The organism is Pleionea sp. CnH1-48 (assembly GCF_024124665.1).
In the GTDB taxonomy this organism is placed as follows: domain Bacteria; phylum Pseudomonadota; class Gammaproteobacteria; order Enterobacterales; family Kangiellaceae; genus JAMXSB01.
Window position 1 is genome coordinate 1 of sequence record NZ_JAMXSB010000020.1, and the last position, 111673, is coordinate 111673.

A 111673-nucleotide genomic window follows, 5' to 3' on the forward strand; every position below is an offset into this window, starting at 1 on the left:
TTGCTGTTTAATGGCTGCAACTATTTGTTCGACAGAAAAACGTTTTGCTTTCATGTGCGATCCTCCTGAGGGGCAAATCATGCCCGATTTCACTGTCTTTGTGGATCTGTTTATGGGGAGCCGGTCAAAACTTCGAAAATGTTTTAGGCATTTATGCCAAGGATGACGAAGAGACTTTCGTGAAAGCTATCGCGTATCCAGAAAATGGTGAATTAGGCCCTGATTGGGGGTTTTGCCAAAGTGCAGAGTCTCAAGTTAAAGAAATTGAATATACGTCTAACTACAAAAGGTGTATCTCTCCGTATACACTTGGGGGAAGTGATCGACCTTTGATGGAAAATTACAGATTTGCCCAACCAGCCAATCACGGCTATCTCTGGTTATCTTGGTTTCGTCATCACACAAATTCACATGATCGGCCAGAAATTTGTTAAAAGCTTCTATTACCGTTGTGGCCACGATTGCATCCTTGCATGGTTTATTTTAATCAGCCAATTTGCGTGATGACAAAGGATCAATTCCTATTCCTCTTCAAACTCCGAACTGCTGAACCGCAGCACATTACAGTTCTCTTTGATGGTGCGTTGAAGTGCTTCATCAAACCCATCCTTTGAGCGAGCTTGAATCTCGACAGATATCGAAACTTCCACGCCTAACTTCGCGGTGAATTGCTGCACTACCTCATCAACAATGGTGACGAAGTCCATTTTTGCTTTCACAGGGTCGAGTTCAATATTGCCGTAAAACTGCCTCTTAGCTGCTGTTTGAACCGGTGGTGGTGTAGGTGTCGCGCCGCCAGATATTGGTTGAGGCTGTGTACCGCCAGTCGGCCCTGTTCCATCAGTCGGAGTAGGTGTTGATTGCCCCCCAGTAGGTGGTGTGGGCTCAGGCTGTGGTGCTGGATTTGTTCGCTCACGATAATCAGCCGCTGCTTCACGCTCGATTAACAATGAGGAATCATCCAATATCGACATGGAGCCACGGCCAAATACGAAACCTAAATAGCGGTCACCATCTTTACCCGAAGCAAAGCCAAAATAATCTTCACTGTCCAAACCCGAAGTAATCGCATTTATAAAAACATGATCACTTACAAGGCGAGGCAGATAGAGGTAATGACAACTGTCTTGCCAAACTTTTAGTGCGCCGACTTCAGTTATTCCATTTTTCAAATACCACTGCTGCAAAGTATTACGTAAGTGGATTGGACTCCATTCAGATATCAACCACTCCTCTTCACGCAGGGTATTTTCAATTTCGGACACAAGGTTTTGGGCTGCTGGCGAAACTGAAACGGCTTCCCAAGTCAGCTCAGGCTTGCCGCGCACGAAATCTTCAACCGGGCAGATAATCCACTTATAGGTTTCACGAACAATTTGATGCAAGCTTTGTTCGGCAGTGTCCGCGTTTCGCTTAGCCTGCTTAGACAGCGATACCGTTAAGTCCAATTTCCCATCAGCCACATCAGACACGATGCTCTTCCAAGCAAGGTAAGTTCTACCCGCATCTTTTAAGCGGCTAACCACATCATAATCAGCTGCAAAGAAAATCAGTCTGTTTTGCTTTTGCCTTGGTTGTTCACCGCGATTGCGCAGTATCTCTTCAGCTGCTTCATAGGCTTGTCTGGCATCACCACGGCTGTAGGCAGCATTTGGTGGCAGCACTACTAAGCGGAGGCCTGGTGCATAGTCATCAGGTACGTCTACCGAAGGGGTGAAAACATGAATCCCGCCGAAGCAATGATTGCGCCCAAATACCCTTCCTACACGCTCTTTCAATAATGGGTGAAGTTCTTGAAGCTCATTTATATTTTGTTTTCGGCTTTCCATTTCACGGCGTAGGTTTGGCCGCGTGTCGAGGTAGTAGCGATCTTGTTCTGAGTACAAATAATGCAGCCGATCTCGTAAGCGCTTAAGCACATCTTCAAACACACCGATGGTTTGTCCAGGCTGCGCACACCCTAATAAAATGTGCTCTTGGTTTAAGCCTTTAACGCCTTGTTCAGCATTCGAAGGGGCACTGCCTAAAAAGATGGTGCGCATTGCGCGGCGGGCAGCCTGTACGCTACCAAAACGGGTATCGTGGCCATCAATATTAGCGGGCTCTGAACGTGGGCCATCCACTTCTTTTTCCAGTACCGGCTCCCAGCCTTGAGGTAAGTAGTGAATGCTCTTGTTGCGTACATTGCTGTCATCCAAGGCAATAGAGCCCGGCATAATCAACGCGTCTTTGTTGTCTGAATTCCAAAGGCGATGGATCACAATGGCCATGTACTGCAATACGCCACGTGTGCGCTGAAATTTATCCAGGGTCGACCAGTCTTCATACAAACGGTCGAATACTTCTGGGTGAATAGGGTAAGACTGGCAAAGTCTTTCAAAATACACATTCGACTGCGTTTCCAGCGGAAACTTGTCACTATTGGTGCGATAGAAATCAGAGAACTGTCGGATAATCCCTTCAACTTCGGCACGTTCTCCAGCCGATTCAAATAAACGGCGGCGTACAATTTCAAAGGCTTCGGTACTGGCGACAGGCTTCCAAACCGACTCAACACGCGCAAAGTATTTTTCCAGCGACTCAAGAGCTCGTTGACCCATGGTGCCGCCCACTTCTAATTCAGACTCTGGTAACGAGGCCAACAGAATCGCGTTGGGGACCGTTTTCATGGCTTCAGTCAGGGCCTGAATAAAGGAAATATTGCTATCGAAGGTACCGGCTTTAAATTGCTTGCCGACTTCTAGCTGGCGAATAAAGGCCACGAGCTCGTCAATTAGAATGACACAAGGCGCGGCTTTCTCAACCAGCTGGCGCACCACCTCTTTACCCGGTGATGTACCATCTGCATCACTCTGGGCAACCATGGTATAACCTTCATCACCAAGTAGCTGCCAAGCTAATTCACCCCACAGAGTGTTCGCTGCAACCTTCGCCTTACCTGAGCCGTGTTGTTGTGGTTGGCTGGGGGAAAGCTTAATGCCATCAATGACTGCCACTTTTGCACTGGGCAAGTCATGGATGCCTGCTTCATCCAATAGGGGTGGAATGCCTTCCAGTTTATCGGAACTGACTTGGCGAGAGGCCAAATGTAAAACCGCCAACATGGTATGGGTTTTACCACCACCAAATGCGGTTTGCAGCTGGATGACCGGGTCACCACCTTGGCCTGCTAAGCGCTGTGCAACCGACATTAACAATAAGCGCATGCCTTCAGTAATAAAGGTACGGGAGAAGAACTTTTCCGCATCCTGATACTCTTCGGTTGCAGTCCCTGAAGCGACTTGCGAAATATCAGCCGCAAATTCAGATTGCTTAAAAGTGCCTTCTAAAACATCTTTGTGAGGGCGGGCAATTTCACGCCATGGTTTTAAACTCATTCTTTTTTCTCCCTCTTAAAAATCTAAGCCAAGTTCAGACTGGGTACCGCGATGGCCTACTTCATGTGAAGCAGCGACAATGGCATGCCAGGAACCAATTAATTCGTTATAGGCGCGGGCTTCTTCTGCCCATTTTTTACGTTCGCATAGTGTGTATAGGTGGTAGGCCAGCTGACGAATGTGCTCGCCGCGCTCTGGCATGCGAGCAAGCAAAGCACCAGTTTCGGCTTCGCCTTGTTGATTCAGCACGCGGATCATCTGGTGACAGGCTTCCCATACCGGGGTGCGGGTGTCGGTTTTTGGGTCCCAATCAGTAGGGTATTCGCTCCACTTCAACAGGCGGACTTTACCGCCGCCTGACTCAATGACACCGGCATCACGCACACCATCTACCGATGTTCCTTTAGCGCGAGCGAGGGTGTCGGCCTCACCAAACTGACCTTGGCCCCAACCGTATTGACTGAACCAATCGTCGCAGAATAAAGTGTCGTTGTCGAAGTTACCGCTGTTTGGGTTAAGGTATTCAGTAATTGCTTTGTTAACCATAACGAGTGCGTCGTGAACACTCATTTCTGATCCATCTTGATTTATCACGGACTTGTATTTTGAGTAGATGGCCATGCCTGGCCCAATAGCAGCCTGTGCCAAATCGACGGGTGCTATTGGAGATGTTCCGCCTGTGCCTCCTACCATTGCATCCAGAGATTCGGGCATCTCTGCTCGGAGTTCTCTTTGAAATTCCCGTCTGGTAATAGTCTGTGCGTTCACATCGCGTTTTTTGCAAACGAGAACGATCGATGAGGCTAGAGCATTTGAGCCTATACTTCTGTTTCTTGCCCCCCTTTCAGTTCGCATAGGCCATGTGCCGGTAATTAAAAAACCGGACTTTATGACAGCATGTAAAAAGGTTTCCCAACCCGTATTTCCAGTGCCTATTTCACTTGTTTCACCTTGTTTAAAGGCGTAATAGATCGTCACCGGATAAGAATCGTTTGCGAGTTCTACAAGCCTTCCCATTGCTTCAGTCATTCCTGAAAGGAAGAAAGTTTCAGCCGCATCTTTGTTTTTGTTATGCCTATGAGCAAAAGCCACCAATTCATCAACTTTTGGGGTTGTGAGTGTCGAAAATAGATTAGGGTATACAGAGCGCAAAGACCTGCGCATCCACACATAAAAGTAATCAGATAGATCAGCGTATGGAACGTTGTCGTAGTATGGTGGATCTGTTGAAATGACTTTGTTTTCAGAAACTGACTGAGTAGCAGCATTTTGCTGTGTGACAAGCCCTTTAGTATTTGCTGGTAACAGTTGTAGTGATTTAACGATCCAATTAATTGCACTCAACCAGTTACCACTCGTTGAGCCAAATGGTGGGGCTTCAGCAAAATCCCAAGACATTGGAAGTGCCTGCATAGAATAAGTCCCTCTAATAAAACCATCCGCAGGAGTTGCCAATGTGGACCAATAGTTCGCTGCATAATCAACAGCGAATGTAAGATAAATAGATATGGCTTCAGAATAGGCTTTAGCCCCTTTTCCTAGATCCTCTAAAGATGTGCTGTCGCTTTCAAAACCATTTGCAATAGCATCTGCATATACTTTTTCTTTAATTTCTGAAATTAAATCTGAAAATGTTGTAAGAGCTAAGAGTTGTCTTTCTGTGAACAGTTGATCAAATCTATCCATGCCATATGGCTTGATACCGAGGTACTGGCTGCTCCCTGAGATCTCTACCTCTGGTCTCCAAGTAGGTTTTGCACTCTTGGCTAACATTTCCATTTCTGCAGTCGGAGAAATATACATACGGCCTTTGGGGCCGTTTACCCCAACGGCCATTAACTTATATCCCATTCGCCCTGCGGATGCTTCGCTCTTTATATATTTAGGGTCGATAGGAGAGCCTGAAAGTAGACATTTAAAGTTAGCTCCACGCCCAAGTTTTGTTCCGTTTTTTGATTCGGGGGTGGGTTTGGAATTATGAACATAAAATTCATAACTGTTCTCGTTTAATACCGGCTCAATGTAAGCTTCTTTCCCGGCTTTTTTAGACAGGACAAAAGTAGTAGTCAAAGGAACTTCCTGACCACTGTATGCAGGGTTTGGACTCTTAACCGTTCTTGCCCAAACCCATAAAATCACCTCAAGGTTACTGCCAATAGAGTCTCTCAAGGTCGGGTAATGCTTTGCCAGTTCTTCGGTTACTTTAATGTCAGGGTATAAATTACCGATTCGTTTTTTTGCCTCAACCTGCAAGTAGATACCATAACGCCGAACATCTTCTGCCAAGCCAGTTGCGCCCTTCCAGGACTCAACTAAATTCCCTTGTTTTTCAGAGTCAGGAATCGGGCCAATTGGCTCTTTTGACTCAAATAGTGGCGGCACTTCAATCATCGCTTTATTAATCATGATTGGAATTGGGTTAAGGTCAGTTGCGTTACTATTTAGTCCTAATCTTTGCGCTTCGAGAGGGAGCGCACCTCCTCCAGCAAATGGGTCATGAAAATCGGGAACATTTGCTGGATCAAAAAGTTCTTTTGCTTTAGGGTGATTTTTATTTAGCCTGCAAATATCTTCCCAGCTTTCTTTGATTGCATGTTTTGCTCGATTGAGGACTTCGATATTAGTGGTATTTTCCCACTTTACGAGGTCTCTGATTATATTGAAGAGTTCCTCTCTCTTTTTCTCAGCTTCTTGTTTGTTTACACCATATTTGAAACCATCTCGATCTTGATAGCCTGGGTCATTCACCATCTGAGCGAAAATTACCGCTCGTGCAGCAGCCAGTGGTCGTCTTGCCCACCACAGATGCATAGTACTTGGGTGTCCATGTCTTATAGATTTCTCTCGACCGGAAGCTAGATTTATATCATCTAGCGGCAAAGCCACTTCAATCAATTTCTTTGGAGATTTAATCTTACTCATTTATCTGCCTTAAACGGTTTGCTCAGGCGCAACTGCTTTTGAGATCAGGTCACTGAGATCATAATTAATACTGGCTACACCAAAGTCTGGCTCGATGGTGAACGGCGTTTTAACGTAGTACGGCCCTTCAAACTCTTCTCCATCGACAATGACTATGGCGAGCATAAATTTGTCTGCTTGGTTTAAGCCGTAGATGATTTCATTACGGCTAACAGTAATAGTACTTTGGCCTTTGGCGCGGCCTTTAACTTCGATATGGCGGTCGGGTCGGATTGATCCATCGGCATTGGCGGGTGGTCGTGAGGTAACATCCCATCCGCATTTTTCTGCGCCTACGTCTTTTACTTCAAAGCCAAAGCTTCGCTCGGCATCCAATACCGCATTCATGGCGATGCGCTCCACGCGTGAGCGGGCTTCGGCATCAACACTAAATTGGGTTTCGCCTTTGCGATGAGCTAATAAGCCTTGCGGAATGATTAAAGCTCCGCCCATTATGACCGGCGTGCTGGAGACGACGTTTTTCAGTGCTTCTAGTTCTGTTTTTCGCTGTTCTAATCGAGCTGTGAGTTCATCCACGCGACGACGTGCCATTTCAGGCTGCATGCGCGGTTGCTTGCCTGCATTAACATCATCTTGCAGTTCGATATAACGATCCGACCAGTAGTTAATTTCTTTCACTAGGCGTTCATTTACGGCTGCAAGGGTTTTATCTGCCTGGCGTTCGCGGCGACCTTTCACTTCGCCATAGTGTTCCGGTACCAATTGTTGTGACGCGTGGTTTAGGGCCAGTGCTTCCAAATTATTATTGAGCCAAGGAGCATTAAGAATATCGCCTACTAGTTTGTGGTCGTAGTCATCTATCGGTTGCAGATCGAGGTGGGGTGCCCAGCCTGCATTGATGGCATTGCCTTTTTCGTCGATCTCTACAAACTGTAATCGACGCGATGCGATATCTGTGCAGTTGCAGCCTTCTCTTACCGTGTGATCCACCATGAAGAGTACTTTAGGCTCTAAACCATCATCATTTGGGTCTACCAACACAGAGCCTTGCTTAAGCTTAGGGCGATGGGCTTCTAGAACTAAATCGGTTGAGGCATGCATCAAGGGGTGCGATGGGTGAATCATGTCGGCCATCGGCTTGCCTTGCTGGCGAACATGGTGCTTTTCAAAGCAGATGCGTTCGTATTTGCGCAATACCGGAGTTCGTGTCTCGCCGATGATACGGTCGCGCTCACGAATGGCGGCAGGCACATGACGTACCTCAAAGCGGCCCGATTCACGGTTGCGAATTTCTCCACCCAAGGTTTGAAATGCTTCGGTAAAAAAGGCGCGAATGAAGTAAGGCTGTAGTTTACGGGCTTCGGCCTTTTCCATTTCTTCTTTTACGGCATAGAGCTCTTCCAGCCCCATGTGCTGTTCAACCAAAGCGTTACGACGTAGGATTTCTTTTAAGTGCTCGGCATCGAGTGCGCCATCGATCACTTCGTTCATTTTGGCTTTGGTTTCTGGTGCTTCGCCATAGCGGATAGCATCAACCAGCAGGTCTTTTAATGAGACATTATCGAAGGCTTCACCGAGTACATCGAAGACTTTGCCGCCCAGTGCTTCTTTTTCAATCTCAATCTTGTCGAAGAGTTTTTTGAATACTTCGCCTTCGCGGGTTTCGGCGGCAACAATGTTCCAGAGATGACAGACTTCGGTTTGACCAATACGGTGAATACGACCAAAGCGCTGTTCCAGTCGATTCGGGTTCCAAGGCAGGTCGTAGTTCACCATAAGGTTGGCGTTTTGCAGGTTAACACCTTCGCCTGCGGCGTCTGTGGCAATCAGCACAATCACTTCTGGGTCGTTACGGAACTCTTCCTGTACTTTGCGGCGTTCATCCCGGTTGGTGCCACCATAAATCGTACGCACCGCATTTTCGTTGCCCAGCATGTCTCCGATGCGCTTCACCAGATAATTCAGGGTGTCTTTATGCTCGGTGAAGATCAGCAGCTTGCGCCGAGCACCACTGGCCGTGAACATTTCTGGTTTGTCTTGCAATAGGTAAGACAGTTCTTCCCACTTTTTGTCATTGCCGGATTGCACAACGGTAAGCGCCTGATGCTCGAGATCTTTTAAGCTGAGTATTTCGGCTTCAAGCTCTGGAATGGTTTCTGCTGCTGTGGCCTGATCGAGCACCTGTTCAGACAAAATTTCGTATTCTTCTGCGCTTAGGTCTTCATCAAGTTCGTCGAAGTTGTCAGGGATATCGATTTTCTTTTTAACACTGTATTCGCCCAATGTTTCGGCGACCCCAGCTCCAGACGGACCATCTTTTTGAACGGCCTGGCCACGCGCCATAAGCTTGGTTTCTTCGAGGCGATCTTCTAAGCGCTTGCGGCGACGTTTCAAGGACTGGTAGATGGCTTCAGGGCTGGAAGCCAGCCTGCGTTGCAGCATGGTTAATGCAAAGCCAACGTTGTTTTTCTTTTTGCTGTCGAGGTTATCTGCGCGGTTCATTTCTTCACGAACGTAGGTGGTTACCTGTTCGTAAAGCGATGCCTCCATCGGCGAAAGCTCGTAATTGGCTGTATAAGCGCGGCGCTCTGGAAACAGTGGCGTACCATCAAACTTAAGCAGCTCTTCTTTCACCATACGACGCATCATGTCTGACACATCGACCTTATGGGCGCCTTCGCGGAACTTGCCGTAAAAGCGGTCGCCATCTAACAGGGACAGCCAAATCTGAAAATCCTCCTCTTTACCGTTGTGTGGCGTTGCAGTCATCAGCAAGAAATGGCGTGTGATGGAGCCAAGGAGTTCGCCCAGTTGAAAGCGCTTGGTTTTGTTTATTTTGGTGCCGAAGTAGCTGGCCGACAGTTTGTGAGCCTCATCCACTATGATGATGTCCCACTCGGTGTTTTTGAGTTTTTCTTGGAATTCTTCGTTACGGGATAACTGATCTAAACGGCAGATGAGTTGGTCGGACTCATCGAAGTAGTTGCCAGAAGCACATTGTTCTTGTTTTTCTCGGCTGAAAATATCGAAGGTTACACCAAACTTTTCGAGTAATTCATCCTGCCATTGCTCGGTGAGAGATCCGGGCGAAACGATCAAAATACGCTTGGCATCACCGCGCATAATGAGCTCACGAATTAACAGCCCAGCCATAATGGTTTTACCGGCACCGGGGTCATCGGCCAATACAAATCGAAGCGGCTGTTTGGGTAGCATGGCTTCGTATACCGCAGATATCTGGTGCGGCAGTGGCTCAACGTTTGAAGTGTGTACTGCCATCATTGGGTCAAACAATGCGGCTTGACTGATACGGTAAGCTTCTAGGCCTAATTTGAATTCGGCACCTGGCGCGTCAAATGCCCAAGGGCGACCTACTGTGGCCAGTTCAAGGCGTGCTTCGTCTGAGCGAAATAGCATTTGCTCGCCCAGTTTGCCTTGGCTGTCTTTGTAGTAAACCGTAATTGCAGCGTCACCGACGGGTTCTACTTGTACGACGCGGACGATTTCTTCGGCTTGAATGCCGCGAACTTGCGCGTCTTTTTTAATGTCTTCGAGTTTTAGCATTAGCGCTCCATATCGTCCGTGATAGTTTCGTCTTGATAGCCAGGGGCAATAACCAGATTTTCAACACCGTATAAAGTCTGCCTGTTTTGCAGCCAGAGATGATTTTCAGGGCCTGTGAGGATGTGTCGCTCAGAGCAATCGATATTCCAGTGCCTAAGCACGTAGCCCGCAACTGCCGCTCGCACTTGTATCTTGAGCATTCCATTTACCATTCCGTATTCGGTCTCAATGGTTTCTGGGTGTTTCAGATTAGGGTGCGGAACAATGTGCATTTCAACAATACGGTTCCACTGAATATCGCCTTCTTTCGTTTCAGACTTCGTAATTTCCGTTTTGAGCAGTTTCGGTTTTGCTATGCGGTTGATGACAAAGTCCGTGAACCTTTCTCTCTTGCGATCGAAGGCTCTTACATGCCAGCGAAGGCCATTATCCACCAAAGCAAAGGGCACGATTTCTCGTTGGCTTAAACCGCTGGAGAGGGATCGGTAATCTATCTTGAGTGCCTTTTTCTGGTGAATGGCTTTGGTGATCTTTGCCAATACATCCAGGTTTGGCCAACTGAATGGAAAGCTGAGGGGAGTTGGCGACTCTGCAGTGACCAAAGACATGCTGCCAGATACATGGTCATCACCCAGGCCGTAGCATAGTGCGGATAATGCTTGGCTCCCTTGATAGTCAAACAGAGGCTTGAATTGATCGGCTTCTATATAGGTCTTAGCTTTTGTGTCGTAGATTAGGTTTTTAGGTGCCAGTTCTTTGTATAGAGAAATATCCCGAGTTGCGGCGGCGGCTTTAATGCCAAACCGGCGGACCAGGTCATTTCTGTTGACTGCGCCTAAAAAGCGTAGCTTGAAATCTATATGGAATAGCCTTTCTTGCTGCGCTTGGCTGATGTCTTCTAGTGCTTTGTTTTCAATCAAGGGTTGAGGACCTTTGTCTTATCAAAAGTGGTCAAAACAATTGCTACCTATTTATCCGCTGATGGTCTGCGCTTTACCCTACTTTTAGGATGGGATAAGGCTGGCCACCATTACTCTTGTTTATCAGAATCTTGGGCATTTATGTCAAATCACCGCCATTTAAATCGGCAATATCACTTTATGTATAAAGTGCTGCTCAAATTTATCATGGATCATAATACTGATAGCTTATATGTGTCAATAATGGTTGTTGACATAATCAAAAAGATGATGATAAGGTTTTTGCTATTGATTATAACCATTTCCTAGTGAATGAGGTATTTAAGGAGAGATCTATGAGGAAGGTGCATTGAGCTTTCAGGGTTTGCAAGCAAAGTATCGGCGCTTATTTGCCGAGCATGCCGCATGGAAACTATTAAGAGCCGACAATGCGCCTTATATATTGGCTTTTATTGCTGATCTATTTTCTGAGGAAAGTGAAATTCCATACGGTCGCGCTCGAATAATGCTGGATGCAGAAATAGAGCGTAGCCGTGAATTGGGTATCTGGTCCACAGAAACGTCTGCAGCGACTTATCTTAACCAGTGGATTCGAACCGGTTGGTTGCGAGAAATGGATGATTCTTTAACCAAAACCGACGCAAGTGAGATTGCGCTTAGGTTCTGTAAGGGGTTGGATGAACGAAACTCTGGCACTACAGCCTCGCATTTACGCATTGTTCAGGAAGCGGTTCGTGACTTAGCTGTTGCTATAAGCCCCAATGTAGATGAGCGAGTCACCTTGCTGGAAAGTAAAAAAGCTGAGATTCAGCGCGAAATAGATGCACTCCAAGCCGGAGTTGTGCCTGAGCTTAGCGAGGTAGAGCAGAGAGAGCGTATCCGAGAAATTTATCAACTTGCTTCAGTATTAACAGGTGATTTTCGTCGAGTAGAAGACGAAATCAGGGTATTAGACAAAGAGCTGAGGGTGCAGATAATCGAGGGAGATGCATCTCGAGGCGATATTCTTTTATCCGTTATGGAGAAAGAAGCATTGCTTTCTAACACTGAAGCTGGGAGCGCATTTGAGGGGTTCTTTCAATTGCTCTGCGACCAAAACAGATCAATGGAGTTTCGCGAGCAGCTTCGTAGCATTTTGAATAGGCCTGTTGCTAAGCAGCTATCTGGTAGTCAGCAACAATTCTTGAATCAATTGATGCGAGAGTTAAGCCGCGAAAGTGATCGAGTTTTTCGTATCAGGCGCCGCACAGAAGAAGGTCTTCGTTCTTATGTCGAAAGTGGGGCTGCGGCAGAAAACCAAGCTGTAGATCGCTTGCTGTCAAAGCTCGAAAGGCAGGCCGTGTTGTTAAGGGAAGGAATGCGTGATGATGGTGTGAGCTTAACAGCCGAAACAACTCTTAGTTTGCCTGTCGGCCCCATTGAAATTAAGTCACCTGAATCTATGCGCCTAAGAAACCCTGACGATAAGTTAGATACATCAGGCGTGGAAGAAAAAGCAAACAGCCGTGAACCAAGCTCTCATGTTCTCGATTGCTTGGATGCAGTTCAGGTTAGGGAGATTGCACATAAAACATTCGACTCGCTCAAAGATCATGGTCCGATGTCGATAGCCGGGCTGGCTGCTAAGAATCCATTAAAGTCTGGTTTGGAAGAACTGGTTGCCTATCTACGAGTGACCAAAGCAGTGGGTGCAACAGCCTTGGAGCAAAAAGAAGATGTGGCATTGATGGATAAGCAAGGGGTTATGTTGAAAGCATCAATACCTACATACCTGTTGACCCTCGATTTATTCCCCGAAGACATTGATGAACTGGCGTTATAAAAGGACGTAACTTTAAGGAAAAACTATGACCAACAATTCTCCTCCGAACAGTTTCTTTTCTCTCGTTCTCGACAATAAGGGCGATAAAGAGGGCGTCGCTAAGCCAGGTTCTGAAGAAGAGTTTACTGAGAATAGAATGGTCAAAGAAGAGACTCAGGATAGTCAGGTTTCCGAAAACGATATCGGGCTGGGTGAATCTACATCTCGGTCGTCTGAAGATGAAGCCTTAGCTACTTCCGTAATGCAAAGCGACTCTGTTGTTCACTCTGAAACAATGCCTCACGATGCAAGGCGGGTCCTGGTGCATTTAATGCGGCAAGGTTCGGTAATGGCTTCGCAAAAGTCCAAACTTTTTGAGTTACTTTGTCGACATGAATCTGCAATACGAAAGCACTTGTCGGAAGTTTATTTGCGGTTGGTTCTTGATCAAAAAATGGGGGTAGCGTTTATCGCTAGTGCCGATTATCAGAGTGATATCGGTGACATTAATGTCGAATCTGGCGCTGAGAATCAAGATGATCCTGAATTAGATGAATCGACAACATTAATACCAAAGAGAACACTGTCGCTTTACGACACTCTGATATTGCTGGTTCTTAGAAAGCATTATCAAGATAGAGAGTCAGCCGGAGAGCAAAAAATCACGATAGACATTGAACGTCTTGAATCTTATCTCACCCCTTTCCTCCCTATTAGTGATCATGCATCTAAAGATCGCAAAAAGCTGCTAGCTCGAGTGAAGGAGATGGTTAAAAGGAAAGTGTTGTCAACGATTCGCGGGGCCGAAGATCGATACGAAATAACTCCGATTATTCGCTATGTGGTCAGTGCCAGCTTTTTAGAATCCATGTTGGCTGAGTACAAGCTATTGGCGCAGCAAACAGAGGGTGCTGTGGTTCAAGCAAACCCAGTTAATAACAACAATGGGGAAGGAGTTGGTGAAGTCAATGAATGACATTGCAACAACACGAGCTGACTTGTTTACTCAAGGTCAAATAAGACTAGCGGAGCTGTCGGTTTTCAACTGGGGTTCTTTTCATGGCTTACATACTGCTTCTATCGATTCCGATGGCACCTTGGTGACAGGTGATAACGGTGCTGGAAAGTCGACCTTTATTGATGGGCTAATGGCTCTACTTTTACCTGCAGGAAAAGCGACTTTTAACGTTGCTGCGGCTCAGGGCGATCGCTCTGATAGATCACTTTTATCCTATATGCGTGGCAGCTTTGGATCTGCTCATGATGGATCTTCTACGCGAGTCAAAAGTAAGCGTGAGAAAGGGGTTGTGACTGGACTTCGAGCGCTTTACCAATGTGAAGATGGTTCAAGTATTACACTGGCGGCACTTTTTTGGACAGCGAGCTCAACTAATACACTTAGCGATGTTAAGCGGGTTTATCTTGTTGCAAAAAGGAACATGCAACTAAAAGAGTTGTTAGACGCTTTTGGTGAAGGAAATGCTAGGCAGTTGAAGCAATGGCTGCGTGACGATCCTGCCATTACCAATTGTGATAGCAACTTTACTGATTACCAGGAGCTTTATCGCAAGCATCTATACATGGACAACAAAAATGCGCCTGCTTTGTTATCGCGTGCGCTGGGCCTCAAGAAGATAGATGATCTTACAAAACTTATCCGTGAATTAGTTTTGGAGCCCAGTGGTGTAAAAGAGGATGCAAAAAAGGTTGTCGAAGAGTTCTCTGATCTCGTCGCCATCCATGAGCAGCTGATTGATGCTAAAGAACAAAAAACACACTTGAGTAGATTGCCTGAACTTTCAGAATCCATTGCCGAATCCAAGCTTGCTTTAGAGAAGCTTCATCTGCAGAAAAATCATTTAAGCGTTTACTTTGGCGAGGCGCTTTCAATGCTTTGGTCAAACAAGCTGAGTGAGTTAGAAGAAGAATTAGAATCGCTTGGAAGGTCTATTGTTCGCGCCGAAACAGAAGAGAATGATGCACAGGATTCGGTAGAGAAAAGGCATGAGGAGTATCTCAATCTTGGTGGCGATAAGATCGAATCCCTTGAGAAAGATATTCAGCATGCTAAAGACAGACTTAACTCTGTCATACAAGCATCCTCAAATTATCAAAGTGACTGTCGCAGTTTGGAGCTGGATGCTGAGCTGAACGAAGAGATATTTATCACCAATAAGCGTGAAGCGACTTTAAAGTTAGAAAAAATCGAAGATGATACTAAGCAAAGCCAAGATTATTTTGGTGAAATTGCAGCACAGTTGAGCGAGCAACAGAAAAGCTTAAACGATATTAAAGACGAGATACGGGAGATAGAGGCTCGCCCAGACTCAAACATCGATGTTCGCTATCAGCAGCTTCGTGATGAAATGATCCTGTCACTTGATCTATCTGGTGATGAGCTGGTTTTTATTGGTGAATTACTTGATGTCAAAGACGAAGAGAAAGCTTGGCAGGGGGCGATTGAGCGTGCATTAGGTGGCCTCAGGACGACTTTACTAGTGCCTCAAAAGAATTACTCAATGGTCACTCGCTGGCTCAATGTACGGCATACCGGCTTGCATGTGCGAGCACAGGTTGTAGCGAAATACAATTCTCAAGACAGGTCGTCAAACTTTACTGAATTTAATGAGCGTGGCTACCTTCGTAAGTTGGTATGGAAAGATCATCCATATCGTGATTGGCTCAAAGCTCACTTGAATAAGTTTGATTTGCGATGCGTGTCTGGTACTGATGAGCTTGATGCGACGCCATTCTCAATGACAAAGGAAGGTCTCGTGCATATGGAGCGAGGCCGCTTTGAAAAGAAGGATCAGCGGAAGATAGATGATCGCAGAAGTTGGAGTCTTGGCTTTTCGAATAAGTCACGCCTAGTGCTTTTAAATAACGATGAGAAAGAAGCAGAAACTCGCGTGGCAGAGTTGGGTGTGACGTTATCCGAGGCACGAGAGTCGCTCAACAACATCGCTGAGAGAGCAAAGCTTTGGGAAAGAATTGATGGCTATTCCTGGGAGCAAGTAGACGCACCTTATTGGCAGAAACGCTTAGACACAGTGAAAGCCGACTTGGAGAGACTTGAACAATCAGGCGGAAACCTTGAGTTGGCTAAATCTCGCTGGGATACAGCTAAGAAGCTGTTGCTAGATATTCAGAAAAATAAAGAGCAACTCAAAAAAGATGAAGGTGCATTAGAAACCAAAAAGGATGATGCGCAACGTCAGGCTGAGAAATACCGTTTATTGGCGTCAACTGGTATGAGTGATGAAGTTAGGACACTCCTGTCGGACCGAATTGGTGTCGTCACTTTAGAAACAGCTGATCAACAATCGGAATTTGAAAAAACGCTGGATAGCGAATTGGAAAAAGTTCGATCTGCTAAAAACACTGCTGAAAACTCTGCAAATGGCATTATGGGCTCCTTTAGAGGAAAAGATAAATGGCAGCCCCTTACGGTTGATTGGCCCACAGGCTTAGATGGACTGCCAGATTATTTAGAGCATTACTCCTATATTGAAAAAGAGGGTTTGCCTGAGTTAATCGATCAGTTCAAAGAGCGCTTAAATAAGCACGCAACTCAATCTCTGGCTCGAATTAAGACCAAGCTTGAATCTGAGAGGGAGGATATCTTAGAGCGGATCGATACAATCAATCGCGTGTTGAAGCGTACTGAGTTTAAGCAAGGCAGTCACTTAAAGCTTGGCTCAAAACGTGAAAAGTATCCGCATGTTCAAGAGTTTGAGCGTAAAGTTAGAAGTGCGTTAAGTCAGGCGACAAGTGATGATCATGAAGCGCGATTTAACCTTTTGGCTGAAGTTGTGGAAATTCTTGAGAAAGCGAGTGCGCCAGGAACCTCCTACAATATGGAAAGTTTGAGGCTGTTAGATCCAAGGTACCAAATGTCATTCTTTGCTGAAGAGATTGATTCGCAGACGTTCAGTGTGCGTGATGTGCTTGAGTCTAGTAGTGGAAAGTCAGGCGGTGAAAAAGAGTCGTTTGCCGGTACTATCGTTGCCGCGAGTCTTGCCTACGTGCTGACTCCTGATGGGTATGATAAGCCTATTTATTGCACCGTATTTTTGGATGAGGCATTTTCAAATACCGCTGAGGCAGTTAGCCGAAGAGTGCTTCGTGTCTTCAAGGAGCTTCATATACATGTCAATTTGATTACGCCCTATAAAAATCTGAATTTAGCGCGAGAGTCAGCGAGATCATTGCTCATTGCCGAGCGGGATCCTGAGCTTCATGAAAGCCACTTATGTGAGGTGACATGGGAGGAAATTGATCGGCGCATGGCAGAGCAAAAACGCTCTGCGATCGATGCCTCGCTACATGATGAAATCACCGCTGAAATCGATCTGGTCAGAACTTAATGAGAACTTCATCAAAAGCGACTTGGGGCTTACTACCAGAAGATGTCCTTCTTACGTTGAAAAATAAGCATTGGCAGAACTCAAGAAATTTGAAAAGCTTGCTGAGCGGTGGGGACTCATTTCCCTTGGTAGTTCCTTTGAAGCCTCCAAGGGGAAATGCGGCAATCCAGAATATTGGCCATTTTCAGAACTTCGTATCGTCTTGGAAGAGCTTTTCTCAAGATTCTATTAATGGGGCTGGCCAAGAAAGAAGCGACTCCAAAAGCAAAGGGTGTGAGGTGATTTGGGAAAAACGGAATTTCCGCTCGCTCGCTGAGCAGGATGTTCCCACACACTTAAATATCTTAGATATCGGCTCACTTGCCTACATACTTGGTTTGGATGAAGAGCGCCAGTTACAAGACTGGCTTTCGAAAATTCGTTACATTTTTGAATCCCTTTCATCGCAATTAAACATTCACAAAGCCAGCTCTTATGAGGGAAGCTCTTCCTATGGAAATAGCGACCAGAACTTATTCCAAGCGTTAATTGATCATTTAGAAACGTTAAATAGTTTCGAGCAGGACGATTTGGAACTGTTGGTGAGGTTGTTGCCACAGTTACAAAAAGGAATGGGGCAAGGATGTTATCTCAGGGCGTTACCTGTCACTTTTGTGGATACAAAATTCATCGAGAAAAATTTACTAATAATTGAGTCTGTCGTTACTGCATTGGTTGATCGGAGCGTTAAAGGTATTGGCTTGATGAGCTGGCTTGATTGTAAAGAAAAACCGAGAGACTGGTTGTTAGTTAAGCCCCTTTGTCAGGAAACCAGGTCACTGTTGGGTGGCTTACCATTGCTTCGCCTATCCTCAGACACTTTGCAAGAATTTGAGTTGCCCGCGAGAAATATCTTGGTGATCGAGAACGAACAGTCCTGTCTGGCACTTAGTGATGTTCACAACACGATAGCAGTCTCGGGTGGAGGCAAAAATGTTTCATGGATGAAGGCAGGCTGGTTGGCTGATAAGAATGTTGGTTACTGGGGAGATATTGATTCTGAAGGCTTGGCTATTTTAAGTGATGCCAGAAGTAGGCTGAGTAGTATGACTCCACTAATGATGGATGAGCTGACGGTCAAGACTTTTGCGGAGCGTATGGTGCCAGAGCCTGACTCGGTATCTAAAGACCCTGTAGCCTTGACAGAAACAGAGCTAGCTCTATTTAAGGGGTTACGTGCTGATCAGTATGCTGACAAGAGGCTCGAGCAAGAGCGTCTGCCGATGGAGTACGTCGCGCAACACATTGACGCTTGGGTGGTGTGATTTCCTTTCGCCCAACCAATTCACCCAACAAACCTTTTGATTAGTCCAATAATAAGCTACTGATTTTAAAGGGTTCTCTGTTCTCTTGTCATGGACTTGGGCTGTTCGAGATGGGGAGAGGTGCAGAGAGTATTCGGCAATTTAGAGAATATTTGCCTTGGATAGTCCAAGATTAAGAAGGGCGCGAAGTCCGTAAACCCTTGCCGCATAAGGCCTGTAGCGCGGGGGGCAGACATAAAAAAAGGCCAACCGGGAACGGTTGACCTTCTTAAATTGGTGGAGACGGCGGGAATCGAACCCGCGTCCGCAAATCCTCTGCTCAAGGTTCTACATGTTTAGCACCGTCTTTAGCTTGACCAGTGACGACCCGACGGACAGGAGTGTTACTGGGGGAGCTTGTTAAGTTTAACGGTTAGGCCACAAGCATGCCTAACTGCGCGAGCCTCTGTATATGTCTGTTGAGCTCCTACCAGAGACAATCGGAGTCAACAGTTAGCCTTAAGCGGCTAAAGCGTAGTTATCGTCGTTTGCGACTATAAAGTTACAGCTAGTGGGTACGAGGTTCGCTGTCACCTCGACATGCGCCTTAAGTTTTGTAATCCACGTCGAAGCCATGTCGTCCCCAAAATGAAGTGCAAAAACTTATTGCTTACCCATCATTATCCCACATAAACCACGTTTAGACTATCATTGATGGGACTATTGTCATGAATTAGTCATCTCTAGCTGTAATTATTTGCCGTTTGGATTAATAAATCGACAAATATCTCGCGGGGATTTGCATCGACACATAAAAAACGTACACTAAGCTTAAAGAATACAACAGCTTATCAAGCGAAAGGTGCAGTGATTGACTGAAACAGCATCATCTATCCAATGGGCTTACGTTGCCAAAACCGACTCTGGTAGAGTGCGTGAGCTGAACGAAGATTCCTATTTTTGTGATGAAGAGATGGGGCTGTGGATTATTGCTGACGGAATGGGAGGTCACTCCTGTGGCGAAGTCGCCAGCGCCATTGCTGTTCGCTCTATCTATGACTCCTGCCAAAAGCAGGTGCCCGCCGACGAAGCCATTCAAAAAGCCCATGAAGATGTATTAGCCGCCTCAAAAAAAGTGCAAGGGGCTGATGGCATGGGAACAACCGTTGTTATGGCTCAATGCGATGAACAATCTATCTCTGTTGCCTGGGTGGGTGACAGCCGTGCCTACTTGTGGAACCGGCGAACCAAAAAGCTGCTGCAAATTAGTCAGGATCACTCTCTGGTAGAGCGATTAATCAGCGCTGGACTGATTTCTGCCGCAGAAGCCAAAAATCATCCTCAGCGACATCTGATTACTCAATGTTTAGGCTCAAAAGAGCTGGCTCAATTAAATGTCGACCAAGCCAATCATTTCTGGGAGCCCGATCAAGTGCTGCTATTGTGCAGTGACGGACTCACCGAAGAGCTGAGCGACAGTGATATGCAACAGATCTTTGCCTCAGATATGGGCCTGGAGGCCACCTCAGAGCGACTAATGGACCAAGCGCTTAATCATGGTGGTCAAGACAACATCACATTTATTTTGCTGGAGTCACCCCTGAACAAGCCCGAGGGCCTTATGAAAGCGGTCTATACCGCCAAAAAGTGGGGACGAAAATTATTTCGTCCCAAATAAGTTCTTCATAAACAAGTTATAAGATAGGTCTTTTGAAGATCGGTTAACACTTTTAATAGAGAGCTAAATCAGCGTACACTAGCTTGATACTTTATGACTTTCTATTAACCGCAGCATGCGATAAATAAGCGCACTATAATAATAATATAACCCTGATAGTACGAAGGACTACAGGACAGGAGAGTGGGGTAGTTATGACTCAAAACACACAGAAAGTTGGACCGCAAGGAACTCAGGTTTTTGATGCCAGCGATGTGGAAAGCATGCTGGCAAAAGAAATCGCGCAACAGCATTGCAAAGATTCAGACCAGCCCGCTTTAATCGGTGTCAGTGCGCCCTACACCGGACGACAGTTTTTACTCAAAGAAACAAAATATCGTATTGGTCGTTCTGACGATAATGATATCGCACTTGATGATTCTAGTGTGTCTTCTGCCCATGCTCAGCTGGTTTATCGCGATGGCGAATGGGTGGTTATTAATTTGCTCTCTTCTAATGGGACCTTTGTGAATGGCGGCAAAGTTGCCGAAACAGCCATCAATGTTGGTGATCGTATTGGATTTGGTGGCGTTGAGTTCATGTTTATTCATGTTGATACCGCTCAAACAGAAGAGCTTGATAAACCTGGGATGGGATTGGGAAGCAAGGTTGCGCTAATTGGTGGAACACTTATTATTGCGTTAGCAGCGGTAGCGCTGTATTTGATGTAAGGAGAGGCAGTGCAATCCCGATTCAAAACCTCATTGGGCAAGCCCGACGATGAGTCTCCCGAGATACCTGAAGAGAATCCTGCAGCTAAAAAAGCTGCACCTGAACCCAAACCATCTTCAAACTCGACAGCAACCAAAGCACCGGCTAAAAAGAAGCGGTCAAACTACGCCCATGATCGACGTAAGGCGCGGCCTAAAAACATTGGCCGTTATAAAATCCTTGAAGAGCTGGGTCGTGGAGCCATGGCTTATGTATATAAAGCCTATGACCCAGAAATTGACCGTTTTCTAGCCGTTAAGGTATTGCGTGAAGAATTAGCCAACGACGATGACTATCGCTCAGGATTCTTGCGTGAAGCTAAACTCGCTGGGCAATTGGCCCATCCAGGCATTGTGACGGTATACGATGTTGGCGTGGCTGATGATAAGCCCTACATTGCCATGGAGCTGTTGGACGGTATCCCGCTCGACAAACTCCTGAAAAAACGCAGCCAACTGCCGCTACCGTTTGTAGTCTCCATTGTTATCCAGATAGCCCGAGCATTGCATTATGCCCACAAGCAGGGGGTGATTCATCGTGATATCAAACCGGGCAATATCATGTGTCTTGCCGACCACAAAACCTTCAAGATCACCGATTTTGGTATCGCGCAACTAGATGACTCTTTGTCACCAAAAGGAAAGACACCCGACAAAGTATTGGGTACGCCAGAATACATGGCACCGGAACAAGTCTTAGGGCAACAAGCCGATGCGCGTTCTGATTTATACGCATTAGGTATTCTTATTTTTGCCATGTTGACGGGCTCAACGCCTTTTCGCGCTGATGACTTTGGCGAACTGTTTCGGCAGATAGTGAAAGATAAAGCGCCTTCTCTCAATATTACTGGCGTTCATTTTCCTGACGAAATTCAGGATATTGTGCGTAAGCTATTACAAAAGCAGCCGGATAAACGTTATCAAAGTGCGGCACTCCTGATGCGTGACTTGCGTGATCTGGTTGAGGTCATGGAGCGAGATGACAAAGAAAATCGGCGACCCGGTTTTGTCTCTTTGCGCATAAAGTGGACCTTGATGATGGCAAGCCTCGTTGCAAGTACCATGTTTGTTGGATTGTTGGTGGTCTATTTTCAGCAATACATGGCCATGCGTAATATGGCGCTGGACTATGGTTACTCCATTTCGCGCATGATTGCGTTTGAGGTTGCTGAGCCGCTGCTACTCGATGATCAGGTCGCCTTAGAAACCATCGTTAAAGATCTGAAGAGCAATCAAGAGGTCGAATACGTCAGCATTCGTAATCACGAAAATAAAATTATTGCTTCGACGTCAGGTAACGAAAAAAATAAAAATTTTGCGGCGTTTCCAAATGCTGAGGTTTATGACAAGTCGGGAGCCGCGACATTCTATAGCCGAGAAATTTCTTCCGATCATCAGGTTTTTGATATCGATTCGGCCATTACCTATCAAAACCGGCATTTGGGTAATGTCTGGGTTACCGTATCTGCCGATAAGCTGGTGCGTTCCAGTAAGATCACTCTGGTTATTATGATTGTGTTGATGATCGTAACCTTGATCGCAGTATTCAGTATGACACTCGCTTTTGCTCGACAGATCTCGAAGCAGTCTAAACGCATTGTGATGGCCTTAGATCGTGTGCGTAATGGTCAGTTTAATCGACGTCTAACTGTAGAGAAGAACGATGAGTTTGGCCGTATTAATTACACGTTTAACTTAATGGCTGAAACTTTAGAAAAACGCTACGAAAAATCGGCTTCACGTTTGTCTGGAGACACCGAAAATCTGCGAGTAAAAACCATGAGCGGCATTGATGCGGACGTTAATGACGACGATGATGCAACGGTGGTGTTAGAAAAAGACTTTTAAAATGAATTTGCGTAGTTGATTGAAAGGTAAATGAACGTAAGCATGCTAGAGTTTACATAAGAAATAAAAAAGGCCCTGATGGGCCTTTTTTATTGGGATGTAGTATCCAGTTGTTTAAGTCGAGATTTAAGCTTATTGGCTTTTGCTCGGTACAAACGAGCAGGCTCGTGCTGAGGATTAATAATGAGTATCTTGTCCCAAAGTGCGATGGCCTGTTCGAGATTCTGACTACGGTATTCTAATACAGCTTGGCGGTGCATGTTTTCGCACAGTGTGTGTTGGAGTTGTTGACTACTCGCAGGCAGATCAAAAGAGTATTTGGCTGCTTTGGCGAAGTGAGAGTAAGCTTCGTTGTCGTTTCCTGCGTCATGAGCTTGTTGGCTTTGAAACAGTTGATAATGAAAGACAAAATAATCTTGTGCCTGCTTAAAATTCGACGCTAAAAATGGATGATGGCTACTTTGTTTAAAGAACTCAGTGACCTTTTTTTGACCTGTTTGCAGCGCTTCTACCGTTTGTGAATTGCGGATATAAAGAGTCACTGAAGACCAAAGAAGTTTGTTGGCTTGGCGTTGATAGCCTTTTAGGCTCGAGGCTTGAATCAGGGTTTTGATCGCTGCAAGAGGTTGCTGGTCATTCAATTGTTGCTGCGCTCGAGTAATACTGCTGTTTGCACTCAAAGATTCTTTGGTGGGTTTCGGCTGCTTCTGTGGAATCTTGATGATCTGGCCAACGGAGAGCTTACGAGGATCGCGAATGTTGTTGTAGCGAGCTAGACCATAAAATTCTAAATAGTGGCCTAGATATTTTTGCGCCAATTTACCAAAAGAGTCACCTGCTTTCACTTTATATTTAATGTGGCTTTTGCCATAACGTTGTTGTGGTGATTGATTGAGTTGAGCCAATAGGCGTTTGGCGGTGGCATTGTTTGGTGATTGCTTAATAAGCTTTAGCAGAGCTTGTCGAGCGTTCTGTTGTTGTCCTCGCTCGAGCATGGCAATAATCTGGTTGACGCCTGATACTGAGGTTTTAACGCCGGGCTCGACGACGGGGGCGGGTGTCGAACGTTTTTCTATGAGGCTGCAACTGCTTAGCAAAGTGCAGAGAAGCACAAAAGAAAATATCCTTAAATGAGTTTTTGACACAATATAATCAGCCTGTGCAGAAATTAATGGTGGCTATTAGCTGTTTATAAATGAATTAATCCCATTAAGCAACCGCGCAAGGCTAGGCACCTTGCTTCAAGATCCGGGATTTATCTCGGTTCCATTCACGTTCTTTTTCTGTGGCTCGCTTATCGTGGAGCTTTTTCCCTTTGGCCAAACCTAGCTCCAGTTTCACCATATTCTTCTTCCAATAGAGTGAAAGCGCAACAATGGTATAGCCTTCTCGTTGTTGCGAGCCAAACAGACGACTGATTTCGCGATTGTGTAGCAAGAGCTTTCGTATTCTCGTTGGGTTCGCAACCACATGGGTTGAAACAGTGGAGATTGGCGATATATGAGCACCAGACATCCAGGCCTCACCGTCCTTTATGTACACATAGCTTTCGGTTAGGTTTGCTTTACCCAAACGCAAGCTTTTGACTTCCCAACCCTGTAATACCAGCCCGGCTTCAAACGTATCTTCAATAAAATAGTCGTGACGCGCTTTTTTGTTGACTGCGATACTGTTCGGGGAGCTTTTTTTCTTTTTTGCCATAACTTTCTTGCCTCAAAATCGAACTCTCATTATACGGTCTTCATCGCCATACGTCAGCCAGCTTTACCGCCGTGAGGTGATAATATTTGACGTTGTGCAGAGAGTGGCGGTGAATAACTGTTTAAGATTTGCTCGCTTATAATCACATGCTTTCTGTCAGTGCGAAAAGTGTTACCATAGGAACTCTTATATTGTCGGTTGTTTATGCAGGTTAATGACAATGCCCAAGATTGAAAAAAGCGCTCTGGTTTCCCATTCTGCGGAGCGAATGTATCAGTTGGTTAATGATATCGAAAGCTACCCGGAGTTTTTGCCTGGGTGTCAGCAGAGTCGAATTATTGAGCAGTCTGAAAGCGAAGTGACGGCGGAACTTGTAGTGTCGCAAGCGGGCATTTCTAAGGCATTTACTACCTGTAATCGATTAGTGCCTGGCAAAAGCATCGAAATGGTACTGGTTGATGGCCCCTTTAAGTATCTGCAAGGTATCTGGCATTTTAAGCCGCTGGCGGAAGACGCCTGTAAAGTTGAGTTTGAGCTAGAGTTTGAATTCTCCAGCCAGCTGGTTGGTGTCGCTTTTGGGCGTGTTTTTCAGCAAATGGCAGAATCGATGGTGCAGGCTTTTATTCATCGAGCTAAGAAGCAATAACCTATCTGAGGCGATTCTTGATGAAAGTAGAAGTAGCTTATGCACTACCTCAAAAGCAAAAACTGATTACGGTGGATGTTGCCGAGGGAGCCACAGCGCGAGAAGCCATAGAGCTTTCTGGGATATTACCGTTGTTTCCTGAAATTGATTTAGCGTCGAGTAAGATCGGCGTTTTTAGCCGTGTGGTGACTTTAGATCACCCATTGCGTGAAGGTGACAGAGTCGAAATCTATCGCCCATTGCTTATTGACCCCAAGGAAGTGCGCCGCCGAAAAGCGGAAGAGAAGCGGGCTCTTACGGGAAAGCCGCAGTAGTTTGATGACGCCGAACCAGCAACCCTGTATTCGATATACTGAGTCGGTATTGTTGGTGTTCATTGGCCGCAATAAACGTAGCTGAGCCATATTCTGCATCGACCAAAGGACTCAAAATGACATATTGGGTTCGCAGCTCTGCAATATCGAGCCAGCGTTGTTCTGAAAGAGAATAAAGAGACTGAGGATTGTTTCTTGCCTGTTCGATATCTCGGTAGCGACCTGCAATGCGATCCAGCTCGTAGTGAGTGCTTAAGCCAATAAAATTGGCCAGTGGTTTCCACTTTAAAATGCTGGCATCAATTTGGATTTCATCACCTTCCAGAATATAGGTTTTTTTCTGACCATCCGGAAAAACGATTTTCGCTTCGAACTGCTGTGTGGATAGAGGGCGCACCTCAATATCTGCAATGATCTCTTCTTGGGTAAAAGCGTGATATCCCTGAATACCAACCAATATCCCTGAGCAGAGCAAACTCAGTGGAGCAAAAACCAGCATGCCTATAAGTCGCGTGCTCATGCGCATCAAGCGTAAGCTAAACAGGGCTTTGATAGCGGCAATGCAGTACAAAACGCCGAGTAAGCCCGTTGCTGCAGCAAGCAGAATTAATAGCTCAAGGTTGTGCTCAACGAGAGAAGTCATAATAGCTATTTGGTCAGTAAAGAGTCACTACAGTTATAAATTATGTTGTGGTCCCGTTGCAAGTGAATTTGAATCTATGAAAACGGGGAACTATGGTAATATGAAGACTGTTCGTAAAAAGCAAGAGACATTCCGTGGCTCGTTGGATCTATTCGATTATTTTTTTTCTGGCAGTTCCTTTTGTATTGTTAAATCTCTATTTTAAAGGGCGTGATATACCTGCCTATCGTAAACGCTGGCGTGAGCATTTTGCCATCTTTAACAATCCTAAATTAAAAGGCAGCATTTGGGTTCACGCTGTTTCGGTAGGAGAAGTATTTGCCGCAGTGCCTATTATTCGGCGTTTGCAGCAGCTTTATCCTGATTGCCCCATTACTGTCACAACAACAACACCAACGGGGTCCGAACGGGTCCAGGCCAGTTTTGGCGAGTCGGTGTTTCATGTCTATTCGCCTTATGATTTACCGCGAGTCGTTAAACGTTTTTTAAATAAAATTCAGCCGCGCATGGTGATCATAATGGAAACCGAGTTATGGCCGAACTTGATCCACTATAGTCGCAAGTACAAGGTTCCCGTTTGTGTTGTTAACGCGCGCTTATCTTCGCGTTCTGCTCATGGTTATGCGCGTTTACCCATACCCACAAAGAAAATGATTTTAGACCCTGTTTCTCATTTTGCTTGCCAGCACGAAAGTGATGCTTCTCGATTTATCGAGTTGGGGGCAGAGGCAGAGCGAGTATCGGTAACTGGCAGTGTGAAATTTGACCTACCCATTCCTGATAATTTAGAAAGCCTTGCCCGTGAAATGTTTGGTGGCTGGAGTGAGCAGGATTTCGTTTGGGTGGCTGGCAGCACTCATGCAGGCGAAGATGAACTGATTTTAAAGGCACACAAAGAGCTGGTCTCAGCAGGTATTTGCGCTCGACTTATTTTGGTTCCGCGCCATCCTGAGCGATTTGAAAGTGTCAGTGAGTTGATTGAGCAGCGAGGGTTTCGTCTGGCTCGACGTAGTCGAGGAGAATCTGCAAATAGCGAGGTAGAAGTTTTTTTGTGTGATTCGATGGGCGAACTCTTATATTGTTATCAGGCGGCCGATGTGGCTTTTGTGGGGGGAAGCCTTATCGAGCGAGGTGGTCACAATCCACTGGAGCCAGCGGCATTGTCAAAACCAGTACTCACTGGGAAGCACGTTTTTAATTTTGCTGATGTCTATAAAAATATGCTTTCTGCCAATGCGGCATTGGAAGTGTCTGAGTCTAACCTGGCTGAGGTATTGCGAGACTTATATGAGAACAAAACAAAATTGAAACAGATGGGCAAGGCTGGATTGGGAGTTGTCGCATCTAATCGCGGTGCGATCAATCGGACATTGAAAATTCTTGAGCGGTACTTAGAAGAAAACGATCAGAATTTCGAGGAGTAATTAAAATAGTAAAGGAATGGAGTGCTGGCGATGCGTTATTTCGCTTTCGCCAGCTGGATACTCATATTGTTTTAGAAAACCTAGTTATCTTCTAATAAGCGGTTAACTGACTGTAGATCTTTTTCTGTCAGAGTGCCTGCCGCTTGCTTCAAACGTAAGGTGTTTAGGATGTAGTCGTAACGGGCACGAGCTAATGCGCGTTTGGCACTATAGAGTGTTCTGGTGCTTAGTAATACGTCTACAATGGTTCGTGTTCCTACCTCAAAACCAGCTTGAGTCGCTTTTAATGCACTTTCGCTAGAAATAGCTGACTGCGACAAAGCTCTAACAGAACTTATGGATGATAAGACACCTAAGTAAGCACTTCGAGTTTGGCTAATCGCTGAACGGTGTGCACCTTCCATATTATGAACGGCTTGTTGATACAGGTGTTGAGCTTCTTTGACTGTCGATTGAGTCGCTCCGCCCTTATAGATAGGGATATTCAGTGATAACCCTAAACTTGAGGACTCTCTTTCAGAGTTGCCTATCCGAAAGTCCGTATCAGTACTTTTTGAATAACTTCCATCGAGAGAAAGCGTTGGTAGGTGACCACTAAAACGTAACTTGATGGTTTCGTGTGCAACATCTTTATCGATAGTACGAGCGCGAAGATTCAGATTGTTTTTTTCTGATTCTTTCATCCAGCTTTCAACGTCATTAGGCGTTGGTGGGCGAAGCTCAAAGCTTTCTTTCAATTTCTTTAAAGAGGTGTGATATTCGCCAGTGATTTCGCGCAGAGCTTCGATGGCATTGTCTAGAGTATTTTGAGCAGCGATTTCATCTGCAATGGCCTGGTCATAACGGGCCTGCGCTTCATGTACATCGGTTACCGCAATCAGGCCCACTTCATGTTTTTGATTGGTTTGCTCTAATTCTTGGCCAATGGCTTTTTTCTCTGCTTGAGAGAAAGTCAGACTATCTTGTGCGGCTAGTACATTAAAATAAGCTTGTGAGGTACGGATGATTAGCGATTGTTTTGTGGCTTCGTGATCGTAGCCCGCTCGGATAGCCTGTTTTTTTGAGATATCGAGACCTTTCCACACACCATGGCTGTATATCACTTGTGATAGAGTTAAGCCAACGCTTCGTCCTTTCCCTTCATCTTTTGGGGCAATCATATTACGAGTTGTGCCGTAAGAAGCTGAACCACTCAAGCTTGGCAACAAATCAGCAAAACTTTGGTTTACACGTTCTTCTGTTGCCTGAAGGCCGCTGGCGCTAGCCAGAATCGTTGGGTCATTAGTCAGGGCCTGTTGATAAATTTGCAGCAAACTGGTGTCTGCGTACAAAGGAGACATAACTGTCGACAATAAGAACCCTGTGGCGGTTAGCCATTTTGATTTCGTTTTCAATGTTTTCTCCGAGATTAATGTTCCCAAAACCTTGTTAATTGTGTCGTTTTTTTGATAAACAAGGATAAATTTATCCGTTCTTATCATAGCCACAGCATAAATTACGTCATTGAAGACGTTACATGTTTGTCCAATTGTAAAATTAAATGTATTTAAAACACAAAGGCTTTTGGTTTTTCGGCGTTACGCAAGCGGGGTGAATGGGTTTCGAAAAGGTAAGATTTGCTGACTTTGTCGTTGGTTTTGAGGTAGCGACAGGCAACCATCGAGTCTTGCTCGCCTTCGATAGTAAACAGGCGTCCGCCGTTGGCCAGTTGCTTTAAAAAGGTTTTCGGGGGCATTTCAATAGATGCGGTGACTACTATCACATCATAGGGAGCATGATGAGGCCATCCTTGAGCAGCGTCGGCGGCTTCGAGTTCTACATTAGTGATACTCATTTGTTTCAGTTTTTTCTCTGCCTCTGTGATAAATTCGGGGAAGAGATCGAGACTGAATACTTTTTTCCCTAAACTGGCAAGTAAAGCCGTCAAAAAACCAGTGCCTGTACCCACTTCTAGAATCGTGTCATTGGCTGTTAGCTCCAGAGATTGCAATAACCGAGCTTCCTCTCTGGGAACAAACATCTGTTGTTTATGGGGCAATGGAATAGCAAGGTCGGCAAAAGCCATAGAGCGATAGGCTTCGGGAACAAAGAATTCTCGTGGCAGCGTTGCCATAAGATTGAGAATCGCGGGATCTGACACCTGCCACGGACGTATTTGTTGCTCAACCATATTGAAACGTGCTTTTTCTTTGTTCATGTCATCCGTCCCGCAAAATGTATGCACATAAAGGCCTTTGCCTTGTTCGTTTTGAGTTATGCCGTTATATTCGCCCTAAATAGTGTCATAAAAAGGATAGAGGGATATGGCAACAGATGCCAGTATGCCAGTAAAAATCACCGCAAAACAATCTGTTTTTAAAGGCTTTTTTGAGGTTAGTCGGTTTCAACTCCAGCATCAACTCTTTGCTGGAGGGATGAGCAAAATGATACAGCGCGAGGTGTTTTTGCGAGGGGCCGCTGCGGGAATTCTACTGATTGATGTTGCTTTGCAGAAGGTTGTTTTGGTTGAGCAGTTTCGCTGCGGTGCGATGGCTGCAGGTGCGCAAAGGCCCTGGCTAATTGAATTAGTCGCTGGAATTATTGAGCCTGGTGAGTTACCAGCCGAGGTTGTGAGCCGAGAAGCCATTGAAGAAGCTGGCTGTGCGCCTTTGACCTTAGAGCCAATGTATGAGTACTGGACCAGCCCCGGTGGGAGTGATGAAAAGATGCATTTATTTTGGGGGACTATAGACAGTACTCAGGTTAGTGCTTATGGCGGGCTAGAAACTGAAAGTGAAGACATTAAGGTGCATGTTGTTTCTTTTTCAGACGTTTTCAGTTGGCTCGAAAATGGTAAAATAGACAATGCCATGACACTCATAGCCATACAATGGTTGTATATCAATCATCAACGTTTAGTGCTAAAAAAGTAATTAGTGCACAAAGCTGACAGTGTGTTATGGCTGATGTATTGCGATAACTTGAGTTGCAGTTAAACTGTTATAAGATACTGTGAGTTAATCCATTTGGGCTGGCCGTTGTTGCTTTTCACGAGTTGTAGCGACGATGGTTATCACCAACTTGCTGAACTTTTATCTTAATCAAAGTGTCAGTATTGCGAGGTTATACCCAAAGTATTTCAAGGTGCAGGTAGGCGGCCAGCAAGCGAATCCCCTGAACTTAGACGCACTAAGTGATTGGGGTGAGTGCGCGCAGCCAACATCGCTGCACCTTGAAAGGCGACGGGTATATCTACACAATAAGTGACTAAGGTATGAGCCATTGAAAAAGTATGTGCCTGATCTAGCAAGCTACATGTCTCAGTGTGAGATGAATTATGCGCTTATGTTGCGCCTAATGAATCTGCTTCGCGACGAGTCGTCACTGTCTATTGAGTTTGACTCAAGTGTGTGTCACATTCACGTAACAGAGCAAACTCGCTATACCACCACCTTGTCGCTTAAATTGAAAGCCCATGGTAGTGATTGGGTCGAGCCCATTTTATTATCGGTGCGTTTGTATCATGATGCCTGCTTGGCTGAGGTATTGGAAAATAATCGTAATCATGCGCCAAAAGCAAATCACGATTACCCTAACCAAAAAATGTCTCATCCAGACGACAAGTATCAGCGTAACCGATTGCTCAACGAATGTCTGAAGTTTTGTTTTCAACAAGGCTGCGGATTGAAATCTGTCCCACAACAAGGCTGATATAAAGGAGTCGTATGAGTCAGGTAACGGCCATGGCTAAGCAATTGAATCCAATGAGTACAGAGTGCTTGCGCATTGTGCAAGTTACCGATCCCCATATTTTTGCTGAGCCAGAAGGTAAACTGCTGGGGTTAAGCACCCGTGTTAGCTTTGAAGCCATTCTCGCTCGCATTCAAAAAGAAGAAATTGCACCTGACCTGTTGCTCGCCACTGGTGATCTATCACAAGATGCCTCCGAACCTGCTTATCAATACCTGTTAGATAAATTCCACCAGCTTAACTATCCATGCTTTTGGGTTCCCGGCAATCATGATGATGCCGATCTCATGGAGCACACTCTGGTCGGGCAAAATGTATTACCTCATAAGAGAATTCTGACTCCCCATTGGCAAATTGTTTTGCTCAATTCCGTTGTCAAAGGAAAAGTCTACGGCAACCTCGCTGCCACCGAGTTGGAGTTTCTTTCTAACGCATTAAAAGAGTTTCCTGAGCGACACCTCATGGTTGTTCTGCATCATCAACCCGTCAACGTTGGTAGCAGCTGGCTCGATAAGCTGGGCCTTAGAAACGCAGACGAACTCTTCGAAATACTGGCCCAACACGAACAGAAAACCAGTGTGATCTGGGGACATGTCCACCAAGATTTTGAAGATACCCAAAACGATATTCAGCTCATCGCAACACCTTCAACCTGTGTTCAGTTTGCTCGCGAATCCGAAGATTTCGCCGCTGGTCAAGAAAGCCCCGGCTATCGTTATCTGAACCTCTACAACGATGGCCGCATAGAAAGCTGGGTGCATCGGGTGGATGAGTTGGAGTATACCGTCGATTACACTATCAAAGGCTATTAGCTAGCCCTGCTTACTACCAGTGGGCCCAATCTCTGCGTTGGAAGTGCTCATTTACCGGTTGTAAACTGCGCGCTTCCGCCTTGACCTTGAGCCCACTGGCAGCAACCTTACTTACTCTATAACTCAGCTAAATCTCTGCGTTGAAATTGTTTACTTTGCTGGTTGTAAACTGCGCGCTTCCGCCTTGATCTTGAGCCCATTGATTGATAGCAACCTAGCACTGCTAATTTAATAACTAAAACCCAATCTCTGCGTTGGAAGTGCTCATTTACAGGTTGTAAACTGTGCGCTTCCGCCTTGACCTTGGGCCCACTGGCAGCAACCTTAATTACTTACTCTATAACTCAGCTAAATCTCTGCGTTGAAATTGTTTACTTTACTGGTCGTAAACTGCGCGCTTCCGCCTTGACCTTGAGCCCATTGACAATAACCCTGTGCTGGCTTGATAGCAATCTGGGCGGTTTACTCAGTAATTAGCATCTTATCTCCGTTTGTTCCTAGTGGTTTTTTAGCGATGATTTCTGTGTTTTCTTATGGTTGAGGCTTTTGATATCTCGAATTTGATTATTGTGTAAACACCTTTTGAGTAACTTTCTTAGATTTGAATAAAAAGTAAGCGCTAAGGTGCTTTTTTGCTGGATTCCTCTTGCCATCCGCCAGCGAAATCGCCAACATTAGGAGCATTATTTCTTTTGCTGTTGATGTAAGGTGCAATGAGTCAAACTTATACCGCTGATGCTATTGAGGTGCTAAACGGTCTTGAACCGGTTAAAAAGCGTCCAGGGATGTATACGGATACTGCCCGTCCCAATCATCTTGGGCAGGAAGTCATTGATAACAGTGTTGACGAGGCGCTTGCTGGGCATTGTTCATCGATTACTGTTATTTTGCAGAAAGATGGCGCCATGGAAGTGGTCGATGATGGCCGTGGTATGCCCGTTGATATTCATCCTGAAGAAAAAATGCCAGGGGTAGAGCTTATTCTCACCAAGCTTCATGCAGGCGGCAAATTTTCTAATAAGAACTATCAGTTTTCTGGCGGCTTACACGGGGTTGGGATCAGTGTTGTTAATGCCTTATCCAGTCGTGTGGAAGTGCGTGTAAAGCGCGACGGCAAAGAATACGAAATTGCTTTTGAGAACGGTGATAAGGTTAGCGACTTGACTCAGGTGGGTGAAGTCGGCAAGCGCAATACCGGAACAACGGTAAAGTTTTGGCCGGATGCGCAGTATTTTGACTCAGCAAAGTTTTCGGTACCTCGTTTAAAACATTTGCTCAAAGCGAAAGCCGTTTTATGTCCCGGTTTAAAAGTAAAACTTCAGGACAAAGTCAACGACGAAGAAACGGTCTGGTATTTTGAAAATGGCCTGAATGATTACTTGATGGCGTCGAGTAAAGGTTTTGAGGCGTTACCCGAAGAGCCCTTTTTAGGAAGTTTTAGTAGCCAATCCGAAGCAGTGGATTGGGCATTGCACTGGCTACCAGAAGGTGGCGAAATGCTTGCAGAAAGTTACGTGAATTTGATTCCCACTCCTTTAGGTGGAACACACGTTAATGGTTTACGTACGGGGTTACTTGAAGCCATGCGTGAATTCTGTGAGTTTCGTAATTTGCTGCCCCGTGGTGTTAAATTAACACCGGAAGATATCTGGGAACGTTTAAGCTATGTGTTGTCGGTTAAGTTAGAGGATCCGCAATTTTCTGGGCAAACCAAAGAGCGTCTATCGTCGCGACAATGCGCCGCTTTTGTATCCGGTGTAGTTAAAGATTCTTTCAGCTTGTGGTTAAACCAACACGCTGACTTAGGTGTACAGTTGGCCGAGTTAGCCATCAGTAACGCGCACAAACGTATGCGTGCCGGAAAAAAAGTAGCGCGCAAAAAAGTAACATCAGGTCCTGCGTTACCAGGTAAGTTAGCGGATTGTCTTGGACAAGAACCATTAAACGCAGAATTATTTTTGGTAGAGGGCGACTCGGCGGGCGGTAGTGCCAAGCAAGCCCGCGATAAAGAGTATCAGGCGGTCATGCCACTGCGTGGAAAAATTCTGAACACCTGGGAAGTTGATGGTCTTGATATTCTTGCCTCGCAGGAAGTGCATGATATTTCTGTGGCTGTCGGATTAGATCCTAACTCTGATGACTTGTCCAAACTTCGCTATGGAAAAATTTGTATCTTGGCTGATGCGGACTCTGACGGTTTGCACATTGCGACTTTGTTATGTGCGCTCTTTGTGCAGCACTTTAGAGCCTTGGTTGAAGCAGGACATGTTTATGTGGCAATGCCACCGCTTTATCGTATTGATTTAGGCAAAGAAGTTTTTTACGCACTTGATGAAGATGAAAAGCAAGGCATTCTGGATCGTATCGAAGCTGAGAAAAAACGCGGTAAAGTGAATGTGCAACGCTTTAAAGGATTAGGCGAAATGAACCCCTTGCAGTTGCGCGAAACAACCATGGCACGCGACACTCGTCGACTGGTTCAATTGACTGTTGATGACCCAGAGCAAACTCATCAGATTATGGATATGTTATTAGCAAAAAAACGTTCTTCTGATCGCAAAGAGTGGTTAGAGTCGAAAGGTAACATGGTTGAGTTATAATATATTGCGGAATGTAAAAAAGCCTCACTAAGTAATGAGGCTTTTTGTTTAATACATGAAATTATTAGGGTACGGAGTTACCCATAGAATTCTTAGGTAAAAAGGAAAGAAAAAATGAGTAAGCATTGGAATCTAGTAACTACGATGGTAATTAGTGCCTTGTTAGTCGGATGTGCAACAACAGAGCCAAGTTATTTAACAGAGAATAAGCCCATTTCTACTCAATGGGTAGAATCTCAATGTGGATTTGAGCTGGATAAATATGGAAAACCTGTTGCCGGGTCAGAGGAACAGAACACTCTTGTTCCTATTAGCACTTCGCCAGCTCCCCGTTATCCTAAAAAAGCAGCACTCGAAGGTATTGAAGGGATGGTGACTATGGAGTTCGAGATCAACAAAGAGGGGAGCGTTTCTGACGTTCGAGTTCTTTACTCTAACCCTCACAACGTATTCGAAAAAGCCGCTGTACTGAATATATTAGAATCGAAGTTTGCTCCAACATCTGAGGATAAAAAGCGCTGTCAGTTATTTTCTATGGAATTTAATATGGGATAATAGGCTGCGATTTTTTTAGTAAGGCCTCATATGGTTGAGGCCTTATTTATTTTTATTAAACAAGGTTCTGCTATTGTTTTTTCAAATACGAAGTTACAAGTTTTCCCTCGCCTGCTGTATTTGATTCATTTCTATCTCATCAATGAATTTAACACATTCATTAACTCTTGCTTCTTCTCTTCATTTCTAAGCTCCTGCTTCTCTACATCAAAGTGATCAAAAAAGCTGGCAATAGAAAGAGATCCTTTTAACTCTCCGCCAAAATAAGGAGCTGAGGTAGTGGCGGTTGCCAATACGTTTTTAGCTCCTCCAGGTCCGGGAGAGGTGGCGAGCATGACCATGGGTTTGTTTTGATAAACCTTGGCATCAATGCGTGAAGTCCAGTCATACAGGTTTTTAAAAGCTGCGGTGTATGAAGCATTATGTTCGGCAAAAGAAATTAACAAGGCATCGGCTTCGCCAATCTTTTTGTAGAATCGGTGGGCGTGGTCTGGGATGCCCTGTTCTTGTTCTTTATCAATGCTGTACAGAGGCATTTCATAGTCATTGAGATCCAGCATCTCTACGTCCACATTACTCAGTTGCTGAGTGGCGTAGGTGACCAGTTGTTTGTTGATGGATTGGCGACTGCTGCTGGCTGCAAAAGCTAATAGTTTCATTATGGTTTCTCTTTTTAAAATGGCTGAATTCAATAATAGAAGAAGTTATGCGATATCGCTTGAGGCTCGAACCTCGGTAAACTCAATGACATTGTTATCGGGATCGCGAATAAAGAAAGAAATGCCGTAGGGATGTGTCATAGGACCTCCGCTGAGTGGGATACCTAGGTTTTTCAGATGTTGAAGAACCTGTTCTGAGTCAGAAATTTCTAACGCGACGTGGGTGTATCCCGTATGTTTTTACTCAGTGTCCATCAATACATTGAGGTTCTCTGTTTGATTTCCGTTTAGGATGAAATTGATATTGATACCGCTTGAGTGCTCAACGATGGCGACAGGCTCTGGACCTATTGGGCCGATAACATAGCGAAACCCTAGCTGCGCGTAAAAGTCTCTTGCCACTTCAAAGTTATTGACTCGTAGCCCGATGTGATTGATGCGTTTGATATCGTTCATGAAAATTGGCTCTTATGCGGTAATTAAGAATATGGGAAATACTATAATTGATATTCAATAAGTGATTAATAAGGCTATTGTTTATAGATTGTTTCCAAATGACTGCTAATTAGTGCTACTGTTGGCTGTATCTATAACAGTGGAGAAAGCATGTTAGCGACTGATCTCTTAAGTGGAATGGTGACCTTTGTCAGTGTCGTTAGAAGCGGTAGCTTTACCAAAGCGGCGCAAGACAGCGGCCATTCTACGTCTTTTATAAGCAAAGAAATCAATAAGCTAGAAGCGAGACTGGGCGTCAGACTTTTACATAGAACCACGCGCTCTTTGAGCCTGACTCCTGAGGGTGAGCTGTATTTTCGTCAGTGTGAGCATATTGTTCAGGAAGCAGAGCTCGCCGAACAAGCACTTGGCGGACGCCAACTAGAGCCAAAAGGCACTTTAAGGCTGACATGTCCCGTCAGTTTTGGACTATCTCGTTTGCGCCCTGTGTTAGCGCAGTTTATTGAACAATATCCACAGGTTCAGCTTGAGCTCGATCTCAATGATCGTAAGGTGGATATGGTGGCGGAGGGCTTTGATCTGGCTATCCGGGCTTCGGGGCAGCTCGAAGATTCCAGCTTGATATGTCGGCGCTTTATGAAATCTCAAGGGGTCGTTCTTGCGGCACCTAAATATCTGAAAAAGTTTGGTACCCCGAAACACCCTGAGGAGCTGCGTGAGCACAAGGTAATCAGCTACAGTAACCTGAGTCAGCCTAACGTATGGACCTTTGAGCATGCAACAGAGCCAGATATGAATGTTTCTCTGAACTGCCAGGTGATTACCAATAGCCCCGAGCTGGAATTGTCTTTGTGTGTAGAGGGTGCTGGCATCACTCGACTGCCATTGTTCAATCTGGAAGATGAACTACAAACAGGGCAGCTTGTTGAGCTGTTTCCTGATTATAAGCGGCCCGTCATCGATATCTTTCTGGTGTACCCCAGCCGTAAACACATGTCTGCAAAAGTCAGGTGTTTTATCGATTTTATATTGGAAACGTTTACCGATGAATCTTAGCTATTGGGCTTCTTTGAGTAGATTTTAATCATAGTGAAGACTGGGTTGTTCGAATATTAGACATTTTTTAAAAGGGAAGCATGCTTGGTCTGTTTGAATCTTCCGAGATGCGATTTCGCTCTGGAATTGGTGGCAGAAATGTTTGATACTAGGTTCAACTTAATATCGACTATTTGCAGCAATAGCTCACCAAAAAGCATCTTAATCATCATTCTTATGAAGCTTACAAATGCTATGGGTATAAAGTAAATTATCCAGTGAGCTTATTATATAAGCTGCTCAGTTACTAACCATAATCAATAGAGAGTAGGCATGGATTTAAGTTTTGAAGGCGTCGAACGTCAATCCCTGGCTGAGTTTACCGAAAAAGCGTATTTGAATTATTCCATGTACGTCATCATGGATCGGGCGCTGCCGCACATTGGTGATGGCTTAAAACCAGTTCAAAGACGTATCGTATATGCAATGAGTGAGCTGGGCCTAAAAGCGTCAGCAAAATACAAAAAGTCAGCTAGAACGGTAGGGGATGTTCTTGGTAAGTTTCATCCTCATGGTGACTCGGCTTGTTATGAAGCCATGGTACTTATGGCACAGCCTTTCTCTTACCGTTATCCTTTGGTTGATGGGCAGGGTAACTGGGGATCGCCCGACGACCCTAAATCCTTCGCCGCTATGCGTTATACCGAATCGCGTCTAGCTAAATATTCTGAAGTATTATTGTCTGAACTTGGGCAGGGCACCGTTGACTGGCAGCCTAACTTTGATGGCACTATGGTTGAGCCCAAAGTATTGCCCGCTCGATTGCCTAACTTATTGCTTAATGGAACCACTGGGATCGCTGTTGGTATGGCGACCGATGTGCCGCCACACAATTTGCGAGAAGTGGCCGATGCGTGTGTTCATCTGATCGAAAATCCAAAAGCTGAGCTAGATGATATCGCCCAATTTATCCAGGCTCCAGATTACCCCACAGAAGCCGAAATTATTACGCCAAAAGCCGACATCCATAAAATTTATAAAACGGGCAAAGGCTCTATTAAGATGCGTGCGGCTTATACCATAGAAGATGGTGAGGTGGTTGTTAACGCCTTACCGCATCAGGTCTCTGGCACTAAAATTTTGGAACAAATTGCGCAACAAATGCAGGCCAAGAAATTGCCAATGGTGAGTGACCTGCGTGATGAATCGGATCACGAAACACCGACGCGTTTTGTGATTGTACCCCGTTCGAATCGGGTGGATCTTGAAGCTCTGATGAATCACCTGTTTGCGACAACGGATCTAGAAAAGAATTACCGCGTTAACATGAATGTGATTGGCATTGATGGCCGTCCGCAGGTAAAAGGTCTGGTTCCATTCTTATCTGAGTGGTTGGTTTTTAGAACGGAAGTCGTACGTAAGCGTTTGCAGTTCCGTTTAGATAAAGTTCTCGATCGTTTACATATTTTAGAAGGTTTGCTTGTCGCGTTTTTAAACATCGACGAAGTGATTGCTATTATTCGTAACGAAGACAAACCTAAACCTGTTTTGATGGAACGTTTTGGTATCAGCGATCGTCAAGCCGAAGCGATACTGGACTTAAAACTTCGCCATCTCGCCAAACTGGAAGAAATGAAGATCCGCGGTGAGCAGGATGAGCTAGAAAAAGAGCGTGAGTTGTTAGAAAAAACGTTAGGCTCTGAGCGTCGCATGAAAACGTTGTTAAAGAAAGAAATCAAAGAAGCGGCAAAAGAGTATGGTGATGAGCGTCGTTCACCGTTAGTCGAACGTGGCGAGGCCAAAGCCTTAACGCAAAGTGATTTAATGCCGTCTGAATCGGTAACGGTTGTGCTGTCAGAAAAAGGCTGGGTTCGTAGTGCAAAAGGTCACGAAGTCGATGCCGAAAAGCTCAGTTATAAAGCCGGCGATGCCTTCTTTGCCAAAGCTCTGGGTAAGAGCAATCAAAACGTTGTGTTTTTAGATTCTACGGGTCGCAGCTTCTCGCTGCTGGCCCACACCTTGCCATCTGCTCGAGGTCAGGGTGAGCCTCTAACGGGGCGATTTAATCCGATAGCAGGAGCGACTTTTGTATCAACCTTGATGGGAGCGGGAGAAGAGCAATATCTGATTACCTCCGATGCCGGTTATGGCTTTGTTGTGAAATACGAAGACATGGTCACCCGAAACAAAAACGGTAAAGCGTTGCTTAACTTGCCGTCTGGTGCCAATGTATTGCAGCCAAAACCGGTGATGGATTACGCTGAGCAACTGTGTGTGTCGGTGAGCAACGAAGGCCGTTTGCTTGCGTTCCCCATCAGAGATTTACCTTGTCTATCAAAAGGTAAGGGCAACAAGATCATCAGTATTCCCGCATCACGTTTGCAGAGCCGCGAAGAGTTTGTCGTTGATATTGCCGTCATGTCTGAAAAAGACGAGCTGATTGTTCATTCTGGTAAGCGTCATCTGCGTCTTAAGTTGAAGGACCTGGAGCATTATCGTGGTGAGCGTGGACGTCGTGGTAACAAACTGCCGCGCGGATTCCAGAACGTCACCAAATTGACGATCGAGTCAAAATAACCTTTCAAAATCAACCGTTTGTTGCTTTCTTTCTTCTGGCAAACGGTTGTTTTCTCTCTATTCCTGTTCAGGAAAAACTCCCGATTAGCTTCTATTATTAATGAATGACTAATGATATGAAGATTGATCGTGGACAACGAAGACATTCTTAAAGGAATTTATATTCCGCCGCAGCCGAAAATCATTGATGAGATCCGCATGGTAGGGGCCGATCTGGATGCCATTGCAGAAAAAATCAGTGCCGATCCTGGAGTGAGTGCTGCGGTATTAAAAACTGTTAATTCACCCTATTTTGCCCTCAATCAGCGTATTGCATCTATCAATCATGCTGTGGTGATGTTGGGTATAGAAAGAGTGTTAAACCTGATAAAGGCTATGTTGCTCAAACAATCTCTAACCACCAACGAAAGCTCTATTAATATGGATACTTTTTGGGAGTCTTCGTCAGCGACGGCCATTGTGTCGTCTGCGGTGTGTCGGCAGCTGAATCTGGGAATGGCTGATGAAGCCTATACCTTAGGTTTATTTCATAATTCGGGAATGCCAATCATCGCGCAAAAAGAAGCAAACTATATGAAGATTGTTGAGGCTTCTTATGCTCGAGAAGACGGCGGAATTACTCGAGAAGAATTTAAGAATATTGGTATGCACCACGCAGCAGCGGGGTATCGATTAACAAGAGTCTGGAAGCTGCCCCGGCTTATTTCCGATGCGGTAAAAAATCACCATTCCGTGGAGCGCCTGCTGGATGACACCTCGGTGGAAAATCCACAATTAAAAACGTTAGTCAGTATTCTTAAAATTGCTGAGCACATGGTCAAACTAAGCCAGCGTCTTGGCGGGCAAACCAAGGAATACGAGTGGGATAACATAAAAGCGGCTGTGTTAGGCTTTTTGGGATTGAGTGAGTTTGATCTGGAAGATCTGGAAGATGCCGTAACTTATATGTTGGGCAGTATTCCTTAGGTCCTGTGCGTTACAATCGAAACATTCAAGCAAACTGAGCGGGCTCCGAAACAACCTCACTCATCGGTGGTTGAAGTCTCTCCCCAAAATTGATTGAACAGAGTATAACTTTGACGCTCTACCAGCGACCATTCTGTATTGTCTAAAGCGACACGCTGTTCGTTATTGGTGAGTGGCAGACTGTTGTCGCTGTCGATGCTATCAGCATCGACCAGATATTCTTTAACAGCCGTTTCTAACTCGACCCCCACGCTTAATTCGTCAATGGTTTGATGACTCAGTTCTTGCAGTGTTTGAGTGATAACGTCACCGGCGAGTAAGCCACTGCGTTGAATGAGGGTATATTGGCCCTGTGTCAATCGGCCTCGAACATTCACCTGAGAGGTTTTGTTGTGGCGATGATAACGCAACACAATGTGTTGCAGAGTGAGTGCAAAGTGCAGTGATGCGGGGACGTCTTGCTGAGGGAGCAACACAGTAAATTCTTCTCGGCTTTGTTGTATTAGCGTGTATCCGTGCATTGAACTCAATTGGCTGAGTAGTTGATACCAGTGATCCTGTTCCTGCAGTTGTTCTTGTAAAGTCTGGTTATCATTTTCAAATCCACCCAGTCGCAATATAAGCAGGCTGCTGGATCGTTCTTGCAGCGTCGGAGGTTGCAGTGACTTAGCTGGAAGCCGAGGTGGTTTAAAGTGCAGATCTGGATCGATGGCTTCTGGGCTTTGTTTTATTTTTTGTGCAGCTTCGGCAAGGCTTGAAGTGGGGGGCGTCGATGTTTTGTCTGCGACGACTTGCTCGACTTTAGTTGGTTGCGTATAAGCTTTGCGTCGTTTGTAGTGACCATGTATTGCGATGATTAATACAAGTAATGAAGTAATGCCAAAGCCAAGCAATGTCATGCGGGTGATGTGGTAGCTTCTGTCGCGCAATTGTTGCTCCATAAACTGGCGATTAAGCGTGACACGAAACCAGCCCGAATGAGTTTTTTCCCAATAAATATTTTCCATAAAAGGGACTTGAGAGGAATTAAAACTAGGCAAGTAGCCCGTTAACAGGGTTCGCAGCTCATCTGAGCTTTCACTGGATTGAGTTGGTTCAGGAGCATCCTCTGTCGTTGGTGATTCTGCGGTTGTTTTTGAGCGTGCCAGCAGTTGTCCATCCAGTCGAAAGACAGAGGCTTCTGCTATAAAGTCAGATTGAGCAATGCTGTCGACTAAGCCCTGCAAGAAGAGTTTGTCTTCTGCCACTAGTGACTCTGAGCTGGCATCGGCTGCAAATCGCGTCATAGTTTGCCCAAACTCAGAAACACGTTGATTGAGTATGGACTCCATTTGTTGTGTCAGCCACAGCCAGCCACAAATGAAAACAATGCCTGATAAGAGCAGGTAGGCAAAAAATGGCTTAAAAAATGACGGCGATGGATGGGGCTGAGGTTGGCTCATTAAGCAAGAATCGTTAAAGGTATTTAGGATTGATTATGCGTTTTTTTAACTGCTGGAGCAATACAGTCTGTTGCGGTAAACTGCTTTATCATTCAACTCTGTATCACATGGCTATATATGACCGCTCGATTGCTTTCTTCGTTAAATCAACACCAAACTATCGATTTAAGAGGCTTGTCTCCTGCTATTGAGCAGTTCTCGCAAGTACCTGGCTGGCGGAGTGTTTTACGAATATGGCCCTGTGACGAAGCGCTAGAAGTCGCACTCTTTCAACAATTAACTTTATTAAGTGCAACACAGGTATTTATCGAGCAGGTTGACGAAGCGCAACAATTTATCGAGTTGTATATTGCCTATGAGGGCGAAGATGCTGCATTTAACTCGTCGTTATCTACCTGGCTGTCTGAGTTGCCCATCAATTATTGTGTCCAGACTATGACGGCTCGAAAAGCATCACATAAGCCAGCTCTGATGTTGTTTGATATGGACTCCACATTGATTCAGATGGAGTGTATTGATGAGCTTGCTCGACGTCATGGCTTGTTCGAACAGGTTGCCAGTATTACTGAGTCTGCCATGCGAGGTGAGCTGGACTTTGAACAAAGTTTACGTAAGCGCGTAGCTTTATTAAAAGGTTTACCTGTAAGTGCTATTGATGAACTAGCTGATGCATTGCCCCTCACAAAAGGCTTGAAAGAGTTGGTCAAAATAGCAAAACAGAACAATATTTATCTGGCTATTGTGTCTGGTGGATTTGTTCCTTTTGTTGAGCGTTTAAAGCAGGATTTGGCATTTGATTTTGCTCGCGCCAATCAATTAGAAGCGCGAGATGGTGTACTCACGGGGGGGCTCATTGGCACTATTGTGGATGCCGAGAAAAAACGAGAAACCCTACTGGAGTTATGCCATACGCTTGGTATTGATATTGAGCGCGGCTGGGCAATTGGCGATGGTGCCAATGACCTTAAGATGATGTCGGCAGCAGGGCTGGGTATTGCGTTTGATGCCAAACCTAAAGTTCGGCAGCAGGCTACGGCAGGTATTTGGGATGCTGATATGACAGATGTTATTCGCTTACTGAAATAAATTGAACAGCATAAAAAAACGCGAGCTCTAGCTCGCGTTTTTTTATGCTTGGCTGTTAAGAGATTTTAAAATTAAAACTCGCTTGCCTCAAAGTCGTAATCCAGTTCGTTAGTAGGCCCTTGTAGATAAAAGCCCTGAATATAATGCACACCCACTGGCCACAAAGCGGCCAGACTGCCAGCGTCTTCGACCATAGGCACGATAGAGTGGATGTCTCGTTGATGGGCCTCATTACAGATCTTTGTAATGCTTTCTACAGCTTCGGGCTCTTTACCCAGGTTCAAAGTGATATCGCCATCGGCAAAAACGAAGGTAGGTAGCAGTTGATCCAATAAACTGATGTGATCATCGGTGTTAGCTACATGGGTAATTGCTAAGCCAATACGAGCTTTCTTTAGCGCATTGTTGAGTGTGATAACACGCTTCAAGTAAGTCATGGCATCGTTCGCATTAACCTGAAATACAATCGACGAGGTAGGCAGCTTAACGGCTTTAATTACGTCTTGAATATATTTCATCAGGGTATCGTCAGTCAGCGAGCTGCCAGAGAGATAAATAAAGATCGTTGGCTTCTGTTGGCTATTACTCTCTTTGAGGGTTTTTAGCGCTTTCATGATCACCCAGCGATCCAATTTGGCCGCAAGACCTGCTACCTGAGCTATAGGGAATATTTCGTTAGGTGAAACTTCTTCGCCTGTTTCGGTTTGTACCCTTAGTAGAGTTTGGTACAAGGCTCGAGTTTCGCTGTGCAGTTTAACGATAGGCTGAAACATCAAATGCATTTTGCCGGACTCAATGGCTTCATGCAGTTTCTCTATCATTTCTCCGTTCTTAGAATCGCCTTGATCTATCATGCGATTAAAGACTTTTACTCCGTCGCCTTCTTTCACTCTCAAACAAGAGGCGTGAGCGTTAGAGATAAGTTCTTTCGCATTGTTCGACTGATCGCCGACGGGGCAGATACCAATACTAAAAGTAAGTCGTTGAGTTTTGCCTTCTAGCTCAAACAGGTGGTCGCGCACAGAGACACATAAGTTTTCAGCAAAGCTTTTGGCGCTGTCTGGCGATTCTTCTTCGACCAGTAACATGTAAGAGCTGTTGCCAAAGCGCGCGATCATGGTGTTATCTTCGGATTGCTCGCGGAACCAGTCTGATAAATCGCGAGCCAGATCGTCTGTGCCTGCGATACCGTAAGAGCGGCTGATTTCGTCAAATTGATCGACTGCCACAAACAACAGGTGGCTGCGCTGGCCTGACTCAGCACTGGTACTAATAATCTCGTCCAGCTGTTCTTGAAAATAGTTTTGATTGTAGAGGCCTGTCATGACGTCCTGAGCACTGAGTTCTTTCACTCGTGCTTCAAGCTCGGCACTGTCGGATGTGGTTCGAATCAATACCTGAGTACATTCCTCGTTGTCGTAGGATGCATTAGATAAGGTCAAAATCACTTCAAACTCTGACATATCGGCTTTGACGCCTTCGCAGGCAAACTGATTATTAGAAGGTTTTTTGGCGTACTGTCTTAAAAAGCCCTTAAAACCTTCGTGAGAATCTGAGCTGATCATGTCCATCACGGGCATGCATAAGAGTTCGTCTGGATCTTCGAAGCCAAAAAGCTCGACATAAGACTGATTGGCGTAGATGTGCATGCCATCATGGATATAGGCAATGGCATCCTGCGAACTGTCGAGCAACAGATTGCAGCGTTTTTCTGTTTCTCGTAATTGTGATTCGGCTTTTTTACGAGCTTTGCGCTGTTGGAGATTTTCTAATTCCCGTTTCGCCACCAGATAAACGCGCTCCTGGCTTTCAAAAGAAACCGCATCCTTAAGCCCAATTTGTAAGGCATTTATTAAAGTGGCTTCATCCTCTTTATCTGTAATTAAGATGATAGGAATGTCACGGCCGTGCTCATTGACTAAATCTGCTACTTTACTGGCGGGAAGTGATTGCAGGCTGGAACGACAAAAACAAAGATCCCAAGATTGTTTCTCTAAGGCCGTTTGTAAATCATCCTCTTTGATAACCTGAGTTGCTCTAACTGCGTATCCTCGATTCCTAAGAGTGGTGATCAAGGTTTCTGCATCATTTGATGAAGACTCCAGCATTAAAAGATGGATTGGAGTGATGTCACTAGCCATTAATTGCCGTTTATCCTATTTGTTATGCATCATGCAAATCTTTGAGTGATATGGACGATTGTAGCGAAGAATAGGAAACTTTGGAACGCAGTCGCTAACGAAAAATACGGGAATGAGAAAAAAGTTTAGCTTTTGTTAGACTCAGCTAAAAAAATTTATCAATCTCAAAATGATATGTTTTGCCGCGACAACAGGTTAGACAATAAGTTCCAATCAAATAAGATCCCAAACAGTATCAAAGTCATCATTGCGTTTTCCAGGATCATCCCCTGGAGATGCTTGGTCGTAACTGGATTTTACGACTTCTCGCTCAAAGTAAAACTGGCGGAATCCTTGAGATGAAGAGACAAGCTTAGTCAGACGCGCTTCAAACGCTTCTTCACCATCGTAAACCTTCACTTTTTGATTCGTAGTGTAGGTGGATGGGCTGGTTAGAATGGTCGCTGGTTGTCCAATGCCTTTGAGCTCAGGAAGCAACAATGCATCCTGATACTCTTTGCGAGTAGAGTGAGCGTTAGGAGTCTGCGAGCGAATAGGCTTGGCACCTGGAGCAATCAGTTGGATGCCAATTTGTAATCCTGGGTTCTCGGCCTTGCGTTTAATCCAACGTATCACACCAATGTTCCAGTTTTCTTGGCCATTGTCTTCAACTTCAAGTAACCCAATGATTTCACCGGTCTGTGTTTGATTAGGGTATTTTCCATTGAGGTGCAGGCAATATCCCCCTGGGCTTATGTTAACAATTTCGGCATCCATTAAATGATGAGCCGGTTTGTTAATATGAGCAGACAGGTTTTCTTTGCCAAAGGAGTGAGCATAGTCGATTTCGTTATTGACCGGCATCGCTTGGCGCGGGCGATACAGCTTAGCCCAGATATCGGCATCGTTGCTTGTTGGTTGGGCGACACTGGAATTTCCGAAGCTTTGCAGTGTGGATAGGTTTTGCTCGTCGTCTAACAATGTGGCGTGACGTAAGCTGCCTTCAAGATGCTCCAGTGTCTCAGGAGAATCTGCCAGGTTGCCATCTTCGGGGGAGCTGAGAAATTGATGTGTGGCTGATAATCCAATGCTTACATGCAAGAAGCCTTCGCAAGGTGTTCGAGCAAAGTTTCGTGATGAAAGATGGGCCCAACTTTTTAACAGATGACGGATCAGGCGCAAAGATAGGCCACCAATCGCTACTTCTTGATTTTTTTGTCGGCGCTGCTTCAGTTCCATTTGCAGTTGTAAAACCACATTATCAAGATTAAAGCTGTAGGTATTCTGGCTCGGTCTTACTTTTGCGAGCGCCTGATGGACCGGAGCTTTCGATTCGTTCAGGTCGATGACGTAACGATTGTCAAAACGGCTGGAATTCTCTAGCTTGCAGTGTTCTACGTACTTTTGCAGACCTTTAAAGACGACTTCTATTTCTTGCTGTCTTAGCTGATAGGGGCTGGCAATAGATAGTAGGCTGATTTTGATAAAGACATCCTGGATAGAATGCTCGGTTTGAAAACCCTCGAAGTGACAGCTTTTCTCATGCAGTTTTTGCTCAACAGCAAAGCGATAAATGGTATTGATTTCTTGCCAGATTCGGGCGGGCACAGTGGTATAAATTTGATAACAACGCACTACCGTTAAAGAAAGGTACTCCAACGCTAGAAAAATAGAGGTTTGCAGTAGTTTTTTTCCTAAAATACTGGGTGATTCGGCTTCATGCTCGATGATCGTTTTAAAGCCAATCGCTAGCTCTGTATGCAAAGCTTGAACCAGTGCCGCGATTTTTTTCTGTTTATCTGTCAGACTGAGTGTATGTCCAGTGAAATGGCGAGACAGCGATTTGAGTACATTTTGGGCAATTGAGTGCAACTGCATCAAAATTTTTAAGCGGTCATCGTCACTTAGAGAAGATTTATTGCAATCAAGCAGCATCTGGTAGAGGCGTCTAGAGCTATCGCTCACATTCGCTACCGGAAGATTGGTCACCCACCGCGCTACATGACGCGGCGTGACTTTCGGAACCTGTGTCGGCGTGATGCCTTCGGGTTCTCGAATACTTAAGCCCAGTTTTCCCTGTATCATAACTGCATCAACTTTCCCTGAAGTGAAGTTTTAAACATATAACTATAGCTCATTCTAGCTGCAAACTGCATATATTACAGCCCCTCCACGTCAAAGTAATCTCAAAAAGAAATTATATATATAACTATAACGAATAGTTCAAAATTGTCTAAATGTCACGCACCTTTCGTTAAATTCAGAATATCGCAATGTTCGTAAATGCCTAACCTAATCAATAAATAAAATAGGTCGAATTTTGAACTCTATATCGATACAAGGGGTTGAATTTTAGACAAAAGGTGTTTTTGACGCTTCTCCGGCTATTTCTCTAACGAGCTTAGGGACAAGAAAGCCTGGCAATTGAGCTAACATTTCCTGATACAGCTGCTGGGCTTTAGGTTCAGATACTTCGAAGTGATGAACTCCGGTGACTTTGTCTAAAAGATGCAGGTAGTAGGGCTGGATGTGGGCATCAAAGAGTTTTTCACTGAGCTCTGCCAATATCACTACGTCATCATTAATATCTTTGAGAAGGACACTCTGGTTGTATAACCTGATCCCTGCTTGATGGCACTGAGCCGCTGCGCGAATCAATGCATCATCGATTTCGTTTGGATGATTGATGTGCAACACCATAAGCCAGGTGAAAGGACTGTTTGCGGCCAACGCCGTGAGCGATTGAGTGATTCGTTGAGGAATAACCACGGGTAGTCGGGTGTGGATTCTTAGGCGCTTGATATGGTTAAACTGGCTCAATCCTTCGACTAATTCTGCCAGTTGGCTGTCACTAGTAAGTAAGGGCTCACCACCACTCAAGATAACTTCATTGATATGAGGGTTTGATGCAATATAGTCAAACCACTGCTGCCAGGTTTTTTGGCCGTAGCTTTGTTCATCATAGGGAAAGTGGCGTCGAAAACAGTAGCGACAGTTAATGGCACAGGAAGCTGCGGTGATTGTAAGTACTCGCTTACCATACTTATGAAGTAAGCCTGGTACTGGGTTACTGTGTTTTTCGGCTAAGGGATCAAAGGTAAAACCAGGTTGCTGATGATACTCTTCGGGGTGAGGCCACACCTGTAATAACAAAGGATCTTTGGGGTTGCCTTTTTCCATCCGTTCTACAAAAGGCAGTGGCACTCTGAGCTTGAACAATTCTGTCGCTTTGCCATCACCCATTTGTTCGGCGGTTAAATTGAGGCGCTCCAATAGCTCAGCAGGCTTACTAATTGAGCTAGAGAGTAATTTTTTCCAGTCAGGATTGTGCCAATTTGTGCCAGAAACAGGTATCATTGCGGCTTTCATGTTTTGTAATACCAATTGATATCGACAGAGTTCGAGGATTGAAATGGCATCATATAGTACCAATGAATTCCGTAATGGCCTAAAGATAATGCAGGACGGTGAGCCTTGCGTAATTTTAGAGAACGAGTTTGTGCGTCCAGGAAAAGGACAGGCGTTTGCTCGAGCACGCGTCCAATATTTGTTATCTGGCCGTATCGTTGAAAAAACCTTCAAGTCTAATGAATCAGTTGAAGGTGCTGATATCATGGATCAGGACATGGAGTATCTCTATGCCGATGGTGAATTCTGGCACTTTATGGATCCAACCTCCTACGAGCAGGTTGCTGCTGATGCGAAAGCCGTTGGTGACAATGCTAAATGGTTGACTGAACAAGATACTTGCCTGGTCACTTTATGGAATGGCTCTCCGATTATTGTGACACCACCTAACCATGTTGTTTTGGAAGTGGTGGATACTGATCCGGGCCTGAAAGGTGATACCTCCGGTGGCGGTGGAAAACCTGCGACTATGAACACTGGTGCAGTTGTTCGTGTTCCTTTATTCGTTCAGATTGGCGACAAGCTTAAAGTGGATACTCGTACTGGCGAGTATGTTTCTCGAGCCAACGGCTAACCTGATTTTGCCAGAAGGGCCGACTGCGCTTCTGGCTTTCTGTTCTGATTAAGTAACATTGAGCCTTTGTCCCACTTAGGCTAAGTTTGACTCTACATTCTTCGATACTATTTTCTTATGTCCTGGCATCCTTCTGCATCTATTGAAACCTTGGCGTTGCGAGCTCAGCTTATGCGCACCATTCGTGAGTTCTTTTATCAGCGAGACGTTTTAGAGGTGGATACGCCTGCGCTTATGTCGTGTAGCGTGACCGATCCCTATATGGATGCGCTAAGTTTGGCTGTCTGTGGGCAGCAAGCCTATTTGCAAACATCGCCAGAGTACGCGATGAAGCGCCTTCTGGCTGCTGGAAGTGGTGATATATATCAATTGAGCAAAGCTTATCGCAGTGACGAGCGGGGGCAAAAACATCAGCCTGAATTTGCCTTGTTAGAATGGTATCGAACAGATTGGGACCATCACCAATTGATGGATGAAGTGTACGAGCTGGTGAGTTTGGCTACAGGCATTAAGACGCGGGATTCCCTGTCTTATAGAGAAGCATTTCAGCATTACTTATCGATAGATATTGAGTCCATCGATAACGCATCACTACGAGAATTTACTGAGCAAAAACTGGGGCATATTCCACAAGATATGTTCCGTGATGACTATTTATCGCTGTTGTTTGCTACTCAGATAGAGCCCTTGCTGGGACGAGATTCGATTGCCTTTATTTGTGATTTCCCTGCTTCGCAAAGTGCATTGGCACGTCTTTTACCCAGTAACCCCGGTTACGCTGGCCGATTTGAAGTGTATGTTGAAGGTATTGAATTGGCTAATGGCTTTTGGGAATTAACGGATGCTCAAGAACAGCGGGCAAGATTTAATGAAGATAATGCTAAGCGAGTAAAGATGGGCAAACAGACTGTTGATATTGATGAATCTTTTATGGCGGCCTTAGAACAAGGGCTGCCAGAATGTTCTGGCGTAGCCCTGGGATTTGACCGCTTGATGATGCTGGCGCAAAAGCAATGCCACATCAATCATGTGGTTCCTTTTGCGCTCTAACTTATCTTTTTTTGACCAGCGGCTGACCAAGAATCGTCGGTGCTTCTTCGACAATGGATTCATCCCATTCAAAGTCACCTTCGGGCAACAGCAGCACAATGGTTGAGCCCAGTCGGAAGCGTCCCATTTCGTCGCCTTTTTCTAACACAATTTCATCTTCACCATAGTGGGTGGTAACCACTTCTCGTTTAGTTGGTGGCGTCACTATGCCTGACCAGACGGTTTCAACGCTACCGACAATGGTTGCGCCGACAGAAACCATCGCTATTGGGCCAAACTCGGTATCAAACATGGCGACTACCCGTTCGTTTCGCGCAAAAAGGTGAGGAACGGTTCGTGCGGTTAAAGGATTCACGCTAAATAATTTGCCGGGTACGTGGATCATCTGAGTTAATGAACCTCGAACAGGCATGTGAATACGATGATAGTCCTTGGGAGACAGGTAAATCGTACAGAATTGACCGTTTTTATAGAGATTACCTAATGCCTGATCGCCACCAAGCAACTCGGTAGCACTATAGTCGTGACCTTTTGCCTGAAAAATACGACCTTCTTTAATGGGGCCGAACTGACTAACGGCTCCATCCACCGGGCAAGCCATTGTATTGGGTTCATCACAAATCGGACGTACCTCAGGACGAATTGCGCGGGTAAAAAAGTCATTAAACGAATCGTACGCTTCTAGATTTGGCTCTTGAGCCAGAGACATATCAATGCCGTAGTGCTTGGCAAATGCTTTAATGACATTGTGTCGAAAAGGAAAGGTTTTGGAGTCGGCCAGTTTGCCTGCCAGTTGTGATAGCCCATGCTGGGGGATTAAATATTGTGGCAGAGTTTTCAGATGATCAATAAAGCTCATTGTGATCTCAAGCTGCGTATAAATGACGCATTTTACCTTAGCCATATTCAGATGACTATCTTTGGCGATGTAACAAGATAAATCAATGCAAATTCAGGCCTCTTTTTATCGCCAGTTTTTATTTTCGCCTGACATCTCTCATTCATAATCTATAGTTAATTCAGAGGTCTGGAGCATTTTTGCTCAATTTTGAGATGAGGAGAAAACTGGATGCCGGTCATTATTGGGGCAATTATTGTCCTGGGCGCGGTGCTGGGGGGATACGTATTATCCCACGGAGACATTCGGTCTCTTTGGCAACCTTTTGAGTTATTGATCATTGGCGGCGCTGCTTTTGGTGCTTTTGTGATTGCGAATCCGGCCAAAGTATCAATCGAAGCGTTTAAGAAATCTTTTGCCATTATAGGTAAATCTCACTACACCAAAATTGTGTATTTAGAGTTGTTGGCAATGCTGTTTGAGCTGTTTTCGACCATGCGTCGTGAAGGTCTGATCGCCATTGAATCACATATCGATGATCCCAAAAACAGTAAGATCTTTTCGAAGTATCGGTTAATTAATAAAGACGAACATGTCATTGTATTTATCTGCGACTACTTAAGGCTTATGGTGATAGGCGATATGACCGCTTATGAGTTAGAGAATCTCATTGATGCGGAACTAGAAACTCATCACCACGAAAAAATGGCGCCGAGTCACGCGGTGGGAAGCGTAGCCGATGCCTTGCCGGGTTTTGGTATAGTCGCAGCGGTACTAGGGATTGTTATTACCATGCAAGCTTTGGGAGGACCGCCAGAAGAAATTGGTGTGCATGTAGCGGCTGCATTGGTGGGCACTTTCTTGGGGATTTTATTGGCTTATGGGTTTGTGGGACCTGTTTCAACAGCCATGGGACATAGAGCTGAAGAAGAGAGCAAGTTTTATCAATGCATCAAAACATCATTGATTGCTGCCATGAATGGTGTGCCGCCACAGATCGCTGTTGAGTTTGGACGCAAAACTCTTTATTCGGATATTCGTCCTTCTTTTGAAGAGCTAGAAGCGCGTGTGCGTGGGCGCTAAGAACCGTTATGGAAGAGCAACAGGAGAATCAAAAAGCGCCGATTATTGTGCGCAAGGTGATCAAAAAAGGCGATGGTCACCATGGTGGCGCCTGGAAAGTGGCTTTTGCAGATTTTGCAACGGCCATGATGGCATTCTTTTTATTGCTGTGGCTAATGGGCAATACATCGGATGAAGAGAAACAGGCGATATCCGGTTATTTTGTTGATCCTGCTGGCTCAACTTTAACGCCTGGTGCGAACAATATTCCTATCGGCGAAGGCGGTGCCAATCAGGCTGTTATCGAAATGGTGCATCCAGAAGCCGGTGAGCCACCCAAGGAATTGGATGAAAAAGATATTGAACGGCTAGCAGAGGAGCAAGAAGTTAAAAAACTGGAAGCATTAAAAGACACTCTGGAGAACCTTGTCGAAACCAGCAAAGCGTTTGAAGCCTTCAAAGAACAAATTTTGATTGATATCACCCCATCGGGATTGCGGATTCAAATAGTGGATAAAGATAAACGCCCCATGTTTGATAGTGGTAAAGCCGATCTTAAATTTTACTCTCGTTCCATCCTTTATTCTTTAGCCGGTGTACTGAAAAAAGTACCTAATCAGCTAAGTATTACAGGGCACACCGATGCCATTCCGTTTGATGGTCGCGAAGGGTATGGTAACTGGGAGTTATCCTCTGATCGGGCGAATGCCGCTCGCCGTGCGCTTATTCGTGGAGGGATTACCATGGACAAGATTTTTCGGGTAGAAGGATTTGCTGACTCAGCTCTGTTTGACGAAAACAATCCTGAGAATCCGATTAATCGTCGCATTGCTATTATTGTCTTAAAACAAAGCGTTTCTGACTCTATGAAAGAAGAGTTAGGACGGCTTGTTAACAACAAGTAAGGTTCATTTTTCAATCGTGTGTTGACACTCTACTGCCTTTGCTCCTATGTTAGCCTTTCTCTGATATGAAACCGGAAGTGTCATGGATAAAAAAATCTCTGGTCAGCTGCAACAACTTTATGCTTGCTATTCTTCAGATACCTTTGTCACTCAGTCTGTAGATAAAATAGCTTTGGGCTTCGAAGGCATTAAAGACGATAGGCACGCTGGCATGACGCGAAAGTCGGATGCTAGAACTCCTTGGTATACTCGTGGTACAGACATTAAGAATACCCGTCAACTATCATTAGTTAGCACTGAAGAGCTAGAGACCATCGCCCAGAAGATGGAGGTTGAATCCGTAAAAGCGGAATGGCTGGGCGCTAATATGTTGGTGAGCGGCGTATCTGACTTTACCTTGCTACCTATAGGTTCTCGTTTGTTTTTTGATAATGGTGCTGTGATTGTTATCGAGGGTGAAAATCTGCCTTGTATCAATCCGGCTAAAGTGATTGCCGCTTACTATCAAAATAAAGATCTCGAAAAGCGTTTTGCCAAAGCGGCAAAAGAAAAGCGCGGAGTGGTTGCCTGGATAGAAAAAGAAGGAATGGTTCATGCCCCTTCACAGTTTAAAATTATGTTACCTCGTCAGCGACTGTACCCCGGGTTGATGGGGAAATAAGGAAAGTAAAATGACTTTTGATTCGAATGAAATAATTTCGTTTTGGTTTGAAGAGTTAGAACCAAAACAACACTGGATAAAAGATGTGGCTTTTGATCAAATGATTGCAGAGCGATTTGGCAACGTTCATCGAGCGGCATCACAAAGCGAATTGTTTTATTGGCGAGATACGGCACTGGGGCGATTGGCTGAGATCATTGTACTGGATCAGTTCTCTCGCAATATGTATCGAGATCGCCCGGAGTCTTTTGCGTTTGATAGTCTGGCACTTTGTCTGTCACAAGAGGCAGTACGAGCGGGTGTAGCAAAAGATCTGAATGACCAACAACGTTCCTTTTTATATATGCCTTATATGCACAGTGAGTCCCCGGCCATTCACGAAGAAGCGGTAAAGCTCTTTAGTGAAAAAGGCCTTGAGGGAAATTTAGACTTCGAAATGAAACACAAAGTAATCATTGATCGTTTTGGGCGCTACCCCCATAGAAATAAAATATTAGGCCGTGAGTCCACTGCTGAAGAACAGGAGTTTTTAACACAGCCGGGCTCTTCTTTTTAAGTAATTACAGAAACAGCTCCTTAAGTATTAGATAATTTTAATATTGATGAATCATGTTTTAATGTTTCCGTGCCTCTCCTTTCTCAGATTAAAAAAAGTGTGATGAAGTTTTCGGTTATGGATAACCGGCTCTGGTTTTTCAATGGATTGAAATAAAAAGTTAAAACCACCGTCATGATTGAGGCGTAGCGTTTTTATCGACACCTAATAAAAGCTCGTATTCAGGATTGCTGTATCGAATAAACGAGCTCTCTATTTAATTACAATGAGAACTGATTATGTCTACAGATAATAAAAACGCTTTAGATAATGCACAGCTTCATGATGAAATAGAAAATACACCCTCTAATACTTCAGAAAACCGACCATTTTCTTCCGTATTAGAAACAAACATGTCTCGACGCAAAGTAATGGCTGGCAGTTTAACCGTTGCTACAACCGCATTTTTGGCGCCTGGTGCTCATGCTGGCTGGGGTTGGGGAAGACGCAAGCTCGTCGACTTTAAGCCTGTTGCTATCGACGATGTTGTTGATACAACCATGCCTACTATTTCGGATGACTATGAATATGATGTGCTCATTCCTTGGGGAACACCAATAGAGCCCGGGGCAACAAAGGAATACACCGGAGAGCCTGATGCTCGTCCAACTTCTGCACAAGCGGCTCTTCAAACAGGGTTAGGTCATGATGGTATGTGGTTCTTCCCAATGGATTGCCGGAATGCTATCTACTACGGAAGACACTATCGCATGCGTAATGATGTAGGGATGCTGTGCGTCAATCATGAGTATGGTACCAATATTCATGCACTGGGTAAGTCTGGACCAGAAAACCTGGAAGATGTGCGTCTGTCGCAGAATATTCATGGGGTGTCGGTCGTTAAACTGAAACGAACCTTTCGACGTGGATGGAAAGTGGTATCCAGTGCTCATTCTCGCCGTATTACTGTTAATACGCCAGTAACGTTTTCTGGCCCCGCTGCTGATTCTAAATTGCTACAAAACCCCAACGGTAATATTCCATTAGGGACCGTTAATAATTGCGGTTCTGGCGCAACACCTTGGGGCACTTACTTAACTTGTGAAGAAAACTTTAATGGCTACTTTGGTGCAACTAGTGGTTTTGTTGCGACTCAAGAGCAAGATCGTTATGGATTTTCAGAGAATGGATTTGGTTATGGTTGGCACCTTTTTGACAAGCGCTTTGATTTGAGTGATGAAGATTATGTGAATGAGCAAAACCGTTTTGGCTGGATTGTAGAAATTGATCCCTTTGATGGTACGCAAAAGCCCGTTAAGAGAACGGCATTAGGACGCTTTAAGCATGAGGCTATTGCGATAGCCGAGAGTCGTAATGGTCGTATTGCAGCTTACATGGGAGACGACCAGCGTTTCGATTACTGTTACAAGTATGTATCCGATAAATCATGGAAAAGAGCGCTCAGAGATAAGGAAAGTCCTTTGGATAAGGGGAGCCTTTACGTTGCTCGATTTAACGATGATGGTACAGGAGAGTGGCTGGAATTAACGATCGATAATCCACAATTAGCCGCACGATTTAACTCTCAAGCTGAGGTTTTAATTTATGCTCGAGTTGCAGCTGATATATTAGGCGCGACGCCTATGGATCGTCCGGAGTGGACAACCATTGGTAAGCATGGAGAAGTATTCTGGACTTGTACCAACAACAGTAAACGTACAGATACCAATATCGCTAATCCTGAAGCGCCAAATAATGACGGACATATTATCCGAACCAAAGATTCAGATGACCACCTAGGCACTTCATTCACCTGGGATATTTATCTATTAGCTTCTTCTACACGGGGCACCGAAGGTGTCTTTACGGATCCTGATGCTGCCTGGGCTGATCCTTATGGTCGTTTATTTATTGGTACCGACGGCTCGCAGCCTGATGGACTTCAAGATCAACTTGTTGTGTTTGATACTACAAAAGACACCCCGGAACCGAAGCGTCTGTTGGTGGGAGTCAACAGTGACGAAATTACAGGATTTACGGTCACGCCGGATCAAAGAACCGCTTTCGTGAATATCCAACACCCCGGTAATGGGTCTCCTGACGCAACGAATTTCCCTGCACCCTATGATGGCAGAACAATTCCAAGAGATTGTACCTTGGTTATTCGACGCAAAGACGGTGGCATTATTGGCTCCTAAAGGTTGGCAGGAATCATGTTGAACAAGGATGTTCAAATTAAATAAAAGCAGACACTCCGTTTGTGAAAGACCCAGCTTCAAGTTGAAAGTGCACCATTTATTTCATTATAAACTTCGTTTGGAGTTCTGTAATCCAGACATTTACGGGGCCTGGAATTAAGCTGATATTCAATCTTTCTTAAAGCGGTGTCAGTAACCTCTGTAAAGTCAGTTCCTTTAGGTAAGAACCGTCTGATTAAGCTGTTTATTTGTTCGACAGCGCCTTTTTCCCAGCTATGGTATGGCTGACAAAAATAAGAGTCACAATTAAGGCGTCGATTAACCTCTAAATGCTCAGCATTTTCAACACCATTATCATAGGTTATCGACTTAACTAAATGACCAGGATGCTCAGACAATCGCTTTACTATGGCATTCTTTGTTACGAATGCCTTTTTCGAAGTAAGTTTTGTTATATGAGTTAGCCTGGAAACTCGTTCTAATAAAACGTTAATCGCGCACTTCCTGTTTTTAGACTCAATGGAATCACTTTCCCAGTGACCAAACTCTGAGCGGTTGTTAATCGATGGAGAACGCTCAAGAATGCTTGTTTTTAAACTGATTTTTGTGGGATGTTTCCTATAGGGATATTTCTTTCTGCGTCTTTTATGTTTCCTTGGAAGAAACGCTCTAAGCTCTGGAGCTTCTTTATAGATGAACTGATAAATTGACTCATGGCAGATATATCTCAACTCATTTTCCCGCTTTAGCCTTCCAGAAATAATTTCTGGAGACCAACCTAGCTTTAATTTCTCGACGACATAGTTTTGGGTTTTATCACACTTAGTCAGTATCTTCTTTGCCCTATTTTTGAGCATGCTTTTATAGGTTTGATGTGCTGGGTGAGGGTAATAACAATCAACATAATAAAAGTAAGTATGCCTTTTTATTTCTCGACTAATGGTTGAATGTGAACGACTTAATCGCCTTGCTATTTCCCTGATTGACTTCTTCTGGTAGTGAAACCAATCAAATATTCTCTGTCTCTCAAATAGAGATAGATGTGAGTAAATCTTTCCCATTGTGCACCTCCTTGGCATATAAGCCATTAGTATAGGTGGTGCACTTCTATTTTGAAACCAGGTGTGACTTGAGTTAAGTGCTATAGTCGGAGTGTCTGGTGGTTCTGTTTAATTTTATATCTTATTGAAGGCTGTTAGTAAGCTTCCGTTGTTATAGAGCTTCTCATACAAGTTCTTGTCAAATAGATGTGCAGAAGTAATGTTTTTCTCGTAGATGATGACTTCGAAGTCATCAATGTTAATGTGAGAAAACTCTCCTTCATCTTTGCTTGTTTTATCTTTAATAATCTTGTCGTAAGCTGGTTGGTAGTCTGTTGTAAATCTCACCGACATGGTTTTTTCGTCTCTATAACCACTAAGTATGGGTAAGATTCGAATGTATTTGTCTTCGTCATGTGTAGGGCTCATTTTGAGAATATGCCCTGTATATACTTGTCTGGTTTCTAGAGTCACCATAATACAGCAGGATTTTTCCATAGACTTTATTAACATGCTATCGAGTTCTCGTTGCTTGGAAAGTTCCTTGTTTCTCTTTTGAACGACTTTAGTTCCCCAGTCCTTTAAAAATAAAATGGCTTTATTCAGTTCTAAACTGGCTTTGTACAACACCGAAATAGCATTTTCGTTTTTATATCGATCAATGATTGACTCGACGTCTTTTTCTGCTCTGTTAATTAATTTTTCTTCATCTATTTCATGTAGTGCATAGGGAATGTTGGCAGCGTAAGGCAATATCACCCCTATAAGAAAAGCCATCAAACAAATAATCGCGATAGAACCACTGCAAAATAATGACAAGTCACCTTTTGTTTCTCCTGCTCTGACGCTTGATTTCAGGTTGAAGGCGAAGTCATTGGCAAGTTCTATTATGGATAAATATTCTGTAGGAAAGTACAGCCAGATAATGATGTGTATTTCAGCTGCCAAAAGTGACAGAACAATACCATAGCTTGCTGAGCTAAAATAAAGTCGCTGGTCGCTTTGTCTATCTATGAAGTGTTTGATTTTTCTTGTGTTAACGCAATAGATAAAACCACCAAATATTGGCAGTAGAAAAAGAGGTATTAGATTCATCCGTGAAAGCTTATAGGTTAGTTATCGCTGACGACTTCTTCCCTCTCTTCTATGTTTTCACTGTCTTCTCTATGAGTTATTTGATTCAATACATCTTCGGCTGATCGATATCCTACTCCCTGCTCGCCAATACTATAATTTGACAAGCCATCTTTGCTTGCCCTGTTCCTTAAAACTTCTGCAATATCTTCTACATTTGGCATAAAACACTTCCTATAATTTTGCTGGCTAGGTTTTTATTCGCTAAAGGTAAAATGCGTTGATTGCCAAGAGCGGTGGATTCCCATAAACACAGTATACTTTATGGCTGTTTTTTATCAATTGTCAATGAAACTTCAACTAAATCATGGCATTAACTAATCATTTTTCTATGCATTTTAGACGCCAACTAGCGTTAAAAGTTGCAAAAAATAGCCTAAAAAACATAACTGGCGTGTTATATTTTTTGTTTTTTTCCTCTATGAAGTTATCAATTGCATTTGAGAGACTGAAAAGGTGTGTTTTGTAGATATCTAATGGCGATGAGTTATTAGTGAAAAAACAAGGAATTCGCAAAAAGTGAGCTCCTTTTACTCGTTTTTATAATCACACAAAGAAATATGAAAGTTACATTAAGGCGCAAGATATTTGATCTTCTTGAGCTATTGATTAAATAGCAAAAATTACCTATCTACTCTTTATCCTAATTTTCTCCACAATTCACCGTTACAGTTCGCTCCATCTAAATATTTAAAACTTATTGTTGTAATAGACTGGAGCTCTATTGATATGAAAAACCAATTAATTGCCTTATTTGTTATCAGTTCTTTGTTGATATTTAGCACATCTTCATTTGCAGAAGAAGCTACCTTTACCTGGGAGTTCAGAGACGATGGTAAACTACAGTTGCACTACTCCGAATGGGGTGGCAACTGGAACCCTTGGAATTTGAGTGGCGGTGCTTGTTTTGGCTATAAAGGCCGTGGTGATTTTGGTTTAATGGCTTGTGATGATCTTGGTTATAGTTGGACATTAAACAACGGAAAAATGCAGTTTAAATACTACCAATGGGGTGGCAACTGGAATCCATGGTCTTTGAGCGGTGGCGCTTGTTACGATTATCGAGCAGGACAATTGGGCATGACTGCATGTGATTCTGCAGGTAGCGGCTGGGTGCATCATTCAAGCGGCCAACTTGAATGGAAAGAGTCTGATGGCGGTATGTTTGTTTATATTGGAGGTGGAGTCTTTATTCTCGATCCTAGTGTTGCATTAGTTGATACAAGCTTCGATGATCTGGTTTCTGAGTTGAACGAAGCTTTAGAAACGCTAAAGGCTGCTGTTGAGCAAATAGATACTGAGCTTGATGAGTTGAGTGATAGTATTGAAAATATGAATGAAGGCTCAGAAAAAGAGCAAGCAATGGCAACTAGACTGGCACTTTGGAATGAGCAGTTAAGGTTGACACTTAAGGTTAATGATCTCGAACCACTCATTACTAACCTCCTAATGTCCGGCTCAACGGCGGATGAATTGCAAGTACAGCAGCTGATGGAGCAACATTCATTTGTTATGTCATCGGCTACTAATTTGATTAAGAGTATCGCCGATGCTCAGTCTAGCATTGCGACTAATATTCCATAACTGAGTAGTTAACTTGCTACTTGTGAAATCAATGAGGCTCTGCATTTGCTGAGCCTTGTTTTCTTTGCTAATAAACACAAACAGGCGCTTAAAAGCGCCAGTTATTCACTTTATGATAAATGTCTAATTGGTATTAATTCACTAAAAGTCAAAATGCACTTTTCCTGCTAACTCTCTCGACATTTGCTCATTAGAATTCTGCCTATCTGAGTATTGGACTCATATTGAACTAGGTTTAAATTTAAATTGGAGAAGTAAAATTTATGATAAATCATAAATTTAGGACATTGGCAGGACTATTAGTAAGTGCTGCAGGACTATTTACAAATTCTGCCTTTGCGGCGACAGAATTCAATATTGAATGCCATTCGAGTGGAGGAACACCCAGTTTATCGAGTGCACAAACGACTGACACTTTGGGTGTTCGATGGTTTGAGAGTGGTGACCTTGTTCACACAGAAGTTGACTCGGCTAACTTGATTTCTGATTGCACTAATAACAGCGGTTATACTTATCAGTCGACTGAGAGTCGTTTAACTAACTCTAGCAATGTATCTGTGAAACTTTATGCAAGTAACGATGATGCTCTTTGGATTAACAAAGCGTCGTTATTGAAGTCAGGGTCTACAGTATTAAACTGGGGCAACTCCGATTCAGAAGGTTGGTGTTTATCTCGTGATGCTGCAGGCTTTGAAGCAGCGTGGCAAGGTTATGTGATTGACTCTAAATGTTATACCTGTCTGGAGTTTGATGCCTCTGGTAATGTTTCTGCATGTACCGAAGTGGAAGACGCAATTAATAACATTGGCCAAAAGAAAGCAGCGGTTACTCAAGTATATGTCAGTTATCTGCAACTGATTCAACAGGCACAGCAATACAATGCTATGGCTGACACTTATAGTTCTAACTTCTTCTTGAAAGCGTTTGCTGCGCAATTAAGAAATATTGCGAATACGTTGAATGCACAGGCAGCGGCTTTGTTAGCCAGTTCAACTGCTGATGAAGAGCATCAAGCAGCATTGGATGCGTTAGAAAACTTACTGCCTTTTAGTGCTTTAGTGAGTAAAACTTACGGAAGCATTGTGGGTAGTGCCAGCGGGACTGGTTTTGCAGATATCCCTAATGATGCCAGCGTGATTTCTAAAATCAAGGTTCGCAGTGGCCCTTGGATTGACGCCATTCAAATGACTCATCGACTTTCTACGGAAGCAGCTCAATCTTATTCTCAACACGGCGGAAATGGCGGTGGAGTCAGTGAGTTTGTATTAGGTGATGATGAATACATTACTAAGATCACTGGAGAGTATGGTGACTATATTGGCAGTATCACTTTCCATACTAACAAGCGTGTGAGTCCTACCTATGGTCTAGCAAGCTCGAATGGTAGTGGTTCTACTTATGAGCTATCAGCGCCAGAAGGATATGAGATTACTGGCTTCCAAGGTCGTGCAGATAATTACTTAAGAGCGATAGGCCTTGTGATTCGCAGTTTGGAAGTTCGCGACTTATATAATTTTAATAGTTCAGGCGGTAATAGTGGCGGCAGTTCAGGAGGCAGCAACCTGACTGCATGTGCTTTGTCTGATATCAATGAGCCAGCAGAAGTTCATGGCGCTATTTATGGTGGCAGTGGTGGAAACAGCTTTACTGATGCGCCGACGGCAACGAGCCAAATTAGCAAGCTATCTTTCCGTGGCGGTTGGTGGTTAGATGGTATGCAAGTAACACGTAAACTAGAAAATGGTGCTACTCAATCATCTACAGCTATTGGTGGTAACGGTGGTGCTCCGATGGAAATGAGCTTGAGCGCAGATGAATACATCACCAAAGTTGAAGGTACCTATGGCGATTTTGTTGGGCAGCTAGTGATTTATACCAATAAAGGTCGTAAGCAATCTTTTGGTTCTGGACTCGGCAACGGTGCTGGAAACAGCTTTGTGTTGACTGCTCCTGATAGTATGGCTATTACTGGATTCCGTGGTCGTTCTGATGGACACTATTTAAATGCGATTGGCATTCTGGTTCAGCCTGTGAAAGCTAACTGTGTTGATAATAGCGGTGGCTCAAATGGTGGTTCGGGCGGTTCGAGTGGTGGTTCCGGTGGCGGTTCTACCAATACAAATTCAGCGATTGTCATGGACGCCATTTATGGTGGCAACGGTGGAACTGCATTCTCTGATCTGTCGCTAGTGAATGAGCCTACGACTATCAAGAGTATTAAGGTTCGATCTGGCTGGTGGGTTGATTCTCTGCAGATGACTATTACCCGAGAAGATGGTTCTACTCAAACTTCTGCTCGACATGGCGGTAGTGGAGGAGCGCAAGGCGAATTTGTTCTTCAGCCTGGTGAGTATATTAAGAAAATCACGGGATCTTATGGTAGCGTTATTGGAAGTATCACTATCCACACTAATATGCGTGTTAGCCCTGCTTATGGTTTAGGGCAAGCACAGGGCGCTGGGATGACCTATGAATTAGCAGCTCCTGAGGGTTATGAAATCGTTGGTTTTCATGGCCGAGCAAATGGAGTACTAGATGCTCTGGGTATTATTGTTCGTGAGCGATAAGCTAAAATAAAAAAGGTTCAGCAGATGCTGAACCTTTTTTTACGTCTTCTAATATGCAATCGAAAAGTTTATCTAGAAATACCAACGGAAATCCAAACCATAAGTCGCAGGCTCTGCTCTCACCGTGACAGGACTACCCACCGCACTGCCTTGACCACCAATGCTGTATAAGTATTCTTCATCGGTTATATTGGCACCCCACAAAGAGATTTCCCAATCTGCATCAGCGGGCCGATAAGTAAAGCGAGTATTGATTAACTCGTAGCTTTCTATTTTTTGTGACGCATCGGCACCTGACTGATCCACTCTGTCACCTGTGTAGGTGTAGTTGATTCGCCAATCTAAACTGCCAGAATCTCCAATATCAAACGTCGTGTGCGCTTGAAGGTTAAATTTATCTTCGGGCATGGATGATAAGGGTTCACCCGTTAAGTCATCCGCTGCTGTTTCTCCTGGAAACAACTGATAGTCGGTATACTCAGTTTTAATGTGCCCGTAGTTGGCAGATAAGCGGAAGTTATCGGTAACAGACCAATCGATCTCAACTTCGAGTCCATCACCTTTGGCATCAGCATTACCAACGTTATAAGTTGGGATAGAACCCGATGGGCCAGACAGTTTCAAAATTTGCAAATCGTCATAGTCGTAACGGAACACCGAGAAGTTAAAGCGCAAACGATTATCTAACCAGTCGGATTTGTAACCTAGCTCATAGTTAAAAATATTCTCTTGTTCAAAAGCGGGATCAACACCGAGACTGTTAAATCCACCAGCCTTAAATCCTTTAGCCGCACTAAAGTAAAACATGGAGTTGTCGTTAGGTTTATAGTCGAGTACGACGCGAGGTGTCCAGTCTGTCCAGCTGTCTCTTTGTTTGTAGTTATTGAACTGATCAAAAAAGATAAAACCAAAAGGTTCTGGTGGTACACCATCTATGGGGATGATGACCTCGTTGCGCCATTGTGAGTCGATAGTAAAGACTTTTCTGTCATGACTATAACGTAAACCGGCAGTTAGGTTCAGGTTATCGGTAATGGCGTAATTCATATCAAAGAAAAACGCGATGCCAGAAAAGCTGCCGTCGTTTTCGGTCACTTCGCGCCATGGGCGATTCAAGTTTGCTTGAGTCGTCATCGCCAAAATTTGATCGGTAGTTAATCCTGTTAATTGTGATAAAAGAGCAAACTGTTGAGCGAACCCTTGAGCCAGGAATCCTGATATGCCCGTGCCCAAGGGGACCGCCGGAATCAATTCCGCAGGAATACCTCCATCAATTAAAAAGAAGGTGTCGAGTGTATTTGTCGAAATATCAACAACGTGTTTCTGCTTTACGTTTTCCCAAAAGAAATTGCTGCCCAGTGTCCACTGTACATTGCTGTCATTATCAGAGGTTAAACGAAACTCCTGACTGAACTGTGTTTGTTCTTCTTGATTGGTTGTGGCAAAGAAAAAGCGATTATTGGCGCTGCCGTCTTCTTCTTCAAAGTTGACACTTTCAAAAGAACGTAATGATGTTAAGGAGGTAAAGATAACACCACCACGATCAAGATTGACTTCAACCGATGTTCCCCAGGCTTCACGAGTTTCCATAGTGTCTATATCGGATTCATAGTCACCAAAAGGATTTGCTGGTGCGATGGTTGCGTTGGTACTTGCGGCAGGGCGAGCATCCTGATCAACATTATCATAATCAAAACGCCAAACGACTTCGTTGTCGTTACCCAGATCCCAGAGTACCGCACCCTTGGCAGCGTAGTTGTCTTGATAGCCTATGTCTTCGCCGGTGATGGCATTGTTAATATATCCATCGCGTTGATTGGCAAAAACACTGCCGCGAAAATAAACGTCTTCGCCCAAAGCTCGATTAAAACCTGCTTCGATACGCCGTTTGTTGTAGTTGCCCAGTGTAACGAGTGCATGACCTTCGGATTCTTTCGATGGCTTTTTGGTGATGACCTGTATTGCACCTGCTGCGGCATTGCGTCCAAATAAAGTACCTTGTGGGCCTTTGAGAATCTCGATTCGTTCTATATCGTTAAAGTCCAGTTGCGCTGCGCCACTACGACCTACATACACACCGTCTATATAAACGGCAACCGCGGGATCAGAGCCGATACCAAAATCGTTAGTCGATATGCCGCGAATGGTGTAATTAGGTTGGGTTAGGCTGGCGTTGTTGGTTTCTAGACCTGGAGCAAAGCGGCCTAAGTCATTAATGTTGATTGCACCCAGCTCGCGCATTTCCCCTTCAAAGTAAACGCTCAAAGGAATTGGAACATCTTGTGGGTTCTGTTCGCGACGCTGCGCGGTGACCACTACTTTGGTGTATTCAGAGTCATCGGCTTTCTTGTCTTTGTCGTCTTCAGCGCTATAACCATAGGTAGAGAAGATGGCTGCGGTGACTGCTGAGCAGAGGAGTTTCAATGTGGGAAGCGAGGTTTTGTTATTATCCCTGAATGATGCTGCTTTCATTAGGTTTTGCTCCAAGTTATTGTTATGAGCACTTTTAATGTCGGCAACACTAAGCGGTATCTTATACGCCTCTGTTTGCAACCCCTACAGAAACACCATGAAACTGTGCTTAATTTGCCTTATTAAAAGTGTTTTATTTTTTTCTGGCACAAACCAACTGTGAAGAGTTAGTTATCCACTTTAAGCTTAAATGGTACAATTGTACTAATTAAGTATCACATTCTGCGCAGCGAAACAAACTTAGCTGTATTGCACTGCGCCATGCTCAAGTGTTGATTTTTGTTCTATTTGGTACTAACGTACCATTTTTGCCGCTTTTGGGGAAATGGTAATGAAAGCCTATAGACAGATCTTCCATCGTTGCATTGTTATGGGGCTAGGAGGGGCCATGTTGCTTACGGCATGTTCCGAGCAAGCGCCTGAACCCTCTGTAAAAAATGAGAGTTTTCAGAAAAAACTACTGACTCAGCTGATTAAAGCAAAGCCTGGCGATGTGATCACAATCCCCGAAGGGCGACATGTTATCGATAGAGCATTATCACTCAACGTGAGTAATGTCGTTATTAAAGGTGTGGGTAAAGATAAGAGTGTCTTGTCGTTTAAGGGACAAAAGCAGGGAGCCGAAGGCTTGATTGTCACGGCCGATAATATCGTATTGGAAAACTTCGCCGTTGAAGATACCAAAGGCGATGGTATTAAAGTGAATGAGTGTAATCATTTAACGGTTCGCGATGTGAGGGTTGAGTGGACCAATGGTCCTGATACCAAAAATGGCGCTTATGGTCTTTATCCTGTGCAATGTGAGAATGTGCTGATTGAAAAATCCGTTGTGATTGGTGCATCCGATGCGGGCATTTATGTTGGACAATCCAGAGATGTCATCGTACGGCATAATCGAGCGGAGTATAACGTCGCAGGCATTGAGATCGAAAACACGATTGGTGCCGATGTGTACGAAAACGTGGCCACTAATAACACAGGAGGCATCTTAGTTTTTAATATGCCTAATCTACCTCAACCTGGCCATTCTACGCGAATTTATAACAATCAGGTTTTTGCAAACAACACGAGTAATTTTGCTCCAGAAGGGGCTGCTGTCTCTGGTGTACCTGCGGGTTCGGGAGTCATTATTAACTCAAATGACAAAGTTGAAATTTTTGAAAATGATATTTCTGAAAACAAAACAGCCAATATCATTATCTCTAGTTACTTTAGTGCTGGCTATTATTCTGAAAAGTCGACAGCGAAAGATTTTGACCCTTATCCAGAAACCATTTTTATTTATAAGAATCGCTTTTCTGGTGGCGGTGACTCCCCAGACCATCTCGAGCTAAAGGCGTTAAAAGTAGCGCAGTTTGGTTTCAATGGACGTCTGCCTGATATTTTATGGGATGGTATTGTAAACAGTGAAAAAATATCCGAAGGCAAACTAAAGAAAGAATATGCCATTTGTATTGATAATGACACTGCTGGGATTATCAATGTTGATGCAGGTAACAACTATAAAAACATATCAACCGACATAAAGCCACATCAGTGTGTTCATGACAAGCTGCCACAAGTATCACTGCAACGAGGTAGTTAATTGATGTTGAATAAATATTTTTCGTTGGTAAGTCTGCTGATTCTATTTACAGTGACTGGTTGTTCTTCTGAAAAAAAAGTACTTTTGCCCGTCGGTGATAATTATCCTGAGTCATTAAGTGCCTGGGGAGTGCTGTGGCGTGATAGCAACCGCCTTGTGATTAACCAAAAAGTCATACCTTACGATTTAAATACGGCATTGTTTTCTGATTATGCTCATAAGTTTCGAACCGTGTGGGTTCCTGAAGGCGAAACGGCTGTTTATCGTCAGGACGATACTTTTGATTTTCCAGTTGGTTCCGTTATTACTAAAACCTTTTATTATCCTTCTGTGAAAGGTGGTAGTCATAATCAGGTTTTGAAAACCTCCGACTATAGTCAAGATTTCGTGGGACAGGCATTAAACCTTAATCATCTTCGTTTGATTGAAACTCGAGTCTTATATCATTCAAAGAACGGTTGGGTTGCATTGCCTTATGTATGGAACGAAGAGCAAACCGACGCCGTTCTAGAAATTACCGGAGGCTCGTTCGATCTGGAGCTGGTTAGTGAGGAGTCTGGCAGCCAACTGGTAGCATTTAATTACAGCGTGCCTGATGCTAATCAGTGTGTGGGTTGTCATGCTCCCAATCATAGCGCTCGTGTCATCAAACCGATAGGACCTAAAGCTAGACATCTAAACAAAACCTATTTTTATGCCAGCGGTGAACAGCAGCAAATTAACTATTGGCGAACTTCCGGTATTTTAAAAGGGGTCCCCTCTTTGGAGAAAGTGCCTCAGAATGCACTGTGGACTTTAGATGCAAAAAATAACATTGATCATCGAGCTCGCAGTTATCTTGATATTAACTGTGGGCACTGCCATAACCCAGTTGGTGCAGCTGATACATCGGGCTTGTTTCTGGATATCGCGCAGAATGACGATTTGAAACTTGGGGTGTGCAAACCCCCGGTTGCTGCGGGTCAAGGTACGGGAGGGCATCTCTTTTCGATAGTGCCCGAAAAACCCGATGAGTCGATTCTCTTATATCGTATGCATTCTCTTGATCCTGGAGCTATGATGCCAGAGCTGGGACGGGCTACTGTGCATAAAGAAGGTGTTGATTTAATTCAACAATGGATCCGCAGTATGAAAGGCAATTGCTCTTAACAGTTAATATGGCAGTTGTTAGACATGACTGCCGTTAAGCTTTGCTCGTTAAAATGAGAGACAAAGTATGGCGAATACTGCTATGGACTAAATCTATCTGCTTAGAGTTGAGCAATAAGGTATATTCCAGATGCAAAATAGTGGCTGCAATATTATGAGCATGAAGTTCAGCGTCTTTGTAGCCGAGCTGTTGAAAAAAGTGTGTGATAATACTGAGTTGCTCAGTCTCGGAAAGGCTAACTACTTTGGCAAGGTGTTCATTTCTTAATGCTTCGGTTTTAAAAGCATGCTCAAGTAAACGTGAATCGTAGTCTTTTGTTTGATTAAGAATATGTTGTGTTAAATAATCTGATAACTGATCAACCAGAAAGTCAGTTGTTATGTTATCACTGTGTGTTTTAAGTAGCTCATAACTCATTGACTCCAGCGCTTTAAGAGACGCAAAGTTATCTTCTGCAAAGTAAAGAAAAGAGTCATGTATTAAATCGGATAGCTCTTTAAAGTAATAGGTTGTCGCTGCGAGTGGCACTTGAGCTTCTTCTGCCACCGAGCGATGGCGAACGCCCCGTATTCCACTTTTTACGATGATTCTTAAAGTAGCTTCCAGTATTAACTTTCTTCGTTCAATACCGTCAATGCGCGTAGGTTGTCGTCCTCGATAGGTAAAGGGGAGAGACGATTCACTCATGACTTAGAGACTCCGCAAACATTCTATTATAGATAACCAATTGTCCTTGGTTTTAGTAAGTAAAACAAGTCCTAGTAATTTTTTTCTAAATAATCGGGCAGCGCTTCTATAGATAAAGGTTTGGAAAAGTAATAACCTTGGGCGAGATCGACATTTAAGGAGTTAATAAAAGCCAGCTGTTCTTTGGTTTCTATTCCTTCAGCGACTGTTTTTAGGTTAAGGCTCTGGGCTAAGGCTATGGTGGACTCAATGATCGCCTCGCTTTGTTTTTGAACGCCTATTTGATTGATAAAGCTGCGGTCTATTTTTAACTTTTTAATTGGCAGTTGATGCAGATATTTTAGCGAAGAGTAACCAGTACCAAAGTCATCTAAAGCCAGATCGATTCCACGTTCACTCAGATCTTTAAATAGTTGCCATGCACTATCGATATCTTCCATTAACACAGACTCTGTTAGCTCGAACTCGACCTGTCTGCAGTCGACTGGATATTTTTCTAACAACTCGTTGATAAAACCCAAAATATCATGATGGGACAAGTGTTTTGCAGAAAGGTTGATCGCCATGCCCAGGTTAAGGCCTGCTTTGTGCCATGATGAGAGCAAAGAGAAAGCTTGTTCCATTAATTGTTCTGTCAGCGGAATAATGAGCCCCATTTCTTCTGCTATGTGAATAAAGTCACAGGGAGGAACCCAGGTTCCATCTTTTTTCTGCCAACGAGCAAGCGCCTCAAAGCCAATCACTTTATTTGTGCTTATGGAAACTTGAGGTTGGTAATGCAAAGTAAATTCGTTTTGTTTGATAGCGCGACGCAACTCCCCCTCAAGTTGCAGTTTATCGTGGGCTTTTTCATTCATTTCTGGTTGATAGTATTGGAAGTTATTTCTTCCTGCACTCTTAGCATGATACATGGCAATATCTGCATGTTTTAGTAAAGTATCAACATCGTCACCATCATCAGGGTAGGTTGATATACCAATGCTAGGAGACGTTATTATTTCGTTGTTCTTGATATTGATTGGCTGCGACATATTATCGATGATTTGTTGTGCTATTCGGTTTGCCGCATCAAGGTTAGAAATTTCTTCGAGTACAATGACAAATTCATCTCCTCCAAGCCGTGCTGCTGTGTCGTTAGCTCGAATAGAACTGGTTAGGATCTTGGCAACATGAATGAGTAATAAGTCTCCAATATCATGGCCCAATGAATCATTGATTTGTTTAAAGCGATCCAAGTCGATAAAGAAAATGCAAAGCTTGTTATTCTTGCGCTTACAGTGTGCAATAGCATGATGTATGCGATCGGTTAATAAAGTTCGATTAGGTAAGTTGGTTAATGGATCATAACTAGCAAGCTTTCTCAGTTCTTCTTCGGCTGCTTTTTGGGCACTGATATCTGTAATGGTAAATACATAGTGGGGCGAACTATCATGAGCAATAAACAGGTTCGCTTTGATCAAGACTGGGAAAGGGGGCTGATATTTTTTCTGCATGTAGCCTTCGCCTTCCCAGTGTTTTTCGTTTTCGATACTTTTGAAAAGCGCATCAACAAAATCATTGCTACCCTGTTCTTGTCTTAAAAAGAAAACACCTTTGCCAATAATATCTTTATCGGTGTGTTGAGTTGATTGATAAAACGAGGGGTTAACCGCAATAACTTGTTTCTTTTGATCCAATATGCAGATGATATCACGGCTGTTTTCAAACGCTTTAGAAAATAGAATGACTTTATCACGGGCTTCTTTATTTGCACTGATGTCTGTGTAGGTACCCGTCACTCTTAACGGGTTGCCATTTTCATCCTTCGTTGTTACTTTGGCGACATCTCTAAACCATAGCCAGCTACCTTGTTTGTCCCTGATTCGATAGATATGATCAAAGGTCGTAATGTTTCCTGTGATCAGCTGGCTCCAGGTATCTAAGTAAGTCTCTTTGTCATCTTCATGTATTGAGGATAGTCGGTCGTGAAAGTCGATACTGTCTTTGTCATCAACTTCATGAACTAATCTTGGTTCAAAAAAGAGGTTGGTAGCCGCACTCCAGTCCCAAAGGCCACTTTCTTTTCCTTGCAAAGCCAGTTGAAGCCTTTCTTCGCTTTCCTTAAGTTGATTGTGAGCTATCATCCAGGCTTCTTGTTGTTTTTTCTTGCGGGCATATATCAAGTACACTGTGCTTAAAGTTAAGACAACATAAATAAGAAGAGACCACCATCTTAACCAAAGAGGAGGCGCTATGGTTATACTCAAGGTTGTTGGTGGTGATACTTTTCCTGTTTCGAAGTCAACGGCACTGATATTAAGTACATGACTACCTATTTTTAATTTTGGTAAAAATAACTGAGTATCATTAGTAACCGTTAAGGTATCTTCTTTATCATCCCCAAACCAGTGCATGTATTTTATTTGTTCGGGTTTTGTTAAAGACAGTGCTGAGTAGTTGATATTGATACCAAAGTCGTCGTGATTGAGAGATAGTGATTTTTTTTGATAGCTACCAAACTGATCTTTTTGCGGTCTGGAAAGTGTGGATAATTGTGTGATATGGGCTTGATATCGTCCGCTCTTGTATTTACCGAGTTCCCCTAGATCTATTTTCATTAACCCTTTTACTCCGCCAAAAACATAGAGGCTGTCTTGGGATTTTAAAAAAGCGCCGCCATTGAACTCATTCGATACCAAGCCATCGCGGACATCAAAGCGGCGTAAGTGGAAGTTTTCAATATTAAAGCGATAGAGACCATCGTTACTTGTTAGCCAAAGTTGACCGTTGTCTTCTGCAATTAAGTCCATAGCGGTTTTTATTTTAAGTTCTTGCTCCGACTTAAACTCGATCGTTGTGTAGGTTTTGTTGTCAATTTTGTAGATGCCATGTCCGGGATAGACAATCCATAGTGCATTTTCGGACTCGTAAACACTTTGCGGCTCTGTTTGTATATCCTTATCAGATGGAAGTTCATGAATGCTCTTTAGTTCGTTTTGCTCCATGTCGTACAGCAAGGTTTCGTTGGCTCCAGATACATAGAGTTGTTTAGGGTTTCCTCTTACTGGACCAATAAATCGATATATTGGCCTGGTTAGATCTCCTGAGCTAATGGTATTGATCAGGTGTTGAGCTTGCTGAGTATCGAGAGAAAACTCATAAATACCTTCGGCTTTAATAATAAGCAACTTGTTGTCATTGGATAAAAACAACTCGCTGATGGTATTACCTTGCTCGCTTTTTAAAGCCTCCGGAAGGTTGAGAGTCACTTCTTTGTCTGTGTTGATATCAAAGGCCCTCAGGCCGCCGATGGAGTTCACCCATAAAGTGTCATTAACAATCTCCATATCGGTAACATAGGTTTCACCATATACGGCTTTCTTGTCACTATTGACCATAAACTGCTTAATGGGTTGAGAGCCTACTGGTATTTTGTTGACTCCATTTTCTGTGCCGACCCAAAGGGCACCATCAGGCGCTTCTCGAATGACCCAGGCCCGAGGATTGGATAGACCCTTTTGATAGACTGTTTTAACGGCGTTATTGGGACGCCATTTGAATAGCCCATCATTGTAACTGCCCAACCAAAGGTTGCCTTCGTTATCCTCTATCATGTGATTGATATTGTTATTGCTAATGCTCTGAGGTTGTTCTGAATATTTAAAAACGAATTCCAGTTGACTTGAATTATGATATTTAAAAAGCCCTTCGTGAGTAGCTACCCAAAGAAAATTATCGGCTTCTATGATTTTCCAGATGTTTAACTGCCTTATCAGCTGTTCTGGTTGAGCGGGTGTTTCAGTGGCTAAGTTCTTTAGCAGTGACTTTTTGTTAAAAGCGTACAGGCCCTCGACGGTGGCAATCAGAACTTGCTCATACGCCGTTACGTATATTCCTTTTATATTATTGGTATCTGCCGAATATTCTTGACCTGTTGAGGGACGATGATTGAGCTTTTGGACGGTATGCGTTTTTAAATTAAATGAAAATAGCCCATTGGATGTTCCCACCAGCAAATAATCTTCAATTTGGTAGAGCGTACGAATGATGTGCTGCTCTTTGAAGGATTCCAACTGTTGAATAGAGAGCAAGAACTTGAGCGGCTTATTATCGTGGGAATAGCTAAACACTTCTTGGAATGTTGCTAACCAGAGACGTCCATCATCAGCTTGATGGGCGTGGCTGATAAGAGGGTATTGTAAATCGTAGTCTTTGGGGGGCTCAAAGAGTACCGCCTCGATTCCGTTAGTCTGCTTATTTATTCGAAAGTTGTAATTGGGGTATGCGCTTACCCATAAGTTTTTATAGGTGTCTTCGTAGATATAATTGATTTGGGCACTATTTAATATGTGGTCCTGCGAGGGAAGTTGTTCAACACGATAACCGTCATAGCGATTAAGTCCTTGGTAGGTACCAATCCAGAGAAAGCCTTCAGAATCCTGAATTAGGCTGTTTATCTCGTTTTGGCTCAAACCTTGTTCACTTGAGACTTGCGTTAAGTGGACGCGTTTGGCTTCGAGCGAGTGAGACAAGATTAAGCTAACAAATAGCAATATACCTACAGAGAATTTCACTGAATTTGAGATGCCCTTATTCCGTTTTAAATAAGTATAGCGTTCATTCCTGTTCTAGCCCGTTTTTCACTTTTGTGGTTATAAACTGAACAGTTATGAGGCTATGGAGAGGTGTCTGGAGGGCTGAATTTCGCTAATAAGGATTGGATTAGCGGCATTTGAGTGTAAAAAAGCGTAATTAGCTGTGTTTATCAATGACTTTGTTAAATATTCCATGGATCACGGGTCCACTTTAGTTGGTTTTTCGTTATAATGCCGCGTTTACCTTATTTTCGAACCGCAGATAGCGAGAACACGACATTGAGCGCAAAAATTCAGGCAATCAAGGGCATGAATGACTTTCTGCCAGAGCATACAGTGCTATGGCAAAAGCTGGAGCAGCTATTACGCCGCTTGACTGCTGCTTATGGGTACTCCGAAATCCGTACCCCCATCGTCGAAAAAACAGCTCTTTTTAAACGCTCTATTGGTGAAGTCACCGATATTGTGGAAAAAGAGATGTACACGTGGAAAGACATTAACGATGACAGTTTAACCTTGCGCCCTGAAGGGACGGCAAGCTGCGTTCGTGCTGGTATTGAGCAGGGTATCCTTTATAACCAACAGCAAAAGTTGTGGTACATGGGACCTATGTTTCGCCGCGAGAAGCCACAAAAAGGCCGTTATCGACAATTCCATCAGCTGGGTGTTGAAGCTTTTGGCTTTGCGGGCCCTGATGTTGATGTCGAACAAATCCTTTTAACCTGGCGTCTGTGGAAAGAGCTGGGTTTTGCCGATCGTGTTGAGTTACACATCAATTCTCTTGGGCAGGCCGAGTCTCGAGCCAAACACCGCGAAGTGCTGGTAGAGTACTTTGAGCAGAATATCGATAAGCTCGATGAAGACAGTAAGCGCAGACTAACTAGCAATCCTTTGCGTATCCTGGATAGTAAGAATCCAGAGATGCAGTCGCTCATCGAAGAAGCCCCCAAGTTAGTCGACTATCTTGATGACGAATCGCAACAGCATTTTGATGGCTTACGCGCTCGTCTGGATGCTGCTGGTCTTCCTTATACGGTTAACCACCGACTGGTTCGTGGCCTGGATTATTACAATCGCACCGTTTTCGAATGGATCACCAATGATCTTGGAGCCCAAGGTACGATCTGTGGTGGCGGTCGCTATGATGGCCTTGTTTCTCAATTGGGTGCACAAGACACACCTGCCTGCGGGTTTGCAATGGGTCTTGAGCGCATTATTGCTTTGTTGGAAAACAAGCCCTTTGCAGAACAGCTTCAAGGACAGGCTGATGTGTATTTGATTACCATGGGTGAAGATGCAGAAATCAAGGCGACCGTATTAGCAGAAGCATTGCGCAGCCAGACCCCATCTTTGCGTCTGATGACCAACCTGGGTGGTGGCAACTACAAAAAACAATTTAAAAAGGCTGATCGTTCTGGTGCCCGTATCGCGTTAATCCTAGGTGAAGACGAGATTCAGCAACAAACGATAGGTGTTAAGTTTCTTCGAGAGCAGCGTGATCAGCTCACGATGAAACAAGAAGAATTATCCGATTTTCTCGATGGCTACCTGGCATCGACAACAGAATGATAGATTGAGGAGTGTAAAGTGGATTACGAAACTGAAGAACAGCAAGTCGAAGCCCTGAAAAACTGGTGGAAAGAAAACGGCTTGTCGGTAGTGGTTGGTATTGCGATTGGTTTAGGTGGTTATTTTGGCTGGGAACAGTATCAGAGTCACACAATCGAAACCAAGAAAAGTGCCTCGCAGGCCTACGAAATTTTGTCTGAAATTAATATTAAAGACAATACTGACGAGTTTGTTAAGAAGGCTAATGAGCTGAAAAACGATCATGCCGATACTGCTTATGCGCTGCTTGCTTCTTTGCATTTGGCTAAATTATCAGCGGAGAAAGCCGACTGGGCTGCAGCCGAAAAAGAGCTCGACTGGGCTGTTCAAAAAACTCAAGGCAGTGAGCTTCAGCCTATTTTCAAGGTGCGTCTGGCTCGTCTGTATAACGCTCAAGAAAAACACCAGCAAGCCATCACTTTATTGGAAGGCATTAAAGAAGAAGCCTACACCGGTATGACCAATATTGTATTGGGCGATGCTTACTTAGCGATGGGTGACAAAGAGAAAGCACGTGCTTTGTATGAGGTTGCCGGAGAAAAAACGAATTCTTATATCGTAAAAAATGAACTTGAGATGCTTGTTGATGATCTAACTACTCCAGGTATTAGCATTAACAAGGCTGCTGAGGCTCCTGCAAACACAACAGAAGAAGCTAAAGCAGACGAAAACAAACAGGGTTCCTAATGAATTGGAAAACATTGAGTGCATTATTAGTAGCAAGTTCATTGTTATTGACAGGGTGTGGTGCTGACGAAGATGAGTTGGTTCCTAACCCTCTGCCAGAGATAGAAGCAACCGTAGAGTTTGAGAAAGTCTGGGACATCAGTGTTGGTTCTGGCGTTGATGAGCGTCTTCTTAAGCTGAGTCCAGCTTACGGCTATAACAAGATATACGCTGCTGATGTTGATGGTGTTGTTAAAGCTATCAATCCTGAGAACGGTGATACGGTCTGGGAGCGAGAGCTGGAAGCCGATATTTCTGGTGGTGTGAGTGTTGGTAACTTGCATGTTGCTGTTGGAACACGCGATGGCCAGATTATTTTGTTAGATGCCGAAACCGGCGAAGACAAATGGCAGGCTCAAACATCGAGCGAGATTATCTCTGCTCCTGCTATTGATGATGGTTATGTAGTCGTTCGAACCGTTGATGGCATGATCTACACTTATGCTGTTGATAGCGGTGAGCGTCAGTGGTTTTATGATAAAACCCTACCCAGTTTGACCTTGCGTGGCACATCGGCACCGGTTATCAGTCGCGGCGCTGCAATCAGCGGTTTCGCCAATGGTAAAGTGGGTGTGTTCTTATTGGACGGTGGTCGTCTGGCATGGGAGAAACAAATTTCTGCTCCTAGTGGCCGCTCAGAACTAGAACGAATCGTCGACGTTGATGCTCAGCCTTTAGTATTTGGTAGTACTCTATATGCCGCTTCTTACAATGGTAATGTCATTAGTATTGAACTGCGCAGCGGTGAAACGCTATGGCAACGAGAGCTATCGACCTTCCGTGATATGTCAATTCACAGCCAGTTGTTGCTCGTTGCTCATGATAACAGTTACGTGAGTGCACTGAACCGCAATAGCGGTGCAATTTTGTGGACTCAAAAAGACCTGTTTTTACGTAACTTATCCAAGCCCGTTGCTTTTGGTGGCCATGTTGTCGTTGGAGATTACGAAGGGTACTTACATATCCTGGATAAAGATACAGGACAGCTGATCGGCCAGGAGTCTGTCAGTTCCAGTGGTATCATTGCGAACCCTCTGGTACTTGATGACAAGTTAGTCATATTAACTCGTGATGGCGACCTGATTGCCTACAAAAAACAAAGCTAGAGACTATCATTGTAGTCTCCGGCTTTTGCCTTATTTAGTTATTTTTAAGAGATTGTTGTTTATATGGTTCCTGTAGTTGCGTTAATTGGACGCCCCAATGTGGGTAAGTCCACCTTATTTAATCGACTGACTAAAAGTCGTGACGCGCTGGTAGCTGATTTACCCGGTTTAACGCGCGATCGCCAATATGGTCATGCGCAAATACAGGGACGCCCATTTATTATTATCGACACTGGCGGTATTACTGGTGGCGAAGTTGGCATTGACGGCAAGATGGCTGGACAGTCGAAAGCGGCTGTAGATGAGTCTGATATTGTTCTGTTTATTGTTGATGGTCGTGCTGGACTAACGGGTGTTGATGAAAGCCTTGCGCAAGAATTGCGCGCCAGCGGCAAGTCTGTTCATCTGGTGGTTAATAAGATTGATGGTATCGATCTAGACCAGGCTATGGCTGATTTTTATGCCCTGGGTTTTGACTCTATTCATGCTATTGCAGCGGCTCATGGACGTGGTGTTTCCCGTTTAAGCGAAGAGTTGTTAGTGCCTTTGTCTGCTCCTGCAAAAGAGGAGTCGGAAGAAGAGGCGCGCAAACATCCTAAACTTGCCATTATTGGGCGACCAAATGTGGGTAAATCCACCTTGGTTAATCGCATGTTAGGCGAAGACCGAGTGGTGGTTTATGACTTGCCTGGAACTACACGAGACAGTATCTATATCGAAATGGAACGTATGGGCAAGAACTATACGTTGATTGATACTGCGGGTGTACGTAAGCGGGGTAAGGTCAAAGAAACGGTAGAAAAATTCTCCATTCTAAAGACTTTGCAGGCCATTGAGGACGCTAATGTCTGTGTGATGGTGTTTGATGCACGAGAGGGCTTAACTGAGCAAGATCTCAACTTGTTAGGTTTTACTCTGGATGCAGGGCGTTCTATTGTTATCGCTATTAATAAATGGGATGGCATGGAACAGGAAGCCCGCGAGAAGATAAAAGATGACATCAAGCGTCGTTTAATCTTTGCTGACTTCGCTCGAATTCACTTTATTTCTGCTCTTCACGGTTCTGGCGTGGGAGATCTGTTTGGCTCGGTGGATGAAGCTTATCGTTCGGCCAATGTAGAGATGTCGTCTTCCAAACTAACCCGAACGCTTGAGATTGCTGTTGCCAAGCATTCTCCGCCTATGGTTCGAGGGTTTCGTATCAAGCTGCGTTATGCTCACCCTGGTGGCCACAATCCACCTCGAATTGTTATTCATGGTAACCAAACTTCCAAACTGCCGGAATCTTACCAGCGTTACTTGATGAAGCATTTCCGTAAAGCGCTTAATATTATGGGGACACCCATCAAGTTTGAGCTGAAAGAAGGGGACAACCCTTACAAAGGCAAAAAACAAGAAATAACTCGACGTCAGCGTTTAAAGCGTCGCCGCACCATTAAAAAGTTTGGCAAGAAGAAGAAATAATATTATGAGGCTTTCGCTCACGGCGAAAGCCTTTTTTTACTCATATTCCCAATCCTATCTCAGCTTCAATAGAAGCCCCATTTTAAGTTTCATTGATTTTCATCAAAAAAAGTAAAAAAATAAATTTTTTTTGCGACGCTTTTTGCTGCCTGCAAGTCTTATATATGAGAGCGACAAAAATACACGAAAAACGAACGTGAGCCTGCTTTTGCCGCTTTGTTCAGGTGACATAATTAAAGTAAGGAATCGCAAGTTATATTAAGCAAGGAGTTGAAGGTTTAAGTTAAGGATAATGAGATATTGGCTAGGGATGGAAGCAAAGAGTATGGATGCGTCATGATGAGTGAAAGGAGTCAGGACGAAAGCAGGCTCTACTGAATGGTATTGATTGCTCGGGTTTACTGCTCACATCATTGATGAGCCTATGGCTTGCTATCGCATTGTTATCTTACTTAATGTCAGTTTGGCATCAGTTTTCTTTACCTATCTTTACAAAACTCACCGTCAACCTGTGGGTCACAGTTTGCGTTAGTTTCAATAAAACGATTCAGTCATTTATTCGAGGTTGGTGAGTATGTTTCTCAAACAAAGTCTCTCTTTTGTTTTTTCTCTTTTGTTATTTGTGTTAGTTGGTTGTGATTCTGGCAGTGATGATGATGCCACTGTTTTTGTTGATAGTTATGTTCATTTTTATAACGCCTCTCCTAATGCGTCGGATGCCAAGTTTCATCTGGATGATCAACCTTATAGTTCTGCTGACTTTGGTGATGTCACCATTCTTTATACCGTTGATGAAAACACATACAACTTCAAGTTAACCCGCAAAGATAATTATGGTGATGATGTTGATATTCTGGAAGACTCCGTTACTTTAAGGCAGGGCGTACAACATCTATTCATAATGACGGGAGACTTTCGCCAGCCAGAGTTGATGGAGTTCGATTTCACATTAACTGATGTAGACGATGGATTCGTCCAGTTGCACATTGCTCATCTTGCACAGAACCTTGCGCCAGTCGATGTTTATATTTCGTCATCGACCGAAACCTTTGCTGATGCTGAGTTCTTAGCGTCTTTAGATTACAAAGGTTTTTCTTCGTCCTTGTCTAAAGAAGCTGGGGATTACATTGTTTATCTGACGGATAGCGGCTCTGACAATATTGTTTTTCAATCAGAAGATATTATTCTTTCTGAGCTAAATCGTTATGTTCTGGCTTTGAGAGAGGATTTTGGTCCGGGTACTTCAAGTGTGGCGCTTGATCGAATTTCTAACTCTTCTTCGGTTATTGAATACCAAGATATTAACGAGGCGGCACAGTATCGGGTTTATAATAGTATTGATGCCATTGATAATGTCGACTTTTATCGCAATGGTTTAGATAACAGTGCCGACTTTACCTCGCTAAATAATGATGTATTCAGTGATTATATGCTGTCGAGTTTTGGTGATTTTACGCTTTCTATGACTGAGGCAGGCAATGCTGATAATGTTTATTTCAGAGATCTTCTGCTCACATTGAACTATGCGGACTCGAAAAGTGTGGTTGTTTATAATGATGAAGAAGGCCTGCCGTCTGCCCTTTCTTTTGAGCAAGATGTTCGTCCTTTAGCTTATCAAAGTGATGCAAACCTGGTTAACATTATTGCTGATTATAGCCAGGTCAATGTGTATTTCGTCCGTTCTGATGAGACTCTCGATACTGCCACTTATACCTATGAAAACCTGGACTTTACTGATGTCAAAAACTTTACGTTACCAACAGATACCTACGAAATATATTTGATTTATGAAGACGAAAATGAAAACCGATTTTTACTCTATCGAAGCGAGCCCATAACCTTACAAGACGATATCAACTACACCTTTATTGCAGAGCCTGATGCTCAAGAAGTGAATGGCTTTAAAGTCAATATCCTGTAAAACAGAATATTGTGAAGTTATTTTCCAGGTAATGGCGTGAGCTCTGGAACATCAGAAAGACAAAACCAAGTTCCCCTCGTGTGAAAAGCTCTTTCTTGATTGGTTGCGGGTGGTTACCTGGAAATTTTTATTGAACCTGGCTGGTCACAACACCGTCTTTAAGTTTGGTCGTGATGATGTCTCCGGTATTAACATCCGCACAGCTTTTAACAACCACATCATCTTTTAGCGTAATGGAATAGCCTCGATCTAAAGTGGCTAATGGGCTAACGGTATGCAGTCGTTGTGCGCTATGAATTAATTGCTGGTGTTGTTGATTAAGTTGGGTTTCCATCGCTTGAATCAATCGCTTGCTTAAATGATGGCAGTCTTTTTTCATTGATGACAATTGCTTGTCTGGATGCAAACTACTGAGGTGTAATTTTTGTTGCTCCAGTCTAGTGCTCTCAGTATTGATTTTTTTCTCTATGAATAAATTCATGCGAGCAGAGAGTTGTTGAATTGCACTCTGGTATTTGTCGAGTATTGGGTCGGGATCGGCTAGTTTTAAAGCAAGAAAATTTAAGTGGGTTGCCAGGCTTTCGATATGACTCAACATAAGATCTTGCAAAGTCATTTGATAGTTATCCAGAGTTTGTCGTTGTTGCTGCTGATCGCGGCTAAGCATCTCTGCTGCCGCAGAAGGTGTTGGTGCACGTGAGTCAGCAACAAAGTCGGCGATGGTAAAGTCCACTTCATGGCCAACAGCCGAAACAACAGGAATCGAACTATTAGTAATGGCGTAAGCGAGACTTTCTTCATTGAAACACCAAAGATCTTCCATCGAACCACCGCCTCGGGTGAGCAGTAACGCATCACATTCATTACGTTGGTTGGCGGTTTCTAATGCCTGAATGATTGTGTTGTGAGCATCTTTACCTTGTACCTGTGCGGGATAAATAATGATCTCTGTCAGTGGAAAGCGGCGCTCCATTACCGTGAGTACATCGCGTATAGCGGCACCCGTGGGAGAAGTAATGATGCCCAGAGTTTTAATTGCCGTCGGAATAGGGCGTTTGCCATCTTCATCAAACAAGCCTGCTGCGGCCAGTTTGTTTTTTAACTGCTCAAATTGCAGTTGCAGAGCGCCGACGCCAGCAGGTTCCATAATATCGGCGACTAGCTGAAACTCTCCCCGCGCTTCGTAGAGGGTGACACGGGCTTTAACGATCACTTGCTGCCCATCTTCAGGTCGAAAACGCAGCAGCCGATTGCGTCCTTTAAACATGGCGCAACGGACTTGGGCTTGCTGATCTTTTAACGAAAAATACCAATGCCCTGACGCAGGAGCCGAAAAATTACTGATTTCGCCTTGCAACCAGACGTGTCCCAACTGCTTTTCCAGTTCTGACTTAGCCATTCGATTAAGCTGACTGACGCTTAAATACTGGCGTTCGGTAGGGCGTTGTGGCTGTAAAACGGGTTTCAGCATCGTTTCTTTTCCATACTAGATCGGTGAGTGCTCATTAGATATTGATGTGTCATTTGAGTAAGAAATACATCAGTCTGCTATCTTTATTGGAGTTATTAGCCAAGCGGCGATGATTTATAGCTATTATTTGCAACTATTGTGCCCAACAGCATTGTTTCAACTTTCTGATAAATGTTATAATTCCGCTTTGGTTTACCTCCCATTTTTTAATCGCAGGGTGAGTCTTTTATTATGCGAATCATTCAGGAAGCATTGACATTTGACGATGTCTTACTCGTGCCAGCCCATTCTACCGTATTACCTCACACGGCTGAACTGGAAACTCGGTTGACCAGAGAGATTTCGTTAAATATCCCCTTAGTATCCGCTGCGATGGATACTGTCACAGAATCGCGCCTTGCTATTGCGCTGGCTCAAGAGGGTGGTTTAGGTTTTATTCACAAAAACATGACCATTGAGCAGCAGGCGTCTGAAGTTTTAAAAGTAAAGAAGTTTGAAAGTGGTGTTGTTAGCGACCCTATTACTGTTCATCCTGGAATGACCATTGGTGAGCTTAAAGCGTTAACAGCCGAGCATCGCATTTCAGGCGTTCCTGTCGTCGAAGGAAATGAATTGGTTGGTATCGTGACTAGCCGAGACGTTCGTTTCGAAACTCATCTGGATCGTCCTGTTTCTACCGTTATGACCCCTAAAGAGCGTCTGGTTACCGTTAAAGAAGGTGCCGAGAAAGAAGAAGCTCTGGCTTTGATGCACAAACACCGCATCGAAAAAGTGTTAATGGTTGATGATCAGTTTCACCTAAAAGGTTTGATCACCGTTAAAGATATCCAAAAAGCGGAAGATAAGCCAAAAGCAAGTAAAGACCGTTACGGCCACTTGCGTGTTGGTGCCGCAGTGGGCACAGGGCCTGATACCGATGAGCGTGTTGCTCAGTTGGTTGCAGCTGGTGTCGATATCATTTTGGTTGATACGTCACACGGCCACTCTCAAGGTGTACTGGATCGTGTACGCAGCGTTAAGCAGCAATACCCTGATGTTCAGTTAATTGGTGGTAATATTGCGACTGCGGCTGGTGCTTTAGCATTAGCTGAAGCAGGAGCGGATGGCGTAAAAGTTGGCATCGGTCCTGGTTCTATTTGTACCACTCGTATTGTAACTGGCGTTGGAGTTCCTCAGATTTCTGCGGTTTCTAATGTTGCAGAAGCCTTGAAAGACAAAGGTATTCCATTAATTGCTGATGGTGGTATTCGCTATTCTGGTGATATGTGTAAAGCCTTGGTCGCTGGTGCTAGCGCTGTTATGGTCGGTAGTATGCTGGCTGGTACTGAAGAAGCGCCGGGTGAAGTAGAGCTTTATCAGGGGCGTTCTTATAAATCTTATCGTGGTATGGGGTCTTTGGGCGCCATGGCACAAAAGCATGGTTCCGGTGATCGTTATTTCCAAAGCTCTAATGCGGCGGATAAACTGGTTCCAGAAGGCATTGAAGGTCGAGTTCCTTACAAAGGCACAATGGTTAACATCATTCATCAAATGATGGGTGGCTTGCGCTCTTGCATGGGATTAACCGGATGCCAGACCATCAATGATCTGCACACTAAAGCCGAGTTTGTGAAAGTCACGGCTGCGGGTATGAGCGAGTCTCATGTTCACGATGTTCAGATCACCAAAGAAGCGCCTAACTACCAAAATCGATAGACGCTTCAAGTTCTACGCTGATGTTGTAGAACGATACTATACTTTTCTTAGCCGCGATTCAGGTCGCGGCTTTTACTTTTTAAGAGATTCGGTTTTGTCCGTATTCGATTACATGCTTAATTAAGGTTATCGCATATGTCTCAAGATATTCATGCCAGTCGAGTTCTTATTTTAGATTTTGGATCTCAGTACACTCAGTTGATTGCACGCCGCGTTCGAGAAATTGGAGTTTACTGTGAGTTGTATCCTTACGATATGAGCGAAGAAGCCATTCGCGAATTTAATCCACAAGGGATTATTCTTTCTGGTGGGCCAGAGAGTGTGACAGAAGCATCGACTCCTCGAGCATCTGATGTCGTCTTTGAGTTGGGTGTACCTGTATTAGGCATTTGTTATGGCATGCAAACCATGGCGGCTCAACTAGGAGGTGAAGTTGCATCTTCTGAAGAGCGTGAGTTTGGCTATGCGCAGGTTAAGCATGAAGCCGTTTCTAAGTTGTTTGAAAACATCGAAGACCACGCCGATGAAGATGGCGTTGGTTTGCTTGATGTTTGGATGAGTCACGGTGACAAAGTTGTTTCTATTCCTGACGGCTTTACCAAAATTGGTTCGAGCACTAATGCGCCTTATGCGGCCATGGCAAATGAAGACAAACAGTTTTATGGTATTCAGTTTCATCCAGAAGTTACTCACACTCGTCAAGGTGGTCGCATCTTAGAGCGCTTCGTTGTCAATATCTGCGGATGTGAAGCATTATGGACACCAGATAATATCATTGACGATGCTATCGAACATATTCGCAAGCAGGTTGGTGATGATGAAGTGATTCTTGGTTTGTCTGGTGGCGTTGATTCATCCGTAACCGCAGTACTGTTGCACCGAGCGATTGGCGACAAGCTTACTTGTGTATTTGTTGATAATGGCTTATTGCGTTTGAACGAAGCGGATCAGGTCATGGCCATGTTTGCCAAGAACATGGGTATCAAAGTCATTAAGGTTGATGCCGAAGACCGCTTCCTGGGTGAGTTAAAAGGTGTTGCTGATCCAGAAGATAAACGTAAGGTGATTGGCCGTGTCTTCGTTGAAGTGTTCCAGGAAGAAGCGGACAAATGTGAAAATGCAAAATGGTTAGCACAGGGTACTATTTATCCTGACGTTATTGAATCCGCTGGTGCCAAAACGGGTAAAGCTCATGTCATTAAGTCTCACCACAATGTTGGTGGATTGCCAGAAGACATGAAACTGGGATTGGTTGAGCCTCTGCGTGAGTTGTTTAAAGACGAAGTACGTAAGATTGGCCTGGAGTTAGGTCTGCCTTACGATATGCTATATCGTCATCCATTCCCTGGTCCTGGGTTAGGTGTGCGTATCTTAGGTGAAGTTAAAAAAGAATACGCTGACTTGCTTCGACGTGCAGATGCAATTTATATCGAAGAACTTTATAACCATGAGCTCTATCATAAAACATCACAGGCATTTACGGTGTTTTTACCTGTGAAATCGGTTGGTGTGATGGGAGATGCTCGTAAGTACGATTATGTTGTTTCGTTAAGAGCGGTTGAGACTATTGATTTTATGACGGCTCGCTGGGCACACCTTCCTTATGAATTCCTTGAGTTGGTTTCTAATCGAATCATTAATGAGGTGGACGGCATTTCACGAGTCACTTATGACATCAGTTCTAAGCCTCCTGCAACGATTGAGTGGGAATAACATCTCGATAGCTGTCATTACTTTTAAAAGCTCATTGGTTGCCAACCAATGAGCTTTTTCAGTTATTAGATATATTTTTTATATTCATTAGCTTGCCTGAGAGGTGTTACAGTCATGAGCAATCAGTTTGATGAACGTGATGAGTTCTATATGCATAAAGCAATAGAAATGGCTCGTCATGCTGAATCAAAAGGAGAAGTTCCTGTGGGGGCTATTCTTGTTGGCGATGATGAAATTATTGCGACTGGCTACAATCAATTAATCACGACTCATGATCCAACAGCCCATGCTGAGATTATTGCTATCCGGCAAGGTGCAAGCAAAGTTAAAAACTATCGCTTAATAAATACTACTTTATATGTAACTCTAGAGCCTTGCGCCATGTGTGCGATGGCTATTGTTCATGCTCGAATTCAACGAGTGTGTTTTGGTGCATTCGATCATAAAACCGGTGCATCCTCTTCTGTTTTTCAAATTTTACAAAATCCAGCGAATAATCATCAGCCCGAGGTATCGAGTGGAATTCTTGAACAGGATTGTTCTAACCTACTTTCTAGTTTTTTTAAACGCCGAAGGCTGGAAAAAAAACTAAATAAAACTAATATTTAAACATATATTTAGCTTGTCTTTGTTGAATATCTCTATATGAGTATTCTCGAGGTCGATCTTGAACCCTAATGCAGTAATGCTGTAAATGATATGAAGGGGCAGAAAGGGATTCCGCATGCAAAAAGTCTTAATCGTAGATGATGATGTTTTTACGCGAGAAGCACATAAAAAATTTTTGAAGGATACTTACAACGTTTTTTGTGCATCCAGTGCGGAAGATGCTCTTGTTATGATGAAAAGTGCTATCCCCGATCTTATGTTATTAGATGTAAAAATGGATGGGATGGATGGATATGAGCTTTGTAAAGTTATCCGTGCAACGGAAGAGTGGCGTAGCTTACCTATTCTTTTTGTTTCAGGACTCAGTAATCTTGAAGAAAAGCTAAAGTGTTATGACGTTGGTGGCGATGACTTTATTCATAAATCTTTTCATGCCGATGAATTATTAGCAAAGATCAAAGTACTCCTAAGAACCGCAGAAGACAAAAAAGAGTTAAGTAAAAAAGTCGAAGACGCACACTCCACTGTAATGACGGTTATCTCAACCACTAGTGAGCTGGGTAAAGCCATGCAATTTGCTGAAAAAGTGATTGCTTTGAGCTCAGTTAGTCAGGCTACAGAATTATTCTTCTCTGTTATGGAAAGCTACGATCTGGATTCTGTTGCCTGCATTTTTCATGAGCACGAATATAAATACTTTAGTCCGTCTGGGTATGTTAAACCTATTGAGCGAGAGCTATTGGAAGTACTGAGAAATAAAGGACGCTTCTATCATTTTGAGCAGAGGACACAAACGAACTTTTCCAATGTCTCTGTACTTGTCAAAAATATGCCTGTTGATGATGATGCTCGGTATGGACGATTAAAAGATATCTTACCTGCATTGGTAGGGGTGCTTGGTTCCAGGATCAGTGCCATAGAAGCTCAAGACGCTATTATCTCTCAATCTCAGGAAGTCATCTATTCCTTTGACGTCATTCAAACAACGATGAATACTTTGACGGCATCATTAGCAAAAAACCAGGAAGAAGCCGCAGCAGTGTTAAGAAAAATGATATCTGACCTAGATTGGTTTGTACCTAAGTTAGGATTAGAAGATGATCAGGAGCAATATATAATAGGTCATATTGATCAAGCCATTAATGGTGCTTTATCGATCATGAATGCGGGAACCAGTATTCAAAATTCTTTTTCCGAAATTACTAACTCTTTAAAAGCAACCGTAGAGAACCAAAACAAAATTGTCGTCGATATTCTTAACGAACGCGAAGCCCATGCCTGTGAAGAGGGAAGCACTGACGACGATGATGTAGAATTGTTTTAGTCGCCCTGATAGAAAACTAACACCAAAAATACACCAACAAGTGCTAATGCCGCTCCCAATATCTTTTTCCAACTTAGAGATTCTTTGAGAACAAACCAAGCAAGAAAGACAATGAATATCGAAGAGGTTTCGTTGAGAATTGCTGCAATATTAGCTTGTGTATATTTAAATCCTGCTAGCCAGAAAAGCATCGCCAGATAAGTTCCCAGTACACTCGATATAACGATCGCTTTCCAGTTATGGGGACGTGCAAGCTCCTGTTTTACAGCGGTGACGCGTCTGGAAAAAATAATGAATATGAACATACCCACAAGGCCCGCAAACAATCTTAAGGCCGTCGACCAAAACAAGGGTTGTTGCTCCAGTAATGGTTTTATTAACACGACACTGGAAGCGGTAAGAAAGACGGCGGTAGCCCCGTAAAAAATACCGAGCCATTGATGCTTGTGATGTTTATTTTTTGTTGTTTTTTCTCGGCTGATAATAAAAATGCCAAGCAGAACCAGGAGCATCCCGAGCCACTGCATCATAGCCAGGGTTTCGCCCAAGTAGATCATGGATAAAAAGACAACAAAAGGACTATAGAGTACGGCGACAACGCCAGTTTGTGCTGCACCTATCGTATTGAGTGCTTTCATATAAAGTGTGTCGGCGATAGCAATTCCCATTACGCCGCTGATAATTAATAGACTCCAGTTAAATGCAGACATATCGGGGAGAGCGAAGCCTTCGAATACCAAAGCTGAAGCTAAGATGAGTGTAAATCCAATCAGGTTTTTACATAAGTTAAGTTCCAGCGCAGGCATTTTATCGCCCAGACGGGTAAACATGATGACCGCAGCGGCCCAGGCAACTGCACTTGCCAGAGCAAAAAATTCACCGATACCGAACAATGAGGTAGCCTTTTATCGCACATCGAAAAACGGCCATACTATAGCTTTAGCCGCTTCAGAGCTATGGTTTTGTTGCTTATTTGCCAGTGATTAAACAGCCTTTCCCTTATCCTTCTTCTGGGATTAAGGTGCGGTAAGATAAGTTTTGATAGAGCTCTGGTCTGACCTGTGATGAAAAAGATGAAATACTCTTGCTACAAAGGGGCGGTTTTTTTTAATTATGCGGTATCAATGGTACTATTTGTCCCCATTTTTGAGTTTTAGTAGTGCAAATATTAAGCGAATTCAACCTTGCCCATTTTTTAATCGGTGACGAGGTTGCTTGTGCTGCTAACCGCGATAGTGAAGGTATTTGAACATGGCAGATAATACTGCTCCTTACCAGTCGAAACATAAAGTCCGTATTGTAACCGCTGCTTCTCTGTTTGACGGGCATGATGCAGCCATCAACATTATGCGCCGAATCATTCAGGCATCCGGGTGTGAAGTTATCCACCTGGGACACAACCGCTCGGTGCAAGAGATCGTTGAGTGTGCTATTCAGGAAGATGTACAAGCGATTGCTATGACTTCCTATCAGGGAGGTCATGTTGAGTACTTGAAGTATATGTACGATCTGCTCAAGGAAAAGGGTTCTGGTCATATTAAAGTCTTTGCTGGCGGCGGCGGCGTTATCCTGCCGGATGAAATTGAAGAGTTGCATGCTCACGGTATCGAGCGTGTTTATTCTCCAGACGATGGTCGCGAGTTAGGCTTGCAGGGGATGATTAATGATTTGATCCAGCGCTCTGATTTTTCTACGGGAGAAAACCTGACTAACGAAGTCGAAAAGCTGGAGCAACGTGATCAAAAGTCCATTGCTCGACTTATTTCTGCGGCAGAAAATCATCGTGATGATAATACTGAGTTATTCGCAACCATTCGCGAGAAAGCCGAAAAAGCAGAGGTACCCGTTTTAGGTATTACAGGAACGGGCGGTGCAGGTAAGTCATCATTAGTGGATGAATTAGTAAGACGCTTCTTACTCGACTTCGAAGACAAAACCATCGCAATTATTTCTGTTGATCCTTCCAAACGAAAAACAGGTGGTGCCTTGTTAGGCGACCGTATTCGTATGAATGCGATCAATGATGAACGAGTTTACATGCGTTCGTTAGCAACTCGTCAATCGAATCTTGCGCTATCACCTCACGTACAGGATGCGGTGAATATTGTAAAAGCCGCTGGATTCGATTTAGTTGTTTTAGAAACATCGGGTATCGGTCAATCGGACACTGAAATTGTCGAACACTCTAACATGTCGATGTATGTTATGACGCCAGAGTTTGGTGCGGCGACTCAGCTAGAAAAAATCGATATGCTGGATTTTGCCGATATTGTTGCTATTAACAAATTTGACAAGCGCGGCGCGTTGGATGCGATTCGTGATGTTAAAAAGCAATATCAGCGAAATAACATGCTATTTGAACAGAATGCTGACGACATGCCTGTTTACGGCACCATCGCAAGTCAGTTTAACGATCCGGGAACAAACCGATTATATGCCGAGTTAATGAAGTGTCTGGTTAAAAAGACGGGTGCCGATCTTAACTCTGGTTTTGATTCGACGGATGAATTATCTGAGAAAATTTATATCATTCCACCTAAGCGAACACGCTACTTGGCGGAGATCGCTGACAATAGTCGTAAGTACGATGAATGGGTGAATGAACAAGCTGATATTGCCGATAAGCTTTATAGTTTAGAGCGTTCAATCAAAACCATCGATGGTTTAGCGGAGCTTAATAACGAGAATGCTCTGACTTCATTGAAAAAAGCTTATGATGAAGTAGGTTTAGAGCTTGATGGTCAGAACAGAAAAATTCTTGATAACTGGGAAGAGAAAAAAGCGCAGTATCAAGGTGATCAGTTTGTTTATCAGGTCCGTGGCAAAGACATTAAGGTCGAAACCAAAAGTCTGTCATTATCACAAAATAAAATTCCTAAAATATCGGTTCCTCAATATCGCTCTTGGGGTGACATCTTAAAGTGGAGCTTGCAAGAAAACTTCCCGGGTGAATATCCGTATACTGCGGGTGTTTTCCCGTTCAAACGAGAAGGCGAAGATCCTACGCGCATGTTTGCTGGTGAGGGTGGCCCAGAAAGAACCAACCGCCGTTTTCATTATGTTTCTTTAGGCATGCCTGCAAAGCGTTTATCGACGGCTTTTGACTCAGTGACTTTATACGGTGAAGATCCTGATTACCGTCCTGACATTTATGGAAAGATAGGTAACTCAGGTGTATCTATTTGCTGTCTTGATGATGCCAAAAAATTATATTCTGGTTTTAACCTGGCTGATCCCAAAACCTCTGTTTCTATGACAATCAATGGTCCGGCTCCGATTCTTGTTGGCTTCTTTATGAATGCTGCGATTGATCAGCAGTGCGAAGTGTATATTAAAGAGAATGGATTAGAGCAGCAGGTAAAAGAAAAAATTGCAGCTATCTATAAAGAGAAGAATCAAGCCGTTCCTGTTTATCAAGGCGAGTTACCAGAAGGCAACGATGGTCTTGGCTTAATGTTGTTAGGGGTAACTGGCGATCAGGTGTTACCTGCCGACGTTTATCAATCCATTAAAGCCGATACACTTAATAAAGTTCGAGGTACGGTTCAGGCTGATATTCTGAAAGAAGATCAGGCGCAGAACACTTGTATCTTCTCTACCGAGTTTGCATTGCGCTTGATGGGCGATGTACAAGAATACTTTATTGACCACAATGTCCGTAACTTCTATTCGGTATCTATTTCGGGTTATCACATTGCTGAAGCCGGCGCGAATCCGATTTCTCAGTTAGCATTTACGCTATCTAACGGCTTTACATTTATTGAGTACTATCTAGCTCGTGGCATGGATATCAATAAATTTGCGCCAAACTTTTCATTCTTCTTCTCGAATGGAATGGACCCTGAGTACGCAGTGATGGGACGGGTTGCTCGTCGCATCTGGGCAAAAGCATTAAAGCATTTATACAAAGCTGATCCACGAGCTCAGATGCTGAAGTATCACATTCAGACGTCTGGTCGCTCTTTGCACGCTCAAGAAATTGACTTTAATGATATTCGAACTACATTGCAGGCACTGTATGCGATTTATGACAACTGTAATTCGTTACATACCAATGCCTATGATGAAGCGATTACCACTCCTACCGAAGAATCTGTACGTCGTGCTATGGCGATACAGTTAATTATTAACCGTGAGTTAGGTTTGGCTGTTAATCAGAATTCGCTACAAGGTGCGTTTATTATTGAAGAGTTAACCGATCTGGTAGAAGAAGCGGTGCTGTGTGAATTCGAACGTATCAGCGAACGTGGTGGCGTTTTGGGTGCGATGGAAACTATGTACCAACGTTCTAAGATTCAGGAAGAATCTTTGTACTACGAAACCTTAAAACATACCGGTGAGTTACCAATTATTGGTGTTAACACCTTCTTATCATCTCAAGGGTCGCCAACCAATATTCCTCAGGAAGTTATCCGTTCTACAGAAGAAGAGCGTAACTACCAGATTGAAATGCTTAACCGCTTGCATCAATCTTATGAAGGCGAAAATGCCAAGGCATTGAAAAATGTTCAACAGGTGGCATTACAAAATGGTAATGTTTTTGACGCCATCATGGATGCGACAAAACACTGTTCTCTGGGGCAGATTTCTGGTGCTCTCTACGAAGTGGGCGGACAATATCGTCGTAATATGTAAGCATTTTTAGATGGGAGCCTTGTGTCTGGCTTGTTTTGTAAGCCGCTGGCCAGGGCTTCTGGTTTGATTATTTAAAAGTTGATATGGAAGTCTGAGGGAAAGATATTTCTGGGCAGGAAAGATAATACTTTATCCTCTCTGAGTTAAATAAAAAAAGCCCTTCTAAAAATAAAAGGGCAAAGGGTTGAGAACTCTATTAAAGATAAATACAAGGTCTATTTTACTGAGCTTAACTTAACGCTGCCTGAAGCGTCTTACTCTGCTATCCAGCCATTGAGCCGTTTGAGACATTTTGTACTGGAAGGTCTTTAACCATTTCTTGGCGATAGGATACTCCAGAGCCAGAAGGGCCAATCCGGCCGGGATGATGAGAACCGCCGGTCCTGGCAAAACGATAAAGATTATGCCAATCAGTACAATAAAAATTCCAACGACCGTAATCAGAGTCTTTTTGATTAATTTCATACATTTCCTTTAGCTAAGCCACTTAGGCATCTTAACGATCTACAGCAATGGTTGTGCCAAGTATTAAATCTCTTTTAAATCAATGCTTTAAACTATCTTGGGGCACAGCGAAATCCATGCTATTTGTCAAAATGGCGAAGTTTAGGTGAAAGTGACTCACGATTAAGGCGAAAAGGTGGAAGCTTGGAGGTATTAAAAGAGATCGCTCCATCGCGCTAGAGTGTTGCTTATGCATACTTGTCGTCTTGAAATACTTTGGGCATAACAACACTAAATCGCGCTTATTCTGTTGTACTGAACAAAGGATGTACTATGGTTGGAAGCATTAGCTTAAGCGCACACGGACCCAAGGTAATTTCGATTTTTGTTAAGGGTTTAGGGTATTATATAGCGGTAGTTTATTTATCCATGTAGGTGATCGAATGAATATTGCTCAACCCCTTAATGAGCAGGAAATTGACGAGTTAAACCATCTTCTGACCCAACAAACCAATGGGGCCAAGACGATGAATATATCGGAGTTGGATGGTTTTTTAACGGCTATCGTTGTTGGACCCGACTCGGTAATGCCTTCGCAGTGGTTTAACCGTATATGGGGAGAAGAAAGCGTTCCTACTTTCGAAGATGATTCTATGCTGGAGCATGTGTTTACTTTAAGTATTCGTCACATGAATGGCATCGCTTACATATTGCAAAATGCTGTAGACGAGTTTGAGCCTATTTTTGAAGAAGAAAAGCGCGGCAATGAGTGGTGTTTAAGCGTTGGTAACTGGTGCAGTGGTTTTGTGAAAGGGATGTCATACCACATGGAGGCTTGGTCATCGATACCAGAGGCGCTCTCTGAGCGATTAAAATGGGTATTGACCTTTGCGACACCTAGAGGGCGTGAACGATTAAAGGGGTATGATCCTGAAGAAGTTGAGAGAGAACGCCACAAGGTGACACCTTTAATTAAAGATATTTATCTTTTCTGGTTGGCCAAAAAGCCTTATCAGGAGTTAAATCGTGCTGTGGTTCATCAAGGTAACAAGGTTGGGCGTAACGACCCATGCCCTTGTAATAGCGGTAAAAAGTACAAAAAGTGCTGCGGTTTGAATTAATCATTTGAGTGACAGCTGCCGATTACGGGAATAGGTCTCAATGTGACTAATTCACCTGTTCAAGGCTATTGGAATTCAGATATATTTAAACTTTAAATATATCTTTAATTGAGTTTATCTAGATGAGCTCATGTATAGTGGAGAAGCTTTGATGTTATTAAAAGCCAGCAAACTATTGGTTATAACCGCTCTTTTTTCTTGTGCTGCCTTTGCCGATAAAGGGCACCACCATCATCACCATAAGTTAGTCAATGTGAGTAATGCCGAGCAGGCACCTAAAATTAAGATCATTGCACATAAAGATGCGTCTGCAGGTTGGAACTTAGAGCTGGTTACACAAAACTTCCAGTTTGCTCCTCGACAGGTCAATGCTTCTCATCAAGAAGGTAATGGACATGCTCACTTGTATGTCGATGGTAAAAAAGTGGCTCGCTTATATGGCAACTGGTACCATTTAGGGGATTTAAGTAAAGGTATGCACTCATTAAAAGTGACACTTAACAGTAATGATCACGGAACTTACGCTGTTAATAATCAAGAAATCAGTGCAGAAATTAAAATTGAGCAGTAAAGTAGATTAACCGACTCTAGACAATATTAACGACGAGAGCTCATTGTGACGGAATCCAGGCCAAATAATCCACTTAAGGTTACTAGTCCTGCTTTAAGAGGGTTGCTTTATGTTGTTGGTATTCTGTCGGTCATATTAGGCGTTTTAGGTATTTTTTTACCTTTGTTGCCAACAACTTGTTTTTTGTTGTTGGCCGCAGCATGCTTTGTACGCAGTTCTGATCGTTTATATAACTGGCTGGTTAATCACCCAAAACTGGGTGTGTATATTGAAGGTTATTTAAACGGTCGAGGCATTCCCAGAAAGGCTAAGTACTACACTTTGTTTATGTTGTGGGCAACCATGTCCATTACTTTATACATTGTCCCACTACTTCCCGTCAGAATTCTGCTGGCCCTTATTGCGGTTGGTGTTTCTATTTATATATGGCGAATGCCTGATCTATGCGAAGAGCATAAAACTTCTTTAAAAGGTCAATCAGAATAGTTGCTTTTATCAAGCAATGCCTTTCTTTTAATCTCAATATCTTTATCTTGGCAACTGTCCACTTTTTGAAGCGACTTGGTGCGTCACTTTATGTAGTTCTATCAGATTGCACCAAAACCAATACCTAAATACAAAAAAACGCTTTTATATCTCGTTAATTATACAAAAAATGCTGGCATAGGATTTGCCTTTAACAAAGATGCAAAGAGAGTTAATGGCTGTGTCATGTAAGGCTGTTATCATTTCTCTATCGGCGTGGTCTGACAACTTTGAAAGTGGATAGCACAGGGGAAAGATAAAATGATTGAATCTCATTTATTAGCCTGGCAGAAAACTTGCCGTGTTAAAGATATTATTCCTGATACTGGCGTGGCTGCTCTTATTGAAGGTGAACAAATCGCTGTCTTTAGAACATCGTCTGATCAAGTTTACGCCATTAATAATCACGATCCTTCCTGCCGGAGTAATGTGTTGGCTAGAGGTATCGTCGGTTCTTTTGGCAAGGAGCTTGTTGTTGCATCTCCCATATCAAGGCAACATTTTTCTTTAACCAGTGGAAAGTGCATTGAAGAGAAGATTTTGTCCGTCAAATCCTATCAAACAAAAGTGGATAAGGGCTGGATATTTGTTGCTCTAAACAAGGAGCTTAACTCATAAAGAAAAAGTAATCATGATGAGTAACTGTGTCAGTATTTGATGTTACTTTAAGTTAAACGAAGACACATGATTAAAGTACAAAGCTAAATGCTTATCTCTAATTGATTTGCAAAAAAAATAAACGTGGGTTATTGCATATTTTATTAATAAGAACGGAACTCGTTGTGATAAAAAGTTACTAACAATGAAAGTATTTTATGTTTGTAATTATTTTTGACTGTAAATTTATGCGAGAGTTATTTTAAGTGGATCATGTTAATGATTATTCCAGCGATGGATTTTATATGGGACTTTTCTTAAGTTCTGATGTAGGAAAACCTTTGTTTAACCGTAAGAGTTTTGGAGATGCTTCAAGTCTATCATCAAACTTCAGCCATCTTTGCCAACTGTTAGCTCAGACTAAAGAAAATCGATTTGTTGTAAGTGGTTTTGGTGAAAGCTGTTGGCCACTATCCATTGCAAGGGACTTGCCTGGCTTCCTTGCTCAGTTACCCGAACTGATAAAATGTGCAGAACAGAAAACAAGTCACTTTGCTCTAAAGTTTCCACTAAGTACTGAGCAGCGCCAACTCGACTTCCATTATATTTTTTCTGGATACAAAATAGAGGCCTCAAGTCCAGCTATCTGGCGACCAATACCTCGTTTTGAGTTTGTGGATATTCGCCGCCTTCAGCAGTTGCTGGTGAATATGCGCAGTGCTATAGCACACTTCATTTTGCGTAATACCCAGGATACTTCAGTATACCGATGGATAAAAGGCTGGGCTGCCTGATATCGCTGACGTAAGTGATGTATAACGACGATTGTTTTTCGGCGGTTTAATTTGCATAATTAAGGCATGTTAAAAGGGGAACCATTTATCAGGGACATGCTACCTTGAGCCTTATAAACTTACCTGTAAAAACCATGTTATCTGTAGCCTCTGGTCTATTTGCCGTCATCAAGTCAAAAAGAACAGTATTTGGGCTGCTTCTGTTTTGCTTTCTCAATAAGGCTGCTCTCGCAGCGTTTAAGATTGAAGCAGAGCCTGTTGTATTTTTAGGCGATGAAATTGTTGTTCAAACGGCTTTTGAAGAAAACATGGCCGATCAGGTTGTCGAGTATGAGTGGATACTTACTTTCCCTGATGAATCTCATTTGTCATTTGAGGATATGCCACTGTCTGAAATGCGGTTTTTCCCAAGTGGTGCGGGGAATTATCAAGTCGCTCTTAACGCTACTTTTCAGAAAAATACCAAACATCAATCAAAAGCATCGATATCGGTGATTGATGTTAAAAAAGGGCAAAAGTTTGTTTTCAAAAAGCAAAACGACACGCAACTAACAAATGTACCTATTACTTTTGCTACGGTATTTCCTCCATCTCAAGTGACCGCTACACAAACCTTTGGGTTTTGGATAGAAAGTGAAAGTCAGCTAGTCCCAGTACAAACAGACGTTAAAGCAACGCATCCGGATGATTCGTTACGACATGCTGTTTTTTCATTGATTCTTCCTGAGCTTATATCAGCAAAAGCAATCTCTGGTGTTTTAGTGCCTATTGGCGAGTTATTGCAGCCGAGTGATAAGTCATCTGAGGCTCCGCTGAATCAAAACTGGCAGGCTAGAATTGAACTATTGATTGATGGACAGCTATATCGCAGCAATGTAAAACCAACGTTAAAAAACTCAACACTAAAATGGCTTTCTGGCCCTGTGGTGAACGAGTGGCAAACTTCTGGCGACTTCGTCAATGAATCTGGAAAAATACATCCTCAACTCTCGGCGCGTTTTAGTATTCGAGAGTATCCTTTAACTCAGGATCTATGGATCAGTACGATTGTAGAAAACACCCACGCCTATGCAAAAAATCCTAAGAATCATGACTATCAGGTCAAAGTTATTATTAATGACCAAGTAAGGTATCAAAATAAGGCACTCAAGCACTTGCGTAATGCGCGTTGGCGTAAGAGTTTTTGGGTCAACAGCACTCCAGATATACATATAGAACATGATCCTGTTGCTTTGCTTGCCTCTGGAGCCTTGCCCAACTACGACCCTAAATTAATCAACAATATCACTCCAGAAATGCTGAGCTTCTACAAGCGGGAGTGGCAATCAAAAACGCAAACGATTGCGGTCAATGAAAAAGGCTATCGAGTAAAAGTTGGGACTGGAGGGATTGAATATACCTATGACAAGATTGAACCCATGGGGATTGGTCTTGCCTATCCCAAAATGCCAGACACAGGCGCACGTCCAGATATTGGCCCGTTGCCACGTTGGGCGGCTGTTTATCTATTAAGTCAAGATGCAACGGTGAAAGCTGCGACTTTGGGAACGGCCGACTTAGCTGGCTCATGGAATATACACTATCGAGACAAAGAAACTGGGCTGCCTTTGTCCATTGATACCTATCCTTATGCCACTTCTATCTGGAGCTACAACGCAGGAATAAATCCACAAACAAAGCGCAACGAACATGTTTCGGTTTGTAAAGAAGAAACCAGCGCCTGTATCGTGCCTTACACTGCAGATACAGCCCATCAGCCTTCATTCGCCTACTTACCTTACCTAGTGACGGGGGATTATTATTATTTGGAAGAGTTGCACTTTTGGGCGAACTTTAACTTGTTGCAAATGAATCCTGTTGTGCGACAAGAGAGTGCTGGTTTGTTTGCCCATGAGTTACAAGAAAGGGGGCAGGCATGGGCAATGAGAACCTTAGGGCACGCAGCATTTATAACGCCTGATAGGCACCCTATGAAGTCTTATTTTGATAAACGTCTGCGCAATAATCTTTTGCACTATCATCAGCTTTACGTTTTAGGGCGGCCCAATACTTATGGAGCTATGAAGCCTGTTTATTCTTACCCAACAGCATCACCCTGGATGGATGACTTTTTTACCTGGTCGATTCAGTCGCTCGTCGATATGGGATATCAACAAGCATCTGCACTGGCTCAATGGAAAGCGCAGTTTTCTGTTCAGCGAATGGGATTTGGAGCAAGTCGTCAAGATGATTATTGTTGGATTTTTGCCTCGACCTATCATTTGCTGGTAGCACCTAACAAGAACGCTGCAATGTATCCATCGATCAAACAGACTTACGATAGTACGAACGGAAAAAATATTCCCCACGGCGGCGGTTTTAACGACTCAGGGCATTCTTGCGCGAGTGAGCAATTAGCTGCTGCTTTAAAGCTTAAGAAAGGTGAAATGGTTGGTTATTCCAGTTCTCCTTCCGGTTTTCCTTCTAATTTACAGATAGCGCTTGCGGCAGCGGTGGATGCCGATGTCGCTTATGCTAAAAAGGCATGGCAACGTTTTATGTCTCGCAGTGTTAAGCCTGACTACCGTGGCTATCCTAATTACGCTATTGTTCCTCGAGCAGCCAGTCTCAGTCGATGAGACTGGCTTTGTCTATTACCATCGATGAAGTTTTGCTTTTTTTCCTGCAATGAAGGTCGCTTTTATATTATTTTCGTTGCCTAACATCATGAGTGCAAAAAGCCTCTCATGTAACTCATCAGCAAACTGCATACGAAATTTTTGATAGTCAGTCGCGGCCCATTTTATAACGTTAAAGTCTGCTTCTTTATTCAAAGTGAAGTTGCCTATTTTATTTTCAAGGCTTAAAGCTCTGGCGCTACCTAGTGTCGCCTGATAGAAACCTTCGAAAGCGGATAGCGGATATTTTTGCAACTGGGTAACCTTGTAAGCTTCGTTTAGAGTTTGAAACATAGAGAAGCTAGTGCCCGCGCCGATATCGGTTCCCATACCTACGCGGATCTTATTGTCCTTTGCTTTTTTTAAATTAAATAATCCGCTGCCTAAGAATAAGTTTGATGTAGGACAAAAAGCGATGGCTGATTGTGAACTGGATAATAATGGATATTCTTCATCCTCAAGGTGAACCGCATGGGCAAAGACTGAGCGAGATGAAGTCAAGCCATAGTGGTGATAAACATCAGTATAACTGCTACGGTCAGGAAATAAGCTTTTTACCCACTCAATTTCATCGAGGTTTTCTGATAGGTGCGTATGAATCCAGGTATCTGGAAACTCTTGCTTAAGCTTGCCAGCAAGACGCAGTTGCTCTGGTGTCGAGGTAGGAGCAAAGCGGGGTGTGATGGCGTAAAGAAGACGTCCTTTTTTGTGCCACTTATTAATCAGCTGCTTGCTTTCTTCATAACTGCTTTCTGGCGTGTCAAGCAGATAGTCTGGGGCGTTTCTATCCATCATGACTTTGCCCGCAATCAGTCGCATATTTAATTTTTGAGCGTAATGAAATAATGCATCTACAGATTGAGGATGGACGGTGCCAAATACCAAAGCGGTTGTGGTGCCATTGCTAATGAGTTGTTTTAAAAATGTTCTCGATATCTTTCTTGCGTATTTTTTATCTGCAAATTTGCGCTCTGTAGGAAAAGTATACTGCTCTAGCCAATCAAGAAGTTGTTGTCCGTAAGCTGCGACCATTTCGGTTTGTGGGTAGTGAATATGCGTGTCAATAAAGCCGGGCATAATAAGATGACCACGGTAGTCTTTTATCCAGTGTTCTGGATAGTGGTGAGCTATGTCTTGATACTCGCCAACATATTTAACTTTGCCATTGGCGACTACGAGTAAACCATCTTCAATATATTGATAGCTTTCATCCAGTACCCTTGATTGAGCTGGATCTTCCAGAAAGTGAAGTATGCTCCCTCGGTAGGCGGTAACCGAACCTAATAAAGGGAAAGAGAGTATTGATAGTAAAAGCAGGAACGTTATTTTTTTCATAGTCGAGCACTCCAATCAATGTGAGCTGCGATGTTAACGAAAAAAATATAACATAAGCACCTGTAGCAAAATTTTTACGGACAAAATGAAATGAGTTTTATTGCAAAAAAAGGATAGCAACAACATCAAGGTCGCAATAAATAGATTCCTTCAATATGCGATGCGAGATTATTTTATCCAGAACATTACTAAGGCAGATACCCATAGGACAAACAATAGTGTGCCGATCAAGAAGGAGAATTGAAGCAGTTTGTCTTTCAAGTTTTGCGAGACTCTTGATGGTATTAGAGACGTGAGCATTTGTCCGCCCATAAAAGGCAAAACAGGGAAAAGTTGGAGTATGCCATAAAACCAAAGCGTTTCTGAAAAGGTGATTAACGCAGGCTGTTCCTTAACCGCTTGGAATAATACAGCAAGATATTGACTTCCTTCATCAATAGGGCTCAATGCTCCACCAACAATAATGCTTACTATATCAAAAGGGGAAGTCAGAGGCGTTGTTTGACTAAAGGCTGCTGCAACCATCAACCATAATGGAACAGATATTAATAAACCTATTTTATGCAAAGGGAGCAAATGGTTAAAGGTTAAATGTTTTTGATAGCCAGGACAGTTAGGTGTTTCATAAAAAGAGACATGAGACACCAAGGGGATGAGTTTTATTTGAACATGTGTTTGCCCCCACTGGCGCCCCAGCAGTTTGGGACCAAGCCCAAGACTAATCTCTTTGATTGCAATTTGAGTCACAAGACTGGTGATGACCAGAATGACAATAAACAGAAGTTGTACTAGAGCAATACTCAAAATGAAAGCGTACATACTACTTATCTAACTACGACAATGACAAAAGAACAGTGTATCATAGACAGTATTGAGTTATCGCCAACTAAGATGCAAAGCTTCACTCTATATTTCGGGGTAAGCGATATTGAACTTTGATATATTGGCTGATGATACCCATATAAAGATAACTAAATTAACACCTATTTAGGGAACATCCACCGCATGCGAATTATCCATACCTCTGATTGGCATCTAGGACAGAATTTTATGGGCAAGTCACGCGCCAAAGAGCATGAAGCTTTTTTGCGTTGGCTAGTCCAGATTGCCGAAGAACAGAAAGTTCAGGCGATTATTGTGGCTGGTGATGTTTTTGATACAGCGACCCCTCCTAGTTATGCTCGAGAGATGTATAACCGATTTGTTGTCGAATTAAACCGCATTCAGGTTGACCTGATTATTCTGGCCGGAAACCACGATTCTGTTGCTGTGCTCGATGAATCGAAGTCCTTGTTAAACTGTCTTAACGCTCGCGTGTTCTCGACGCTTGATAGCCAGGAGGTTGTGACCCTAACCGACGCTGAAGGAAATGCATCGGCACTCTTATGCCCGATTCCTTTTATACGCCCGCGAGACGTTATGTTGAGTAAATCGGGTCAGGAAATGCTAGAAAAACAATCAGAGCTACAGCAAGGTATTTCTGAACATTATCAAAGGATGTATCAAAAAGCAGAAGATAAACGCAAAGCGATAGGGGAAGCTTTGCCGATTATCATGACGGGCCATTTAACGACAGTGGGAGCCATGACCAGCGATTCGGTTCGCGATATTTATATTGGCACTCTGGATGCGTTTCCTGCTGCGGCTTTTCCTCCAGCCGATTATATTGCCTTAGGCCACATACATCGTTCACAGAAGGTTGCAGGTACTGAGCATATTCGTTATTCGGGATCTCCTATACCGTTGAGCTTCGATGAAACGAATCGACAAAAACATGTCTTGCTGGTTGAGTTTCTGGATGGTGCTTTACACCAGGTTTCACCTCTTGATGTGCCTTTGTTTCAGTGCTTGCAAACGGTACGGGGATCATTAACTTCTCTACCGCAAGCCGTTAAGTTGGCCTGTGAGTCCTTTCGGCCTATAGAAGAAGTCTCTTCCACTCTCTGGTTGGCCATTGAGGTTGAGTCGGATGATTACATCAGTGATCTGCAAACACCCATTCAAGAGATGACTGCCGAACTGCCCGTTGAAGTGTTATGGATTAAGCGGGTAAGGGACGTCAAACAACAACCCATGCAAATGCAAGAGAACGAAACCCTGGCAGAGCTATCTGTTCTTGAAGTATTTGAACGCCGTTTGGCGCAAGAAGCTATTGATGAAGATGTAGAGAAAGAACTGATCGAGTTATATCAACAGGTCTCTACGCAAGTGGAGGAGTCTCTATGAGAATTATGGCCCTGCGCTTACGTAATCTGAACTCACTGAAAGGAACATGGGAAGTCGACTTTAATCAATCACCCTTTTCCGAAAGCAGTTTATTCGCGATCACTGGACCCACTGGGGCCGGAAAAACCACGTTACTCGATGCTATTTGTTTGGCGCTTTATCATCAAACACCCAGAATGGCGGTTATCTCTGCGACGACGAATGAAGTTATGACGCGACACACAGCGGAGTGCAGCGCTGAGGTTACTTTTGCTGTCAAAGGTAAAGTATATCGAGCTCTTTGGGCGCAAAGACGAGCGCGTGGAAAAGTCGATGGCAAATTGCAAGCACCGCAAGTTGAACTGGCACTGGATGACGGCACCATTATTGCTGAGAAAATCAGTGATAAACTAGCAAAAATAAAAGAGATAACAGGGCTGGATTTTAGTCGTTTTACTAAATCAATGTTGCTGGCTCAAGGCAGTTTTGCCGCTTTTTTAAATGCTAATGCGAATGAACGAGCCGAGTTGCTGGAAGATCTAACAGGCTCCGATAGATATGGTTTGATTTCTCAGCAAGTTTTCGAAAATCACAAAACACTTAAGCAAGAAATGTTGGCATTGAAGACCAGAGCAGGCGATGTGATGTTGCTTGCGGATGCTGACAAGGATAAGTTAGAAAGCGAGCTGGTTGATGCTGAACATCAAGTCGCTAGCTATGATAAAAATATTGAACAAAAACGAAAAGAACTCGCGTGGCATCAGCAATTAACGTTAGAAACACAAGCGGTACAATCCAGTCAGGCTGATTATCAACACTGTGAGTCCAACTGGCAGGCATTTGAACCTCAGAGACAACGGCTGCTCAAGAACGCGCCTGCGGAAGAACTAAGACAACAGTTTATGACTGCCAGTGAGCAAGAACAGCGTGTCGAGTTACAACAGGAAGAAGTAGCTCAAAGTGTTGAGTTGCATCGAGAAGTCAGCGATAAGCTTGAGCATACAAGGACTCAAGGAGTTTTGTTATCTCGAAAACAACAACAAGATATTGCATCAAAAAAAGAGCAGCTGATAGAGCAAAAGCGTTTTTGTGAGCAAGAATTACAGCAACACTCAGAAAGGGATCTTCTTGGTGATAAACTTTATGGTTGGGAAACTCAATTGCAACGTCGAGAAGAACTTCTTACTGAGCTTAATACGCTGACTCAACGTCGTCAGACTGAGTCTCGGGCACAGGAAGAACTCCAACAAAGTGTTGCTGATAAGCAAAAGGAAATTCAGCAGCATCAAGAGTATCTATCTGAAGTTGCTTTGATCCATCAAGAGGCAGAGCAAGCATTGAATGAGGTTTTAGGAGAGCATAGTTTTGAGTCTCTCCGCGATATAGGTGTTGCACTAAGTTCTCGCATGCAGGCTAACCACCAGTTAAGTGCGTTGCAAAAGCAACTGTTGCCCATGCTGTCGGATAAAACTGCGCTTGATGAAAGTATTGCCAATAACAAAAGCAGTATCACCGCGCTTTCACAGAAAAGGCAAGCGTTGCGCAATGAATACAAACTGCTGAGTGAGCAAGTAAAAGATAAAAAGACCATTTTGGAGCAGGAACAAAAGATTGTTAGCTTGAGTCAATATCGTGAGCAGCTTCAGCCTGAACATGCTTGCCCCTTGTGTGGCTCGACAGATCACCCTGCCGTCTCTGAATATCAAACACTGACTCTATCTGTTAGCCAGCAGCAGTTAGAAGCTAAACAAAAAGAATTGGATGGTGTTAAAGAACAAGGCGTTGAGTTGAATGCCACTATTACCGCTCTTGAGTCGCAAGTAGGTGAGCAACAAGAACTGGTTAATTCCAAGGATACTCAGATTAATCATTTAGTAGCACAGTGGGAATCATTGAATCAAACGCTTGGTTTGTCTTATAGCGTGCATGACTCCTTAGATGATTATTTGAAGACGTGTGATTCTGAAAACCAACAGCATCAGGAACAACTTCAAGAGATTGAAGATAAACGACAACATAAAGACACATCACTGACACAGTTACAATCGGCTAAGGAGCGAGCTCAGACTCTAGAAACAAACTGTGCTTTGATTGTTCAGAAACTTGAAACCGCAAAACAGGCGCTTATTGAATGGGCGGACAGGCAGCAACTTGTGCGCAGTGAACTTGATAATAGAGAAAGTTTGCTAAAAGAAGAGCTGCAATTGTTTGGATACTTGTTACCTGGTGAAGAGTGGCGTAGCAGTATGGAGCAATGGCAAAAGGATTGGCAACAACGTAAGTGTTTGCGAGAAGAGCATGAAAAAATCAATGTTGATATTGAAAAAAATGCTCTGGAGCTTGAGCAAGCTGAGAGTAGTCGAGCCCTGTGGCAACAGCGAGGTGATGCCCTTAATGATACTGATTTGAGTCAAAAAGAACTAACCACTCGATTAACGCTCGAAGAGCTTAATTTGGATTATGAACAGAAAACTATGTCTCTTAGTGGTATCAAGGGACAGGCCGAAGCTTTGACCAAACAATTGCACAAAATGGAAGATGAATGGAAGCAGTCTCATAAATTATGGATACAAGCACTAGAGGAGAGCATATTCGAAACAGAAGATGCTTATCGCAGTGCTTTGTTGTCGCTGGAAGAGAAGGCCACTATCGAGTCGCAGCAAAAAGTTCTAGAAGAAGAACGACAACGCGCTGCCATTCGCTATGAGCAAGTGCAAGCCAAATTACAACAACACCTTGATAACAAATCGACAGAACTGTCAGAACCAGAACTGAATGAACTGATTGGTAAGCTGGATGAAGAACGCAAAGGTATTTTATCACGTCGTGGAGAGATTCGTGGGCAGCTAAAGGCTGATGAAGAAAGCCGACAACGCCAAGGTGTATTGCTTCAGGAAATTGAGTCAAAGAGCGAAGTATTACAGCGTTGGGAGCAGCTATCGGGGCTGATTGGTTCTGCTGACGGTGCTAAGTATCGTAAGTTTGCACAAGGGCTGACTCTGGAACATCTTGTTTATTTAGCCAATAATCAATTAAAGCGGTTGCATGGGCGTTATCGATTGATTCGCAAAAACAGCAGTGATCTGGAATTAGAGGTCTGTGATCAATGGCAGGGAGATGTGGCCAGAGATACACGAACTCTATCGGGAGGAGAGAGCTTCTTGGTGAGTTTGGCGCTGGCGCTGGCCTTATCGGATTTGGTCAGTCACAAAACCTCTATTGATTCGCTGTTTTTGGACGAAGGTTTTGGTACTTTAGATGCTGATACTCTGGATATCGCCCTTGATGCGTTAGATGCACTCAATGCGAGCGGTAAAATGATCGGTGTCATCAGTCATGTCGAAGCACTTAAGGAGCGCATTCCTGTGCAAATTTGCGTTAAAAAAGCGGCCGGTGTCGGCGCCAGTGTTTTGTCTATCGTCAGTTAAAATAGGGTTTATAAACGGGATATGAAAATCTACGTATTGGCATTAAGCTGTTTATTAGTGAGCATGAGTTCTCTGGCAGAAGTTTGGCGCTATGATACCAAGCAGCTATTGGTGCCAGAAAAAACTGGCCAACAAGCTGGGCAAGCGTTGAACTTGACTGCTGTTAATTATTACATCAGACGAATTTCTCAACATGCTCGTTATTATCCACCTTCTTTTGATAATGATAAACAGCGGCAAGACATCACCATACGATTGCAAGCGTTAATGGCTGCCATGCAAACTGCTATGCCAGAGAAAGCTGATGAGCGTTTTTTAGCTCGAGCAGCTTTTGTTTATACGATGGGTCATAATCTTGATTTAAAGGGAGCAACCGATAAAGCCAAGCAGTTTTATGAACAGCTGTTAGCTCTATACCCTAGTGAGCCTAGCTATAACTATCGATATGGTCTGTTTATGGCAGAGACCCGTAAATACCATGAGCAGGGTATTCCTTTTATCGAAAAAGCCTTAAAGCTGGGTCATAAAGAAGCTGCTTATACTTTAGGATTGCTTTATTTTCATCAAGGTAAAAAGGAACAGGCGCTAGAATTGCTCAATGCCTATGCGGCTATGAATCCAGAGCACGTTCAGGTAAAACGTATTATTGAAGCGATAAAAAAAGATCAGTTCGAAGTCACCAAAGAATAAGTTAAGTGCCTCTGCTTGACAGACAATACCAAAGAAAGATCAACATCCTCTAATTTTTGTCTTCTAAAGCATCTTTACGTTGCTGATCATACTCACGATAAGACATCTCTGCCTTTGCAAGGCAGTCATTCCAGTCTTGCTGACGGAGTTCATAACACTGTTTAATTTGATAGTCTCTGCCATAATTATAAAGAGATTGAGAGGTGCAACCCGTCAGGGATACGAAAAGAATAATAAAGCAAGAGTAGGTTTTCATGGCCAAGAACTTTGAGTTTGGGGAGCTTAGGAGTCTACATGAGCAAAAATGAACTTAAGCTGAATAGGTTGCAAAACGACCTTAATAAGTGAGGACTTGAAATGAAGATTATTTTGTTAAGCTTGATAGTGTTGCTAATAACCGCTTGTGCTTCAGGGCCTTATTCTATTATTGATGGCAGTCGTAGTGTTGCATCAGATTCAAAAAACTACGATGTGTACGTGACAGCTGTTGATGGTAAAACATCATTGAATGTCACTAAAGTGAAGAAAGTTGAGCCCGGGTTTCGGGTTCTCGAATTAACTTCAGCCAAAGAAAATCCTAACGGTTATCTATTTTCTTTACCGTTTTCGTTTGAGGCCAAGCCGTGTATTCGTTATGTCGTAACGGCACAGCATCGAAGTAACATACAGGCTGATGCTCGGCGCTGGCAAGTGCGAGTATTGAGAGAAGAGCCTATTGCAGTTTGCCAAAAAGAGACTAATCAATAACGCCTAAAGTAGCAACTCCGTTGTGATCGGATAGAAATTGCTTGCTGAGCTCATCAGTGACTGAGCCGTTAACGCTGGAACACCGTATACGTCGGCCTGAACATGATGGCGTTGTTTTATGGTATTGAGTAGCACATCAAAATCACCATCGCCAGACAGCAAGATAACTCGGTCAACGGTTTCGGCGGCGGTCAACACATCGATGGTAATACCCACATCCCAATCACCTTTTGCAGAGCCATCACTGCGTTGGATAAAAGGTTTCAGTTTAACGTCAAAGCCTAAGTGGCGGAGTGCACTTTGAAATTTTTGTTGCTGCTGATCCCCGCGATCAATCGCGTAGGCATTGGCCAGAACAATGTTGCCCTGAGTAGATAGTTGACGCCATAGTTCTCGATAGTTAAACGGTTTTCCGTATGCTTCTCGAGTGGTGTAATAAATGTTTTGAACGTCGGCAAAAAGAGCTATGTTTTTCAAGAGTGATGGGCCTTGATATAGAGAGGAGTAGAAAGTGAGTCACCCATGTTTGTGATGACTCACCATTACTCTAACGAGATGCGCCTCTTCCTCGAGATTTGTTTTGTTTTTTCAAACGAGGATTAAATGATTTTCTAGGCTGGCTCTGAGGCTTACCACCACGACGTCCTGCCTGTTTTTTATCGTCCAATGGAATCAGTTGATTATCACCGTCGCCAATCAATTCTTGTCGTCCCATTTTCTTTAAGGCGTTGCGTAATGTTGGCCAGTTTTTATGATCGTGATAGCGCAAAAAGGCTTTGTGAAGACGGCGTTGCTCCAAGGCTTTTGCGGTAAATAATTTTTTAGTTTTATAACTGACTTTAGATAATGGATTGCGATCCGAATGATACATAGCGGTCGCTAAAGCCATTGGCGATGGATAAAAAGTTTGTACCTGATCCGCCTGAAAACCATTTTTCTTTAGCCATAAAGCCAGATTCAACATATCTTCATCTTCGCAGCCAGGGTGAGCAGCGATAAAGTAAGGAATCAAATACTGTTTTTTGCCCGCTTCTTTAGAATACTTCTCAAACATCTTTTTAAAGGTATCGTAAGTATCAATACCTGGCTTCATCATGTGATCAAGAGTTTTGCGCTCGGTGTGTTCTGGCGCAATTTTTAGATAACCACCTACGTGATGTGTCACCAATTCTTTTACATACTCAGGATCTTCAACCGCAAGATCGTAACGTAAGCCAGAGGCAATCGCGACTCGCTTCACACCTGGAATAGCCCGCGCTTCTCGATATAACTCAGTCGTATGTTTATGATCGGTGATCAGGTTTTTACAGATAGTTGGGAACACGCAAGAAAGCTTACGACAGTTAGCCTGGATATCATCATCTTTACAGTTAAGATGATACATATTGGCGGTCGGGCCGCCCAAATCAGAAATGGTGCCAGTAAAGCCGGGGGTTTTATCACGAATGTTTTCTATTTCGCGCAAGATGGATTCTTGTGAACGGCTCTGGATCACTCGACCTTCGTGTTCTGTAATGGAGCAAAAAGTACAACCTCCAAAGCAGCCTCGCATAATATTGACCGAGAAACGAATCATTTCGTAAGCTGGGATATTGGCGTCACCATAACTTGGGTGAGGAACACGCTGATAAGGCAGATCGAAGACACCATCCATCTCGTCAGTTTCTAACGGAATGGGAGGCGGGTTGACCCAGATTTCTTGAGTGCCATGCTTTTGCACCAAGGTGCGAGCATTGCTGGGATTGGATTCTAAATGCAAAACACGTGATGCGTGGGCATAAAGAGCTGAGTCTTTATTCACCTTTTCAAAGGAAGGTAAGCGGATATAAGTGGTCTCTGGATTGAGTTTTTCCCGCCGCGTGAGTGGCATGGGGATAATCCGAATGGGCACTTCGTCAGCGGGTGGCTCTTGACCCTTGAACTGACAGTCTGCTGCACCTTGCTCACCGCTGTAGTTGTTTTCGCCTTCTGTATGGGCGTATTCGTAGGGATTTGGCATTGCATCGATATTACCGGGCCAATCGATACGAGATGAGTCTATCTCGGTCCACCCACCAGGGATTGTGTTGCGAACAATGGTTGTACCGCGAATGCTGGTGAGATCTTCTACATTTTTGCCCAGAGATATTTCATGAGCAATTTCTGCAATGGCTCTTTCTGCATTACCGTAGAGTAGGATATCAGCACCGGAATCAATTAAGACAGAGCGACGAACCTGATTGCTCCAGTAATCATATTGAGCGATTCGGCGCAGACTGGCTTCAATACCGCCAATGACAATAGGCGTGTCTTTGTAGGCCTCGCGACACTTCTGGCTGTAGACGATAACGGCTCGTTCAGGGCGCTTGCCTGCGGCCCCGTGGGGCGTATAAGCATCGTCATTACGCACTTTGAGGTCAGCGGTGTATTTGTTGATAAGGGAGTCCATGTTGCCTGCAGTGACACCAAAGAACAGGTTTGGCTGCCCCAACTTGGTAAACTCTTCGGGGTTATTCCAGTCTGGCTGAGCAATGATCCCTACACGGAAGCCTTGAGATTCTAAGAATCGTCCCATCACCGCCATGCCGAAGCTGGGGTGGTCCACATAAGCATCACCTGTTACCAGGATAATGTCACAGCTATCCCAGCCTAGTTCGTCCATCTCAGCACGAGACATCGGTAAAAAGGGCGAAGCGCCATAGCATTCTGCCCAGTATTTGGGATAACTAAATAAAGATGTGGATTTGAGTTTCATCGGGGTGTACGGCTTTTACGAGGTCAATACACCATTATCGCAAATTTTCGCTGATTGGGGTAGTTTTAACCACTATTTACTTAATTGATCGACGCTGCGAAGGTAGAGCCAGTAAATGGTTGTTCCGAGCATATTAGCCAGCAAAATAGCCATGAGGAAAAGGATAGAGAGGGAAGCCATGGTTATCAGAAAAGGGGAAGATATGACGAGGGACATGCCTAACATAGGAATTGGTTTCATTTGAGCAAATCGATGTAATACAAAACTGGTTGGTATCCCAATGAGCAAACTGGTGAGTAAGGTGAAAGGTAGAGCTACTAGAGAAATTAGTACTCCAGCTTTGCCGATAAAAATTAATATCGCTGCAGGTACGGCAAATTGAGCGAGTAGTAGACCAACAAAGTAATGATACAGTCTGTCTCGTTTCGGTGTTGGTAGCTTAGAGTTCAATGAGAGAGTTCCTTGCAGTTTAACTTTGTCGGCTTATTAACATTCTATAACTTATTATCGAGTATGCGTAGAAAGGTGTTTAATGACGAAAGCTGAGCTGTTGCTCCTAAAGGTTGTTAGCAAGAAGATTATATAAAATAAGCTAAATAAGTTTTTTCGAATACTAGAAACTTGTATCATGGCGTTGAGTAAAAAGGAATGACTCAGAAGAAGAATAGGATTAAATAAATAGTAAGAGAGATTTTGTATGGATATTTTAGTTGATACACCACGACTGCAAATGCGTAAGTTTACCTTAGATGATATTGATGCGGTCTTTGAATTTAGCGCTCATCCTGATGTGGTTCGTTACACCGGTGATGCTGGCTTAGTAAAAACCAAAGAAGATGCGAAGGGGATTATTGAAGATATTTGGCTCAAAGAATATGAGCAGTATGGTTATGCGCGTTACGCGTTAATCCATAAAGAGGACAATCGTGTCATTGGCTTTTGTGGTGTCAAATATGAGCCTGATTTAGGAGCGCCGGATATCGGCTATCGCATGTTGCCGGAGTATTGGGGACAAGGACTAGGCTACGAGGCTGCATCAACTACTTTAGAGTTTGCCAAACACACACTTGGCCTTGAACGCATTGTGGGTGAAGTTGCTGAAGAAAATATTGGCTCTTGGAAGATACTGGAAAAGTGCGGTATGCAGCGTATTGATGAGTATGAAAAAATGGGGTTTCGTATTTATTTTTATGAGTATTAAACCGCTTAATATTGACGTTTCGTTCTAGAGAGAAGATAGCTGATGGCCGAAGAATATAGTGCTGAAAGTATTAAGGTAATTCGTGACTTAGATGGTGTTCGAAAGCGCCCTGGTATGTATATCGGCGATACTGAAGACGGAAGCGGTCTTGTTAACATGCTGATGGAGGTGGTTAGCAATAGTGTGGATCAGTTTCTTGCAGGCAAAAGTTCTTTTATCAAGGTTAACTTATTTAAGAATGGTTCGATGGAAGTTATTGATGATGGCGAGGGCATTCCTGTTTTTGAAGTCGATGGATTGTCAGCAATTGAAGCCATTATGACGCAGCTTCATTGTACTGCTACTTGGGATAATCACAGGCCTCATACTCATGTTGGTACTCTTCATGGTGTCGGGTTAGCTGTCGTTAATGCTCTGTGCCGTTATTGTGAGATCGATTCTTATAAAGATGGAGTTCATTGGCATATTCGATTTGAAGAGGGGAAGTCTCAGGGATTAGAAAATCGAGGAGAAACAAAGAAAGTAGGTACTCGAATGCTATTTTCTCCGGACCCTAAGTATTTCTCTTCATTAAACATTGATGAAGAAGTTATTGCCTCTCGCTTTGAAGAGTTGTCTTTTTTATGTGCTGGACTAACTTGCCAATTAACTGGGAGAAATGGGAAGACTGAGTCTTATTGTCATCCAAAAGGTTTAGCCGCTTATCTTGATAAAATTCTTCCAAAGCAAGATGTATTAGCTTTGAATTCTTTGCACTTTAATGTCGTCGAAGATGATATTCGTGTTGAGTTGGCTTTAGGATGGTCAGAAGGAGAGGGGCATTGTCATAGCTTTGCTAATCATTTATGTACTATTGATGGTGGTGTCCATGTAAGTGCAGTTGTTCATGGAGTGGCGCGCGCTATTGATGCTGTAAGCGATTCTTCTGAGACTGTAAATAACTCTGTGTAACTGTCTATTATTAACCTATTGAATAGGAGATGGTAGACCGATGGACAAGAAAGAAATTGAAGCCTGGGCACGTAAAGCAGCTAAAGGTATCAAGACAGAGGAA

Annotated in this window: 83 protein-coding genes, 1 other RNA gene and 1 pseudogene; 52 read left to right on the forward strand and 33 right to left on the reverse strand. The window is 43.7% G+C overall.

Features of this window, described 5'->3' with window-relative positions; genetic code table 11:
* Positions 1-521 precede the first annotated feature (521 nt).
* The 4 genes from NH399_RS24165 to NH399_RS24180 are packed head-to-tail and all read right to left on the reverse strand — an operon-like array spanning position 522 to position 10783.
* Complete coding sequence (locus NH399_RS24165; protein WP_253043929.1) at positions 522-3377, reverse strand: ATP-binding protein; 2856 nt, start codon at positions 3375-3377, stop codon at positions 522-524.
* Between the two features lie 15 nt (positions 3378-3392).
* Positions 3393-6299, reverse strand: a complete 2907-nt coding sequence (locus NH399_RS24170) for a DUF1156 domain-containing protein (RefSeq protein ID WP_253043930.1) — start codon at positions 6297-6299, stop codon at positions 3393-3395.
* Between the two features lie 9 nt (positions 6300-6308).
* The gene (locus tag NH399_RS24175) at positions 6309-9863 is read right to left on the reverse strand and encodes a helicase-related protein (protein WP_253043932.1); all 3555 of its coding nucleotides are present in this window, start codon (positions 9861-9863) and stop codon (positions 6309-6311) included.
* Positions 9863-10783, reverse strand: coding sequence for a YafY family protein (locus tag NH399_RS24180; RefSeq protein WP_253043934.1), 921 nt, complete (start codon positions 10781-10783; stop codon positions 9863-9865). Before NH399_RS24180 ends, NH399_RS24175 begins: the two co-directional genes overlap by 1 nt.
* Before the next feature lie 349 nt (positions 10784-11132).
* Here NH399_RS24180 and NH399_RS24185 point away from each other — a divergent pair, with 349 nt between their 5' ends.
* The 4 genes from NH399_RS24185 to NH399_RS24200 are packed head-to-tail and all read left to right on the forward strand — an operon-like array spanning position 11133 to position 18255.
* Positions 11133-12605, forward strand: a complete 1473-nt coding sequence (locus NH399_RS24185) for a DUF3375 domain-containing protein (RefSeq protein WP_253043936.1) — start codon at positions 11133-11135, stop codon at positions 12603-12605.
* Positions 12606-12630: 25 nt separating this feature from the next.
* A complete protein-coding gene (locus NH399_RS24190; RefSeq protein ID WP_253043938.1) occupies positions 12631-13560 on the forward strand; it encodes a DUF4194 domain-containing protein in 930 nt (309 codons plus the stop codon).
* A complete protein-coding gene (locus tag NH399_RS24195) occupies positions 13553-16951 on the forward strand; it encodes an ATP-binding protein (RefSeq protein ID WP_253043939.1) in 3399 nt (1132 codons plus the stop codon). The genes NH399_RS24190 and NH399_RS24195 overlap by 8 nt, the downstream gene beginning before the upstream one ends.
* Positions 16951-18255 (forward strand): Wadjet anti-phage system protein JetD domain-containing protein, encoded by a 1305-nt coding sequence (locus NH399_RS24200; RefSeq protein ID WP_253043941.1) that lies wholly within the window; start codon positions 16951-16953, stop codon positions 18253-18255. The genes NH399_RS24195 and NH399_RS24200 overlap by 1 nt, the downstream gene beginning before the upstream one ends.
* A 274-nt stretch (positions 18256-18529) precedes the next feature.
* Here the strand turns inward: NH399_RS24200 and ssrA are convergent.
* Positions 18530-18879, reverse strand: a transfer-messenger RNA (tmRNA) gene (ssrA, locus tag NH399_RS24205).
* Between the two features lie 226 nt (positions 18880-19105).
* On the opposite strand from ssrA, the gene NH399_RS24210 reads away from it, so the two are divergent.
* The 3 genes from NH399_RS24210 to NH399_RS24220 all read left to right on the forward strand — a co-directional run bounded on the left by NH399_RS24210 (position 19106) and on the right by NH399_RS24220 (position 22509).
* Positions 19106-19912, forward strand: coding sequence for a Stp1/IreP family PP2C-type Ser/Thr phosphatase (locus NH399_RS24210; RefSeq protein ID WP_253043942.1), 807 nt, complete (start codon positions 19106-19108; stop codon positions 19910-19912).
* 194 nt (positions 19913-20106) lie between these two features.
* Complete coding sequence (locus NH399_RS24215) at positions 20107-20622, forward strand: FHA domain-containing protein (protein ID WP_253043944.1); 516 nt, start codon at positions 20107-20109, stop codon at positions 20620-20622.
* A gap of 9 nt (positions 20623-20631) precedes the next feature.
* Positions 20632-22509 carry a protein kinase gene (locus NH399_RS24220; protein ID WP_253043946.1) on the forward strand — a complete coding sequence of 626 codons (1878 nt, stop codon included), beginning with the start codon at positions 20632-20634 and terminating at the stop codon, positions 22507-22509.
* Positions 22510-22598: 89 nt separating this feature from the next.
* Here the strand turns inward: NH399_RS24220 and NH399_RS24225 are convergent, their stop codons facing one another.
* Together NH399_RS24225 and smpB are read right to left on the reverse strand one after the other, a co-directional pair.
* Positions 22599-23621 (reverse strand): LysM peptidoglycan-binding domain-containing protein, encoded by a 1023-nt coding sequence (locus NH399_RS24225; RefSeq protein ID WP_253043948.1) that lies wholly within the window; start codon positions 23619-23621, stop codon positions 22599-22601.
* A gap of 115 nt (positions 23622-23736) precedes the next feature.
* Positions 23737-24210 carry an SsrA-binding protein SmpB gene (smpB, locus tag NH399_RS24230; RefSeq protein WP_253043949.1) on the reverse strand — a complete coding sequence of 158 codons (474 nt, stop codon included), beginning with the start codon at positions 24208-24210 and terminating at the stop codon, positions 23737-23739.
* A gap of 220 nt (positions 24211-24430) precedes the next feature.
* Here smpB and NH399_RS24235 point away from each other — a divergent pair, with 220 nt between their 5' ends.
* Positions 24431-24856, forward strand: a complete 426-nt coding sequence (locus NH399_RS24235; protein WP_305885113.1) for a type II toxin-antitoxin system RatA family toxin — start codon at positions 24431-24433, stop codon at positions 24854-24856.
* A gap of 20 nt (positions 24857-24876) precedes the next feature.
* Positions 24877-25170 (forward strand): RnfH family protein, encoded by a 294-nt coding sequence (locus NH399_RS24240; protein ID WP_253043952.1) that lies wholly within the window; start codon positions 24877-24879, stop codon positions 25168-25170.
* Here the strand turns inward: NH399_RS24240 and NH399_RS24245 are convergent.
* Positions 25151-25813: a hypothetical protein gene (locus NH399_RS24245; RefSeq protein ID WP_253043954.1), complete on the reverse strand. Its 663-nt coding sequence runs from the start codon at positions 25811-25813 to the stop codon at positions 25151-25153. The two genes, NH399_RS24240 and NH399_RS24245, sit on opposite strands and share 20 nt — an antisense overlap.
* Positions 25814-25947: 134 nt before the next feature.
* Between NH399_RS24245 and waaA the strand changes: the two genes are divergently transcribed.
* Positions 25948-27237 carry a lipid IV(A) 3-deoxy-D-manno-octulosonic acid transferase gene (waaA, locus tag NH399_RS24250; RefSeq protein ID WP_253043956.1) on the forward strand — a complete coding sequence of 430 codons (1290 nt, stop codon included), beginning with the start codon at positions 25948-25950 and terminating at the stop codon, positions 27235-27237.
* Positions 27238-27317: 80 nt separating this feature from the next.
* Here the strand turns inward: waaA and NH399_RS24255 are convergent, their stop codons facing one another.
* Together NH399_RS24255 and NH399_RS24260 are read right to left on the reverse strand one after the other, a co-directional pair.
* Positions 27318-28631, reverse strand: a complete 1314-nt coding sequence (locus NH399_RS24255; protein ID WP_253043957.1) for a TolC family outer membrane protein — start codon at positions 28629-28631, stop codon at positions 27318-27320.
* Between the two features lie 152 nt (positions 28632-28783).
* A complete protein-coding gene (locus NH399_RS24260) occupies positions 28784-29434 on the reverse strand; it encodes a protein-L-isoaspartate O-methyltransferase (protein WP_253043959.1) in 651 nt (216 codons plus the stop codon).
* Positions 29435-29540: 106 nt separating this feature from the next.
* Here NH399_RS24260 and NH399_RS24265 point away from each other — a divergent pair, with 106 nt between their 5' ends.
* A complete protein-coding gene (locus NH399_RS24265; RefSeq protein WP_253043961.1) occupies positions 29541-30149 on the forward strand; it encodes an NUDIX domain-containing protein in 609 nt (202 codons plus the stop codon).
* Positions 30150-30355: 206 nt separating this feature from the next.
* Here NH399_RS24265 and NH399_RS24270 read toward each other — a convergent pair whose 3' ends face one another.
* Positions 30356-30499: a hypothetical protein gene (locus tag NH399_RS24270; protein WP_253043962.1), complete on the reverse strand. Its 144-nt coding sequence runs from the start codon at positions 30497-30499 to the stop codon at positions 30356-30358.
* Here NH399_RS24270 and NH399_RS24275 point away from each other — a divergent pair.
* The 4 genes from NH399_RS24275 (at position 30499) to NH399_RS24290 (ending at position 34933) form a co-directional block, all read left to right on the forward strand.
* The gene (locus NH399_RS24275) at positions 30499-30927 is read left to right on the forward strand and encodes a DUF1249 domain-containing protein (protein WP_253043964.1); all 429 of its coding nucleotides are present in this window, start codon (positions 30499-30501) and stop codon (positions 30925-30927) included. The genes NH399_RS24270 and NH399_RS24275 overlap by 1 nt on opposite strands.
* 14 nt (positions 30928-30941) lie before the next feature.
* Positions 30942-31778, forward strand: a complete 837-nt coding sequence (cpdA, locus tag NH399_RS24280; protein ID WP_253043966.1) for a 3',5'-cyclic-AMP phosphodiesterase — start codon at positions 30942-30944, stop codon at positions 31776-31778.
* Between the two features lie 713 nt (positions 31779-32491).
* Positions 32492-34378: a DNA topoisomerase IV subunit B gene (gene parE / locus NH399_RS24285; RefSeq protein WP_253043968.1), complete on the forward strand. Its 1887-nt coding sequence runs from the start codon at positions 32492-32494 to the stop codon at positions 34376-34378.
* 114 nt (positions 34379-34492) lie between these two features.
* A complete protein-coding gene (locus NH399_RS24290) occupies positions 34493-34933 on the forward strand; it encodes an energy transducer TonB (RefSeq protein ID WP_253043970.1) in 441 nt (146 codons plus the stop codon).
* Positions 34934-35064: 131 nt separating this feature from the next.
* Here NH399_RS24290 and NH399_RS24295 read toward each other — a convergent pair whose 3' ends face one another.
* The 3 genes and pseudogenes from NH399_RS24295 to NH399_RS24305 all read right to left on the reverse strand — a co-directional run bounded on the left by NH399_RS24295 (position 35065) and on the right by NH399_RS24305 (position 36048).
* Positions 35065-35592 carry an NADPH-dependent FMN reductase gene (locus NH399_RS24295; protein ID WP_253043972.1) on the reverse strand — a complete coding sequence of 176 codons (528 nt, stop codon included), beginning with the start codon at positions 35590-35592 and terminating at the stop codon, positions 35065-35067.
* A 45-nt stretch (positions 35593-35637) separates the two neighbouring features.
* A pseudogene (locus NH399_RS24300) lies at positions 35638-35811 on the reverse strand (VOC family protein); the annotation flags it as partial.
* 21 nt (positions 35812-35832) lie between these two features.
* Entirely contained in the window at positions 35833-36048 is a 216-nt protein-coding gene (locus tag NH399_RS24305; protein WP_253043973.1) for a VOC family protein, read from the reverse strand.
* 150 nt (positions 36049-36198) lie between these two features.
* Here NH399_RS24305 and NH399_RS24310 point away from each other — a divergent pair, with 150 nt between their 5' ends.
* The 3 genes from NH399_RS24310 to NH399_RS24320 all read left to right on the forward strand — a co-directional run bounded on the left by NH399_RS24310 (position 36199) and on the right by NH399_RS24320 (position 40626).
* The gene (locus NH399_RS24310; protein WP_253043975.1) at positions 36199-37104 is read left to right on the forward strand and encodes a LysR family transcriptional regulator; all 906 of its coding nucleotides are present in this window, start codon (positions 36199-36201) and stop codon (positions 37102-37104) included.
* Positions 37105-37416: 312 nt separating this feature from the next.
* Entirely contained in the window at positions 37417-39660 is a 2244-nt protein-coding gene (parC, locus tag NH399_RS24315; RefSeq protein WP_253043976.1) for a DNA topoisomerase IV subunit A, read from the forward strand.
* A 129-nt stretch (positions 39661-39789) separates the two neighbouring features.
* Entirely contained in the window at positions 39790-40626 is an 837-nt protein-coding gene (locus tag NH399_RS24320) for an HDOD domain-containing protein (RefSeq protein WP_253043978.1), read from the forward strand.
* A gap of 56 nt (positions 40627-40682) precedes the next feature.
* Here the strand turns inward: NH399_RS24320 and NH399_RS24325 are convergent, their stop codons facing one another.
* The gene (locus tag NH399_RS24325) at positions 40683-42068 is read right to left on the reverse strand and encodes a hypothetical protein (RefSeq protein ID WP_253043979.1); all 1386 of its coding nucleotides are present in this window, start codon (positions 42066-42068) and stop codon (positions 40683-40685) included.
* A gap of 117 nt (positions 42069-42185) precedes the next feature.
* On the opposite strand from NH399_RS24325, the gene serB reads away from it, so the two are divergent.
* On the forward strand, positions 42186-43154 hold the full coding sequence (gene serB, locus NH399_RS24330) for a phosphoserine phosphatase SerB (RefSeq protein WP_253043981.1): 969 nt from the start codon (positions 42186-42188) through the stop codon (positions 43152-43154).
* Between the two features lie 71 nt (positions 43155-43225).
* Here serB and NH399_RS24335 read toward each other — a convergent pair whose 3' ends face one another.
* The 3 genes from NH399_RS24335 to epmB form a co-directional block, all read right to left on the reverse strand.
* Positions 43226-45295 carry an EAL domain-containing protein gene (locus NH399_RS24335; RefSeq protein ID WP_253043983.1) on the reverse strand — a complete coding sequence of 690 codons (2070 nt, stop codon included), beginning with the start codon at positions 45293-45295 and terminating at the stop codon, positions 43226-43228.
* Between the two features lie 213 nt (positions 45296-45508).
* Positions 45509-47359: a hypothetical protein gene (locus NH399_RS24340; protein WP_253043985.1), complete on the reverse strand. Its 1851-nt coding sequence runs from the start codon at positions 47357-47359 to the stop codon at positions 45509-45511.
* A 267-nt stretch (positions 47360-47626) separates the two neighbouring features.
* Complete coding sequence (gene epmB, locus NH399_RS24345) at positions 47627-48643, reverse strand: EF-P beta-lysylation protein EpmB (RefSeq protein ID WP_253043987.1); 1017 nt, start codon at positions 48641-48643, stop codon at positions 47627-47629.
* Positions 48644-48686: 43 nt separating this feature from the next.
* Here epmB and efp point away from each other — a divergent pair, with 43 nt between their 5' ends.
* Positions 48687-49256: an elongation factor P gene (efp, locus tag NH399_RS24350; protein WP_253043989.1), complete on the forward strand. Its 570-nt coding sequence runs from the start codon at positions 48687-48689 to the stop codon at positions 49254-49256.
* A gap of 117 nt (positions 49257-49373) precedes the next feature.
* The gene (gene epmA, locus NH399_RS24355) at positions 49374-50306 is read left to right on the forward strand and encodes an EF-P lysine aminoacylase EpmA (protein ID WP_253043991.1); all 933 of its coding nucleotides are present in this window, start codon (positions 49374-49376) and stop codon (positions 50304-50306) included.
* Position 50307: 1 nt separating this feature from the next.
* Here epmA and asd read toward each other — a convergent pair whose 3' ends face one another.
* Complete coding sequence (asd, locus tag NH399_RS24360) at positions 50308-51165, reverse strand: archaetidylserine decarboxylase (protein WP_253043993.1); 858 nt, start codon at positions 51163-51165, stop codon at positions 50308-50310.
* Between the two features lie 210 nt (positions 51166-51375).
* Here asd and motA point away from each other — a divergent pair, with 210 nt between their 5' ends.
* The 5 genes from motA (at position 51376) to NH399_RS24385 (ending at position 56505) form a co-directional block, all read left to right on the forward strand.
* Complete coding sequence (motA, locus tag NH399_RS24365; protein WP_253043995.1) at positions 51376-52227, forward strand: flagellar motor stator protein MotA; 852 nt, start codon at positions 51376-51378, stop codon at positions 52225-52227.
* An 8-nt stretch (positions 52228-52235) separates the two neighbouring features.
* Positions 52236-53111, forward strand: coding sequence for a flagellar motor protein MotB (gene motB / locus NH399_RS24370; protein ID WP_253043997.1), 876 nt, complete (start codon positions 52236-52238; stop codon positions 53109-53111).
* Between the two features lie 82 nt (positions 53112-53193).
* Entirely contained in the window at positions 53194-53772 is a 579-nt protein-coding gene (locus NH399_RS24375; protein ID WP_253043999.1) for an MOSC domain-containing protein, read from the forward strand.
* Between the two features lie 10 nt (positions 53773-53782).
* Positions 53783-54328 carry a DUF924 family protein gene (locus NH399_RS24380; protein ID WP_253044001.1) on the forward strand — a complete coding sequence of 182 codons (546 nt, stop codon included), beginning with the start codon at positions 53783-53785 and terminating at the stop codon, positions 54326-54328.
* 278 nt (positions 54329-54606) lie between these two features.
* Positions 54607-56505, forward strand: a complete 1899-nt coding sequence (locus NH399_RS24385; RefSeq protein ID WP_253044002.1) for a PhoX family phosphatase — start codon at positions 54607-54609, stop codon at positions 56503-56505.
* 77 nt (positions 56506-56582) lie between these two features.
* On the opposite strand, the gene NH399_RS24390 is transcribed toward NH399_RS24385, so the two are convergent.
* From NH399_RS24390 to NH399_RS24400, 3 genes are all read right to left on the reverse strand, one after another.
* Positions 56583-57593 carry an IS30 family transposase gene (locus tag NH399_RS24390; protein WP_253044005.1) on the reverse strand — a complete coding sequence of 337 codons (1011 nt, stop codon included), beginning with the start codon at positions 57591-57593 and terminating at the stop codon, positions 56583-56585.
* Positions 57594-57680: 87 nt separating this feature from the next.
* Positions 57681-58640, reverse strand: a complete 960-nt coding sequence (locus tag NH399_RS24395) for a hypothetical protein (protein WP_253044007.1) — start codon at positions 58638-58640, stop codon at positions 57681-57683.
* A gap of 17 nt (positions 58641-58657) precedes the next feature.
* A complete protein-coding gene (locus tag NH399_RS24400; RefSeq protein ID WP_253044008.1) occupies positions 58658-58843 on the reverse strand; it encodes a hypothetical protein in 186 nt (61 codons plus the stop codon).
* Between the two features lie 565 nt (positions 58844-59408).
* Between NH399_RS24400 and NH399_RS24405 the strand changes: the two genes are divergently transcribed.
* Both NH399_RS24405 and NH399_RS24410 read left to right on the forward strand, forming a co-directional pair.
* Positions 59409-60263, forward strand: a complete 855-nt coding sequence (locus NH399_RS24405) for a hypothetical protein (RefSeq protein ID WP_253044009.1) — start codon at positions 59409-59411, stop codon at positions 60261-60263.
* Between the two features lie 263 nt (positions 60264-60526).
* Positions 60527-62830: a jacalin-like lectin gene (locus tag NH399_RS24410; protein WP_253044010.1), complete on the forward strand. Its 2304-nt coding sequence runs from the start codon at positions 60527-60529 to the stop codon at positions 62828-62830.
* Between the two features lie 72 nt (positions 62831-62902).
* Here NH399_RS24410 and NH399_RS24415 read toward each other — a convergent pair whose 3' ends face one another.
* The gene (locus tag NH399_RS24415) at positions 62903-65302 is read right to left on the reverse strand and encodes a TonB-dependent receptor (protein WP_253044011.1); all 2400 of its coding nucleotides are present in this window, start codon (positions 65300-65302) and stop codon (positions 62903-62905) included.
* 331 nt (positions 65303-65633) lie between these two features.
* Here NH399_RS24415 and NH399_RS24420 point away from each other — a divergent pair, with 331 nt between their 5' ends.
* Both NH399_RS24420 and NH399_RS24425 read left to right on the forward strand, forming a co-directional pair.
* On the forward strand, positions 65634-66887 hold the full coding sequence (locus tag NH399_RS24420; RefSeq protein WP_253044012.1) for a parallel beta-helix domain-containing protein: 1254 nt from the start codon (positions 65634-65636) through the stop codon (positions 66885-66887).
* Positions 66888-66890: 3 nt separating this feature from the next.
* On the forward strand, positions 66891-68036 hold the full coding sequence (locus NH399_RS24425; protein WP_253044013.1) for an SO2930 family diheme c-type cytochrome: 1146 nt from the start codon (positions 66891-66893) through the stop codon (positions 68034-68036).
* A 34-nt stretch (positions 68037-68070) separates the two neighbouring features.
* Here NH399_RS24425 and NH399_RS24430 read toward each other — a convergent pair whose 3' ends face one another.
* A complete protein-coding gene (locus NH399_RS24430) occupies positions 68071-68724 on the reverse strand; it encodes a TetR/AcrR family transcriptional regulator (protein ID WP_253044014.1) in 654 nt (217 codons plus the stop codon).
* A gap of 71 nt (positions 68725-68795) precedes the next feature.
* Positions 68796-73277 (reverse strand): EAL domain-containing protein, encoded by a 4482-nt coding sequence (locus NH399_RS26045; RefSeq protein WP_253044016.1) that lies wholly within the window; start codon positions 73275-73277, stop codon positions 68796-68798.
* A gap of 252 nt (positions 73278-73529) precedes the next feature.
* Here NH399_RS26045 and hisS point away from each other — a divergent pair, with 252 nt between their 5' ends.
* From hisS to NH399_RS24460, 5 genes are all read left to right on the forward strand, one after another.
* Positions 73530-74867 (forward strand): histidine--tRNA ligase, encoded by a 1338-nt coding sequence (hisS, locus tag NH399_RS24440; RefSeq protein WP_253044018.1) that lies wholly within the window; start codon positions 73530-73532, stop codon positions 74865-74867.
* An 18-nt stretch (positions 74868-74885) separates the two neighbouring features.
* Positions 74886-75593, forward strand: a complete 708-nt coding sequence (locus NH399_RS24445) for a tetratricopeptide repeat protein (protein ID WP_253044020.1) — start codon at positions 74886-74888, stop codon at positions 75591-75593.
* Positions 75593-76738 (forward strand): outer membrane protein assembly factor BamB, encoded by a 1146-nt coding sequence (gene bamB / locus NH399_RS24450; protein ID WP_253044022.1) that lies wholly within the window; start codon positions 75593-75595, stop codon positions 76736-76738. Before NH399_RS24445 ends, bamB begins: the two co-directional genes overlap by 1 nt.
* A gap of 63 nt (positions 76739-76801) precedes the next feature.
* Positions 76802-78202 (forward strand): ribosome biogenesis GTPase Der, encoded by a 1401-nt coding sequence (gene der / locus NH399_RS24455; protein ID WP_253044024.1) that lies wholly within the window; start codon positions 76802-76804, stop codon positions 78200-78202.
* Positions 78203-78776: 574 nt separating this feature from the next.
* A complete protein-coding gene (locus NH399_RS24460) occupies positions 78777-80123 on the forward strand; it encodes a DUF4397 domain-containing protein (protein ID WP_253044026.1) in 1347 nt (448 codons plus the stop codon).
* Between the two features lie 127 nt (positions 80124-80250).
* On the opposite strand, the gene xseA is transcribed toward NH399_RS24460, so the two are convergent.
* Entirely contained in the window at positions 80251-81594 is a 1344-nt protein-coding gene (xseA, locus tag NH399_RS24465; RefSeq protein ID WP_253044028.1) for an exodeoxyribonuclease VII large subunit, read from the reverse strand.
* A gap of 228 nt (positions 81595-81822) precedes the next feature.
* Between xseA and guaB the strand changes: the two genes are divergently transcribed.
* The 4 genes from guaB (at position 81823) to NH399_RS24485 (ending at position 86935) form a co-directional block, all read left to right on the forward strand.
* Positions 81823-83289, forward strand: a complete 1467-nt coding sequence (gene guaB, locus NH399_RS24470; protein ID WP_371876118.1) for an IMP dehydrogenase — start codon at positions 81823-81825, stop codon at positions 83287-83289.
* A gap of 135 nt (positions 83290-83424) precedes the next feature.
* Positions 83425-85002, forward strand: coding sequence for a glutamine-hydrolyzing GMP synthase (gene guaA, locus NH399_RS24475; RefSeq protein WP_253044037.1), 1578 nt, complete (start codon positions 83425-83427; stop codon positions 85000-85002).
* Positions 85003-85116: 114 nt separating this feature from the next.
* On the forward strand, positions 85117-85611 hold the full coding sequence (gene tadA / locus NH399_RS24480; protein WP_253044039.1) for a tRNA adenosine(34) deaminase TadA: 495 nt from the start codon (positions 85117-85119) through the stop codon (positions 85609-85611).
* 115 nt (positions 85612-85726) lie between these two features.
* Positions 85727-86935, forward strand: coding sequence for a PleD family two-component system response regulator (locus tag NH399_RS24485; RefSeq protein WP_253044040.1), 1209 nt, complete (start codon positions 85727-85729; stop codon positions 86933-86935).
* Here the strand turns inward: NH399_RS24485 and NH399_RS24490 are convergent.
* Positions 86932-87828, reverse strand: coding sequence for a DMT family transporter (locus NH399_RS24490; RefSeq protein WP_253044041.1), 897 nt, complete (start codon positions 87826-87828; stop codon positions 86932-86934). The two genes, NH399_RS24485 and NH399_RS24490, sit on opposite strands and share 4 nt — an antisense overlap.
* A 358-nt stretch (positions 87829-88186) precedes the next feature.
* Here NH399_RS24490 and NH399_RS24495 point away from each other — a divergent pair, with 358 nt between their 5' ends.
* Positions 88187-91570, forward strand: a complete 3384-nt coding sequence (locus NH399_RS24495; protein ID WP_253044043.1) for a methylmalonyl-CoA mutase family protein — start codon at positions 88187-88189, stop codon at positions 91568-91570.
* Positions 91571-91804: 234 nt separating this feature from the next.
* Here the strand turns inward: NH399_RS24495 and NH399_RS24500 are convergent, their stop codons facing one another.
* Positions 91805-92035, reverse strand: coding sequence for a PGPGW domain-containing protein (locus tag NH399_RS24500; protein WP_253044044.1), 231 nt, complete (start codon positions 92033-92035; stop codon positions 91805-91807).
* 422 nt (positions 92036-92457) lie between these two features.
* On the opposite strand from NH399_RS24500, the gene NH399_RS24505 reads away from it, so the two are divergent.
* The 6 genes from NH399_RS24505 to NH399_RS24530 all read left to right on the forward strand — a co-directional run bounded on the left by NH399_RS24505 (position 92458) and on the right by NH399_RS24530 (position 98240).
* The gene (locus NH399_RS24505) at positions 92458-93135 is read left to right on the forward strand and encodes a UPF0149 family protein (protein ID WP_253044046.1); all 678 of its coding nucleotides are present in this window, start codon (positions 92458-92460) and stop codon (positions 93133-93135) included.
* Positions 93136-93286: 151 nt separating this feature from the next.
* Positions 93287-93706: a hypothetical protein gene (locus NH399_RS24510; RefSeq protein ID WP_253044047.1), complete on the forward strand. Its 420-nt coding sequence runs from the start codon at positions 93287-93289 to the stop codon at positions 93704-93706.
* A gap of 45 nt (positions 93707-93751) precedes the next feature.
* Positions 93752-94192, forward strand: a complete 441-nt coding sequence (locus NH399_RS24515; RefSeq protein ID WP_253044049.1) for a DUF454 family protein — start codon at positions 93752-93754, stop codon at positions 94190-94192.
* A gap of 300 nt (positions 94193-94492) precedes the next feature.
* Positions 94493-94849, forward strand: coding sequence for a nitrite reductase small subunit NirD (nirD, locus tag NH399_RS24520; RefSeq protein ID WP_253044051.1), 357 nt, complete (start codon positions 94493-94495; stop codon positions 94847-94849).
* A 245-nt stretch (positions 94850-95094) separates the two neighbouring features.
* Positions 95095-95622: a hypothetical protein gene (locus NH399_RS24525; protein ID WP_253044052.1), complete on the forward strand. Its 528-nt coding sequence runs from the start codon at positions 95095-95097 to the stop codon at positions 95620-95622.
* A 104-nt stretch (positions 95623-95726) separates the two neighbouring features.
* Positions 95727-98240: a hypothetical protein gene (locus tag NH399_RS24530; protein WP_253044054.1), complete on the forward strand. Its 2514-nt coding sequence runs from the start codon at positions 95727-95729 to the stop codon at positions 98238-98240.
* Between the two features lie 15 nt (positions 98241-98255).
* Here NH399_RS24530 and guaD read toward each other — a convergent pair whose 3' ends face one another.
* Complete coding sequence (gene guaD, locus NH399_RS24535) at positions 98256-99614, reverse strand: guanine deaminase (protein ID WP_253044055.1); 1359 nt, start codon at positions 99612-99614, stop codon at positions 98256-98258.
* Between the two features lie 168 nt (positions 99615-99782).
* Entirely contained in the window at positions 99783-100433 is a 651-nt protein-coding gene (locus NH399_RS24540; protein ID WP_253044058.1) for a site-2 protease family protein, read from the reverse strand.
* Between the two features lie 186 nt (positions 100434-100619).
* On the opposite strand from NH399_RS24540, the gene sbcD reads away from it, so the two are divergent.
* The 3 genes from sbcD to NH399_RS24555 are packed head-to-tail and all read left to right on the forward strand — an operon-like array spanning position 100620 to position 105937.
* Positions 100620-101840, forward strand: a complete 1221-nt coding sequence (gene sbcD / locus NH399_RS24545; protein WP_256489814.1) for an exonuclease subunit SbcD — start codon at positions 100620-100622, stop codon at positions 101838-101840.
* Entirely contained in the window at positions 101837-105247 is a 3411-nt protein-coding gene (locus tag NH399_RS24550) for an AAA family ATPase (RefSeq protein ID WP_253044061.1), read from the forward strand. The genes sbcD and NH399_RS24550 overlap by 4 nt, the downstream gene beginning before the upstream one ends.
* A gap of 21 nt (positions 105248-105268) precedes the next feature.
* Positions 105269-105937: a M48 family metallopeptidase gene (locus NH399_RS24555; RefSeq protein ID WP_253044062.1), complete on the forward strand. Its 669-nt coding sequence runs from the start codon at positions 105269-105271 to the stop codon at positions 105935-105937.
* Positions 105938-105986: 49 nt separating this feature from the next.
* Here the strand turns inward: NH399_RS24555 and NH399_RS24560 are convergent, their stop codons facing one another.
* Positions 105987-106193, reverse strand: coding sequence for a hypothetical protein (locus tag NH399_RS24560; protein WP_253044064.1), 207 nt, complete (start codon positions 106191-106193; stop codon positions 105987-105989).
* Between the two features lie 101 nt (positions 106194-106294).
* Between NH399_RS24560 and NH399_RS24565 the strand changes: the two genes are divergently transcribed.
* Positions 106295-106684, forward strand: coding sequence for a hypothetical protein (locus NH399_RS24565; RefSeq protein ID WP_253044065.1), 390 nt, complete (start codon positions 106295-106297; stop codon positions 106682-106684).
* 3 nt (positions 106685-106687) lie between these two features.
* On the opposite strand, the gene NH399_RS24570 is transcribed toward NH399_RS24565, so the two are convergent.
* Both NH399_RS24570 and NH399_RS24575 read right to left on the reverse strand, forming a co-directional pair.
* Entirely contained in the window at positions 106688-107161 is a 474-nt protein-coding gene (locus NH399_RS24570) for an NYN domain-containing protein (RefSeq protein ID WP_253044067.1), read from the reverse strand.
* Between the two features lie 70 nt (positions 107162-107231).
* Positions 107232-109418, reverse strand: a complete 2187-nt coding sequence (locus NH399_RS24575; protein ID WP_253044068.1) for a YgiQ family radical SAM protein — start codon at positions 109416-109418, stop codon at positions 107232-107234.
* 697 nt (positions 109419-110115) lie between these two features.
* Here NH399_RS24575 and NH399_RS24580 point away from each other — a divergent pair.
* Positions 110116-110619: a GNAT family N-acetyltransferase gene (locus NH399_RS24580; protein WP_253044070.1), complete on the forward strand. Its 504-nt coding sequence runs from the start codon at positions 110116-110118 to the stop codon at positions 110617-110619.
* 42 nt (positions 110620-110661) lie between these two features.
* Positions 110662-111570 (forward strand): ATP-binding protein, encoded by a 909-nt coding sequence (locus NH399_RS24585; RefSeq protein WP_253044072.1) that lies wholly within the window; start codon positions 110662-110664, stop codon positions 111568-111570.
* Positions 111571-111673: the final 103 nt, after the last annotated feature.

What these genes read in the sequence shown, in the direction of transcription:
- NH399_RS24165 (WP_253043929.1), bottom strand. Translation starts at nt 3,377, where the DNA reads ATGAGTTTAAAACCATGGCGTGAAATTGCCCGCCCTCACAAAGATGTT.
- NH399_RS24170 (WP_253043930.1), bottom strand. Translation starts at nt 6,299, where the DNA reads ATGAGTAAGATTAAATCTCCAAAGAAATTGATTGAAGTGGCTTTGCCG.
- NH399_RS24175 (WP_253043932.1), bottom strand. Translation starts at nt 9,863, where the DNA reads ATGCTAAAACTCGAAGACATTAAAAAAGACGCGCAAGTTCGCGGCATT.
- NH399_RS24190 (WP_253043938.1), top strand. Translation starts at nt 12,631, where the DNA reads ATGACCAACAATTCTCCTCCGAACAGTTTCTTTTCTCTCGTTCTCGAC.
- NH399_RS24195 (WP_253043939.1), top strand. Translation starts at nt 13,553, where the DNA reads ATGAATGACATTGCAACAACACGAGCTGACTTGTTTACTCAAGGTCAA.
- NH399_RS24200 (WP_253043941.1), top strand. Translation starts at nt 16,951, where the DNA reads ATGAGAACTTCATCAAAAGCGACTTGGGGCTTACTACCAGAAGATGTC.
- NH399_RS24215 (WP_253043944.1), top strand. Translation starts at nt 20,107, where the DNA reads ATGACTCAAAACACACAGAAAGTTGGACCGCAAGGAACTCAGGTTTTT.
- smpB (WP_253043949.1), bottom strand. Translation starts at nt 24,210, where the DNA reads ATGGCAAAAAAGAAAAAAAGCTCCCCGAACAGTATCGCAGTCAACAAA.
- NH399_RS24235 (WP_305885113.1), top strand. Translation starts at nt 24,431, where the DNA reads ATGCCCAAGATTGAAAAAAGCGCTCTGGTTTCCCATTCTGCGGAGCGA.
- NH399_RS24240 (WP_253043952.1), top strand. Translation starts at nt 24,877, where the DNA reads ATGAAAGTAGAAGTAGCTTATGCACTACCTCAAAAGCAAAAACTGATT.
- NH399_RS24245 (WP_253043954.1), bottom strand. Translation starts at nt 25,813, where the DNA reads ATGACTTCTCTCGTTGAGCACAACCTTGAGCTATTAATTCTGCTTGCT.
- NH399_RS24260 (WP_253043959.1), bottom strand. Translation starts at nt 29,434, where the DNA reads ATGAACAAAGAAAAAGCACGTTTCAATATGGTTGAGCAACAAATACGT.
- NH399_RS24265 (WP_253043961.1), top strand. Translation starts at nt 29,541, where the DNA reads ATGGCAACAGATGCCAGTATGCCAGTAAAAATCACCGCAAAACAATCT.
- NH399_RS24270 (WP_253043962.1), bottom strand. Translation starts at nt 30,499, where the DNA reads ATGGCTCATACCTTAGTCACTTATTGTGTAGATATACCCGTCGCCTTT.
- cpdA (WP_253043966.1), top strand. Translation starts at nt 30,942, where the DNA reads ATGAGTCAGGTAACGGCCATGGCTAAGCAATTGAATCCAATGAGTACA.
- parE (WP_253043968.1), top strand. Translation starts at nt 32,492, where the DNA reads ATGAGTCAAACTTATACCGCTGATGCTATTGAGGTGCTAAACGGTCTT.
- NH399_RS24290 (WP_253043970.1), top strand. Translation starts at nt 34,493, where the DNA reads ATGAGTAAGCATTGGAATCTAGTAACTACGATGGTAATTAGTGCCTTG.
- NH399_RS24295 (WP_253043972.1), bottom strand. Translation starts at nt 35,592, where the DNA reads ATGAAACTATTAGCTTTTGCAGCCAGCAGCAGTCGCCAATCCATCAAC.
- NH399_RS24305 (WP_253043973.1), bottom strand. Translation starts at nt 36,048, where the DNA reads ATGAACGATATCAAACGCATCAATCACATCGGGCTACGAGTCAATAAC.
- NH399_RS24310 (WP_253043975.1), top strand. Translation starts at nt 36,199, where the DNA reads ATGTTAGCGACTGATCTCTTAAGTGGAATGGTGACCTTTGTCAGTGTC.
- parC (WP_253043976.1), top strand. Translation starts at nt 37,417, where the DNA reads ATGGATTTAAGTTTTGAAGGCGTCGAACGTCAATCCCTGGCTGAGTTT.
- NH399_RS24325 (WP_253043979.1), bottom strand. Translation starts at nt 42,068, where the DNA reads ATGAGCCAACCTCAGCCCCATCCATCGCCGTCATTTTTTAAGCCATTT.
- serB (WP_253043981.1), top strand. Translation starts at nt 42,186, where the DNA reads ATGACCGCTCGATTGCTTTCTTCGTTAAATCAACACCAAACTATCGAT.
- NH399_RS24335 (WP_253043983.1), bottom strand. Translation starts at nt 45,295, where the DNA reads ATGGCTAGTGACATCACTCCAATCCATCTTTTAATGCTGGAGTCTTCA.
- NH399_RS24340 (WP_253043985.1), bottom strand. Translation starts at nt 47,359, where the DNA reads ATGATACAGGGAAAACTGGGCTTAAGTATTCGAGAACCCGAAGGCATC.
- epmB (WP_253043987.1), bottom strand. Translation starts at nt 48,643, where the DNA reads ATGAAAGCCGCAATGATACCTGTTTCTGGCACAAATTGGCACAATCCT.
- efp (WP_253043989.1), top strand. Translation starts at nt 48,687, where the DNA reads ATGGCATCATATAGTACCAATGAATTCCGTAATGGCCTAAAGATAATG.
- epmA (WP_253043991.1), top strand. Translation starts at nt 49,374, where the DNA reads ATGTCCTGGCATCCTTCTGCATCTATTGAAACCTTGGCGTTGCGAGCT.
- asd (WP_253043993.1), bottom strand. Translation starts at nt 51,165, where the DNA reads ATGAGCTTTATTGATCATCTGAAAACTCTGCCACAATATTTAATCCCC.
- motA (WP_253043995.1), top strand. Translation starts at nt 51,376, where the DNA reads ATGCCGGTCATTATTGGGGCAATTATTGTCCTGGGCGCGGTGCTGGGG.
- motB (WP_253043997.1), top strand. Translation starts at nt 52,236, where the DNA reads ATGGAAGAGCAACAGGAGAATCAAAAAGCGCCGATTATTGTGCGCAAG.
- NH399_RS24375 (WP_253043999.1), top strand. Translation starts at nt 53,194, where the DNA reads ATGGATAAAAAAATCTCTGGTCAGCTGCAACAACTTTATGCTTGCTAT.
- NH399_RS24380 (WP_253044001.1), top strand. Translation starts at nt 53,783, where the DNA reads ATGACTTTTGATTCGAATGAAATAATTTCGTTTTGGTTTGAAGAGTTA.
- NH399_RS24385 (WP_253044002.1), top strand. Translation starts at nt 54,607, where the DNA reads ATGTCTACAGATAATAAAAACGCTTTAGATAATGCACAGCTTCATGAT.
- NH399_RS24390 (WP_253044005.1), bottom strand. Translation starts at nt 57,593, where the DNA reads ATGGCTTATATGCCAAGGAGGTGCACAATGGGAAAGATTTACTCACAT.
- NH399_RS24395 (WP_253044007.1), bottom strand. Translation starts at nt 58,640, where the DNA reads ATGAATCTAATACCTCTTTTTCTACTGCCAATATTTGGTGGTTTTATC.
- NH399_RS24400 (WP_253044008.1), bottom strand. Translation starts at nt 58,843, where the DNA reads ATGCCAAATGTAGAAGATATTGCAGAAGTTTTAAGGAACAGGGCAAGC.
- NH399_RS24405 (WP_253044009.1), top strand. Translation starts at nt 59,409, where the DNA reads ATGAAAAACCAATTAATTGCCTTATTTGTTATCAGTTCTTTGTTGATA.
- NH399_RS24410 (WP_253044010.1), top strand. Translation starts at nt 60,527, where the DNA reads ATGATAAATCATAAATTTAGGACATTGGCAGGACTATTAGTAAGTGCT.
- NH399_RS24415 (WP_253044011.1), bottom strand. Translation starts at nt 65,302, where the DNA reads ATGAAAGCAGCATCATTCAGGGATAATAACAAAACCTCGCTTCCCACA.
- NH399_RS24420 (WP_253044012.1), top strand. Translation starts at nt 65,634, where the DNA reads ATGAAAGCCTATAGACAGATCTTCCATCGTTGCATTGTTATGGGGCTA.
- NH399_RS24425 (WP_253044013.1), top strand. Translation starts at nt 66,891, where the DNA reads ATGTTGAATAAATATTTTTCGTTGGTAAGTCTGCTGATTCTATTTACA.
- NH399_RS24430 (WP_253044014.1), bottom strand. Translation starts at nt 68,724, where the DNA reads ATGAGTGAATCGTCTCTCCCCTTTACCTATCGAGGACGACAACCTACG.
- hisS (WP_253044018.1), top strand. Translation starts at nt 73,530, where the DNA reads ATGCCGCGTTTACCTTATTTTCGAACCGCAGATAGCGAGAACACGACA.
- bamB (WP_253044022.1), top strand. Translation starts at nt 75,593, where the DNA reads ATGAATTGGAAAACATTGAGTGCATTATTAGTAGCAAGTTCATTGTTA.
- der (WP_253044024.1), top strand. Translation starts at nt 76,802, where the DNA reads ATGGTTCCTGTAGTTGCGTTAATTGGACGCCCCAATGTGGGTAAGTCC.
- NH399_RS24460 (WP_253044026.1), top strand. Translation starts at nt 78,777, where the DNA reads ATGTTTCTCAAACAAAGTCTCTCTTTTGTTTTTTCTCTTTTGTTATTT.
- xseA (WP_253044028.1), bottom strand. Translation starts at nt 81,594, where the DNA reads ATGCTGAAACCCGTTTTACAGCCACAACGCCCTACCGAACGCCAGTAT.
- guaA (WP_253044037.1), top strand. Translation starts at nt 83,425, where the DNA reads ATGTCTCAAGATATTCATGCCAGTCGAGTTCTTATTTTAGATTTTGGA.
- tadA (WP_253044039.1), top strand. Translation starts at nt 85,117, where the DNA reads ATGAGCAATCAGTTTGATGAACGTGATGAGTTCTATATGCATAAAGCA.
- NH399_RS24485 (WP_253044040.1), top strand. Translation starts at nt 85,727, where the DNA reads ATGCAAAAAGTCTTAATCGTAGATGATGATGTTTTTACGCGAGAAGCA.
- NH399_RS24495 (WP_253044043.1), top strand. Translation starts at nt 88,187, where the DNA reads ATGGCAGATAATACTGCTCCTTACCAGTCGAAACATAAAGTCCGTATT.
- NH399_RS24500 (WP_253044044.1), bottom strand. Translation starts at nt 92,035, where the DNA reads ATGAAATTAATCAAAAAGACTCTGATTACGGTCGTTGGAATTTTTATT.
- NH399_RS24505 (WP_253044046.1), top strand. Translation starts at nt 92,458, where the DNA reads ATGAATATTGCTCAACCCCTTAATGAGCAGGAAATTGACGAGTTAAAC.
- NH399_RS24510 (WP_253044047.1), top strand. Translation starts at nt 93,287, where the DNA reads ATGTTATTAAAAGCCAGCAAACTATTGGTTATAACCGCTCTTTTTTCT.
- nirD (WP_253044051.1), top strand. Translation starts at nt 94,493, where the DNA reads ATGATTGAATCTCATTTATTAGCCTGGCAGAAAACTTGCCGTGTTAAA.
- guaD (WP_253044055.1), bottom strand. Translation starts at nt 99,614, where the DNA reads ATGAAAAAAATAACGTTCCTGCTTTTACTATCAATACTCTCTTTCCCT.
- NH399_RS24540 (WP_253044058.1), bottom strand. Translation starts at nt 100,433, where the DNA reads ATGTACGCTTTCATTTTGAGTATTGCTCTAGTACAACTTCTGTTTATT.
- sbcD (WP_256489814.1), top strand. Translation starts at nt 100,620, where the DNA reads ATGCGAATTATCCATACCTCTGATTGGCATCTAGGACAGAATTTTATG.
- NH399_RS24550 (WP_253044061.1), top strand. Translation starts at nt 101,837, where the DNA reads ATGAGAATTATGGCCCTGCGCTTACGTAATCTGAACTCACTGAAAGGA.
- NH399_RS24555 (WP_253044062.1), top strand. Translation starts at nt 105,269, where the DNA reads ATGAAAATCTACGTATTGGCATTAAGCTGTTTATTAGTGAGCATGAGT.
- NH399_RS24560 (WP_253044064.1), bottom strand. Translation starts at nt 106,193, where the DNA reads ATGAAAACCTACTCTTGCTTTATTATTCTTTTCGTATCCCTGACGGGT.
- NH399_RS24565 (WP_253044065.1), top strand. Translation starts at nt 106,295, where the DNA reads ATGAAGATTATTTTGTTAAGCTTGATAGTGTTGCTAATAACCGCTTGT.
- NH399_RS24575 (WP_253044068.1), bottom strand. Translation starts at nt 109,418, where the DNA reads ATGAAACTCAAATCCACATCTTTATTTAGTTATCCCAAATACTGGGCA.
- NH399_RS24580 (WP_253044070.1), top strand. Translation starts at nt 110,116, where the DNA reads ATGGATATTTTAGTTGATACACCACGACTGCAAATGCGTAAGTTTACC.
- NH399_RS24585 (WP_253044072.1), top strand. Translation starts at nt 110,662, where the DNA reads ATGGCCGAAGAATATAGTGCTGAAAGTATTAAGGTAATTCGTGACTTA.